We start from the raw sequence: 110,055 nt of genomic DNA, 5'->3' as shown, positions 1-110,055 counted from the left end.
CCGCCCTCCCCGCGCCGGCTCGGGCGGCCGGGTACCCCAGTGCAGGGCCTGGTTCACCAGCTGCGCCCGGTCGTAGCCGCAGGCCCGCAGATAGGCGAAGATGTCGAAGGACGACGCCTCCATCGAGACGAAATCCGGCCGCCGCCCATCCTCCAGCAGCTGCCGGGCGCAGTCCTCGTCCATGCCCTCGATGTCGCATTTCAGGTAGCGCGGCACGCCGAAGCGGTCGAACAGCTGCCCGAGCGTCACGGTCGGCACGCGGATCTCGGTCACCGCATGGCCTTCCTTGGCGGCGAAGTCGCGCGAGACGCTGTTCCAGTCGTCCTTCACCGGGTTGACCCAGAAGGAGACGGTCTCGCCGCCGCGCGGATAGAGCGCGCAGGGCACCACGGTCAGCCGCCCCGCCTCGACCTCGGCGGCGAAGCGGGCGGAGACCTCGGCGCAGAAATCCGGGCGCGCCTCCAGCGCCACCACGCGGAAGCCCTTCCGCAGGTAGAATTCCGTGTCCTCGCCACGGTGCAGGCCGAAGTCGAAGACCAGGTCGGGGATGCTGGCGCTCATCCGCGCAGGGATATCGCCTCGGCGGCCGCCGGCAAAGCGCCGTCAGGGCACCGCCTCAACCGCCGGGCACCCAGAGCACGTCCCCCGCGCCGTTGCCGTTCAGCCGGCGCGACAGGACGAAGAGATGATCGGATAGCCGGTTGAGGTAGCGCACCGCGTCCGGGTTCACCGCCTCGGCCGCCGCCAGCGCCACCACCGCGCGCTCCGCCCGCCGCGCCAGGGTGCGCGCCAGATGCGCCGCCGCCGCGGCCGGGGTGCCGCCGGGCAGGACGAAGCTGCGCAGCGGCGGCAATCCGGCATTCATGGCGGCGAGTTCCCGTTCCAGCCGCAGGCACTGCGCCGGGGTCACCCGCAGCCGCCCTTCGCCCTCCCCGGGGACGCAGAGATCGGCGCCCAGGTCGAACAGGTCGTTCTGCATGCGCGCCAGCATCGCGTTGGCCTCGGGCTCCGCCGCCGTCTGCAGCCGCAGCAGGCCGAGCGCGGCATTCGCCTCGTCCACCGCGCCCATCGCCTCGATCCGCAGGGTGTCCTTGCGGACCCGGGTCCCGTCGCCGAGCGAGGTCTCCCCTGGTCGCCGCCGCGGGTGGTGATCACATCCAGCCTGACCATGGTGCTCGATCTTCCTCCTGGACCACAGGCAGCCCGACAGCCTCAGGCCGCCTGTGCTTCCGTCCCGGTTGAACCGGCAATTCGCGCCCCGCACCGTCCCGGCGGGGCGATCGCCGACTATCGCAGGGAGAAATGGATCGTCGTGCGGATACTGCCAGCGATCGGCACGCCATCCCGCATCGCCGGCTTCAGCTTCCACTGCATCACCGCCCGGCGGGCCGATTCGTCGAGCGCCGGGTAGCCCGAGCTCTGCACCAGTTCGACCGCCAGGACCGAGCCATCCACGGCCACGCGGATGATCACGCTGACATTGCCTTGCTCGCCGCGCTGGCGGCTGGCGAAGGGGTAGTCCGGCTCGGCGTTGCGGACCCCGGCCAGCAGGCCGGGCGGCGTCACCCTGCCGATCGCCTGGCTGCCGCCGGGCGGCACCGGCGCCTGGGGCGCCGCGGCCGGGCCCTGCTGGGCGGCGGCCGGGGGCGGCGCCGGCTGCGCCGGGGCGGGGCGGGCCGGTGCCGGCCGGGCCGGCGCCGGAGGCGGCAGGGGCGGCGGCAGCGGCATTTCCTCCGCCGGCTCGGGCTCAGGCTCCGCGGCGGGCGGCGGCAGGGTCACCGCCGCCGCTACCGGCGGCGGTGGCGGCAGCGGCACGGCCGCGGCCGGCTCCGCCGGTGGCAGGGGCAGCGGCGGCGCCGGGTCGGGCGGCGCGCGCAGCGCCTCGGCCGGCGGGGGCGGCGCGGCGGGCGGCGGCGCCAGCGCGGGGACCGGTGGTGGCGGCTGCGGCTCGGCCTCGGGCGGCGGCGGCGCCTCCACCATCGGCGGCTGGGCCGGGCTCGGCGCGCCGGTCACCAGCTCCGGACTCGGCGCTCTGGTCCCAGATCACCTCGACGCCCTGCTCGGCCGGCGGATCGGGTGCGCGGCTGCGCTCCAGCAGCACCAGCACGCCGACCAGCGCCGCCGCGTGCAGCGCGAGCGAGGCCAGCGGCGCCCAGGGGGCAGCGGCCGAAGCGGGCGCAGGACCGCGGCGCGCTCTCCCGGGACCGGCGGCATCCGGGCCAGGCGCGCCAGCGCGGTCACAGCACCAGCACGCCGTGGTGCTTGGCCTTGCCCTCGGGCTCCACATGGATGGTGATGGTGGCGCCCTCGATCTCCGCCTTCAGCGCCGCCTCGATCCGGTCGCAGATCACATGCGCATCGTCGACGCTGAGGCTGCCGGGCACCACCAGGTGGAACTCGATGAAGGTCAGCCGCCCGGCATGCCGGGTGCGGAGGTCGTGCGCCTCGATCGCGCCCTCGGCGCTGGCCGAGACGGCGGTGCGGATCCGCGCCAGCAGGCCGGGCTCCACCGCCTCGTCCATCAGCCCGCCGACCGATTCGCGCATCAGGTACCAGCCGGACCAGAGGATGTTCACCGCGGTCAGCGCCGCGATCAGCGGGTCGAGCCAGAGCCGCCCGGTCAGTGCCACCGCGCCGACCCCGGCCAGCACGCCGAGCGAGGTGACCACGTCGGCCATCAGGTGCCGCGCATCGGCCAGCAAAGCCGGCGACCGGAGCCGCCGTCCCTCCCGCCGCAGCAGCGTGGCCCAGCCGCCGTTGATGGCGGTGGCGGCGGCCGAGATCAGCAGGCCGACCACCGCCTCCTCCGGCGGGCGCGGATCGAGATAGGCGCCCCAGGCAGCGTGCAGGGATCGCCAGGGCGGCGACGATGATCAGCGCGCCTTCGAGGACCGCGGAGAAATACTCCGCCTTGGTGTGGCCATAGGGATGGTTGGCATCGGCCGGCAGGGCGGAATACTGCACCGCGAGCAGCGCCGCGGCGGCGGCGGCGACGTTCACCACGCTTTCCAGCGCATCGGCCAGCAGCGCGACGCTGCCGGTCACCCACCAGGCGCCGAGCTTCAGCGCGAGCACGGCGCCGGCGACCACCAGGCTGCCGGCGGCAAGGCGGACCACGCGCGTCATGCGGACAGGGTGGCGGAAGGTGCCAAGGGGCGGGGCTCCGGCAATGGAGGCGGTTCATGCCCCGGAGGGTGCGGCGGGGGCAACCCCCGATGTTCGGGGCATGGCGCCGGGGCGTCCGACGTGGAACGCCGCGCGACGGCCGCCGTTCGGGCGCCGAGGCGAAGGAGCCGGCGCATGACAGGATCGGGTGGCGGAAAGGCTGGCCAGGACGACACGGCGGCGCGGCCACGTGCCCCAGGGGACCAGGCGGCGCCGGGCAACGGGCGAGACCGGGATGGTCCCCTGTCCGGAGTGCCATGGCAGTGGCCGGCGGGCCGGGCAGCCCTGCCCGACCTGCGAGGGCAGCGGCCAGGTGGTGCAGATCGTCGGCGACGCCTGACCCGCGGGCCTTTCAGCCGTCCGACGCACCTCACGCGCAAGTTATACAAAAAATGAGACGGCCCTAAGTCCGCGTTCCGCTCCTGGAGATTGATTCGACCAGCCCTAAACCCGGAACATCTCGGAACACATCAACCATAGATTTAATATTTACCCCGGAGCGCAAAATCAACTTTGCTTTTATTCCCTTATTCATCCCAGAAATCAACTCATGGGTTGAATTAATACAACGTATGTATCAATCTTCAAGTTGGAACAGCCCTTCTGTTTCAGGCTATTTTTTGGTACACGCCCGAGCGTAAAGTCACTGCAGCCGTTGTTATTTCGGATTTGGCAATTCCGGCCGGACACTTCGCTTCCGGGGCTCTTAACCCATGCCGGCCACCTTGCCGGCGGGATGTGAACCCCCTGCCTCAGCCCCGCGGCGCTTCACAACAAGCCACGGGGTCCAGCCACCCGGCATGGAAGGGAAAGTCTTGGCCATCCTCAATGCATTCGGCGTCGCGCTGAACACCTCGATGGCGCCCAGGAACTGGTTCACCGCCAGCCAGGGCGCGACGGTCACCGGAACCAGCGGGGCCGACTACCTGTCCTGCAACGGCACCCAGGCGACCCTCATCGGCGGCGGCGGGGACGACACCTACGCCATCTGGAATGCCGGCTACCGCGTCACCGAACTGGCCGATGGCGGCATCGACACGGTGCAGTCCTATGTCGCAGCCTATCTCCTGGCCGATTTCGTCGAGAACCTGCAGCTCTATGCGCGCCGGCATCTCCGGCCGCGGCAATGCGCTCGACAATATCGTCACCGGCGGCGACGGCGCCCAGACCCTGGACGGCGGCGCCGGGAACGACGTGCTGACCGGCGGCGCCGGGGCCGACAGCTTCGTCCTCCGCCGCGGCAACGGCAGCGACGTGATCACCGATTTCCAGCCGGGCACCGACAAGATCGTGCTGCAGGACTATGCGCTGTACGGCTTCGCCACGGTGAAGGCAGCGCTGAGCCAGGTCGGCGCCGACACCGTGCTCAGCCTCGGCGGCGGCGAGCGCCTCGTGCTGCGCAACGCGTCCAGGCCGGCGCGCTTACCGCGCAGGACTTCCAGCTGCCCGCCGACCCCGCGCATCCCGGCATGCGCCTCGCCTTCGCCGAGGAGTTCAACAGCCTCAGCGCCTCGGCCACCGGCATCGGCACCACCTGGAAGACGACCTTCAAGGTCAACGACCAGCTGCGCACGCTGTCGACCAACAAGGAGGCCGAGTACTATTCGGATGCCTCGGTCGGGAGTGAATCCCTTCAGCATCAGCCAGGGCGTCCTCGACATCACCGCCGCGCCCGGCAGCAATCCGCTGGGCCTGGCCTACAATTCGGGGCTGCTGACCACCGCCAAGTCCTTCGCCCAGCAATACGGCTATTTCGAGCTGCGGGCGCAGCTGCCGGTGGGCCAGGGCTTCTGGCCGGCCTTCTGGCTGCTGCCGGCCGATGGCGGCTGGCCACCGGAGATCGACATCCTCGAGATGCTCGGCAAGGACCCGACCACCGCCTATTTCAGCCTGCGCACCGCCACCGCGAGCACCACCCAGGCGATGAGCCTGTTGCCGGACCTGTCGCAGGGCTTCCATACCTTCGGCCTCGACTGGCAGGCGGACAAGATCCGTTGGTATGTCGACGGCAACCAGGTCGCCGAAGCCGCGACCCCGGCCAGCTGCAGAAGCCGATGTACATGCTGCTGAACCTGGCCGTCGGCGATACCGGCAGCTGGCCGGGCAAGTATGATCCCGGCATGCCCACCGCGCATATGCTGGTGGACTATGTCCGCGTCTGGCAGACCGGCACCGCCGCCGCGGCGCCCAGCTTCAGCACCGTCACCAGCCCGGCCGACGTCACCGCGGCCGGCGGCACCTACACCCTGCGGCCGGACGGGATCAGCGACCTCTACGACTTCACCAAGGCCCGCATCCCCGTCCATCTCGACGCCGCCACCATGCCGACCACGCTCGCCCATACCGTCTGGGGCAGCGCCCTCGCCGACGAGGTCCGCGCTGGCGCCGGCACGCTGAACTTCGCGGCCGGGGCCGGCGACGACGTGTTCTTCTTCGGCCGCGGCACCTCCCGCGTCCAGGGGGCGCCGGCAACGACACCTTCGTGCTCACCAAGGGCGCGATCGCCACCAGCGACCAGATCATCGACTTCCAGCGCAGCCTGCCCAGCGGCGGGGAGCACGACCTGCTCCGGCTCGATGGCTTCTCCAGCGCCGCGCATCTTGACTACAAGGGCGGCACCACGGTGCAGTCCTATGTCATCGTGGATGGCACCTACGTCTCGCCGGCCATCTCCATCCAGGTCGCCAACACCAGCGGCCCGCTCGCCGCGGCCGACTACCTCTTCAGCCGCGGCTGAGCAGGTCAGATGGCCGGCGCGTCCAGCACCTCGAAGACCGAGCCGCCATAGCCGGCCTCGGCCGGGATGGTCAGGCGCCAGCCCTGCTCGGTCTGCACCATCTCCGGCGTGACGGTGACCACCCGGGCCTGGCGCGCCGCCGCCAGCGCCTCGGCCACCGTCGCGTGCCGGCCGAGCTTCTCGAGGTTCTTCCGGGTCGGGGAAGACCAGCCGGCGCTGGCCGGCATTCGCCTCCTCGATCGCCCGGGCCGGGGTGATCCAGACGCTGTCCTCGCTCTCGTGCCCGTCATGCACCGCCAGCTGGTCGGGCGGCGCCGCCGCGAGGAAGAACTGCGTGTCGAACCGCTTGCTGCGCGACAGCGGCGTGACCCAGTGGGCGAACTGCACCATGCCGTCGATCGCCGGCTCCAGCCGCTCCTCCGCCAGCATCGCGCTCAGCGGCTGCTCGCCGCGGGCGACGCGGGCGCGGTGCAGGGCCTCGATCCCCAGCAGCCGCACCGCATCGACCAGCGCCGCCTCGCCGCGCGGCCGGGCCAGCAGCACGCCGCATTCCTCGAAGGTCTCGCGGATGCCGGCGATGCGGAAGCCGTCCAGCGGCTCCGCCCCGCCCAGCGCCTCGTCGTCCTTCTCCACCCGGCCGCCCGGGAAGACCAGCGCGCCGCCGGCGAATTCAATCTGCCGGTTGCGCACCACCATGAAGACCTCGATCCCCTGCTCGCCATCCCGCACCAGCAGGACCGTCGATGCCGGCCGCGCCGGGACCGGGGTCCCGATTTGGGGCTTCGCCTCGCTCATTCCACTCACTCCAGCCGCAGGCCGAGGCCGCGGATCAGCGGCGTCCAGCGCGCGATCTCGGCCTGGATGAAGGCACCGAGTTGCTCCGGCGTGCCGCCGACCACATCGGCTGCCTGGCGCTCCCGCACGGACTCCCGCACCGCCGGCTCCGCCATGATCGCGTTGAAGATGCGGTTGGCCGCGCCGACCACCGCCGGCTCCATCCCGGCCGGGCCAAGGATGCCGTTCCAGACCAGCGCCTCGAGATCCCGGCAGGGTATCGGCCATCGGCGGCACACCGGGCAGCAGCGCCACCGGCCCCTTCGAGGAGACCGCCAGGGCCTTCACCTTGCCCTCCCGGATGAAGGGCAGCGCGGTGGAGACGGTCATGAAGGTCGAGAGCGTCTCCGCCGAGAGCATGCTGCGCGCCACCTCCGCCCCGCTGCGGTAGGGCACCGGCGTCATCTTCAGGCCGAGGTCGCGGATCATCAGCTTCCTGCGCCAGGTGGCCGGAATAGCCGATGCCGGGATGCGCATAGGCCATGTCGGGATGGGCGCGGGCATAGGCGACGAACCCGGCCATGTCCTGCACCGGCGCGGAGGCCGGGACGACCAGGACCAGCGGCAGGTTCACCAGGTGGCAGACGGGGGTGAAGGCGGTTGCGGGGTCGTAGGGGACGCTCGGCTGCAGTTCCCGCGCGATGGCATTGGCGCCGAGATCCGCCAGCATCAGCGTGTAGCCGTCCGGCTTCGCCTGGGCGACGAAGGCGCCGGCGATGGTCCCGCCGGCGCCGCCACGGTTCTCCACCACCATGGCCTGGCCGTTGGCATGCGGGGTGAAGGCATTGGCGACGGTACGGGCCAGCGTGTCCGACGCCCCCCGGCACCGAAGGGGACCACCAGGCGCACGGTGCGGTCGGGCCAGGGGTCTGCGCGCGCAGGATTCCGGGGCGCGCCCCGGCCAGGGCCAGGGCCGCCAGCGCCAACCGCCCGGCACCTCGCCGTCCCATCATGCCGGCTGTCGCCATGCGGCAGTCCCTCCCCCGTTTGCCTGGGCGCAAGGTGCCGCCGGGCGGGCGGGCGCGCAACGGGGAGCCGGCAATGCGGGTTTCGGACAAAGGCCGAAGCCGGGCCGGCAGGGCAGTGCCGGGCGGGGACCGGCGGCGTGAACCGCATCTTCGGACAAAGCCGGGGGCGGCACGCATGGACGTCGGGCACCGCGGGACCGGGATCACCTGCCCGGGCAAGCGGGCGCGGCCGGCGGCGGGCAATGGGCGAGGATACTGGCGCATGCGGCTGCCTCCGGACCAGGTGGGCCAGGGTAACAGGAAAATAATCCTTCATGCCAGGTAAAACCGCCGTACCCCGGCCGGAAGCTGCGGCACGCCCGGTCCTGGCCCGGCGGTGCGGGCGGTACCGGGAGGCTGGCCGCGCAGCCGGGCTGAGGCTGCCGCCACCCGGCATACCGGCAAAGGCTTCGGCTAACGCGTGCGCGTGTCCTCCCGGACATTGCCGCCGAGCGCGCCGCCGATATAGGGCCCGCCTGCCCCGCCACCGGCGCAGGCGCCGAGGGTCAGCAGCAGCAGGAGCAGGGCCGCGCGGCTCATGCCGCGTCGTTCAGGTGGCAGGCGCTGCGGTGCCCGGGCGCGACCTGCTTCAGCGCCGGCCGCTCGACCCGGCAGCGGTCGAAGGCGAAGGGGCAGCGCGGGTGGAAGTGGCAGCCGGAGGGCGGGCTCAGGGGCGAGGGATCTCCCCCTGCACCCCGGCGAAGGCGCGCTTGCGCGCCTCGATCCGCGGCACCTCGGCCAGCAGGGCGCGGGTATAGGGGTGGTTCGGCCGGGCGAAGACCTCCTCGGCGGGTGCCTCCTCGACCACCCGGCCGAGATACATGATCACCACCCGGTCGCTGAGGTGCTCGACCACGCCGAGATCGTGGCTGATGAATAGGTAGGTGAGGTCGAGCTCCCGCCGCAGCTTCATGAAGAGGTTGAGGATCTGCGCCTGGATCGAGACGTCGAGTGCCGCGACGGCCTCGTCGCAGACCAGGAAGTCGGGCTGCACCGCGAGCGCCCGGGCGATGCCGATGCGCTGGCGCTGGCCGCCGCTGAACTGGTGCGGGTAGCGGCGCTTCAGCGAGGGATCGAGCCCGGCGCGGCGCAGCTGCTCGTCCACATAGCCGTCCAGCCCGCCGCGCGGCACCAGGCCGTGGTATTGCGGCGCCTCGCCGACGATCTCGGCCACCTTCAGCCGCGGGTTGAGCGAGGCATAGGGATCCTGGAAGATCATCTGCGTGCGCAGCTTGGCGCGCTTCGCATCGGCGCCCGACAGCGTCGTCAGGTCCTGGCCGCGCCAGACCACCTTGCCGTCCGAGGGCGGCATGATGCCGGCGACCATGCGGCCGAGCGTCGACTTGCCGCAGCCGCTCTCGCCGACCAGCCCGACCACCTCGCCCTTGCGGATGCTGAGGTCGACGCCGTCGACGGCATGCACCACATCCTCCCGCACCTTGACGCCGAGCCGCTTGACCAGGCGGCCGGCGAAGTCGAGCGGGTTGGAGAAGCGCTTCGAGACGCCACGCAGTTCGATGATCGGGACGCTGTCCTGCGCCGCGGCACGGGGCGCTTCGAGAACCGCACTCATGCCGCGACCGCCTCCTCATGCGGGTGGATGCAGCGGGCGAAGCGGCCTGGCCGGTACTCCGCCATCGGCGGCGGCTCGGCGCAGCGCGCCTCGGCGCGCGGGCAGCGGGCGCGGAAGGCGCAGCCGGCCGGCAGGTTGAGCATCGACGGGGTCATGCCGGGGATCTGCCGCAATGGCTCGCCGCGCCGGTTACGGCTGGGCACGCTGCCGATCAGCCCGAGCGTGTAGGGATGCAGCGGCGCGTCGAGCACCTGCTCGACCGGGCCGTTCTCCACCACCTTGCCGGCATACATGACGGCGATGTCGTCGGCGAGGCCGGCGACGACCGAGAGGTCATGGGTGATCCAGACCAGCGCGGTGCCGGTCTGGGAGCAGAGCTTCTGCGCCTCGGCCAGGATCTGCCCCTGGATCGTCACGTCGAGCGCTGTGGTCGGCTCGTCCGCCACGATGACGTCCGGCTTGTGCAGCAGGGCGATGGCGATGGCGACGCGCTGCCGCATGCCGCCGGAGAACTGGTGCGGGTAGGCGCGCAGGCGCTCGTCCGGGCTGGCGATGCCGACCTGGCCGAGCGCGTCGCGCGCACGCTGCCGCGCCTCCTCCCGGCTCACCTTGGCATGGGCGAGGACGGTCTCGATCATCTGGGTGTCGATGCGCAGGACCGGGTTCAGCGTCATCATCGGGTCCTGGAAGATCATCGCGATGCGGTTGCCGCGGAGCCTCCGCATCGCCTCCTCGGACAGCGTCGCCAGATCCTGCCCCTTGAACAGGATCTGTCCGCCGGTGATGCGGCCGGGCGGGTCGACCAGGCCGAGGATGGAGAAGCCGGTCACCGACTTGCCCGAGCCGCTCTCCCCCACCAGCCCCAGCACCTTGCCGCTGCGGACGGTGAAGGAGACGTCGTCCACTGCCTTCACCACGCCGGCGCGGGTGAAGAAATGCGTGCGGAGGTTCCGTACCTCCAGCGTCGGTGCGCTCACTTCTTCAGCCTCGGGTTCAGCACGTCGCGCAACTGATCCCCGACGAGGTTGATCGAGACGATGGTCACCAGCAGCGCGATCCCCGGATAGAAGCTGATCCAGTATTTCCCCGACAGCATGTATTCGTAGCCATTGGCGATCAGCAGGCCGAGCGAGGGCTCGGTGATCGGCACGCCGAGGCCGAGGAAGGAGAGCGTCGCCTCGAGCGCGATGGCGCGCGCCACCTGCATGGTGCCGACGACAATCAGCGGCGGCAGGCAATTCGGCAGCAGGTGGCGGAAGATGATGCGGCGGGTCGGTAAGGCGAGGCATTGCGCCGCCTCGATATACTCGCGCCGCCGCTCGACCAGGGCCGAGCCGCGCACGGTGCGGGCGTAGTAGGCCCATTCGACCACCACCAGGGCGATGACGACGTTCAGGATGCCCTTGCCGAGGAAGGCCAGGATCATCAGCGCCGCGAGGATCGCCGGGAAGGAGAGCTGCAGGTCGACCAGCCGCATGATCAGACTGTCGGTCCGCCCGCCGGCATAGGCCGCGAGCATCCCGAGCGAGGCGCCGACCAGGCAGGCGATGATCGCCGAGCCCGCGCCGACGATCAGCGAGATGCGGAGCCCGTACATGATGCCGGACAGCATGTCGCGGCCCTGGTCGTCGGTGCCGAGCCAATAGGTGATGCCGCTGCCGCCGACGCTGCCGGGCTCCAGCCGCCCGTCCATGATGTCGAAGCTGCGCCAGGTCGTAGGGGTCCTGCGGCGCGATCAGGGGCGCCAGCACGGCCAGCAGCACGATGGCGACGAACATCGCCAGGCCGAACAGCGCGAGCCGCGAGGCGGCGATTCCGAGACGAAGCGGCGGAAGGGCGTCTCCACCCGCGCCGCCGGCGGCAGGGCGGCCGGAGGCGCGCCGGCGGTGGTGCTGCTCATGACTTGCCCTCCAGCCGGACCCGGGGATCGAGCAGCGAATAGGTGATGTCCACCACCAGGTTGATGGTGATGAACATCAGCACGATGATCATGAGGTAGGCGACCATCACCGGCCGATCCAGCACGTTGATGCTGTCGATGATCAGCTTGCCCATCCCTGGCCAGGCGAAGACGCTTTCCGTCACGACCGAGAAGGCGATGGTGCCGCCGAATTCCAGCCCGACCACGGTGACCACCGGGATCAGGATGTTCTTGAAGACATGGACGAAGGTGATCCGCGCCGGGGACAGCCCCTTGGCGCGGGCGAACTTCACGTAGTCCATCAGCATGGTCTCGCGCACCCCGGCGCGGGTCAGGCGGATGACGAGGCTGATCTTGAACAGGCTGAGGTTCAGCGCGGGCATCAGCATGTGCGCCAGCCCGTCGCGTGTCAGGAAGGACCAGCGCATGCCGAGGACGGTCACCGTCTCGCCCCGCCCGGTGCTGGGCAGCCAGCCGAGCTGGACGGCGAAGACCATGATGAGCATCAGCCCGACCCAGAAGGTCGGCAGCGAGAAGCCGAGGATGCTGCCCGCCAGGATTCCCTTCGAGACCGGCGAGTTCGGCCTGAGCCCGGCATAGAGGCCGAGCGGCAGGCCGATGATCAGCGCCGCGACCGTGGCACCGATGGCGAGCTCGAGCGTCGCCGGCATGCGGTCGAGGATCAGCCGCAGCGCCGGCTCGTTGAAGACGAAGCTGCGGCCGAGATCGCCGCGCAAGGCATTGCCGAGGAAGACGAGGTATTGCTGCCAGAGCGGCAGGTCGAGCCCGAGCGCCTTGACCGCCCGCTCGCGCTCCATCTGGTCGGCCTCGGGGCTGATCAGGATCTCGACCGGGTCGCCGATGGCATAGACGCCGAGGAAGACCAGCAGCGACATCACCAGCACGACGCCGGCCGCCTGCAGCAGCCGGCGGAGCAGGAAGACGGTCACTTCGCCGCACCCGCCGGGCGGACATCCTGCGCCCGGGTCAGCTCGTCCGCCCGGGGGTCATGCGCCAGGCCCTTCCGCATCGCCCAGGTGTTCTTCTGGATGTGCAGCGGCAGGATGCCGACATCCTCGAAGACGATCCGCGTCGCCTGCTGCAGCAGCGCCTCCCGTTTCGCGTCGTCCAGCTCGCGCATCGCCTGGTCCAGCACGCGGTCCATCTCCGGGTTGGAATAGCGGCCGCGGTTGGACGCGCCGTAGCCCTTCTCGCGGTCGAAGGTGGCGGTCAGGTTGCGCAGCGGGTTCGACCCCTCGCCCGAGGAGGTGCCCCAGCCGATCAGGAAGCTCGACAGGTCCTGCCGCCCGGCGCGGGCGACGAAGGTGGTCCAGGGCTGCGCCTCGACCGCCGTGCGCACGCCGGCGCGGGTCCACATCTGGCCGATCGCCTGGATGATCCGGCTGTCGTTCGGGTAGCGGTCGTTCGGCCCGTGCAGGGTGATGCGGAAGCCCTGCGGAAAGCCAGCCTCGGCCAGCAGCCGCTTCGCGCCCTCGGCGTCGAACTTGGTCGGCGTCAGGTCGGGCACGTAGGAGAAGGACCCCTCCGGCAGGAACTGCCCGGCCGGGATCGCCGCCCCCTCCATCACCCGCTCGACGATGGCGCTGCGGTCGACGGCCATCGACAGGGCGCGGCGCACCCGCGGATCCTTCAGCGGATTGGCCGGCAGCAGCTTGCCGTCGTTGTCGGTGACGAAGGGCGTGGGTCCGGTGCGCGAATGGTCGAAGCTGAGATAGATCAGCCTGAGGCCGGTGATCTCCGACAGCGCCAGGCGCTGGTCGTTGCGCAGCTTCGCCAGGTCGCTGGTCGGCACCTGGTCGATGATTTCAACGTCGCCCGCCAGCAGCGCCGCGGTGCGCGCGGCGTCGTTGGTGATCATGCGGTAGTTCACCCGGCCCCAGGCCGGCTTGGCGCCGAAGTAGCCGTCGTTGCGCTCGAACTCGATGCGGTCGCCGTTGCGGTGGCTTACCATGCGGAACGGACCGGTGCCGATCGCCATCGGCCCGGCATTGAAGCCCTCGGTCGTCGCCTGCGCATGCGTCTCGCGGTCGAGCATCATGACGCTCGCCAGATCGGTCGGCATCAGCGGGTAGGGCACCGCCGTCTTCAACCGCAGCGTATGGCTGTCGACGATCTGCACCTCGCGGATCGGCCGCGTGTAGATGGCGTAGGAGGAAGGCGAGTTCGGCACGTTCGGCACGCGGGCGAAGGTGAAGGCGACGTCCTCGGCAGTGAACTCGCTGCCGTTGTGGAAGCGCACGCCAGGCCGCAGCCTGAACTCCCAGGTGGTCTCGTCGATCGCCTTCCAGCTCTCGGCCAGGTCGGGGATGACGCGGGCGTGGCCGTCAGTCGTCGTCAGCCCGCTGAAGATCATGTGCGCGACGGCGGTGTTGGGCGAGAGCTGGTGATAGTGCGGATCGATCGAGGTGACCGGGGCGCCGACGCCCATGGTCAGAGTCTGCGCCCAGCCGGCCGGTGCGGCAGCCAAGGAAAACGCGACGACCGCGGCGCCTTGCACCGCGCGAAAGCACCAGCCCATCTTCGTTCCCCAGAAGCCCCAGCCCGCCGAGGCTAGCATCCCGACCCTGCCCCTGCCAGCCGCCGCACAGGGTCCGCGGCGCGGACGTGAACCGCCGCGCGCCCGGTTTGCCCAAGCCGGTGCCAGTGCCTGCCGCGATGGGCGCCACGTTGCCGCACCCGGCTCAGCGCGCGGCGAACCATGCCGTCATCGCCTTCGATCCGCGCGCGACCAGCGCCCGCAGCCGCGCCGGCGTGCGCGGCCCCTGCAACGGTGCGCCGCGCGCCGCGGCCAGCCGCTCGACCAGCAGCTCCGGCGGGCAGGGCAGACCGGTCCGCGGGTCGATGCAGCGCAGGTGCAGGATCAGCGCGCCCGCCACCAGCGCGTCGAGCGACAGCGCCCGGCCGCGGCGCGGCGGCGGGTCGCGGTCCTCGGTCAGGCCCCAGCCGGCGTAGAAGGGCCGGCCCCAGGTCACCACCCGCAGGCCGCGCAGCAGCGCCTCGAAGCCGGTCAGGCTCGATAGGCAATGGACCTCGTTCGTCACGGCATAAAGCGGGCCGATCGGCAGGTCCCGCAGCACATGGTCGGCGAGCGTCGCGGCCTCGGGCACCGCGCCGCGCCGCATGCCGGCCTCGACGTCCGGATGCGGCTTGAACAGGATGACCGCATCGGGATTGGCTGCCCGCACGGCGCGCAGCAGGTCGAGATTGCCGCGCAGCCGGCTGCCGCCCTGGCGGACCGCGGCGTCGTCCTCCACCTGCCCGGGCACCAGGATCACCCGCCGGCCCGGCGGCAGCGCCGGCAGCCGCGCGCTCGCCCGGCAGGTTGTACTTGGTCACCCCGGCGGCAACGATCGCCGCGCGCAGCTGGGCCGCGCGCGCCAGCAGCGCCGGAGCGAAATCCGTCTCGGCCAGCAGCCGCTCCAGCTCGCTCTCGGTCGAGGGATCGTAATGGATGCCGCTGCCGTCCAGCACCAGCGACGCCGCCCGCGCGCCCTGCACGCCGAGCCCGACGGAACGGAGGAAGCCGTCCTCGATCCGCACCAGCCCGACCCCTGCCGCGGCCGCGCGCCCCGGCAGGTCGGGCGGCATCACCGCCGCCCATACCGCGGCATCGCCGCCCGCCCGCCGCGCCAGCCGCAGGGCGGTCGAGCCGCGCAGGACGATGCGCGGCGGCCCGGCCTGGCTGGCCAGCGCCGCCCGCATGACGCGATGCTTGAACCATTCCATGCCGGTGCAGGCGACGATCCGGCGGTTCGCCGCCTCGGCCAGCCGCCAGCACTCGAGCTGGGCGATGCCCTCCGCCGCGGTCCAGGGCCGGTCGCGGAAGGGATCGGCCCAACAGGTCGCGGCCAGCAGCGCGGCGAAGGCGGCCTCCGGCGCCGCGCCGCCCCAGGGGGCGGCGCCGCCGAGCCGCGCCGGGATGCCGGCCGCGCCGGCCAGCAGCGCCATGCCCGGCGAGAGCGTGTGCAGCTCGGCCGCCAGGTCGAGCAGCGTCCAGGGCGCGAGGCGCCCCGGCAGCACGGGCGCGCTCGCCGCCGCCAGCACCGGCGCGGCGCCGGGCGGCGCATCCGGGTCGAGCGCCACCAGCACGGGCCGGCCCGCCAGCGCCGCCAGCATGGCGCGCGCGGCGGCGGCCTGGCTTAGGTCGCCGGGATCGAGCAGCAGCACCGCCCGGCCCGCCGGCAGGCCGAGCCCGGCGGGGCCCGGGTCGGCCAGCCCCGGCGCCCCGCCGACCCGCGCCGCGCGCAGCTGCGCCGATTACCGCCCGCGCGGCATCGCGGGCCTCGGCATCCGGCCCGGCGCCGGCCAGCCCGGCGCGGATCGCCTCGGCCGGCGCGGCGGCGAGCAGCGCGACGGGCGCCCAGGCGGCGCCGAAGCGCGGTGCGCGGAATGGCCCCTCATCCAGGAAGCCGGGCCATCCACCTTCCGGGAAGAAAGCGTCAAGCTTCGGCCGCGTAAGCTCCGCGGCAGCGGGAGGCGGTCGTGCACCATGGAACAGGCGCGCGGACGCGCCCGCAGTCTGCGTCATCGGCGACACGCTATTCAGAAAGGTTCCCTAACGTTTACAGGAATTGGGTTGCTCCTCACTCACTATTTGGTAGAGGAAGTGGCGGAGGCTGCGAACACATGATTTTCGTCTCGGGCGCCTCCGGGCGTCCCGCCCTGAAAACTTCCACCCCGCTTGCCCTGCTTGGCGCCTTGCTCCTCCTCGCCGGCTGCGGTGTGGACCGGCCGGCGGCGACGCCGGCCGCCGCGCCCGTCCCGGTCTCGGCGCAGCAGGACCCGCTCGGCCAGTTCGTCGGCTCGATGCCGCCCGGCCATGCCGGCACGGTGGTGCTGGCCGATGGCCGGACAACCCAGGCCCGGGTGGTGCGCGCCTATGCCGCCGCCAGCGGCCGCGACTGCCGGGAGGTCATCCTCGGCGCCGGCACCACCGGCCAGGCCAGCCTGCTCTGCCAGTCCGAGGGCCAATGGGTCGCCACGCGGCCGCTGCTGCTGGGAAGCGGCGCGGCACGGCCGTGAGCGATGTCGTCGGCCCGCAGGCCAGCCTCTGGTCCTGCTTCCGGATCCAGATGCGGGTGGTCGGCGCGCTGACGCTGCGCGAGATGGGCACGCGGTTCGGCCGCGACAATCTCGGCTATGTCTGGCTGTTCCTGGAACCCATGATGCTCGGCGGGGCGATCGGCGCCCTGCACCTCGCCTCCGGCCATGGCATGCCGGGCGGGCTCAACCCCTTCGTCTTCTGGGTGGTCGGCTACATCCCCTTCTACCTGTTCCGCGGCATCGTGAACCGCGCCCCGGTCGGCATCGCCGGCAACCAGTCGCTGCTCTACCACCGGCAGGTCACCGTGCTCGACATCATGCTGTCGCGCCACCTGCTGGAATTCGCCGCGGTCGGCATGGCCTTCATGGCTTATGTCGTGCTGTTCGGGGCCATGCTCGGCGACTGGCCGCGGGAGCCGGGGCTGATCGTGCTCGGCATGCTGCTGATGCTCGGCCTCGCCCAGGGGATCGCCTTCCTGATCGCCGCCGGCAGCGTCTACACCGAGCTGTTCGACCGCCTCACCCATCTGGTGACCTACCTGTTCATGGGGCTGACCGGCGCCTTCTTCATGGTCTTCTGGCTGCCGAGCGACCTGCAGGCGGCGGCGCTACCATCCCGACCGTGCATTGCTTCGAGATGGTGCGGCACGGGCTCTACGGCACGCAGGTGCCGACCACCTACGACATCCCTTATGTCCTGGCCTGGGTCGCGGCGCTGCACCTGCTGGGCATGGCGGCGCTGCGGAAGGCGCGCCGGCACCTGGTCGTCTGACCCGCGATGATCCGCCTGCTGGATGTCCACAAAAGCTACCGCACGCATTTCGGGGCGAAGGAGGTGCTGCGCGGCGTCGACATCACCTTCGCCCGCGGCGAGAAGGTCGGCATCCTCGGCCGCAACGGCGCCGGCAAGACCACGCTGCTGCGGCTGATCGCCGGGGTCGAGCACCCCAACAGCGGCAGGATCGAGCGGCGGATGAGCGTCTCCTGGCCGCTCGGCTTCGCCGGCGCCATGCACTACAGCATCTCCGGCGCCGACAACGCCCGCTTCATCGCCCGCATCTACGCCAGGCCGATCAAGGAGACGGTCGAGTTCGTCGAGGATGCGCCGATCTCGGCAGCTATTTCCGCATGCCGGTGCGGACCTACTCCTCCGGCATGATCGTGCGCCTTGGCTTCGCGCTGTCGCTCGCGGTGCATTTCGACTGCTACCTGGTGGATGAGGCGATCGCGGTCGGCGACAGCCGCTTCGCCGAACGGGCGCGCGCCGCGCTCGCCGACCTCAACGCCCGCAGCGCCCTGCTGCTGGTGTCCCACCAGGCTGAAACCGTGCGGGCCTTCTGCAAGACCGCAGCAATCCTCCAGGATGGTAGGCTGACCCGCTATGACGATCTGGACGAAGCAATCGCCGTCTACCAGGCTGGCTGACGCCGCACTCGACCCGGCCGGCTGGTCGGGCCCGGTGGCGATGCCGGGCCTTGCAGCGCGGCTGCGCCGCTTCTTGAAGCGCAACAGCTTCTCGGTGACGGTGCTGCTGCCGACCCTGCTGGCCGCGGTCTACCTGTTCGGCATCGCCGCGCCGCAGTCCGAGTCGGAGGCCCGCTTCCTCATCCGCGGCCGCTCGGGCGGCGGTGGCGGCGGCATGGGCGCGATGGCGGAGATGGCGCAGAGCGCCGGCTTCAAGCCGGCCTCCGAGGACGCCATGGGCGTGCGGGACTACCTGCAGTCGCACGACGCGGTCGCCGCGCTGCGCCAGCGCCTGCCGCTGGTCGAGATGTTCCGCCGGCCGGAGGCCGATCCCATCGCCCGGCTGTGGTGGGAGGCGCCCCGGGCCGAGCGGCTGCTCGACTACTTCCGCCGCATGGCCTCGGCGGAATACGACACCACCAGCGGCATCACCGCACTGCGGGTCCGCAGCTTCCGGGCGGAGGACAGCCAGGCCATCGCCCAGAACCTCCTCTCCCTGTCGGGAGAAGCTGGTCAACATCCTGAACCGCCGGCTGCAGGAGGACGGGCTGCGCGTCGCGCGGGACGAGAGTGGCGCGGGCCGAGGCGCGGCTGGCCGCCGCCCAGCTCGCGGTCGCCGGCTTCCGCGAGCGGGCCCGCGCGGTCGACCCAACCCGCTCGGCCGGCTATTCGCTGGAGACCATCGGCAAGCTGGAAGGCGCGCTGGCCCAGGCGCGGGCCGAGCTGGCCGAGGCGCAGCGCTTCGCCCGCGCCGACAACCCCGGCTGCTGCAGCTGCGCAGGCCGCGCCGAGGGCCTGGTCGGCCAGATCGCCGAGGAGCGCCGCCGGCTGGGCGACAGCAGCGACGGCGTCTCGCAGCAGGTCGGCGAGTTCGAGCGCCTCGGCGTCGAGCAGGAGCTCGCCCGGGCGCAGCTCGCCTCCGCCACCGCCTCGCTCGAGCGGGCGCGCGGCGACGCGCTGCGGCAGCAGATCTTCCTGCTGCGGGTGGTCGAGCCTAATCTCGCCGAATACGCCCGCTACCCGAAGGCCACCTTGTCCATCCTCTACATCTTCGCCTGCCTGTCCGTGGCCTATGGGCTGGCCTGGCTGCTCATCGCGGGAATGCGCGAACATGCGTCGTAAGCTCGCCTCGCTCGCACTCGCCGGCCTTCTCTCGGCCGGCGACGCGCTGGCGCAAAGTCCGATCCAGGCCGTGCAGCAGCAGCAGGCGCAGCAACTGCTCAACCTGCGCCAGGCGACGCCCGTTGGCGCCAGCCAGGGGCCGGTGCAGACGCTGCCCAACCTGGTCGAGGCCGGACCGCGTGCTGAACCGCACCGGGACCGAGACGCAGTCGGAAGGCGGCCCGGTCGCGGTCGGCCCGCTCGGCGACGGCAGCCGTGTCGCCGGCGCCACGGCGGTCTTCGGCGCCTCGCTCTTCACCCGCGAGGCCACCGCGGTCAGCGATGCGCCCAACCCGAACTACGTCATCGTCCCCGGCGACCGCGTCTCGGTCCGGGTCTGGGGCGCGGTCGAGGCCGAGGTGGTCGGCCAGGTCGATCCCTCCGGCATGCTCTTCCTGCCGAATATCGGCCCCATCCGCGTCGCCGGCACCCGCGCCGGCGACCTGCAGCAGGACGGTCGAGGCCGAGGTGCAGAAGGTCTACACCAACCAGGTGCAGGTCTACGCCGTGCTGCTCTCCACCCAGCGCATCGGCGTCTTCGTCACCGGCTTCGTCCGCACGCCCGGCCGCTTCGCCGGCTCGGCGGCCGACAGCGTGGTGGACTTCCTGGTCCGCGCCGGCGGCGTCGATCCCGGCCGCGGCTCCTACCGTGAGATCACCGTGCAGCGTGGCGGCCGCACCGTCGCCAATGTCGATCTCTACCGCTTCCTGATCGAGGGAAGGCTGCCGCAGATCCGCCTGCAGGAGGGCGACACCCTGGTGGTCGCCCGCCAGCGCGCCGTGGTCGGCGCCGACGGCGCGGTGCGCAACAACTACATGTTCGAGGTGCCCGGCCGGGCCATGACCGGACGGGAGCTGCTGGACTACGCCCGGCCCCTGCCCTCGGCGACCAATGCGGTGGTCAAGGGCACCCGCGGCGGCCAGCCCTTCTCGCGCTACGCGACGCTGGCGGAGCTGCCCGGCCTGACGCTGCAGGACCAGGACACCGTCACCTTCATCACCGACAGCCCGGCCCGCACGGTGCGGGTGACGGTCGAGGGCAGCCGGATCGGTCCCTCGGTGCTGGTCGCCGACCGCGACGCGCAGCTCTGCCAGCTGCTCGACTATGTCGCCGTGGACCCGGTGCTGGCCGATACGCGGTCAGGTCTTCCTGCTGCGGCCTTCCGTCGCGCAGCAGCAGCGCCGGGCCATCGACGAGGCGCTGGACCGGCTGGAGCGGCAGCTCTTCCTCGCGGTCTCGCCGACCACCGGCGTGGCGGCGATCCGCGCCTCGGAGGCCAACCTCGTCTCCTCCTACATCCAGCGCGCCCGCCGCACCCAGCCGGAGGGCCGGCTGGTCGTGGTCGACAATGCCGGCCACTGCGCCCCGGTGCGGCTCGAGGATGGCGACGTCATCGTCATCCCCGAGAAGTCGCAGACCGTGCTGGTGGCCGGCGAGGTGACGGCGCCGCGCGCCGTGGTCTGGCGGCCGGAGATGAAGCTGGCCGACTACGTCAGGGCCGCCGGCGGCTATTCGCCGCGCGGCAACGATGGCTCGCTGATGATCCGGCGGCCGAGCGGCGAGCTGGTGCTCGACCCGGCCGAGCTGCCGCGGCCGGGCGACGAGCTGATCGTGCTGCCGAAGCTCGACCCCAAGGTCTTCCAGATCGGCAGCGACCTGCTCGGGCTGATCTACCAGATCGCGGTGGCGACCCGGATCTTCCTGTAGCGCGGGGCCGCCCCGTTCAGGGCAGCCGGGCCAGCGCCCGGCTTTCCAGGTAGTCCAGCCGCGCCGCATGGTCGTCGGCGCGGCAGACCATCAGGCTGCAGAGGCCGACCTGTGCCGCGCCGATCGCCGCCGCATAGGCGCTGTCGATCGCGACCACCAGATCCCCCGCCCCGCCGGCCGGTACGGTCAGCATGGCAAAGAGCCGCTCCGCCGCGCCCGTCTCCTGCCGCAGCGCCACCGGCGCCGGGCCGCCTTCGCGCCCGGCGCGCAGCAGGAAGACCGCAGGCTCGGCCGGCGCCTGGATCTCCAGGTACACGCGCAGCGCCGTGCCGGCCGCCTCGGCCGGCAGGGGCAGCCGCAGCCGGCTATCGCCCGGCCTGGCCCAGGCGCCCCAGGGCTCGGCCGCCGACCAGCCGGAGCCCTCGCGCAGCGCATCGGCGACCGCCATGGCGGGCTCCGGCTCCGGCCCCGGCAGCAGGCCGAGCGGATGCGCCCGCCCGAGCGGTAGAGGCAGCCGGGCGAGCGGCGCCGGCAGGCCGGGCGCCTCGGCCGCGGCGGCCTCACGCACCACCTGCGCGGCGATCTCCGCCCAGCTCCGCAGCCGCAGCCGCTCGGCGATCCCCGCCTCGAGCGCCGCCCGGTGGCCGGCATCGCTGCTCAGCCGCCAAAGCTTGCGCCACGAGGTCGGGCTCGCTGTTCGGAGCGAAGAAGACGCCCCCACCGCGCCCGATTCGCGCAGGCCCGAATGCTCCGGTAGCAGCGGCACCTTGCCATGCGCCAGGCTCTCGGTGACCGGCAGGCCCCAGCCCTCGTAGAAGCTGTTGTAGAGGGTGAAGAGGCAGCCGCGGTAGAGCGCGGCCAGGACCGTGTCCGGCACGTCGTGCAGCAGGGTGGACCTTGGCGCGCAGGATCGGGGCGCGGGCATGCAGCCGCAGAGCCTCCTCCGCCAGCCAGCCCAGCTTGCCGACGCAGACCAGGTCCGGCACCGCCTCGGCCCCGTGCCGGCGCACCAGGGTGAGCCAGGCCTGGAACACCAGCAGGTGGTTCTTGCGCGATTCGATGGTGCCGACCGAGAGCACGAAGCGGCGCCCGTCGCGCAGCGCCGCCGGCAGCGGACCGGGCGCGACCTCGTCCGGCCGGCCGTCCAGCGGCACGGTGCGGCAGGGGATCGCGGTGCCGGGCAGTACGGCCTGCCGCAGCCGCTCGAAATCGGCCCGGGTGCAGTCGGGATCGGCCAGCACCGCATCCGCATGCAGGCAGAGCCCGGCGAACCAGCGGGCGAATTCGCCGACCAGCCCCTCGGCGCAATGCTCCGGCACCAGCAGCGGGATGCAGTCGTGCAGGAAGGGGATGTAGCGGATGCCGTGCCGCGCCTTGGCCTCCCGCACCCGGCGCAGGTAGTCGGGGATCCACCAGGAGGTGCCGAGATTGACCAGCGCGCCGCCGGCGGCGAAGTCGAGCGCCGGGCCGGCCCCGAGGGCCTGCCCCATCGCGGCGACTGCGGCGGCCCAGTCGGGCTCCGCCGTCTCGGTCGCGGTGGCGGAGAGCCGGGCGAGGTCGAGGAAGAGCGCCGCCGGCACCGCCTTCCAGGCGCCGCTGGCCGGGTCGAAGGCGGCGACCGAGACGAGCTGGCCGGCGGCGCCCTGCAGCGCCTCGCGGATGATGTTCAGCTGGACCCGCTGGATGCCGGTCGGCGCCCGGTTGTGGCGGAAGTAGTCGAGCAGGTCGGAGGCGTCGAAGACCAGCGGCGCGCCGGTCACGGCGGCCACTTGCGTCCCGGGCGGGGCGGCCACGACCGGCGCCGCCGCGGCCGGGGGGCAGGCGGCGGCGCGGCCAAGGCCGCGTCGCCCAGCAGCTCTCGCCGGGCATCGACATTGCCGGGGTCGAGGTTGAGCGCCATGGCATAGGCGCCGAGCGCCTCCTCGGCCCGGCCGAGCAGCTTCAGCGCATGGCCGATCTGCAGCTGCAGGTCGCTGTCGCGAGGCTGCAGCTTCTCCGCCTCCCGGTAGCAGAGCAGCGCGCCCTCGGGGTCGCCGGATTCCTTCAGGGAGTGGCCGTACTGGACCCAGATCGCGCCATCCTCGGGCCGCAGCCGGAGGTATTGCCCATAGGCCTCGGCGGCATCGGCCCAGTCGCGGCGGTCGCGCAGCCGGTCGCCGTCCCGGAGCAGCCGGTCGGCCTCGGTCGGGCCGCCATCCGGGCCGGTCTCCTGGGAGTGCATGTCCATCCGCAGATCCTGGGGGTTCGTCATCTCGGATGGCAATCTGCCGCAAAACGCCCGGCCTGTGGACCGGGTGGCGCGGCCGCGGTGGAGAGCCCTTAACCCTCCATGAAGATCAGCCGAGCAGGATGGCGATGCCCAGAAGGGGCGACAGGAGCACCAGGATGGCGGCGGCCCGCAGCATGAGCATGGACATGTCGACCAGCCGCAGCGCCACCTGGCCGCGCGACAGCCGGCCCAGGGTCGCGCCCTCGGCAGCCAGGACGGTGAGTGGTTCGGTGGTATGGGCCACTTTGGGATCCTGCATCACGAACGCGATAAGGATAACCCGTTTATCGCGCGAAAGGCGATATCCGCATGCCACATCTTGCCAAGTCGTGAACGACCGCCCTAGGGGGCGTCACGTCCCGGCGACCGGCCATCCCGGCGGCGCCCCCGGGGCCACGGAGGTCCAGGCATGACCCAGCCGTCACGCGTCTTCCTGGATGGCTACAATCTTGCGCTGAACCAGGGCACCGGCGTCGCGACCTATGCCCGCAACCTGAGCTTCGCGCTGGAGCGCCTGGGGCATCAGGTCGGGGTGCTCTACGGCACCCGCGCCTCCCCCTCCCCGTGTCGCTGATCCGGGAGATCGCCTTCTTCGACGAACGGGTCGGCGATCCGCCGAAATGGCTGGTGGCGCTGCGCCGCGCCAAGCGGATGCTGCGCGCCCCATTCGGCAAGCTGGCGGTGCCGGTGCCGATCACGGGCAAGGTGGTCACCGCGACCTTCCGCGACCGGTTGCCCCATTTCGACGAGATATGGAACACCCAGGACCTGTTCCAGCAGGCCGCCGCCCACCAGCGCTTCTTCAGCGGCCGGCTGGCGGTGAAGGTCCCGGCCCAGCCGAAGCTGATGCACTGGACCTATCCGCTGGCGCTGCGCGTCCGCGGCGCCCGCAACATCTACACCATGCACGACCTGGTGCCGCTGCGGCTGCCCTACACCACGCTCGACAACAAGCGGCGGTACTTCCGGCTGAACCGCATGCTCGGCCGGCGGGCGGACCATATCGTCACCGTCTCCGAGGCCTCGAAGCGGGACATCGTCTCGCTGCTCGGCGTGCCGGAGGAGCGGGTCACCAACACCTACCAGGCGGTCGACATCCCGCGCCGGCTGCGCGAGCTGCCGATGGAGCAGGTGCGGGCCGAGATCGACGGCAGCTTCGGGCTGCAGGCCGGGAATTACTGGCTGTTCTTCGGCGCGATCGAGCCGAAGAAGAATGTCGGCCGGATGATCCAGGCCTACCTGGCCAGCGGCGCCGAGGGACCGCTGGTCATCGTCGGCAAGCGGGCCTGGAAGTCCGAGGACGAGCTCCGCCTGCTCTACGACGACCATGTGCGCTACCTGGTGCAGGAAGGCTCGATCCTGCGGACCCGGCACCGGATCATGATGCTGGACTATGTCCCCTTCCGGCTGCTGGTGAACCTGATCCGCGGCGCCCGCGCGGTGCTGTTCCCGTCGCTCTACGAAGGCTTCGGCCTGCCGGCGCTGGAAGCCATGCTGCTCGGGACGCCGGTCATCACCTCCAACACCGCCTCGATGCCCGAAGTGGTGGGGGATGCCGCGCTGCAGGTCGATCCCTACGACATCTCGGCCCTGGTGCAGGCGATCCAGGCGGTGGACCGCGACCCGGCGCTGCGCGCCCGGCTGGCCGAGGCCGGGCCGCGCCGGGCCGCGCGATTCAGCCCGGAGCGCTACGCGGCGCGGCTGGAGGCGCTCTATGCGCGCCTCGGCGTCCCGCCGTCCGAAGCCGCGGCCGCCGCCCCGGCGCCGCGCCTCGCGGCCGAATAGGCCGGCCCTGGCAGGCAAGGGACAGACCCATGGACACCCAGGGCCCGGCCGGCCGCACCTTCGACGCGGCCGACCTGATCGGCGGCGAGGACCACGACTTCGTCGTCAACCTCTACCTCGCGCTGCTCGGCCGCTGGCCCGATGCGGCCGGCTACCGGCGCTACCTGGATGCCGTCGCCGGCCGGCCGGAGCGGCGGCTGGAGGCGTTGCGGGAAGTCTCCGTCTCCGCGGAAGCGGCCCGCCACGGGACCCGCATCGAGTTCGGCAGCGGCCCCGCCATCCCGCCCGGCCCGACCCGCGCCCTGGCCGTCACCCTCGCGCTGCGGACCGACTGGCTGCGGGCGGAGCTGGCGCGGCTGCAGGAGGCGGTCGGGCTGCTGGGCAGTGCCGGCTTGGCCGCCGAGCTGATCGAGGCGCGCGATGCGGGCCTGCATTTCGAGATGAACGCGCTGCGGCGCGAGGTGACCGAGCGGCTGGACGCGTTGCCGGGCCTGCCGGGCGCGGAGGCTGCGGCGGCGCGGGACGCCGCGGTGCAGTCCATCTCGCGCCTCGTCGTGGACTATGCCGGCGACCTGGTAGCGGCGGCCGAGGCCAGGATGGAGCAGCGGCTGCGGGCGATGGAAGCCCGCCTCCTCGCGCTCGAGGCCCGGCGGGGCGGGTGACCTCCGGCCGCCTCCCCTTGAGCCGTCTTCCCCCGGGCCTCGTCGTCTTCACCCCGCTGCCGCCCACGCGGTCGGGCATCGCCGGCTATGCCGCCGAGCTCCCTGCCGGTGCTGGCGGCTGCCCTGCCCGTGGTCGCGGTGGTCGCCCGGCACCAGGACATCGTGCCGCTGGCGGGCGTCGAGGTCGTCTCCGTGCTCGACTACCGGCGCCGCCCGGCGCTGCGGGGCTGGGCGCATCTGTACCAGGTCGGCAACGGCCTCGACCAGGCACATGGCTTCGTGGCGGCGCTGCACCGCCCGAGAATCGTTACCCTGCACGACCCGGTGCTGCACCACCTGGTGGAGGCGCTGACCCTTGGCCGCGGCAATCCGGCGGGCTACGAGGCGGCGCTCTTCGCCGAGCATGGCGCGGCCGGGCGACAAGTGGCGCGGCTGCGGGCCAAGGGGCCGTTCGACCCGGCCCTGCGCTTCCTGCTGCCGCTGCACTGCCAGGTCCTCGACCGGGCGCAGGGCGTCATCCTGCATAGCCGCTTCGCCGCCGCCCGGGTGCAGCGCCGGGGCGGGCCGCCGCTGCGCGTCGTGCCGCACCACCTCTCGCCGGCGGTTGCGGCGCTCGACGGGCTGGACCGGGCCGCGGCGCGCCGCGGCCTCGGCCTGCCGGCACGGGGACCGATCCTGCTCTCGCTCGGACATGCGACGCCGGCCAAGCGGATCGACCTGGTGCTGGCGACGGTGGCGCGGCTCGCGGGCGAGTTCCCGGACCTGCTGCACGTGATCGCCGGGGCGCCGGATCCCGGGCTGGACCTTGCCGGGCTCATCGGCAGGCTCGGGCTGCAGGACCGGGTGCGGGTCACCGGCTGGCTGCCGGAGGACGCCTTCCTGCCCTATGCCCGCGCCGCCGACCTGCTGGTCAACCTGCGCCATCCGCAGGCCGGCGAGACCTCGGGCGCGCTGGTGCGGGCACTGGGGATGGGCCTGCCCGCGGTGGTGGACGCGACCGGGCCGGCCGCGGAATACCCGGATGCGGTGGTGGCGAAGCTGGCGCCCGGCCCGGAGCCAGCGGCGCGGCTGGCGACTCTGGTCGCCGGCCTGCTGCGCGACACCGCCAGCCTCGTAGCACGGGGCGCCGCGGCGCGGGCCCATTGCGGCAGGGGCATGGCCTGGAGGCATCCGCCGCTGCCTACCTGTCGGCGATCGCCGCCTGGGACCGGGCGCCGCCGGCGCCGACCTGCCCTGACGTGGCGCCGCAGCCCCGGTCGCTGGAGCAGGGCAGGCTTCCGCGCTTTATCGCCATCGGCAATCATCCGGCGTGACATTCAACCTTCGCAGAAGCGTGACAGGGGTTCGACCGGCGAACCGTTCCGATTCCACCCTGCTTGGTCCATACCTGTCCGGGTGAGTGGCAGGGGGCGGCCCTGGGGAGGATCGCATGGCGCATCGCGGCGAGGGCCTGCGGATCCTGCTGGCCGAGGACGAGGCGCTTGCGGCGCTGGTGGTCGGCGACGCGCTGGCGGAAATGGGGCACAGCGTGGTGCATGCGGCGGATGGCGAGGCGGCACTCGGCCTGGCGGCGGCCCTGCCCTGCGACGTCCTGGTCACCGACCTGGCCATGCCCCGGCTTTCGGGACTGCAACTGATTGCGCTGCTGCGGGCGGAGCGGCCCGACCTACCGGTCGTCATGATGACCGGCTGGCTGCCGCCAGACGGGGCGCGGCTGCTTGCCGCCTCCGGCGCCGGAGCGACCGCGCTGCTGCTGAAGCCCTTTGCCATGACCGAACTGGCCGAGGCGCTGGCACGCGTCGCGCCAGGCACGGCACCGGGCCGGGCCTGCCGCGACGGCCAGCAGGCTGGTCAGGCCACGCCGCTGGCGTGACCGGCCGCTGCCGGCCTATTCGGCGAGGAAGCCGCGGATGCGGTCGCCGAGCGGGGCCATCCCGACGACGCCGTTGAGATGGCCGAGCGGCCCGGTCACCTCGGCCGTCGCCACGGACTTGCCGGCCTTGCGCAGCACCTCGATGAACTCCTGCGCGCCGTCATGGACGAAGACGCGGTCGGTCGGCGACGGGATCACCAGCCAGCGCTTCGTCGCGCCTTCCATCGCCGCGGCGAGGTTCGGGTAGTCGTTCAGGAAAAGCTGGTTGGCCCGCACCATGTAGAGGAAGGAATTGGCGTCCGAGGTCTTCGCCCGCGCGGCCGCCGCGTCATCCAGCCATTTCTCGATGGCGAAGCGGTCGCCGATGCGCCGCGCCGGATCCTGGCCTTCCGGCAGCTTGCGGTCGTACTGCTTGGCCCAGAGCCGGTCGCGGGCCTGCAGCGTGACGACCTTCCAGGCCTCGGCCAGGCCGCGCAGCGGCGGCTCGCGGCCGAGCGCGTAGTAGTCGCCCTCCCGCCAATTCGGGTCGAGGCGGATGGGCGCCTCCCAGATGTTAAGCCAGCCCTGCATCCAGGCATCGATCTCGGCGGCGATCACCGGCATGGCGCGCTGGACGAAGTCCGGATAGGCGGCGGCCCATTCGATGGTCTGCAGCCCGCCATTGGACGGGCCGGCGACCAGCGCCAGGCGCTTCACCCCGAGGCTGTCGAGCAGCCGCTTCTGCACCTCGACGAAGTCGCGCCATGGCGATGACGGGAAAGGCCATGCCCCAGGGCCGGCCGGTATCCGGGTTGATGCTGGCCGGGCCTGTCGTCACGGTATTGGCGTCCGGCACGTTGACGTTGACCAGCGTGTCGGCCGAGACGACGAAGTACCGGTCGGTGTCGATCGCCTTGCCCGGGCCGATGATGGAGTCCCAGTAGCCAGCCGGACCGGTGGCCGAGAGGCGGCCGAATGCATGGCTGTTGCCGCTGAAGAAGTGGCAGATCAGGACGGCGTTGTCCCCCGCGGCATTCAGCCTGCCCATGGTCTGGTAGCCGATGCGGGTGTTGGGGATGGTCGCGCCGCCGCGGGTCTGGAAGGCTCCGGCCTCGAAGACCCGCTTTTCCAGCAGCTCGGGCGCCGCAGCCTGCTGCGCGCTGGCGCCGCGCATGATGCCCGGCGATGCGGTGCCGGCGGCCAGCAGGGCGGTCGCGACCAGGAGGCCTCGCCGTCTCGTCATACCGCGTCCTCTCCTTCGTGGAAGCCGCCATGGTGGTCGGCGATCATGGCGGCAGCAAGATGCCGGGCGGGTGTCGCGATTGCGTCCCGGCGTCACCGTTGCGCCCGTGCCAAAGGCCAGCATAGCCTTGGCCGCCCGCGCAGGCGCGGCGCGTCCGAGGCTGGCCTCGGGCGCGCCTCCGGGCGCGGAAAAACAAGGGGGGTTGCGACTTTGATGACGATTTCACTGTTGCTGGTGATCGTGCTGGGGGCGCTCTCTATCGCCTACGGCGTGGTCACGGCGAAGCAGGTCATGGCGCTCGACGCGGGCAGCGCCCGCATGCAGGAGATCGCCGCGGCCATCCAGGAAGGCGCCTCGGCCTATCTCAGGCGGCAATACACGACGATCGGCATCGTCGGCGTGGTGCTGCTGGTGCTGGTGGTGGTCACGCTCGGCATCCCGGTCGCGATCGGCTTCCTGATCGGCGCCGTCCTGTCCGGCGCGGCCGGGTTTATCGGGATGAACGTCTCGGTGCGCGCCAATGTCCGCACGGCGCAGGCCTCCACCCAGTCGCTGGCCGCGGGGCTCGACGTCGCCTTCAAGTCGGGCGCCATCACCGGCCTGCTGGTCGCCGGCCTCGCGCTGCTCGGCGTCGCGGTCTACTTCTTCGTCCTGACCCAGATCGCCGGCCTGGCGGCGAATGACCGCGTGGTCATCGACAGCCTCGTCGCGCTCGGCTTCGGCGCCTCGCTCATCTCGATCTTCGCCCGGCTCGGGGGTGGCATCTTCACCAAGGGCGCCGATGTCGGCGGCGACATGGTCGGCAAGGTCGAAGCCGGCATCCCCGAGGACGACCCCCGCAACCCCGCCACCATCGCCGACAATGTGGGCGACAATGTCGGCGACTGCGCCGGCATGGCGGCCGATCTCTTCGAGACCTATGCGGTGACCATGGTCGCCACCATGGTGCTGGCCGCCATCGCCTTCCCGGCCGGCTCGCTCGCGCTCGGCATGCTCTACCCGCTGGCGATCGGCGCGGTCTGCGTCGTCACCTCGATCGTCGGCACCTATTTCGTCAAGCTGCCCGCCAACAACTCGATCATGGGCGCTATGTACCGCGGCTTCATCGTCACCGGGGTGCTGTCGCTGGTCGCGCTCCTGCCGCTGACCTACCTGGTCTTCGGCAGCGGCAGCATCACCGCCGCCGGCGCCACCTTCAACGCCTTCTCGCTCTTCCTCTGCGGCGTGGTCGGGCTGGCGGTGACCGGGCTGATCATCGTGGTGACCGAGTACTACACGGGCACCAATTTCCGCCCGGTGCAGGCGATCGCCGAAAGCTCGGTGACCGGCCACGGCACCAACGTGATCCGCGGCATCGCCGTCAGCATGGAGAGCACCGCCATTCCGGCGCTGATCATCATCGGCGGCGTGCTGTTCAGCTACAGTCTGGCCGGTCTCTACGGCATCGCCATCGCGGTCACCACCATGCTGGCGCTGGCCGGCGTGGTCGTGGCGCTCGACGCCTTCGGCCCGGTCACCGACAATGCCGGCGGCATCGCCGAGATGGCCGGCCTGCCGAAGGAGATCCGGGTCACCACGGATGCGCTGGACGCGGTGGGCAACACCACGAAGGCGGTCACCAAGGGCTACGCGATCGGCTCGGCCGGCCTCGGCGCGCTGGTGCTCTTCGCCGCCTATACCCAGGACCTGACCTTCTTCGCCGCGAACAGCGACGCCTATCCCTACTTCAAGGGCATCGGCGCGCTGAGCTTCAGCCTGTCCTCCCCCTACGTCGTCGTCGGCCTGCTGTTCGGCGGCGCCCTGCCCTACCTGTTCGGCGGCATGGCGATGACGGCGGTCGGCCGCGCGGCGATGAGCGTGGTGGAGGAGGTGCGGCGGCAGTTCCGCGAGAAGCCCGGCATCATGGAAGGCCGCGACCGGCCGGATTACGGCCGGGCCGTGGACATCCTGACCAAGGCGGCGATCAAGGAGATGATGATCCCCTCGCTGCTGCCGGTGCTCTCGCCGCTGGTGATCTATTTCGGCATCAGCAGCATCGCCGGCCGCGCCGCGGGCTTCGAGGCGCTGGGCGCCATGCTGCTCGGCGTCATCGTCAACGGCTTCTTCGTCGCGGTGTCGATGACCACCGGCGGTGGCGCGTGGGACAATGCCAAGAAATACATCGAGGAAGGCCACCACGGCGGCAAGGGGTCCGAGGCCCACAAGGCCGCGGTGACCGGCGACACGGTGGGCGACCCCTACAAGGACACCGCCGGGCCGGCGGTGAACCCGATGATCAAGATCACCAACATCGTGGCCCTGCTGCTGCTGGCGATCCTGGCGCATAGCGGCTGATCGGCGGCAGCCGCAGAGGACAAGGCCGGCGGGGCAACCCGCCGGCCTTTTCATGGCTGCAGCCAGTCAGGCCGGCACGGCCCGGCGCAGCGTGGCGATGAGCCGCCGCGGCTTGCCGGAGGCATCGGCGATGCGCTGGTCCTGCGCCTCGATCTCGGTGCGGGCCGGGTCGTCGCCATCGAGTCCGCCGAGGATGTCGGTGGGCACCCTGCGGTTCGAGGTCCGGCTGCCATCGGCATAGTGGACGTCGAAGAACGCCCACTTGCCGTCGTCGCGTCGCTTGGCCATGCGGTGCCCCCATCATTGAAAAAACCCGGCGCCGCGAGCGGCACCGGGTCCCAAACTTTCGATGGTCGTCGCCGGTGCGCGGCGTGGATGGCCGGCCCCGGCGAGATCCGCCGATCAGGCCAGCTTCAGGTTGCCGGCCGAAACCTTGCCCTTGCGGGGGTCGTTCTCGAGGTCGAAGCTGACCTTCTGGCCCTCGTTCAGCGCACGGATCGGCGGGTTGGCCCGCTCGAGCGCGCTGATGTGGACGAACACGTCCGCGCCGCCCGTATCGGGCTGGATGAAGCCGAAGCCCTTGGTTGCGTTGAACCACTTCACGGTGCCGGTAGCCATTGTCGCTATTCCATTATCTCATATTCCGTCCCACGCCCTTCGTGGAACGGGACCCTGTCCTACGCTGGTCTTCACCGCATCCGGCCTGCGGGCCGGACCGGACGGGAGGGCTGCGGCAAAGTCGGCCGGGCCAGCCATTCCCGGGACGCCAGTCACGCCGCGAGGCGTGGTGGCGGTGTCAGGCCTCGGCCTTCCCCTCGTCGGTGGACGGCGCGGGCACTGCTCCGCCCTCACGCTCCTGCTTCCGACGGGCGACCGCTTCCTCACGCTCGCGTTGCTTCTCGGCCTGCTTCGTCTGCTTGCCGCGATTGATCTCGGCCCGCTGCTGGCCGTAATTCGGTCGTCTCGCCACGCTGGCCGCCCTATCAGGAAAAAACGCCGGTCGAGCCGCTGCGGAGCTGGCTTTCCAGCACCACGCGTTCATGCCCATCCTGCTGATGCTTCACCCGGTATTCGCGGTCGTTGTCCGGTCCCGAAGCTGCCGCACCGCACCGTGTAGAGTCCGCGGGGGACATTGCCATCGAAGCGATGGGGAACGAATTCCACCTTCTGCCCGACATTGAAGCGATGGGGTGACATCGTGGTCCTCCTGCCTTGCGGCTGCGGGATGGGCAGGTGGAGAGCGCCCGGAGCCGCAGCCGGCCCCGGACGGCAGCGCGACCTCAGTCGAGTTGGAGATTACCGGCGGAGAGCTTGCCTTCCTTGCCGCGCTGCACGTCGAAGGTGACCTTCTGGCCATCGTTCAGGCCCTGGAGGCCGGCGCGCTGGACGTCGGAGATGTGCACGAAAACGTCAGCGGTCCCGTCCGAAGGCTGGATGAAGCCGTAGCCCTTGGTGGCATTGAACCACTTAACAGTGCCGGTAGTCATATTGTATATCCATCAAGCATACGTTCCGGCCCGCGCACGTCGCGGGACAGGCCAATCTGCCATTGCGGGACGTAACCAGGCTCGGGGCTCAAGCATGAGCTGACGAAACAGGCCGAACCAGACGGGTTGACGATCGCACCATGCGCCCGAACGCGTCGGGACACAACGTCATTCGCCCGGGATCGCGTGGTTGCGATCCGGCGACCGTCCTCGCCCTGGATCAGGAATCCTGTTGGCAACAGGGCCGCAGCCCGCCTCAGGCCTTCCTGCGGCGCGCGGTCCAGCCGACGGTGCCGCCCGCCTGGAGCCTTAGCGATGGCGCAGCCGTTCGGGAATCGGCAGGCCGAGTCGGGCCGGCACCTGCCAGACCTCCCGCACCGTGCGGAGCCGGGCGAAGCCGGTCGCCAAGTAATTGGGCAGGGCGCGCGGGTGGTCGGCGGTGCAGGTGTTCACCGTCAGGCCGCGCGGGTGCTCGGCCCAGGCGGTGTCGACCGCATGGCGCAGGAAGGCCGGCCCCAGCCCATGCCCGATGGCATGCGGCATCAAGCCGAAATAACCGAGATTGGTGAAGGGCCTGTTGCGCCGGTCGAGTTCGTAGAAGCCGGCCGGCTCGCCATCCTGGTAGAGGACATGGATGGACACGCCGGAATCGTTCAGGATGCCGGCAAGCTCGGCATCGGGCAGCGTCCGCCGTAGCCACCAGCAATAATCCTGGCCGACCGTATGGTACAGGTAGCGATAGAAACCGACGCTGCAGCGCCGCGCCTGCACCACGCCGGCCGCGACGGGCAGCCGCGGCCCGCCCAGCCCCGGCGGCTGGTCCATGCGCAGGAAGGTCACGTCGACCGCGACCGGGATGACGGTCTCGCCCTTCAGGCTCATCGCCGGTCGCCGCCTGCCGCCACGGCGCTCAGTTGTCCAGGAAGCTGCGCAGCTTGCGGCTGCGGCTCGGGTGCTTCAGCTTGCGCAGCGCCTTCGCCTCGATCTGCCGGATGCGCTCGCGGGTGACGTTGAACTGCTGGCCGACCTCCTCCAGCGTGTGGTCGGTGTTCATGCCGATGCCGAAGCGCATGCGGAGAACCCGCTCCTCGCGCGGGGTCAGGCTGGACAGAACCCGCGTCGTCGCCTCGCGCAGGTTGGACTGGATGGCGGCATCGAGCGGGATGATCGCCGCCTTGTCCTCGATGAAATCGCCGAGATGGCTGTCCTCCTCGTCGCCGATCGGCGTCTCGAGGCTGATCGGCTCCTTGGCGATCTTCAGGACCTTGCGCACCTTCTCGAGCGGCATGCCGAGCTTCTCCGCCAGTTCCTCCGGCGTCGGCTCGCGGCCGATCTCGTGCAGCATCTGCCGGCTGGTGCGGACCAGCTTGTTGATCGTCTCGATCATGTGGACCGGGATGCGGATGGTCCGCGCCTGGTCGGCGATGGAACGGGTGATCGCCTGGCGGATCCACCAGGTGGCATAGGTGCTGAACTTGTAGCCGCGGCGATACTCGAACTTATCGACCGCCTTCATCAGGCCGATGTTGCCTTCCTGGATCAGGTCGAGGAACTGCAGGCCGCGATTGGTGTATTTCTTGGCAATCGAGATCACCAGGCGCAGGTTCGCCTCGATCATCTCCTTCTTCGCCTGCGTCATGTCGCGCTCGCCGCGCGAGGACGGTGGCGTAGACACGGCGGAACTCGGCGATCGGCAGGTTGGTGTCGTTGGCGATGCTCGCCATCTGCGCGCGGACCGATTCCACGTCGTCGCGCGACCGGGCGACGAAGGTCTTCCAGGACTTGTGGGTCTGCTTGCCCAGCCGCTCGAACCAGGCCGGGTCCAGTTCGCTGCCGCGCCAGGTCTGCAGGAACTCCTCCCGCTTCACCTTGCTGGCCTCGGCCATGCGGAGCACCTGCCCCTCCAGCGCGGTCAGCTTCCGGTTGAGGTGCTTGAGCTGCTCGACCAGTTCCTCAATCCGGTTGTTGTGCAGGTGCACCTTCTGCACCAGCGCCACCAGCTCGGCCCGGGTCTTCTCGTAGGTCTTCTCGGAGCGGCCCTGCAGGTCTTCGCCCGCGGTATAAGCCTCCATCCGCTTGTTCTGCAGCTTCTGCAGCCGGGAATAGGCGCCCTCGATCGCCTCGAAGGCGGCGAGTGCCTCGGGCTTCAGCTTCTCCTCGAGCGCCGAGAGCGACAGGCCGAGCCCCTCGCCCTCCTCGCCTTCCTCGAACTCCTCGTTGGCGTCGGGCGGCGGGACGTCCGGGCTGTCGGCGCTATGCGTCGCCTCCAGGTCGATCACGTCGCGCAGCAGCATGCGGCCTTCCTTCACCGCCTCATGCCAGGCGATGATCGCCTTGAAGGTCTGCGGGCTCTCGCAGAGACCGCCGATCATCATGTCCCGCCCCGCCTCGATCCGCTTGGCGATGGCGATCTCGCCCTCGCGCGACAGCAGCTCGACGCTGCCCATTTCGCGCAGGTACATCCGGACCGGGTCGTCGGTGCGGCCGAGGCTTTCCTCGTCGACGTTGCCGCCCGCCTCCTCCTCGTCCTTCTCTTCCTTGTCTTCGGCGGCCGGCTTGGCGCCGGCCGACGCCTCCCCTCGTCGCTCTCCTCGCCCTCGACGACATTGATGCCGGTCTCGCTGAGGCTGGCCAGGGTGTCCTCGATCAGCTCGGAGGAAACCTGGTCCTGCGGCAGGGCGGCGTTGATCTCGTCGTAGGTGACATAGCCCCGCTCCTTGCCGCGGGAGATCAGCTTCTTGACCGCGGCGGTCATGGTGTCGAGCAGCACGCCCTCCACCACGTCGTCGCGGGTCTCGACCGTATCCGTGCCGCCGGTGACCTTGCTCGCCATCCCGTCCGCTCCATCGACGCGCCCTGCGCCCCGCGCGGCGGGGTGCAGGTGCGATGCCCTCTACCCTATGGTGTCCGCACGCGGTGCCCCGGAAGGACCGGCGGGGCCCCGCAGGGCCCCGTCCTCCGGGATGGACTCGGAATCGCCGCCCCTGAGCGCGGCGAGCGCCTCCGACAGGCGGATCAGGCGTTGCTGCGCCGCCGGGTCGTTGGTCTCCACCAGCAGCCTTTGCGCCTCGGCCCGATCCTCGACCAGTTCCGCCTCGCCTCGCAGCAGCCCGAAGAAATGCCACCAGCCGTCCAGCGCCTCTTTCGGCTGGGCCGCGGGATGCGCCGCGGCGCAGAGCCCAGGGGCCCGGGTGGCCCAGATGGCGGCATCCTCCATCCCGTCCTGGGCGAGGTGGCGCGCCAGCGCTGCGGAGTCAAGGAGTTCGGCCCCGGCGAGCCAGCCGAGCAGCGCGGATCGTAACGCCTGGCAATCCCCTCCGGCAGGTCGAGCGCCATCAGCGACTCCTCGACCTCCGGCAGCAGCAGCGGGTGGCGGAGCAGGATGGCGAGCAGGTTGCGGGCCCGTTCCAGCCGGATGCCGGGCTGGTCGATCGCCGGCCGGGGCAGGCCGGGGATGCCCATCGGCGGCTCGCGCCGCCATTTGCCGCCCGCCTCCGACCGGGGCGGGCGGCGGGCGCGGCGGGCGGCATCGGCCGCCGCCCGGCCTCGAAGAAGCGGTCCAGCAGGGCGCGGCGGTACTCGCCGGCCAGCATCTTGTCGGGGATGAGCCGCGCCAGCTCCTCCAGTCGGGCCCGCAGCGCGGCGCGCTGTTCCGGCGTCTCGCGCGGCTTGTCCTTGGTGACGAGGTCATAGAGCGCGACCGAGAGCGGCCGGGCCGCGTCCAGCACCGGCTGGAAGGCTGCGGCGCCGCCCTTGCGGACCAGCGTGTCGGGATCCTCGCCGCCGGTCAGGGTCGCCAGCTTCAGGCTTCGCTCCGGGCTCAGCAGCGGCAGCGCCAGCTCGGCCGACCGCGCCGCGGCCCGGGCGCCGGCGCCATCGCCGTCGAAGCAGAGCACCGGCTCGGGCGAGATCTGCCAGAGCAGCTCCAGCTGCTCTGCAGTCAGTGCGGTGCCGAGCGGGGCGACTGCCCCCCGAAGCCGGCCTGGTGCAGGGCGATGACGTCCATATAGCCCTCGACCACCAGCACCGGGGCGCCGCGGAAGGCCGCCTCCCGCGCCAGGTCGAGCCCGTAAAGGCCGCGCCGCTTGGAGAAGAGCTCGGTCTCCGGCCCGTTGACGTATTTCGGCTGGCCGTCGCCCAGGATCCGGCCGCCGAAGGAGATGGTGCGGCCGCGCCGGTCGCGGATCGGGAACATGACCCGGCCGAAGAACATGTCGGACAGGCCGGCGGCCGCATCGTCCGGGTCACGCGGCTTCATCAGCCCGGCGGCGACCAGCTGGGCCGGCTCGATCCCTTCCGGCTTCAGCTCGGCCGCCAGCGCCCCCCTGCCCTCCCCCGACCAGCCGAGGCCGAAGCGGGCGATGGTCTCGTCGGTCAGGCCGCGGCGGCGGAGGTAGTCGAGCGCCGCGCGCCCTCCGGCAGGAAGAGCCGGCGGCGATAGGCCGCCTCGGCCAGCGCCAGCACGCCATGGAGGTCGCGCGCCCGCTTCTCCCGCGCCGCCGCCTGAGGGGTCGGCTTCGGAACCTCCAGCCCAGCCTCGGAGGCCAGGCGCTCCACCGCCTCGGGGAAGGAGGCGCCCTCCGCCCGCATGAGAAGGTGATGGCGTCGCCATGCGCGCCGCAGCCGAAGCAGTGGAAGTGGTCGTCATAGACGTAGAAGCTGGGCGACTTCTCGTTGTGGAAGGGGCAGCAACCCTTCCATTGCCGGCCGTTGCGGGTCAGCCGCGTCTTGCGGCCGATCAGCCCGTGCAGCGGGGTCCGGGCGCGCAGCTCATCGAGGAATTGCGGGGGTAGGGCCATGGCGGTCAGGCCAGTCTAGCGGCCCGGCCCCGCCCGCGCATCAACCGCCGAGGGCCGCCTTCACCAGGGGCCGGCCTTGCCGAGATCCATGGTCGCGGCGTGCTTCGCCCGCAACACGGCCATGACCTTGCCCATCTCCTTGATGGATGCCGCACCCGATTCGGCGATCGCCTCGCGGATGGCGGCCTCGGTCGCGGCGGCGTCCATCTGCTGCGGCAGGAAGCTTTCGATCACCGCGATCTCCGCCTCCTCCTTCGCCGCCAGCTCCTCGCGGCCGCCCTGGCGGTAGAGCTCGACGCTCTCGCGGCGGGACTTGGCCATGCCGCGCAGCATGGCGACGATCTGCTCCTCCGGCACCGCGGTGACGCCCGAGGGCCGGGCAGCGATGTCGGTGTCCTTCAGCTTCGCGGTGATCATTCGCAGGGTGGAGGTGGTGGCGGCGTCGCGCGCCAGCATGGCGGTCTTGAGCGCCGCGGTGAACCGGCTGCGGAGATCCTCGGCCATGGTGGCACTCCTTATCAGGTGATCGAATGGGCCCGGCGCTGTAGCATGGCGGGCCGGCATCGCCATGGGGCGGCGGATTGGGAAACCACTTCCCATCCACCGAATTCCGATTGAACTGGGAAGTTCTTTCCCACATATCCACCCCATGCGGACGGTCGAAGACATCATCGCCCTGCTCGGTGGCCCGGAGGCCGCGGCGCAGCGTTGCAGCATCGGGACCGAGGCGGTGCGCAAGTGGCGCCAGGCCCGCGCCATTCCGCCCCGCCACTGGCCTGCCATCCTGGCGGCCACCGGCCTGTCCCTCGCCGAGCTTCCCGGCGCCCCCGAGACCCGTGCGGAGACCACGATGCCCCAGCCCGAGACCGCCCCCGACGCCATCCCCGAGGGCAAGCAGCAGGACCGCGCGCCCGAGGGCGCGACCGCCTGCCTGGTCCTCGGCGACGGCAGCGTCTTCTGGGGCACCGGCTTCGGCGCCCATACCCCGGCCGGGGCCGCGCCGGTGGCGGAGGTCTGCTTCAACACCGGCATGACCGGCTACCAGGAGACGCTGACCGACCCCTCCTATGCCGGGCAGATCATCACCTTCACCTTCCCGCATATCGGCAATGTCGGCACCAACCCCGAGGATTTGGAAGCGACGACCCCGGTCGCCCGCGGCCTCGTGGTGAAGCAGGACCTGACCGAGCCAGCAGATTACCGCTCGACCCGGCATCTCGACGCCTGGCTGAAGAGCCACGACGTGCCGGGCATCGCCGGAATCGACACCCGCGCCCTGACCATCCGCATCCGCGACGGCGGCGCGCCGAACGGGGTGCTCTGCTTCCCGGCCGACCGGCAGTTCGACCTGGCGGCGCTGCGCGCCCAGGCTGCGGGCTGGCCGGGGCTCGAGGGCATGGACTTGGCCAAGGCGGTCTCCTGCCGCCAGTCCTATGCCTGGAACGAGACCGAATGGGCCTGGCCAGCCGGCTTCGGCACCCAGACCGCGCCGAAGCACAAGGTGGTCGCGGTGGATTACGGCGCGAAGCGCAACATCCTGCGCTGCCTCGCCGCCGCCGGCCTCGACGTCACGGTGGTGCCGGCGACGGCGACCGCCGAGGAGATCCTGCGGCACAAGCCGGACGGCGTCTTCCTCTCGAACGGCCCCGGCGACCCGGCGGCGACCGGCGCATACGCCGTGCCGGTGATCCGCGAGGTCATGGACAAGAAGGTGCCGGTCTTCGGCATCTGCCTCGGCCACCAGCTGCTCGGCCTCGCGCTCGGCGGCTCCACCTACAAGCTCGACCGCGGCCATCGCGGCGCCAACCAGCCGGTCAAGGACCTGACCACCGGCCGGGTCGAGATCACCAGCCAGAACCATGGCTTCGCGGTGGATGAGCGCAGCCTACCCTCCAATGTCCGCGTGACGCATGTCTCGCTCTTCGACGGCTCGAACGAGGGCCTCGCGGCGACCGACCGGCCGGCCTTCTCGGTGCAGTACCACCCGGAAGCCAATCCGGGCCCGACCGACAGCCACTACCTGTTCCACCGCTTCGTGGACCTGATCGAGAAGCACAAGGGGGCTGAGGGGAATGTTCGACCTGAAGGGGCGCGTCGGGCTCGTCACCGGCGGCAATGGCGGCATCGGGCTCGGCCTGGCGCGCGGCCTGGCCAAGGCGGGCGCGGCGGTGATGGTCGCCGGGCGCAATGCCGACAAGAACGCCGCCGCCGTGGCCGAGCTGCGGGCGCTCGGCGCCGAGGCGGATGCGGTGATCGTCGACGTGACCGACGAAGCCAGCGTCAACGCCATGGTCGCCGCGACCGCGCAGCGCTTCGGCGGGCTGGATATCCTGGTCAACAACGCGGGCATCAACATCCGCAACAAGCCCGAGGTCTACAAGCTGGCCGACTGGCACAAGGTGATCACCACCAACCTGACCAGCGCCATGCTGGCCAGCAAGGCGGCGCACCCGCACCTGAAGGCGGGCGGGCATGGGCGCGTCATCAACAACGGCTCCATGCTGTCGATCTTCGGCCTGCCCTTCCATGCGGCCTATGGCGCCAGCAAGGGCGGCGTGGTGCAGATGACGAAATCCATGGCGGTGGCCTGGGGCCCGGACGGCATCACGGTGAACTGCCTGCTGCCGGGCTGGATCGACACCGACCTGACGCGAAAGGCGCGCAGCGACATGCCGGCACTGAACGACAACGTCATGGCCCGCACGCCGAAGGGCCGCTGGGGCGACCCGAAGGACTTCGAGGGCATCGCCGCCTTCCTCGGCTCGGATGCCAGCGCCTTCATCACCGGCGTCGCCATTCCGGTGGATGGCGGGTTTTCCGTCAACGGCTGACCCGTGCCCTCCGCCGAGACGCTGCTGGTCTTCGCCGCCCTGTCGCTCGGCCTTGCGCTGACGCCGGGGCCGAACATGCTCTACCTCGTCTCCCGCTCCCTCGCGCAGGGGACCGGGGCGGGCATGGTCTCGCTGGTTGGCTGCCAGGCGGGATCGCTGGCGATCATGCTCGCCGCCGCCGCCGGCATCACCGCGGCGCTGGTCGCGGTGCCCTATGCCTGGGACGTGCTGCGGCTTGGCGGCGCGGCCTATCTGCTCTTCCTCGCCTGGCAATGCGTCCGCCCCGGCGGCCAGCCGCTCTTCGCCCCACGGCCGATGCCGCGGGAGCCGGGCGTCCGCCTATTTGCGGTCGGCTTCGCCACGGCAGCGCTGAACCCCAAGGTGGCCCTGTTCTACATGGCGGTGCTGCCGCCCTTCATCGATCCGGCGCGCGGCGACGTGTTCCTGCAGGGCGCGCTGCTCGGCGCCGTCCAGATCGCCGTCTGCACCGGCTTCGATGCCGTGCTGGTTTGGGGCGCCGCGGCGACCGCCCGCTTTCTCGGCGAGAGGCCGGCCTGGCTCGCGGCGCAGCGCTGGGTGCTCGGCGCCGCGCTCGGCCTGCTCGCGGTGAAGCTGGCGACCCAGGGACGCGCAGCATGACGCTGGTCCTCATCGCCCTGCTGGCGCTGTCCTGGACCGGGCTCTCGCTCGCCGTGCTGGCCATGCTGATGAAGCGCCTGGCGCCGCCGCGCCAGGCGGCCTGGCGGGCCTTCGGCCTCAGCCTCGTCTTCAACACCATCAGCGCCGGCTATGCCTCGCCCGGCGAGCCGCTCTCGGCCGTGCTGCTGATCCTCGCCTGCCATGTCCTGCTGCTGCCGCCCCTGCTGCTGGCGGCGCGGCGCGAGGAGCAGCGCCGATGACCCGGCGGCTCCTGCTCGCGGCGCTGGCCAGCCTCTCAGCCTGCGCCACCACCGCGACGCCCGAACAGCGCCGCGCGCAATGCGAGGCAGAGCGCACCCGCCGCGGCATTTCCCGTCTGCTGCCGCCCGAATCCCGCCAGTCGCCCGACTGCGCCCCTGCTTCACGCTGACGACCGGAACGCCCCCATGCCGAAGCGCACCGACATCAAGTCCATCCTCATCATCGGCGCCGGCCCGATCGTCATCGGCCAGGCCTGCGAGTTCGATTATTCCGGCGCCCAGGCCTGCAAGGCGCTGCGGGCGGAGGGCTACCGCGTCATCCTGGTGAACTCCAACCCGGCGACGATCATGACCGATCCGGGCCTGGCGGACGCCACCTATATCGAGCCGATCACCGTCGAGATGGTCGAGAAGATCATCGCCAAGGAACGCCCGGACGCGCTGTTGCCGACGATGGGCGGGCAGACGGCGCTCAACACCTCGCTGAAGCTGGCCGAGGCCGGCGTGCTGGCGAAGTACGGCTGCGAGTTGATCGGCGCCAAGGCCGAGGTCATCGACAAGGCCGAGGACCGGCTGAAATTCCGCGATGCCATGACCAAGATCGGCATCGAGAGCCCGCGCAGCGCCATCGCCCATACGATGGAGGAGGCCCGCGCCGCGCTCGACCTGGTCAAGCTGCCCTGCGTCATCCGTCCCTCCTTCACCCTCGGCGGCACAGGGGGAGGCATCGCCTACAACCGGGAGGAGTTCGAGCAGATCGTCGCCGCCGGCCTCGACGCCTCGATGACCAACGAGGTGTTGGTCGAGGAGAGCGTGCTGGGCTGGAAGGAGTACGAGATGGAGGTGGTCCGCGACTCTGCGGACAACTGCATCATCATCTGCTCGATCGAGAACCTGGACGCCATGGGCGTCCATACCGGCGACAGTGTCACCATCGCCCCGGCCTTGACCTTGACGGACAAGGAATACCAACGGATGCGCGATGCCAGCATCGCCTGCCTGCGGGAGATCGGCGTCGATACCGGCGGGTCGAATGTCCAGTTCGGCATCAACCCCGCCGACGGCCGCATGGTGGTGATCGAGATGAACCCGCGGGTCTCGCGCTCCTCGGCGCTGGCCTCGAAGGCAACGGGTTTCCCCATCGCCAAGATCGCGGCGAAGCTGGCGGTCGGCTATACGCTCGACAAGCTGAAGAACGACATCACCATGGTGACGCCGGCCAGCTTCGAGCCGACGATCGACTATGTCGTCGTGAAGATCCCCCGCTTCACCTTCGAGAAATTCCCCGGCACCCCGGCGACGCTGACCACCAGCATGAAGTCGGTGGGCGAGGCGATGGCGATCGGCCGCAGCTTCGCCGAGGCGCTGCAGAAAGGGCTCCGCAGCCTCGAGACCGGCTTCTCCGGCCTCGACGAGGTCGCCGCCCCCGGCGATGGCAGCGCCCAGGCCTTCCACGCCGCGCTGGCCACGCCGACGCCCGACCGCATCCTGATGGCGGCCCAGGCGATGCGCGCCGGCGTCTCGGTCGAGGAGATCCACGAGGCCAGCAAGTTCGATCCCTGGTTCCTGCGCGAGGTCGAGAAGATCGTCGCCGCCGAGAAGGTGGTGCGGGCCGAGGGGCTGCCGACGACCGCGACCGGGCTGCGCCGGCTGAAGGCGCTCGGCTTCTCCGACAAGCGGCTCGGCCAGCTTGCCGGCCAGCCGGAAGCGGCGGTCGAGGCGGCGCGCCAGCGCCTCGGCGTGCTGCCGGTCTTCAAGCGCATCGACACCTGCGCCGCCGAGTTCGCCTCCGACACCCCCTACATGTACTCGACCTATGAGGGCGGCTTCGGCACGCCGGATTGCGAGTCGCGGCCGACGGAGCGGCAGAAGATCGTCATCCTCGGCGGCGGCCCGAACCGCATCGGCCAGGGCATCGAGTTCGATTATTGCTGCGTCCATGCCTGCTACGCGCTGAAGGATGCCGGCTTCGAGACCATCATGGTCAACTGCAACCCGGAGACGGTGAGCACCGACTACGACACCTCGGATCGGCTGTATTTCGAGCCGCTGACGGGCGAGGACGTCATCTCCCTGATCCGCAAGGAGCAGGAGCGCGGCACGCTGCTCGGCTGCATCGTGCAGTATGGCGGGCAGACGCCGCTGAAGCTGTCCCAGGCGCTGCACAAGGCGGGCATCCCCATCCTCGGCACCAGCGCCGAGGCGATCGACATCGCCGAGGACCGCGAGCGCTTCCAGCACCTGCTGAAGGGCCTTGGCCTGAAGCAGCCGCAGAACGGCACGGCGCGGACGCTCGACGAGGCCGCGGTCGAGGCCGAGCGCATCGGCTACCCGGTGGTCGTGCGCCCGTCCTACGTGCTGGGCGGCCGCGCCATGGAGATCGCCTGGAATGCCGAGCAGCTGCGCCGCTTCGGCCAGGAGGCGGTGAAGGTCTCGGGCGAGAACCCGATCCTGATCGACCAGTACCTGGCCGATGCGATCGAGGTCGATGTCGACTGCATCGCCGACAGCACCGGCGTGGTCTATGTCGCCGGCGTCATGGAGCATATCGAGGAAGCCGGCATCCATTCCGGCGACTCGGCCTGCTCGCTGCCGCCCTATTCGCTGCCGCCCGCCATCGTGACCGAGCTGAAGGCGGAGACCGAAGCGATGGCACGGGCGCTGAAGGTCGTCGGCCTGATGAACGTGCAGTATGCGGTGAAGGACGGCGAGATCTACGTGCTCGAGGTCAATCCGCGCGCGTCGCGGACCGCACCCTTCGTCGCCAAGGCGACCGGCGTGCCGGTGGCCAAGATCGGCGCCCAGGTGATGGCCGGTGCCAGGCTGGCTGATTTCGGCCTCGACGGCGACGCGGTCTACCGCCATGTCGCGGTGAAAGAGGCGGTCTTCCCCTTCAACCGCTTCCCCAATGTCGACGTCATCCTTGGGCCCGAGATGAAGTCCACCGGCGAGGTCATGGGCCTCGACACCAGCTTCGAGCGCGCCTTCGCCAAGGCGCAGCTCGGCGCCGGGGTGAAGCTGCCGCTGGCCGGCACCGCCTTCATCTCGGTCAAGGAGACCGACAAGCCGGCAGCGGTTGTGCTGGCGAGGCGGCTGATCGACATGGGCTTCACCGTGGTCGCCACCCGCGGCACGGCGGCGCGCATCCGCGATGCCGGCCTCGCCTGCGAGATCATCAACAAGGTGCTGGAAGGCCGGCCGCATTGCGTCGATGCCATCAAGTCGGGCGAGATCCAGCTGGTGATCAACACCACCGGCGGCGGGCAGTCGGTGTCGGACAGCTTCGATATCCGCCGCTCCGCTCTCACCCAGGGTATTCCGCACTACACCACGGCGGCGGGCGCCCGGGCGGCGGTGCATGCGATCGCGGCGCTGCGGGCGGGCACCCTTGATGTGGCGCCGCTGCAGTCCTACTTTACCCGTTCGTTCTGAGCGGATGGCGGCGGCTTCCGAGGTGATCCGCCGGGCTGCAATTCCGTGGCAGCGCCCGGCGGCATGGAACCAAGGCCCTGCCCGCCCGGTTTCCCACCGCTACCCGGACCCAGCATCCGGATCTGGACCGGTGCCGGTTGGAGCCGCCGCCGGACGGGTGGAAAAAGTTTTGGTCGCATTCCGGTAGGCGAGACGCGCAGACTTCGCCTGACGTTCTAAGGAAGGGCTTGCCGTGCAGAAGTTCCCCATGACCGCGGAAGGTCTGGCGAAGCTTGAGGAGGAACTGAAGCTCCTGAAGGGCGAGGAACGTCCGGCGGTGATCCGGGCGATCGCCGAGGCGCGCGCCCATGGCGACCTCTCCGAGAATGCCGAGTACCACGCGGCGCGGGAGAAGCAGTCCTTCATCGAGGGCCGGATCGCCGAGCTCGAGACCATCGTCCCGGCGGCCGAGGTGATCGACATTTCGAAGCTGTCCGGCGACCAGGTGAAGTTCGGCGCCCGGGTCACCGTCGTGGACGAGGAAACCGAGGAGGAGAAGACCTACCGCATCGTCGGCGCCTACGAGGCCGACATGAAGGTCAATCTCGATCTCGATCTCCTCCCCGCTTGCCAAGGCGCTGATTGGCAAGAAGGTCGGCGACAGCGTCGAGGTCCCGGCCCCTGGCGGTGCCCGGGCCTATGAGATCACGGCGGTTGCCTATCGCTGAGCCGGCCTTGCTGCACCGCAGCAAGAAGCTTCGCGCACGTCGCCGATTGGGTCTATAGGCGGCGTTCCGAGACGAACCGCCGCGAAGGACCCATCCCTTGCCCCTGCGCGCCCTGGCGACCGAAGGCATCGCCACGCCCATGCCTGTCACCCTCGCCGACGTGCAGGCTGCCGCGTCACGGATCGAGGGTGCCATCCTGCGCACCCCCACCCTGCCCTCGCATGCCGTCTCTCAGGCGACCGGGGCCAGGGTCTTCCTCAAGCTCGACAACCTGCAGGCGACGGGCGCCTTCAAGGAACGCGGTGCGGCCAACCGCATCGCCCTGCTGACGGCGCGGGAACGGGCAGCGGGCGTCATTGCCATGTCGGCCGGCAACCATGCCCAGGCGGTGGCGCGGCATGCCGCGCTGGCGGGCATCACCGCGACGATCGTCATGCCGAGATTCACCCCAGCCACCAAGGTGGTCCGCACCGAGGGCTGGGGCGCCCATGTCGTCCTGCATGGCGAGACCCTTGCCGAATCGGCCGCCCATGCGCACGAACTCGCCTTGCGCGACGGGCTGACCTTCATCCATCCCTATGACGACCCGGGCGTCATCGCCGGCCAGGGCACCATGGTGCTGGAGATGCTGGAGGATGCGCCGGCGCTCGACGCCCTGGTCTTCCCGGTCGGTGGCGGCGGGCTGCTGACCGGCTGTGCCGCGGCCGCCCGCGAATTGCGCCCCGGCCTGCCGGTCTACGGCGTCGAGGTCGAGGGCTACCCGGCCATGGCGCAGCGCCTGGCTGGACGCCCGGTCACGGTGGGCGGCTCGACCATCGCCGAAGGCATCGCGGTGCGCGATGTCGGCGAGTTGCCGCTGGCGCTGCTGCGGCAGATGGGCGTCGAGGTGCTGGTAGTGCCGGAACGCGCGGTGGAGCAGGCGATCGCGCTGCTGGCGGAGGGCGCCAAAGTGGTCGCGGAAGGCGCCGGCGCCGCCGGCTTGGCCGCCATCCTGACCTTCCCCGAGCGATTCGCCGGCAGGTCCGTGGGCACCGTCGTCTGCGGCGGTAACATCGACGCGCGGATCCTCGCCAATGTGCTGCTCCGCAACCTGCTGCGGGACGGCCGCATCCTGCGGCTCCACCTCGACATCCCGGACCGGCCCGGCGTGCTGGCGGATATCGCCATGCGGGTGGCGGCGGCCGGCGGCAATGTCATCGAGGTCAGCCACCAGCGGCTCTTCGCCGCGCCCTCGGTGCAGAGCGCCGAGCTCGAGCTGATGGTCGAGGTGCGCGACACCGCGCAGGGCGATGCGATCGTCGCGGCGCTGGAGGCCGGGCAATACGTGGTGCGGCGGGGCTAGCCTGCCGGGCAGTCAGCGGCCCGGGTTGCTGCCGCCATGGCGGTCCATGTTCGGGTCGTCCGGAAAGCCGGGGCCGGCGGTGCCGCCACCGGCGCCCCAACCGGGCAGGCTGCCGGGCCCGGTCGTGCCGCCGCCATGCACCATGCCGGATCCGACCCCGCCCTGGTCTCCCGTCGGTGAGGGGCAGCGCCTGCCTCGGCCTCGCCGGGCGTCTCGTCATCCGGCGCGCCCTCCCGCACATCGGCCAGGCGCAGCCCGCCGACCGCCATGGCGCGCGCCTCCCGCGTGGTCACGGTCAGGCGGACCTGCCCGGCCTCGGCCCGATCGACCAGATGCAGCGGGAGGGCATGATGGTGGCTGCCGCTGCCGTCGGGGTCGTCGGCGCGGGTCAGCCGGATATGCCCTGATCTGAGCCGGTCCACGGTCCCGACATGGCCGCCATCGGCGCCGATGATCTCCATATGGGGGCGGATCTCGCCGGTGCTGGTCATGCCGCGTCTCTCCTGGCTGGGCCAGGGAGAACGGCGCGATGGCCCGATGGATGCCTCGGTGCCTGCGCCTCAGTCGCGCCGCAGCAGGCTGAGGCAGTCGAGCGCGGGCACCCCGCCCCAATCCATCACGACCTGCTGCAGCACGGTGAGCCCCTCCTTTCGGGCGTAGTGCGCAAACAGCGCCTGCGACATGAAATTCCGGCAGTGCGGCGCGTGCAGCCAGTCCTCCCCGCCGGTGTGGTTCGAGTGGTGCAGGAAGGCCCGGGCGCCCGGCGCCATGACCCGACGCGCCTCGGCCAGGTAGGCGCGGACCACGTCGCTGTCGAAATGCACCATGGCGTCGAAGCTGTAGAACAGCGTCACGCTGGCATCCGGCACGTCGCGCAGATCGTAGCCGGTGTTGGCGACGAAGGTGATGCGCGGGTCGTCGCGGAAGCGGCGACGGCAGAAGGCGATGTTCTCCGGCCGGATGTCGACCAGGATCAGCCGTTCCGCCAGGGCCAGCAGCTTCGCCGCGTTGCGTCCCCGCCCCGTCGCGAGGTCCAGCACGCAGCGGAAGTCGGCGCCTTCAAGAAAGCGCTCGATCATCGGCCAGATCGGCGCGAAGCCGGCCTCCGCCGCGTCGAAATAGGGATGCTCGGGCAGCCAGATGTCGCCGGCATGGCGGGCCGCGGCATCCAGCCGCGATCTCGGTCAGCAGGGTCGCGGGCAGGTCGGACATGGGCGCTCCGGCGTTAGCGGCGCCGGCGGGACAACCCCACGGCAGCCGGCGAGGCTGTGCCGGAGATGTCACTGGATTCCTGCCGGCGCGCCGTCAGACGCTGATCGGCACCCCGGCATCGTCCTTAGAGGTGCGGATGGTCTGCAAGGTCTGTACCCGCGCTACCTCGTCCGCCGCGGTCAGCCTCGAGGTCAGCGCATTTTCATGCGCCGTGTCGCGGGCCACGAGGCGCAGCAGGAAGTCGCCGCCGCCACGGATCATGTGGCACTCCCGCACCTCCGGCCAGGCGCGCACGCGCTGCTCGAAGGCGCTCAGCATCGCCTCCTTCTGGCTCTCGAGGCCGACCAGCGCGAAGAAGGTGATCTCGTAGCCCAGCGCCACGGGGTCGAGGTCCGCGTGGTAGCCGCGGATGATCCGCTCCTCCTCCAGCCGTCGCACGCGGCGTAGGCAGGGCGGCGCCGAGAGGCCGACCCGGCGGGCCAGTTCCACATTGGTCATCCGGCCATCGGCCTGCAGTTCCGCCAGGATCTGGCGATCCACCTCATCGAGGGATGCGTCGGGTTCCGCACTCATGCTTTCATGATCTGTTGCCGTGAACTGGCTCTCGGCGCAATATCCTTGCTGACCGTCCGCGCCGCAAGGCTTGTGCTTGTGGCCGGCCACTCAGTGACAAATATGGGTCGTTCCGCCCAGATTGCCGGGAATCGAGCCTTGCCCAAGACCCACCGCACGCGTCTCCTCATCCTCGGCGCCGGACCGGCCGGATACACCGCCGCCATCTATGCCGCGCGCGCCGGGCTGAAGCCCCTGCTGGTCGCCGGCATGCAGCCAGGCGGGCAGCTGACCATCACCACCGATGTCGAGATCATCCCGGCTTCGCCGAGACGATCCAGGGTCCCTGGCTGATGGATCAATCCAAGGCGCAGGCCGAGCATTGCGGCACGGAGATCATCCAGGACGTCGTGACGCGAATCGACCTCGCCGCCCGGCCGATCTGGGCGGAGGGCGATCTCGGGCGACACCTATCTGGCCGAGAGCCTGGTGATCGCCACCGGTGCCCAGGCCCGCTGGCTCGGCATCCCTGGGGAGAAGGAGCTCTCCGGCTTCGGCGTCTCCGCCTGCGCCACCTGCGACGGCTTCTTCTTCCGCGGCAAGGAGGTCGCGGTCATCGGCGGCGGCAATACCGCGGTGGAGGAGGCGCTCTACCTCTCGAACCTGGCGAAGCACGTCACCGTCCTCCACCGCCGGGACGGCTTCCGCGCCGAGCGCATCCTGCAGGAGCGGCTCTTCGCCAAGCCGAACGTCACCGTCGTTTGGGACACGGTCGTCGAGGAGATGCTGGCGACCGAGGGACGGTTCCGCGCGCTGCGTGCCGTCCGCACCCGCAACACCAAGACCGCCGAGTTGGCGGAGCGGCCCTTCGACGGCGTCTTCGTCGCCATCGGCCACGACCCTGCCACGGCGCTGTTCCGCGGCCAGCTCGGGATGGATGCGGAGGGTTACATCGTCACCGAGCCGGGCAGCCCCCGCACCAGCATCCCCGGCATCTTCGCCGCCGGCGACGTGCAGGACCGCATCTACCGCCAAGCGGTCACCGCAGCGGGCAGCGGCTGCATGGCGGCGCTGGAGGCGGAGAAGTGGCTGGCCCACATGCCCGCCGGTGCCGCCGCCATCGAAGCCTGGACCTGAGCCGGGGATGCCGCTCGACTGGGACAAGCTGCGGGTCTTCCACGCGGTCGCCGAGGCAGGGTCCTTCACCCATGCGGGGGAGACGCTGAACCTCAGCCAATCCGCCGTGTCGCGCCAGATCCAGGCCCTGGAGGAGGCGCTGCAGGTGCCGCTCTTCCACCGGCATGCCCGCGGGTTGATCCTGACCGAGCCGGGGGAGACGCTCAATCGCACCGTCCGGGAGGTCTTCGCCAAGCTGGCGATGACCGAGGCGCTGCTGACCGAGAGCCGGGAACGGCCGGCCGGTCGGCTGAAGGTCACCAGCACCACCGGCTTCGGCAGCACCTGGCTGGCGCCGCGCCTCTCGCGCTTCTTGCAGATCTACCCCGATGTCAGCGTCACGCTGCTGCTGGACGACAGCGACCTCGACCTGGCGATGCGGGAGGCGGACGTCGCCATCCGCATGCATCCGCCGCGGCAGCCCGACCTGATCCAGCGGCACCTCGCCAGCTTCGGCTGGCGGGTCTGCGGCGCGCCGGCCTACCTGAAGACCGCCGGCATGCCGCAACGGGCGGAGGACCTCGACGCCCACCGGCTGATCGTCTGGGGCGAGCACCGGCCGCCGATCGACGAGGTGAACTGGCTGAGTGAGGCCGGCCGCCGGCCCGGCGCGCCGCGCCGCGCGGCGGTCGAGGTGAACAGCCTGACGGGCATGCTGCGGGCGGTGCAGAGCGGCCTCGGCCTTGCCGCCCTGCCCGACTACATGGGTGCCGAGCTGGACGGTCTGCTGCAGGTACTGCCGGAGCTGAAGGCGCCGCGGCTGGACGCCTATTTCGTCTATCCGGAGGAGATGCGGCACTCGAAGCGGGTCTCGGTCTTCCGCGACTTCCTGATCGCGGAACTGACCGGGAACAACTGATATGCAAGTTCCGCATGGGTGATGGCCGGTTTGACCAAACCAGCATGGCAATTGCGGGTCTAGGCTGTCGTTTGTCCGGCCCATTCGGCTGGTCAGGGTAACTCGGGGCGATGCCTCGAACCCCTTCGTCTCCCAGACGTGAAGCCTCCCTGTTGACTTCAGCCCGCTAGGTCAATGACTTAGCGGGCATCTTTTTGTTCAGACGGCAAGCCGTACCGCGGCTCCGGGTGCGTGCACCGCACGAGACCCGCCCTGCAAACGCTCGCAGTTCCGCGATCTCGAGTGTGGAATGGCGGGAACCCATGCCAATGCAGCGACTTTGCCTCGCATGAGGAACCGTGCCGGCAATGCCGACGCGGCGGTGAATTGTTGCGAGGGGAATGGGTTGACGGCGATCACCACAGATACGGCGCGGCAAGCGGGATGGCCCCGCTGGCTGCTGCACCTCGCCCTGCTGGCAACGGTCGTGACGCTGATCGGCTTGGCCATGCTCTGGTTGCAGCGCAATCCGCTGCTCACCTCCTGGGACGAGGTGATGCACGAGAACAATCCCATGAGCGACGCCCTGCTGCTGCGCCAAGGCAATCTGGCCGCACTGCGCGACGCTATTTTCCTGCAGAATCGCTGGCTGCCGCCCGGCCTGCGGCTCATCGGCCTGCCGATTGCCGCCACCTTCTGGGACCAGGCCCCGACCGCGCTGCGCATTGCCGCGACCGTGCTGACCCTGCTGCCCCTGCCGATCATCTGGTTCGGCCTGCGCCCCGTGGCGGGCGCCGTGGGCGCCACGGCCGGCGCGCTGCTCTTCGCGCTGACGCCGCAGAACCTGGTGGGCGCGCAGAGCTTCATGACGGAGACGGTGCTGCACCTGGCCGCTGCGCTCGCCATGACGCTGCTGCTGCGGGAAGCTTTGGCCCCGCGCGCGGGCCGCTCCGCCTCGCGCTGCTCGGCCCGGTGCTCGGCCTTGGCGCTCTGTCGAAGCTCACCTTCCTGCCCACCATCGGCATCGTTTGGGCCGGCGTGGCGGCCTGGCGGTTGTGGCGGGATCGCGACACGGCCGACTTCGCGCTGCGGCTCGCCCTGCCGTCGATCGGCCTCGCCCTGGTCGCCTGGCCGCATTACCTGCTGAACATCCCGCGCTACATCGCCTATGCCAAGGCAACGGCCGGCGGCTATGCCTACAACCCGGTGGAGGCGACCGGCCTTGACTTCGCCCGCTACGCAATCGGCGACCTGGTCTGGGAGGTCTTCGGCCTTGGCGGCACCGCCCTGGTGCTGGCGGCGCTGGTGGCGGCCTTCCTGGTCTGGCGGCGGCTGGCGGCGACGGAGCGGGCCTTCGCACTGCTCGCCGCCCTCGCCGCGGCGCCGCCTTTCCTGGCCTTCCTGCTCTCGCACAACCAGACCGAGCGCTACATGGCGATCAGCCTGGTGATCCTGGCCTATCCCGCGGGGATCCTGCTCGGCGCAATGTTGCGTCAGATGCCGGGCTTCGCTCCGCGGGCCCTGGCCGGCGGCGCCGGCAGCGCCGCCCTGGCTCAGTTGGGCATGGCTTGGTGGGTGGCGCTGGCCGGCCCGGTCGAGGCGCGGCCGCTCCGGCCGATGGTGGAAGCCGCCTGGCGACCGATTTCGCCTGCGACTTCCATAGCCTGACGGCGCTGGTGCCGCCGGGTGACGCGACACCCCGGATCGGCCTCTTCGGCCTGACGCTCGCCGTGAACCCGCCCAACCTGCAACAGGCTTTCCTGCGCCAGGGATCCTGGCCAAGACGATCGAGATCCTGAACGACTCGGCGGTCGAAGTGGATTGGGACCAGGTGCTGCGGGAGACGCGAAAGGTCGACCTGGTGGTGGTGCCGGAGGTCTTCTGGCAGGGCGGCCGCGACCCGCTGAAGCCGGCGAGCATGCGGAATATCGGTGACCGCTCGCTTGGCGATTATCGGGAGCGGCTGGCGGCCGAGCACCTGGTCGAGGACCGTGGGGCCATCGCCACCGGGCCCGACGGATATTGCACGGTGCATGTCCTGGCGGTGCATCCGCCGCCGGTGGCGCCCGAGGATGCGGAACGGCTGCGCCCGCTGCGTCCGGAGGTGCATGCGGTGGCCGGCGGGACATAACGCCTCGCCGCGACGTGAACCGGCCTTTGCGGCGCCGCAAGGCTGGGAGCGGTGGGCGCTGTGACGATCCCGCGCATGGTGGCGGGACACGTATCATGAGCTTCGACAGGATCCGCGGGTTCATCCGGCGCAACATCGTCGACACCGTGCCGGATGCGATGGACCTGTGCCTGGATCATGGCAAGCCGACCTGCTCGGCGGCGGAATTCGCCACCTGCGGGCCGCGGCTGGCCCGCGAAGCCGAGTTGCGGGCAACGGCGGACTATGCCGCCAGGACTGCCTCCGCCTCCCGCACCACGGCCTCCAGCGCCCCGGGCGCGAAGGGCGAGGCGAGCCCGGCCGAGGCGACCAGCCCGGTGAAGGGCGCCGAGCCGCCGCGGCCGCAGAGCGCAACATAATCGGCCAGCGCCGCCGCCGGATCCCGGCGCGACCGCACCCAGAACTGCAAGGCGCAGCAGAGCGCGAGCGTGTAGTCGATATAGTAGAAAGGCGAGCGGTAGATATGCGGCTTGGCCTGCCATCGCCCGCCCATGGCGGGGTAGGACAAGTCGCCGTAATCAGTCCAGGGCATGTAGCGCCGCTCCAGCCGCTGCCAGATCGCGTGGCGCTCGGCCGGCGTTACCTCGGGGTTGGCGTAGACCTCGTGCTGGAAATGGTCGACGCAGACGCCGTAGGGCAGGAAGGCGAGCGACGTTTCGAGGTGCATGCGGCGGAAGCGGTCGGCCGCGTCGTCGCCCACCAGCAGACCCATATGCGGGTGGGTGAGGAATTCCAGCGACATGGAATGGATCTCGGCCGCTTCCATGGTCGGCCAGAGATAATCGATGCCGGGCTGGAAGCGGCTCTCCCAGTTCTGGAAGGCATGCCCCATCTCATGCGTGAAGACACCGATATCGTGGTGCGTGCCGTTGAAATTGGCGAAGATGAATGGGGCGCCGAGGCTCGGGAAGCTGGTGCAGAAGCCGCCCCCGCCTTGCCCGGCCGGTTCTTCAGGTCGGTGAAGCCGCCCTCCTCCATGAACCGCCAGAAGGCGCCAAGCCGCGGGTCCATCCGGTCGAACATGATGCGCGCCTGGGCGCAGAGCGTGTCATGGCCGCCGATGGGCTTCGGGTTGCCCTGCGGGTCCACCAGCGCCTCGTCCCAGAAGCGCAGCACGTCCCAGCCCTGTTGCCGCCGGCGTCGTTCCAGCAGCTTCGCCACCAGCGGCACGACATGCGTCGCCACCTCGTCGCGGTACCGCGCCACGTCGGCGGCGTCGTAGTCGGTCCGGCGCATGCGGCGGTAGCCGAGCGGGACATAGGTCTCGAAGCCCAGCTTGCGCGCCATGCCGTGCCGCAGCCGGACCAAGTCATCGTAGATCCGATCGAGTTCGGCGCCATGCCGGGCGAAGAAGCCCCAGCGCAACGCCTCCGCCCTGTGGCGCAGGGTCCGGTCGGGATCCTCGGCATAGGGCGCAAGGCCCGAGAGGTTCACCACCTGCCCGCCGATCTCGAGCTTCGCCGAGGCCAGGATCTCGGTGTAGCGGGCGCCGAGGCGGGATTCCTCCTCGAGGTCGGCGGCGATCGCCGGCTCGAAGGTGGTGATGTCCATCTCCCAGAGCCGCAGCGCGAAGCCGCCGGCTGCGGCATGCAGCGCGGCACGGTCCGGCAGGGCGAGCAGGCGGCGCTTCAGCGCGGTCTCGTGCTCGGTGGCCACCGGCGAGAGCGCATCGGCATATTCCCGCGCCGCCTTGACGGCTGCGCCGGTGGTGTCCTGCGAGAAGCGCAGATGCACCAGCGCGGACCAGCTGTCGTAGTCGCGCCGCTGCCTATCCCACGCGCCAAGCGCCGCGGCGAGGTCGCCGGCCTCCAGCAACCGGCCGATGGCGGCGTAATCCTCCGCGAGGCTTTCGCGCGTCGGCTGCGGGAAGGCCATGTCGGAGAAGTTCGGAATCGCGTTCATGCCGCTGCCGTGCCTGCTTCCGGTGAGGCTATCGGGGTAGCATGCCCTCATGGCGGCAAAATAGGGGTGGACAAAGCGGCGACGGGCGCTAAAAGCCGCATCCCGGACGAAGACCACGGTCGACGCCCCGGCGGGCGCCTAGCTCAGTTGGTAGAGCAGCTGACTCTTAATCAGCGGGTCGTAGGTTCGAATCCTACGGCGCCCACCAAAAAAATCAGGCTCTTAGTAGCCTTCGATTTCTGATACCTCAGCGGTTTGATTTTTGCGGACCCTCAGCGGACCCACCGAGTGGCCGGCTGCATTCATGAGTGCGCGTGGCCTCGTGGGATGATTTGCGCCTTAGAGGGCCGCGCCGCGGCGGGATAACAACAGGTCCGGCGCGGCGCGGCAATGGTGGCGGCGCGTGCTTCGAGCAGGGACAGCCACTTCCGCCTCAGAAGTCGCGCGTCGGCATCCAGTTGGGGCACATTGACGTGCTGCTCAATCACCGTCCTCGCCAACATCCGGTGCCGCTTGGTTTTGGGCACCGAACGCAGGGTGGGCAGGATGGCGGGATCCGGGTCACAGTTTTCAAGGCTATCTCCGGCGTTCCCAGCGCCGACGGTGGCTGGTTATCACCCGGCTTCGCGTCGCTCATCTTTTTGCCGTCTGGTCATACCCCTGCCAACCACAATGGCCGGCTTAGCCGGCCAAGGCACTTGGCGGTGTGTTCATGGTCGACCAAGGCGACCGCCCACGGGGCCGCCCACTTTTAATCCGCCTCCGTTGGGCTCAGCGGTTGGCGAGAGGAGGTGTGATACAGAGGCCTTCACGTTGTTACGAAATTAGATCTAAATAGAATATTTTCGCACACTTCTCACAAAAACCCTGGTTGGCGGCGAAGCGGCCACATTTAATAAGAAATTTTTCCTTAAACATTAAATGTTTGTTCACCGGTCTTTCTTGCTTGTCAACGATATTAGGTTTTATTAGCGTTGCGCAATGCTTGTGTGATCGCTTACGCCTAAGCAAATCGATTGCCAGGTGCTCGCGCGGCCGTGCGTGCCTTACCTAAAATAAAAAAGTCTGAAGGGCTCTGTTCGTGCCTCGAAATCTTGACACTCAAGAGAAAAGAATCCCTAGTGACCAGTTAGCATTCGCCTTAGCTCGCAGCTCTGGCGGACACCGTCCAGCAGGATTTCGCAAGGGCTCAACTATCCGCCGCCGCGTCCTTTGTTTCTGTTTGGCCGTCTCGCTGCCTCTACTCACGCTCTCGGTCGGGAGCGTTTGGCTCTACCATCAAGTCAACCGTGCGGCTGCTGAGGAGCGCCTGATTGCGCAGGCGCGTGCCATGGCGCTGCTCCTCGACAACAAGTTCACGGACGCCCGGCAGCTCCTGCAGGCCCTCAGCGGCTCTCGCGCCCTGGCGCGCGGCGACCTGGAAGGCTTCCTCCTTGAGCTGCATGCCGTGGCCGAGGCAGGCGACGCCGAGGCGGTGAGTCTCGCAGCGCCGGATGGCCAGGTGCTGCTCAGCACGCTCTGGCCCTCTCCCACCCCGCCCAAGAAGGTCATCGGCACCCGGCACGCCCTTGATGCCCTGGCCAGTGGCCGCTGGTCTATCAGCAATCTCTTCCTCAGCCCAACCACCAAGCGTCACGCCATTTCGGTGGTATTTCCCTTCGACCTTGACGCCCCGGGACTGACCGGGCGGCACCTCGTCGCCTTCATCCTCAAGCGCGACCACCTGCTCACCGCCCTAGTCGACCAGCGGCTGCCACCCGGCAGCGTTGCCTCCATTCTTGACCGCGACAAGGTCATGGTCGCCCGCACCCTGCGCGACCAAGAGACGGTCGGCATGGCGGCCGGAAGCAGGCTCGGCCAGCAGACTGCGGAGGAAGGCGTGATTTCCCTCACTACCTGGGAAGGCATTCCAGTCGTCTCGGCCTATGCCCGCGCCCCACTCAGCGGCTACTGGGTGCGCGTCCACGTCCCCGAGAGCGTTTTCAGTGCACCGCTACGCGCGGCACTGCTCCGTGCCGCCGCGATCGGCACTGGCATGCTGGCGACCAGCCTTGCACTCGCCCTGCTGCTGGCGCGGTGGTTCGCCGCCTCCTTGCGCTATCTCGCACCAGGCGACGGCGCCCGGGTCTTGCGCGAGATGGAGTCTGGCTGGCGCCCAGGCAGCGGCCTGCGCGAAGTGGACGAACTCGCCGCGGCCCTGGACCGGGCCTCGGCGCAGCGCGACAGTGCCCTGGCCGAACTGCGGCTGCTCCACGCCAGCAGCCCTGTCGGCATGGCCCGCACCGACACCGGCGGCCGGATTCAGGCGGCGAACGACGCCTTCCTGCGGCTCGTCGGCCTGTCCGCGACGGATCTCGGCGCCGGGGCGGTGCGGTGGGACAACCTGACCCCGCCGGAATGGCACGCCCGCGACGAGGCCGCCATCGCCGAGGCGATAGACTGGGGCTACTGCAGTCCGTACGAGAAGGAGTTCCTCCGGCCCGACGGCGAGCGCGTGCCTGTGCTGGTCGCCTTTGGCTTGCTGGACCGCTCGACTGGCAAGTGCGCGACCTTTGCCGTCGACCTGTCTGACCGCAAGCGGGCCGAGGCCGCCCTGGCCGAGAGCCAGGACCGGCTCGCCCTGGCCCAAGAGGCGGGCGGCATCGGGTTGTGGGACCTCGACACCGCGTCCGGCGAACTGGCCACGACGCCGACCTGGCGGGCGCTGCACGGCCTTTCTGCGGAAGGCTTAGTGGAGCGCTTCACACTGGACAGTTGGCTCGCCTCGATCGTCGAGGCGGACCGCGCCCGGGTGGCCGGGGAGTTCCGGGCGGTCGCAGCGGGGGCACCCTGCGCAGCGAGTTCCGTATCGTGCGCGCCGGCGACGGGATGGTCCGCTGGGTCAAGACGCAGGCGCGCCACTTGGCGAACGGCAGTTCCGGACACTTAGTCGGTGCAGCTTGGGACGTGACGGAGCGACACGAGGCCGAGACCACCCTCCAGCGGCAATCCAAGATGCTGCACGCTCTGGTCACCTCCGATGTCGTCGGCATCAGCATCACGACCGGAACCCTGGTCAAGGAGGCGAACGACCACCTGTTGCATCTACTCGGCCGCACCCGCGCCGAGCTGGACGCCGGGCTGATCGACTGGACGGCCATGACGCCGCCGGAGCACTGGGCCGCCGATGAGGACATGACGCGGCAGATGGCCGAGACCGGGATGAGCCATGCCTACGAGAAGGAATACCTGCGCCCCGACGGCACGCGGGTGCCAGTCCTGGTCGGCGGCACGCTGATAGACGACGCGACGCTACATCGCGTCGTGTTCGTGGTTGACCTGACCGAGCGCAACCGAGCACAAGCGACAGCGACTGCCAATGCCGCGATGCTTCGCTCTATCATGGACACCACCATTGATTGCGTGAAGGTGCTCGACAAAGAGGGGCAGTTCCTCTTCGCCAATGCCGCTGCCTGCGAGAACCTCGGCGTCCGACATCCGGACGACCTCATGGGGCGGTCTTGGATTAACCTTTGGGACAACAAGCAGGAAGCGATTGCCCGCGCGGTCGTGGAAGAGGCCCTGGCGGGCCTGGAATCGCGGTTTCGGGGTGTGATGCGCAACGCGCAAGGAAAGGCGCTATGGTGGGACGCCATTGCCCTGCCCATCCCCGAAGCAGATGGTCGGCAAGATCGGATCCTGGTGATTTCCCGCGACAGCACCGCCGAGCAAGCAGTGGCGGAAGCTCAGGCCAGCGCGAAGGCTGAGTTGGAGCGACTGGTAGCTGAGCGGACCCGCGTGCTCAGCGACACCGCCGCAGAACTCGCCGCCGAGATGCGACGCCGTGAGGAGATCCAGGCCGCGCTGGAGCAATCGCAGAAGCTGGAGGCGCTCGGGCAACTCACGAGTAGCGTGGCGCACGACTTCAACAACATCCTCGCCGCGGTCCAGGGCAGCTACCGGCTCATCGAGCGCCGGAGCTCTGATCCCACGGTGCTCGAACTGATCCGGCACGGCACCCATGCCGCCGGGCGCGCAGCCAAGCTCATTGGCCAGCTCTCGGCCTTTGCCCGGCGGGAGGAACTACAGCCCACTCTGACCGAGCTTCGGAAGACGCTGGGCGCAGCCGAGGACATGATCTGCCACGTTGCCGGCAGCAAGGTTTCCTGCACGTTCGACGTCCACCCCGACACCTGGCCGGTGCTGGTCGACCCGATCCGCCTTGAGACGGTGCTGCTCAACCTCGCCGCCAACGCGCGCGACGCCATGCCGGGTGGGGGCGCCATCACCCTGACCGCCCGCAACGCCAGGACCGACGAGTTGCCGCGGGGCGCCTCGACTTGGCGCAACTATGTGGTGATCGCCTTGGCCGACACAGGGGTCGGCATGGATGCCGATACCATCCAGCGTGCCACTGAGCCCTTCTTCACCACCAAGCCGCCCGGCCAGGGCACGGGGCTAGGCCTCGCCTCAACATACGCGTTTGCCCAGCAATCAGGCGGCAGCCTCGCCCTGGCCAGCACCCCAGGGCAGGGCACTACCATCAGCCTGTTCCTGCCCCGCGCGGATGTCCTTCCGACGACAGGCGATCCCAACGATGCGGCTGGGCTTACCAATGTTCGCGACCCGGCCCGGCATGGTGGCGCGACGCTCATGGTCGTAGACGACGACAGTGCCGTTCGAGCGGTGACGGCAGGCATGCTGCGCGACCTCGGCTACCGGGTCATAGAAGCACCAAGCGCGGAAGCGGCAGAAGCCCTCTTACTCGTGTCAGGCAACGTGGACATGGTTGTCACCGATGTCGTCATGGGCGGCGCGCGAGGTCCCATGCTGGTCGGGCGATTGCGAGCGGAGCGGCCGGGCCTTCCGGCTCTCTACATCACAGGCCAGACCAGTAATCTGGAGGCGGACGGTGTGCCCATCCTGCACAAGCCCTTCACCGAGGCTGCCCTGGCGCAGGCAGTGCTAAAGGGTCTCGGACGGCTCGCAGACGAGGCCGGGAACATCGAAGTCGTCGCACCCAGTGCGGACCGGATGATGCAGCGACTGCAGCGGGCGGAACTGCGCGAAGCTTACCTGGGATGGCTGGCGCTGCGGGATGGCACATCCGGCTGTCTTCCAGCGACTGGCGCATTTGACTTGGAGGACCTCTCCGAGGCGGCGTCGGCCCACGCCTACCTCGTCGAGGTGCTGGAGGATGGTTCCGACAGGTTTCGGTTCATCAGCGCAGGCCATGCCCTCGAACTGAGGCTAGGCCGCCCCCTCGTCGGGAGGATGGTCGGCGGTGTGGGCGGCGAAGTAGATGGCGCGCTCGGCGGCTCCATTAGTGCGGTCTACCGGCGCTGCGTTGCGAACCGCGCGCCGTCCTACGACTACGCGCGGTTCACCCTGGGTAACGGCCGATCGGTGCTGCTGGAGCGCTTAATCCTGCCGCTGTCGGCAGATGGTGTTCTGGTCACGCATTTGGCGGGGGTCGCCGTGTACTCGGATCTTGAGGTACCGGACGAGGATGTCATTGACTGAGCATGCCTGACGAGCCGGACGAGGCGAGGGTTCGGGGATGGCTGGCCAGTGATGAACCAGGGAGAAGGATGAGGTCACCGATGTCGCAGGACGATTTGCCGAGCTTCGATACGCCGCAGCTGGCGCGGGCCGTGGAGCAGGTGCCGTCGACCGCCATCGACCTCCTGCCCTTTGGCGTCATCAAACTCGATGCCGAGGGACGAGTCACCCTCTACAGTGCCACGGAACGCCGCCTGTCCGGCTACCGTGGTGCGGGGCTCGGCCAGTTCTTCTTCGACGAAGTTGCGCCCTGCATGGATAATGACGAGTTCCGCGGCTGGATCGACGTTGCCCGCGCGGCAGGTCACCTCGACATCGCTTTTGGCTATGTCAGCAACATGCCGAACGGGCAGCGTGACGTTGAACTGGACGTCCGGGTCCAGTCGGCAGGCGACGGTGGATGCTGGGTCTTCCTCAAACGGAGAGTTTGAGCCAGGGCGGCAAACGCGGCGCCCTTGTGGAAACATAAGCGGCTGCCGTTACAACGGATCTCGGACCCGTCTCGTTGCAGGAAGGAGTGGCGGGCCGTCGCCACCCGGTTTGAGAAGACCGCGCGCTACTTTCTCGGCGTCCTCTGCCTCGCCGCTACCCTCGACTGGCTTAAGAGGTAACGAGCCTTTCTGTAATCGGGTCGGTCAATGACCGGCGTAGTGGTCGCGTTGCGGGCGCCCGCCCGAGGCGGACCAGCGGCACGACCGCCAAGCGGAACGGCGTGCCATACGGCCGGGCGTCGCGCGCCGCCCGCATCCCCCGCGACCGGCGGTGCCTCCCAGACGCTGGACCTCGCCTTCTTGCCCATGAGCTTTGCATCCGGGTGGCCGGACCGCTGGCCCAAGGTGCATGCTCGATGACAGGACGCACTCCGGGATACCCGGTGGGGAGGAAAGCATGGCGCTGCAGCACATCAAGGCCGGCCCGCCCAAGACGGCGGACGCGCCGTTCTCCTGGGCCGTCGTCGCGGGGGGACGCACGCTGCACTCGGTGCACATCCCCGTCCGCGCCGACGGCTCGATCGAAACCGGCGACGCCGAAGCCCAGGCCGAGGCGGCGCTCTCCGACCTCGGCGCGACCTTGCGCGCGGCGGGCGCGGCGCCGGCCGACGTGGCGGCGGCGCAGGTGTTCCTGACGTCGCTCGAGCACCGCCCCGCAGTGGACCGGGCTTGGCGGCGTTTCTTCGCGGAGCCCTGGCCGGTGCGCGCCTGCGTCGCCGTCGCCGCGCTGCCGACGCCGGGGACGGTGATCGAGATCGTCGTCCAGACCGCTCTCCCGGGATGACCGCGAGCGGCGCAGCCGGCGGCCTCATCCGCCTGCTTGCTGCCTCGGCGCACTCCGGGAAGGTGCTGCTGGCCCTCGGCATCCTCGGCGGCATCCTCCTGCCACCAGCGGCCCGGGCGCTGCACGGCCTGGTCCCGGTCGCGGTGGTGGGGCTGAGCACGCTGGTGCTGCTGCGCGTGGACATTCCCGCGACCCTCGCCCAGCTGCGCCGGCCGGGGCGGCTCGTCGCGGTCCTGGCGTTTCAGATGCTGGCCTGCCCCGTTCTCGCCTGGGTCGTGGTCCGCGCTCTGCCGCTCGACCCCGGCATCGCCGACGCCGTCGTGCTCTTCGCCACCGGCGCGGCGATCGTCTCCGCCCCCGCCTACGCCCGCCTGCTTGAGCTCGATGCCGAGCTGTCGCTGCTGGGCGCACTCGCCGGTACCCTGCTCGTGCCCTTCACGGCGCCGCCGATTGCCTGGGCGCTGACCGGGGTCGACCTAGCGATCGGCATGGAGGCCTTCGCGGCGCGGCTCGCGGCGGTGGTGGGGCTACCGCTCCTGCTCTCGGTCCTACTCCGCTGGCTGGCCGGGGCGGCGCGGCTGGAGGCGTTGGGTCCTGCCCTTGACGGGCTCACGGTCTGGCTGCTGGTCGCCTTCGGCGTTGGGGTGATGGACGGGGTTGGGGCGCGGCTCCTGGCCGAGCCCGCCTGGGTACTGGAGGCGACGCTTGCGGCCTGCGCGGCCAGCAGTGGGCTTAACCTAGCGACCACGGCCGCCCTCCTGCCCCTCGGCGCGCGCGCGGCCGCCACAGCGGGTATGCTGAGCGGGTTCCGCAGCATGGCGCTCTACCTCGCCGTCCTGCCGGCTGCGGCCGACCCGCGCGTGGCGCTGTTCTTCGGCCTCTACCAGATCCCCCTCTACCTCGGGCCGCTCGCGCTGGCGCCCGCCTACCGTGTGTTCCTGCGGCTTAATGATGGCCGTCGCGCTTGAGCCGATGGTCCCGCGCGTGCGAGCCTCGTGGACGAGCAGCGGGAGGCGCCATGATGGCACTCGATGCACGGGCGTTCACGACGTTCGAGAGTGCGGCGCACGATCGTATCGCCGGCAGCTACGCGGAGCACTTCGCCCCCTGACCAGCCTCGCGCTCGGGCCGCTCCTTGATGCGGCACAAGTTGCGGCGGGGCGGCGGGTGCTGGACGTCGCCACCGGCCCCGGCCTGGCCGCCGCGGCGGCGCTCGGCCGCGGGGCGGCCGTCACGGGGGTAGACGTCTCCCCGGGCATGGTCGTCCTGGCGCAGCGGGCCCATCCCAGCGCCGCGTTCCAAGTGGCCGACGTGGTCGCGCTGCCCTTCCCGAACGGCGGCTTTGACGCGGTGCTCTGCAACTTCGCGCTCGGCCACTTCCCCGAGCCGGAGGCGGCGCTGGCCGAGTGCGTGCGCGTCCTTGCGCCGGGCGGAGTCCTGGCCTTCAGCTGGTGGGACCAGCCGGCACGGCAACGCGTGCAGGGGCTGTTCCGTGAGACAATCGCTGAATTGGGGCTGCCGCCGCACCCGGATGTGCCGCAGGGCCATGACACCCTGCGCTTTTGCGACCCGGAGGCCTTCGCCGCCCTGCTGCGCGGGGCGGGGCTCGGCAGGGTGGGCGTCACGGCGTATCGGACCAGCCACGCCCTGCCGGACGTCGATGCGCTGTGGCGGGCAGGCATGGGCGGTATGGCGGTGACCGCCAGCGCGATCGCCGCCCAGGACGAGGCCACCCAGGCGCGGGCGTGTAGCATCCTGGCGCGGCGGGCCGAGGTCTACCGCGGTCCGCAGGGGCTCAAGATCCCGATCGCCTGCTTCATTGGCTCGGGCAAAAAGGTAACACTCGGAGACTAACAGACCCTAGATCACGCCAAGGCCCAAAAGTCGCCCGTGCTGGGAATGCTGGCGCCGAACGCCTGGATATTAGGCCCGTCCATCAGCCATTCGACGTGCCAGCCGGACGTGTGCTTCCACATCAGATCTGTGCGGCCGTCGTTGTTGTAGTCGGCCGTGGCACTGAGCGACCAACCCTGGCCGGGCTCGTACAGCAGGCCGCCGCCGACGCGATCGGCGCCGTCCATCAGCCACATCACCCTCCCGTCGACTTGGCCGGCCGCATTCGTGTGCTGCCACAGGAAGTCGTCCCGCCCGTCACCGTTGAAATCGCCGGTGAAATCGATCGACCAAGCGCGGTCGGGTGCATCGAAAGCGATCGGCGTCTGCTCCGGCCGCGGCGCGACGATGATCGTCTGTTCTATCCGGTAGGCGCCGGTGGCGTCACTGCGGAACAGCAGATCGTCCCGACCATCGCCGTTAAAGTCGCCGACCAGAGAAAGGTGGTCGCCGGCCCCGACCGGTGCCGTGAACTGCAGCTGGCCGGTGCCGAGCGGCGGGATCTTCCGTGCCTCGCCGAAGCCTGGTGAACCATGACCCGTCGCTGAGATGCAGGAGAAGGTCGTCGTGAGTGCCATCTCCGTTGAAATCGCCAACCCCTTCGATCCGGGCGCCGGTTCCGTATCCGCCGAGCGGGACGACAGTGGCTTGGGTATCGTGCAGGTACCATGCCTGGATGTTGTCTGCCGTGTCCTGAAAGATCAGATCGGTGAAGCCATTGCCGTTAAAATCACCGATGCCACGGAGCTGCAGACCATTGCCTGGCGCATAGAACCCTGCCTGACCGGAAATCCCGGACTGACCCATATTCCAAATCGAAATGCTGCCATCCGCGCCGTGCCATAGGAGGTCAGTTAAACCGTCACCGTTGAAATCGTGCCTGATCGTCATTGGTCCGTCTCGTTTTTCCGCGGAGCAACTGTGGAGCGTTGCGCTAGGCGCGATAGGGCACAGGCCTGTGATAGGCGCCGGCCTGTGCGGCTGCGGGCGATGTGAGCGGCTCGCTCGCGCTGGACGACCCTTCGTCGGTAGCTCGCGGCGCAGCAGATCAGGGCAGCGAGATCCCCTGTCTCGTTTCGATCAGTGACGCGCGCGTTTCGGGTGGGGGGCTGGCCTGCTTTCTGCCGCCGACACGGCTGCGCCGGGAGACCCGGCAGCCTCGCTCCCGTACCTTTTGACCTTCAGCGGCTTCGGCGCTGTCTGCGAGTGCCACCGCAACAAGGCAAACGGGTAGTTACCCCGCGGGTTGGGGCGCCACCGGACAAACTGAGGGTCGCGGCCATTCCCGCCCCAGGCTCGGCTGGCAAACGCGGCGACTGTGCCGCGCAGCACCGGCTTCCCGTGCCGCGAGAAGACTAGCTGCTCGCCCGGGTCAACGCCGGCGCCGATAAGCGCCCGGGCCAAGTCACCCTCGGCGTTTGGCCCGGTGTAAGATAGCCCATCGAGCTCGAGATCGCTCGGGGCCCATGTAGGTCGCCTGGATCATGCCACCAATTCCTGCTGCGCTCGTTCGGACGGATGAGGTTTTGGGGCCAGTACGCGCGCGCGGACTGCATCACCGCCACTCCCCCACCATGCGGACCCGGGCCCGCCATGCCTGCCACTCGGCGGCGGAGAGCCCTGCTACTGCCCGCGCCGCGGCCCTCGCAGGCTCGCCAGTCAAGAGCGCGCACGCCCCATTCCGTGCGGGGCCTAGCGAATGCGAGCCGATCGCTCAGCGCTGCAAACCGGGCGCGCTGGGCCGGCAGCGAAGGCAGCAGGACAGCCACAGCTACCGGACTTGGGGCGTCGATCTCGTAAGCAGTCACCGGGCCGACGATCGCCTCCAGCGCCGCGCGGCCGCCCGCTGCCGGCACCAAGGCAGCCGACCAGCGCCCGCGCAGGACCTTCCGGTAGCGGGCCAGGACCAGGGGTTTGAAACCCCCGAGGTCTAGATGGCCGGCGCGCGCCGCCAGGAACCGCTCGGCTGCCTTTACCGTCGCCCATCGGTCCGGCCGGGCGAGCGCCATATCGGCTGGGGCTAGCGGCAGTGCTCGGCCGGCACGCGCTGCGTCGGCCGCGGCGATGGTCAGGAGATCGGCCGGGGCTCCGGCTTCGGCCGCCAGACACAACGGCGTCACCGGCTTGCCTCCGTCACCGCTCCACGGCAGGCCGCGCAGCACCATCCATGCGCCGCGGACCAAGCTCGCCCATGCCGTTGGATCGACCTGCCGCACGCGAAACACGCCAGAATGGCAGGGACGGCGCGCGACACCGGCACGGCGTGGTGCCTGACCAGCGCCGCGCGCTCGGCGTCGTCGTGGTCAATCTGCCTGGCCCGCAGCACCGGCCCAAGCTCAGGTCCGGCCAAGGCGTCGAGGGCATCTTCGGAGGCGCGCAGCAGGAATACGGCTTGGCCTTCGATTTTGCGCTGCGGACCCTGCCCCCCACCTAAAGCACCTAGTTCACCTAATCCGCAGCCCTCGGAGCGGGCAGGATTAGGTGCTTTAGGTGGATTAGGTGGGGGTGTCCCTTGACCACGTAGTTTGCCATCGAGCGTCCAAGGACCGAGGGCCCGCGCTGATGGCGCCCATGACCGAGGCCGACGCCCGCGCCCTATTGCGTGACTGCGACGGCTTCTGCGGCCTGGAAGTCTGGATCGCCGGGCGGCAATGCCAGGCCGTTTCCGGCGGCTGGATCGTCACCGGCGAGCTGCAGGGCTGGCGCCTCCGCATCGAGGTCACCGTCGCCGGGCTTTGGATCACTATCAGCGCGTCGGGCGGAGCGCCGGCGGTGTGGCTCGTGACCGAATAAGCCGCCACCAATGTCGGTACCCTCGGTGGCTGCCGCTTGTTATGCAAGGGGATGCTCTTCCTTTCGGATTTCGCGGACCTCGGCTTGCTGCTGCCTTTGGTCGGAGTGGTGGCGCTGACCTTGGCGGCCCTTGGAAGGCGGCGCGAAGCCTTCGCTTGGTGCCTCGCCATTTTTGGTACCCTCGGTGCGATGGCAGTGCTGAAGGTGTTGGTCTTCGTCGTGGTCGGCCAGCGCACTGGAGCCGGCCTCGGCAATCCGAGCGGCCATACCGCCTCCGGCACGGTTGTCTATGCCGGGCTGCTGGCCTTGGTGGGAGGGCGGTTCGCGCCACGAATATCGGTCGCCCTGCTGGCTAGTCTGATCTTCGGGCTGCTGTTCGGCTTCAGCCGTGTCGAGATTGCAGGTGCACACCCTGGCGGACGTATTGGTCGGCGGCGCGGTGGGTCTCGGCGGCGCGCTGGTCCTAGTCTGCCTGGCCGGACCGCGGCGTACCGATGCACGGGCTGCCGGCATGCCAGTCGTCGCTGCGGTCGCGCTAGCTGCAATACTAGCCTTCCATGGCCAACGGCTGGGGGCCGAGAGCGAACTTCGGGCGGTCGCCGCACACATTCAATCCGTTGGCAATCGCGCCTTCAACTAGATGCCTGGTGCAGACTATGGCGCAGGGTCCATAGGGTGGCCCAGGCTTCTCCTACCGCGGTACCCGCATCGAATGTGCCCCCGGCGGCCATGTCTGCGGCCTGTTCATGCCAAGGCACCCGCTGCACGGTCGCAACTTCGGCGTGGTCGGGACCGTTACGCCGCTGGTCGAGCTTTGGGCCGATACTGGGCGGCTGCCGAGCTACATGCGAGAGCGTCGGCCACCAAGCTAGTGCAGTAGCCGCCAAAGGCCGCCGATCAGCAACCACGGGACAAATGCCAATGTCCCAATGATCAGGATGCGGACGCCAAGAGGAAACTTGTCGTCAGCCTCAACTTGAGCTGAGGCCAGAGACGCAGGCCGGGCTGCCTGAGTAGGCGGCTGGGCGGGGCTGGCAGTCTGCTCTGCCGTTAGCTGGAAGTGAGAGTGAGGCAAAGGTCGATCACTACGATAAGGCGGAAGGGCACTGCAGCAAGAGGCGCCCTGTACGCCTCCGGCTGGGCAGCCACAGACAACATCGACAGCGGCTTCCAATCGATGGGTTCAAGGCGCTGGGCGGCTGCCATCGCTAATCCCTCTGTCGCACAACCACAGGATGCATTCTTTCGTATGCACAACCAAATGCACAATCGAGGGAAGTTGGTTCTAAGTGTCAACGACAAGACCTCCGCTCGTCGCTCAGCCGCGATCACAACGCCATCGCGTGTGAAGCACCAAGTCAGCTGGCTGGTGGGTGGGTTGACTAGGTGGACTAAGTGGAGGTTGCCCCCTCGCCACGTAGAATGGCGACCAGGATCGAGGGGTCGAGTTCTCGCGCTGCTATCTAGCCCTTTATCGGTGCCCTCGGCATGTACGGCATCGTGCTGGAGATCCGGCTGCCGAGTGGGTGCACCGTCGCACCACGCCGCGCCCGACTGGCTGACCACGATACGTCTGTGTATGGCGATCGGCCACGAGCTGGACAGCTGCGGTGTAGCCGCCGGAGTGAAACTGACCCGGTCGCCGGTTGAAAGCTGACCCAGGTTCTAGGGTGCCCTGTCACCGCGATGGGGGCCCGGATGCTTGGGGGAGAACTGGCATTGAAGATCCGGGTGTTGGCCAAGCACGGCAAGGGCGTGCGGGAGATCGCGCGCGAGGTAGGCGTGTCGCGGAACACGGTGCGACGCTACCTGCGGGATCCCGAGGCGGCGCGGTACCGGCCGCGACCGCCGAGACCTGGCAAGCTGGCGGGGTTCGACGGCTACATCGCCGAACTACGATCCATCTGCATATGTCACTCGCCGAGGGGAAGGAAGGTCACGGCATCATCGTGCCCGCCCATACTCCGCCACCCTTTCCTCAAGCGTCGCGTCGATCGACGCCGCTATCATCGGCCCGGTCCAGCCGGTGCGGAGCCGATGGTCTGCGATGGCCGCCTCAACCGCTTGCTGGATCCGCTTGCTGCTCGGCCGCGACTAAGGCGACAGAGCCCGATGCAGGCCCGCGGCGTGTTTCGACAGCCACCAAGCGCCGCTGGATCGGCTATCACCGCCCCATTACATTTTAATCGATTGGCGGGCCTAGCAACTCGATGCCGTTCTCAGCGCAGATTTGCGCAAGTCGGGCCTGCATCTCAGGCGTCGGCTCGCGTGGCTCGGGCAAGCTATCTGACGACGCCACGACTGAGGCTGCACGCAACATGGCTTCAAATCCACCGGTGCTGACAATGAGGACGCGCGCACCGCCTGGCGATACCACCTTGAACCCGTGCGGGATGCCCCGGCCGAGGTGAACCACATCTCCCGCCTTGGCATGCAGGATACGCTCGGCCTGTTTGCAACGGATCTCGCCGTCCAGCAGGTAGAACGTCTCATCCTCGTTATGATGCACGTGATAGGGCGGTCCAAACCCGGCAGGCAACTTATGCTCAGTGATTGAGAAACCACCTGCATGCTCTGCCATGGCGAGATGCACAGTGACATGGCCATTCATGAACCAGAGGCTTTTGGCTTCCGCAGTTTGGGACAAGACTTTCTCCTTCAGTGTGGCGCTTCATCCGCCATCAGCAGCAAAAGCCTATCCCATCTTCTATCGTCCACAAGACGTTGCCTTCTTGCGGCGCTAGAGCCCTATCCTGCGCAGATCCCGCCCCAGCACGTGCTCGCGTGCAACCTGGTCCGCCATAACGCCGGCGATCGCTGCCTGCTGGACCAACGGCCAGGTCTCGGCACCCACCTCGAGCGCGGGCTCGCCACCGTCGCCCATCGGCAGCCGCACGATCAGGCCCGACCTCTTCAGCCGAGACACGCCGAGCGACAGGAAGAACGGCCCGAGCTCCATGCGGACCATCGCTAGGGGTTGCGTCGTTCACCGGGCGGCACTCGCACCGAGACGACGCGCGGTGTGAAGGCGATCATGGCTTGGTTCCTTCCTGGGTCAGGTCATCGAGCTCGCGCAGCGCGCGTTGACGGTCGCCATCTCGCGCCGGGCGGCGCCCGTTCCCGCGCGGCCTGGCGGGCCTCGGCGCTACGCCGGCCGTGCTTCATCGGCGCCTGCCGGAGCCGCTCCAGGCCTTCAGGCGTGCGCCGCCCGGTGCTGGCACCGCCGTGCATCCTGCACCGCCCATTGCGCATCGCCGGGCTGGCGCATGGGGTGCAACGCCGGGTCTTGGCACCACAGCGAGGAGCCAGTCGGGCTTGCGTCAACCTCGACGGCACGAGGCACGCTGCATGGGCATCCTCGCTCATTTCGCGGCGCCCCCCTGGTTCACGGCACCGGCCACGACGGCTTGGCCCCGTCCGCGACGGCGACGTGCTGCACGACCACCGTCTGCTTCCCGCCATTCCTGAGCCGCTCCAGGGTCAGCAGCCCGCGCTGGAAGCTGTCCATCATCCGCGCCGAGGCACCGGCCATGCGGGCGGCCTCGATGCTCTGCAGCTGCTGCCGGGCCGTGCTGTCCCAAGACTTGATCCCGCCGGCGAAGTCGCCCGCCCTGGCGGCCAGTGTCATCGCCAGGTGATGGGCAGTGGCCATTTGATGGGCCAGCATGCGCTCGAGGCTGTTCGCGGCCTGAATGGTCTCGGCCGCGTCGACTGACATGGTCAGGGTGTTCGCCACCGCGGCCAGGTCTAGCCGTGCCACGCTGGCATCAGCCGCCAGCATGTCCGAGCGGTCCTTCACCGTGTCGATGATCCAGGGTCGATCCCGGCGGTTAGCTTGGCTTTCGACCACCATCTCACCGCCGCGACCCTGCTCGGGCGCGACGCTGGTATGGTTTAGCGGATCCAGTGCCGCATCAGCCCGCGCGTCCATCTCTGCCGCCTCGAGCAGCTCGAACCGTGCACCGGTGTGGTCACCCCATTCCTCCCGCATGACTGTCGCCGTAGCCCGCTTCCGGCGGGCACGAGCTTTCTGCCGGACGGCATCCGCGGCCGTCGGTCGTGGCTGTGCCGGCGGTGAGCTGCCGGTCGCGTCGGGCATTACGAACCCCACGCAGGCAGAGGGATCTGTATCAGCAATCAAGGTGAGCTCCTTCGGTCAGAGGTGGCGGCTTCTGGCTTTGGGACGACGAGGGATCGCTGCCGGTGTACCGTGGCTCGAAGACCTTGGGCCGGGTGGCGCTTTCGCCCGGCGATAAGCGCGCAGCTTCACCTCGCGGCTGGGCTAGGTTTTCCGGTTCAGGCTCGGCGTAATGCGCGGCCATCGCGGCGCGCTCGGCGGCGTCGTGGTCGACCTCTCCGACCTGAAGCACTGGGCCAAGCTCCGGCCCGGCCAAGGCGTCGAGGGCATCCCCGGCGGCGTGCAATAGGAACGTGGACCGGGCCTGCATTTCGGGCCGCGGACCCACCCCCACCTAAAGCACCTAATCCGGGGGCATTGGGATGAACTGGATTAGGTGTTTTAGGTGGATTAGGTGGGGGTGCCCCTGCTGCGCCGATTTCAGCGCCGCCCAGGGATCGAAGCCCAGCGCCGTCATGGCGCCAGCACCCAGGCATCGCGGCGGGGTGCGCCGTCGACTTCCGTGCAGGCCGGCAGCCGCTGGAGCCACCCATGCTCCTCCAAGATGCCGGCAATCCGCCTGGCCGTGGCAGCGTCGCCGAGGGCGTTCAACCCGCGCTGATAGATGCCGGCCAGGTGGCACCGGGGATCCGGCCGGGCCTGCCACCAGGCCAGCAGCCGGGCTGCCAGCCGCAGGTCGATCGAGACGGTGCAGGCACCCTGCAGCCTCAGCATCTCGGCGGCGTAGTACCTCGCCAGGTCGATGCCGTTCGCCATCATCGCGGCCGGCACCTCCATGGCGTCGGGGTCGGCGTAGACCGTCAGCACCGCGGCCAGCCGGCCGGCATGCTCGGCCAGCTTGGCCCCGAACGCCTTGATGCTGGCGAACTCCCCGCCGGGCAGCAGTTGGGCCTCAACCGCATCGTAGAAGGCGATCCACAAGCGCTCGGCGTCCGGGTGCAGCCGCAACACCGGCGGATCCAGCACGCTTGGGTCGTCCGGCTTGGTCGCCGGTGGGCGTCGCAGGCGGCTGTCCAGCTGGGCCGCATACCTCTCGAGCGTAGGGCGGCACTCGGCCGGCGTCGCCCGGTACAGCCGTGTCCCGGCCGTGCTCTCGGGCGCGACCAGCAGCGTGCGGGCCAACATGCCGATGCCGTCCAACATCGGGTCGCCGAACAGCCTGTCGGCAACCACCTGCTGCAGCATCACATGCGCCGTGCAGCGCCGGCCCGGCAGGTATGCGGCGCCGGTCAGCACCCGGCTGCGGCGGATCGCCTCGCCATCCCAGAGCACGTTGAACAACGCGCCGGTCCGCATCCGGCTTTCGTCATTGAAGGCGGCGCCGCCAGCGAGGATGCCGCCCTCGGCGGTGAACACGCCGGCCCATGGGCGACCGTCGCGCAGGTGCATCACCAGCGCCTCCGGTGTCGGGTCCGCAAGCAGCAGCATCGGATGCGGCGGCTGTTGCGGCTCTGCCCCGACAGTATCGAGCGCGTCGCGGATCGCGGCGCGATCGCCCTTGGCCTTTTTCTTTGCCGCCTCCCGCGCTTCTTTCCACGCCTCCTTGTCGTTCAGGTATCGCCGATGTGCATCAGCGTGCTCTGCCCGCCACTCCTCCTCGATCCGGTACACCGGCGCCAAGGCCAGCTTGTCGACCGCGCTCTTGCGCTCTCCGCTGTCAGCGACCGAGACGAACATCGCGGTCAACGGCTTCCGGCCACCGCCAGGCAGTTCGACATCACGCTGTGCCTGGACGGCCAACGTCGCGGCGGCCAGGACCGAGTTGCCGCACATGGCGACAGGGGCCTGGGTCCGCATCTGGATCGCCTCGACCGGATCGCGGAGCGGACCCAAGGCGGCGACCGGAAACTCGGGCGCCGCTGGCATCGGCCGGAACAGCGGGCGTTTCTCGGCGGCGGGAGCATCCCGCATGGTGAATCCATCAGCCATGGGAGGCCTCCCGCGCCGCAAGCCTGGCGCGCAGCAGATCGTTGAAGTCGGAGCCAGCGGCGTCGGGAGTGGCGATGCGGACCGTCCGCCCCTCGCCCCGCCAGCGGTGCGCGGCATCATGGGCAGCCCGTTCCCCCGCGGGGTCGGGATCGGCCGCGATCACCACCATCGGGCAGGCCGGTGGCGGCGGCAGGGGCAGTGATGCGAGGTTGCCGGCGGAGATCGCGGACCAGGCGCCGCCGCCGATCATGGCCGCGGCCGACAAGGCGGTCTCGATGCCCTCGCCGACCACCAGCGGCACACCGTCGCGCAGCGGATCCAGCATGACCGCCGCGCCGGCCACTGGCCCGAGGCTGGCCCGTGCTGGCTCCAATATCGGCCTTCCCGCTGCCGTCGCGCCGCAGGCAGGTCCGGTGCACCGCGCGCAGCTCGCCGGTCCGCGTGTCACGGATCGCGGCCAGCATCGCCGGCAGCCGCGTCTGCCCGCCCGGGTGAGATGCAGCGGCCAGGAAGCGGAGCGCGTCCGATCCGATGCCCGGCAGCCCGCGGGAGGCGAGGTAGCGTTCGGCGATGGTGCCAGGCAGCGGCAGGGCACGATCCCAGAGATCACGCGCCAGGGCCGATTTCGCGGCCGTGCCGGGTGCCGGGACAGGCGATCGGTCCAGGCGGGCCGGCGCGACCCCAGCCCCGCCCAGCGCACGCCGAACCGCGGCCGTGACGCCGGCGCCGTCCTGGCAGCAGCCGCACCGCTCAGAGGGCGCGGCCGTCCTTCTCCTTGACCGCCAGGCCGCCGGCATAGCCGCAGCTGGGGCAGTTGCCGCGCCACTCTCGGCGCTGCGGGACCGCACGCAGCCCAAGGGCTGCGGCGACTTCGGAGGCTGCGGCCATCACAGCGCCTCCATCCGATGTAGGGCCGCCAGCGCAGCCGCCATGTCTGCGTAGACGATCGGCACCGCCCGCGGGCCGGCCGGCAGGACAGCGACGCGCATCTCGCCGTCGAGGTCGCAGGCGGTGGGCAGCAGCACCAGGCGCGCCGACGCACCAGCACCAGGCGGCGGCGCCATCGGGCCGCCCCGGCCCGGGTGAACCGCGGCCGTCATGGCGCCACCTTCAGCCGAGGCCGCAGCGGGCAATCAGCGCCGACCGCGATAACCTCCTGCCGGGTGATGCGGGTGAACTGCGCGAGCCGGTACAGGGTCGCCTCCGGGTTGCCGGAAGCGGCGGCCTCGCCAATCAGCGCCTCGCTGACAGCGCGCGGGCCCAAGCCATGGATATGTTCAGCGAGCCGGTGGATGCGGGCTTCATTGTGCCAGCCGACCACCGAACCAGCCGCGCTATGCGAACTTGTGCCACTTTCACCTCACAGACGAGGTGCGCCGCTGTAAATTGGACCCGAATCGGCTTAGATTGCGATTGCCCACCGCGCCTACCCGCAGCCCGTTCAGCGTCGCCACCTACGACGTTGGATGGGTTGCGTTCTTTCAGGCGTCCTGCTGGCGGGCAGCCATCTCGGCGGCCCGATGGCGATAGGTCCGGGCAGCAGCCCAGGCCTGACAATCGCTCTCACGGTAGGCGATCCGCCGCGGGCCAAGCCTTACGAACGGAGGGCCATCGCCAGTGGTGCGCCAGCGCTGGGCGGTCCGGCGCGCTCCATTGAGATAGCGGGTAGCAAACTCAGCTTCGGTAAGAAAGGAATCCATGGGTGCTTCGTAGGCTCGGGGCGACCGCGACACGCTCACGATCAGCGACGCAGCTAGCTCATCACCAACTGCCGCCCGTCATGGCCGGCGGCACCACTGCCCCGATGCGCATGGGGCAACCCACGAGCGCCCGATTATGGCTCGGCGGCGGCCTGGCCCTACTGACGCGAGGGCCCTACGAAGCGCCCGTCAAGGTCGGCGGCACCCTGCGCGGGATGAACCGCGCCCGGTGATCATGACGTGTGGACGGGTGGCGTTCAAGCAGTTTCCATGGCGATCCGCGGTGTCATCACGCCCGCCTCTCGCGCGCGCTCTGCCGACAGCACGGCCACATTGTCGGCCGGAACCTCGGCGTCGCACTCTCCGCATCGCACCGCATGCGCCCCCATACTTCCAGCGCCGCTTTCCTCTCCGCCAGGAACTCGCTGCGCTGGTAGATGGCTGCGACCCCCTGAATGCTGCCAGTGACGTGGTTCAGCAGCTTGTCTGAGACGTGCGGAGCAAAGCCGGCCCCGGCCAGCCAGGTGACGGCCGTGCGGCGGAAATCATGGAAGCGCCAGTCAGGGATCGAGCCTCCATCCCTCGCCATGGCGGTATCGAGCGCGAGCTTGGCCTTGCTGAAGCCGCTGGGCGCGGTGGTGCCGGTGGTGCTGAACACCAGATCCTGGCCCGCGATGCGCGGCAGGCTGGCGAGGATCGCGCGCGCCGGCTCGGCGAGGTGCACCACATGCGCCTTGCCGTTCTTCGCCCGAGCACCCGGCAGGGTCCATGTCGAGAGATCGGGCGCCAGCTCTGACCAGCGGAGCCCGGCCACCTCCTCCCGGCGCTGCGCGGTCAGCAGCAGCAGCTTTACCAGGGGGCCGAACGGAAGGGCGAGGGTCGCGGCGGCGCGCCACACGGCGCCGACCTCCGCATCGGTCAGCACGCGATCGCGCGCCGGGTTGCCGCCCTCGATCACCGGCAGCCCAGCGAAGGGATTGACCGGCAGCCGACGGCGCTTCACCGCCCAGCCGTAGCAGGCCCGGCCATAGGCCATGGTCCGGCTCGCCATCGCCGCCCGGCCGTCACCCGCCAGGCTGTCCAGCACCCCGACGACAGTTGCATGGGTCAGGGCCGCGGCCGGCCGGTCGAGATGCGCCCGGAAGGCCACCCGCAGGGCCCGCTCGGCCTCGGCGCTGTAGCGAGCACGTTTCCCGGCCAGGTGCAGTCGCGCCCAGTCGGCGATCAGTGCATCCAGCGTGAAGCGGGCCTCCTCCTTCGCCGAAGCCAGCGCAGCCCGGCGCGCCTCATCGGCGGCCTTCGCCGCGGCACGCTCGGCCGCTGGGTTGATCCCCTGGGCGACGCGGCCCAGGCGGGCGCGTGCTGCAGCGCGGGCCTGGTCGACGGTGATGCTGCCCCAGGCGCCCAGCGGCTCTCGCACCTTCCGGCCGGTCGCGCCATCGGTCCACTGGACGATGAACACCTTGCTGCCGGCGGCCGTGGCGCGGACCCCCAGGCCTCTGCACTCGGTATCGAAGGCCAGCCGATCCTTTGCTGCGCCCTCCGGCTTGAAGGCGGCGATGAACCTGTCGGTCAGCTTGGGCATGGCCCCGGCCCCTCTCTGCGGACCCCGTGCGGACCCGGGAGGAAGGTCCGCAGTGGGTCCGCATGGCGTCTTGTGGCGGAACCTTATTCTGCGGACCCTGGAGTAAGCAAGGATTCTGGCGAGTTATGGCGATCTAGCGTGGCGTCGTGGCGGCCTGATGGCACTTACTCTTAATCAGCGGGTCGTAGGTTCGAGATCCTACGGCGCCCACCACCCCTTCCCTATGCCTTCCGCTCCTTCATGGCGAAGACGCCGCTGACGCGCGCCACGCGCTTGCCGTCGGCGAACATCGTGCCCTCGGTAAAGGCCAGACTGCGGCCCATGCGCGTCACCTGCGCCTGCACCTCGAGCCAGCAGCCCTCCTTCGGCGGCCCCGATGAAGTCGATCGAGAGGTTCACCGTGGCGAGCCGCGCGCGCGGCAGCCCGGCCTTCTCCCGCGCCACCGCCACCGCATGCACCAGCGCGAGGTCGGCCAGGGTGGCGACGAAGCCGCCATGCGCCCCGCCCATCGAGATTGCTGTGCCGATGCGCGACGCGGATGCCGAGCGCGGTGTGGTCGGCTGCCCGGTGCGACCAGAAGGGCCCAAGTTCCTGTGCGTAGGGGCCACCATGGGTCGCCGGCACGAAGCCCTCGGGCACCTCGGGCGTGGCGGTGATGGCCTGGTCCATGCTGCTGTCCGTCGCGCTGTTCGGCGGCAAACTCCCCCAGCGGCGCGGCGCGGTCCAGGGGGCGCGTCAGGCTGCCCGGTCGATCCGCCGCACGATGTCCCAGGCCCGCTCGGCCATGTCGCGGTAGCGGTGGCGGTAGCCGATGGCCCTGGGGTCGGAGGCATTGCCGTCCAGCGCCCGCCGCCAGACCCCGGCAACGATGGATGCCAACCGGAACATCGAGAAGACAACGAAAACATCCAGCGCCTGCGGCACCGTGCGGCCCATCAGCGCGCTGTAGCGGCCGACGAAAGCCTGCTCGTCAGGGATCCCGGTGCCCGCCAGGTCCATGCCCGCGACGCCGGTCACGCCATCCGCCCCCGGGTCGAAATGATAAGTCAGGCAGCAATAACCGAGATCGGCCAGCGGATGGCCGATCGTCGCCAATTCCCAGTCGAGCACCGCGACGATGCGCGGCTCGGTCGGGTGGATAATCAGGTTGCCGAGGCGGTAGTCGCCATGCGCGATGGTCGCCGGCTCATCCGGCGGGAGATGGCTGGCCAGCCAGGCGCCGAGCCGGTCCATCTCCGGCATCTCCTCGACCTTCGCCGCCTGCCACTGGCGGACCCAGAGATCGACCTGGCGCGGCATGTAGCCCTCGGGGCGGCCGAAGCCTTCCAGCCCCGCGGCGCGCCAATCCACCTTGTGCAGCGCTGCCAGGACGCGGGCCATGTCCTCGAAGATCGCCGCGCGGTCGGCCGGCGGCGCGGCCAGCGGCACGCGGTCGAAGAAGACCCGGCCGGGCACATGGTCCATGACGAAGAAGGGCGTGCCGATGATGCGCTCATCCTCGACCAGGATGCGGGCGCGCGGCACCGGCACCTCGCTGCCCTCCAGCGCGCGGAGAATGCGGTACTCGCGCTCGATCGCATGCGCCCGCGGCAGCAGCTTGCCCGGCGGCTTCTTGCGCAGCACGTAGTCGCCGGCGCTGGTGGCGATGTGGAAGGTCGGGTTGGACTGGCCGCCCTGGAACTGCCGGACCTCGATCGGATCGTCGAAGCCCGGCAGGTGCAGCGCGAGGTGCCGCGCCAGCGCCGCCTCGTCGAAGCGGTGCCGGTCGAGAACCGGCACCAGTTCGGGCATGCCCGACATGGGCTACTCCGCGGCCCGCGCCGCCTCGGTGCGCGCCGGCTTGTACTTCGCCAGTTCCATTCGACCGAGCTGGAAGCGGTGCACCTCGTCCGGCCCGTCGACGATGCGCAGGGTGCGGGCGATCTTGTAGAAATAGGCGAGCTGGAAATCCTCCGTCACGCCGCCGGCGCCATGCGCCTGGATCGCCCAGTCCACCACCTGGCAGGCCATCTCGGGCGCCGCTACCTTGATCTCGGCGATCTCCTTGCGGGCTTCCTTGTTGCCCACCGTGTCCATCCGCCAGGCGGCATGCAGGGTCAACAACCGGGCCTGGTCGATCAGGATGCGCGACTTGGCGATGCGCTCGATCGTCACCCCTGTTCGGCCAGCGGCTTGCCGAAGGGCTTCCGCTCCAGCGACCGCTTGCACATGAACTCCAGCGCACGCTCGGCCAGGCCGATCGCGCGCATGCAGTGGTGGATGCGTCCCGGGCCGAGCCGGCCCTGCGCGATCTCGAAGCCGCGGCCTTCGCCGAGCAGGATGTTGTCGACCGGCACGCGCACATTGTCGAAGACGATCTCGGCATGGCCATGCGGCGCGTCGTCGAAGCCGAAGACCGGCAGCATGCGCTTGATGTTCAGGCCTGGCGTCTCGCGCGGCACCAGGATCATCGACTGCTGGCGATACTTGTCCGGGCTGTCGGGCGCGGTCTTGCCCATGACGATGAAGATGGCGCAACGCGGATCGCCGGCGCCTCGAGGACCACCACTTGCGGCCGTTGATGACGTAGTGGTCGCCGTCGCGGGTGATACGGGTCTGGATATTCGTGGCGTCCGAAGACGCCACCTCGGGTTCCGTCATGCTGAAGCAGGAGCGGATCTCGCCTTCCAGCAGCGGCGCAAGCCAGCGCTGCTTGTGCGCCTCGGTGCCGTAGCGGTGGATGGTCTCCATGTTGCCCGTGTCGGGGGCGGAGCAGTTGAACACCTCGGAGGACCAGGGCACGCGGCCCATGATCTCGGCCAGCGGGGCGTATTCCAGGTTGGTCAGCCCGGCGCCGAGGTCGCTTTCAGGCAGGAACAGGTTCCACAGCCCGGCGGCGCGCGCCTTGGGCTTCAGCTCCTCGATGATCGGCACCGGCTGCCAACGGTCCGGCGCTGCGGCGATCTGGTGGTGGTAGGTGTGCTCGTTCGGATAAATGTGGTCGTCGAAGAAGGCCAGCAGGCGGGCGCGCAGCTGCTCGACCTTCTCGGTATAGGCGAAGTCCATGGCGTTCTTCCCTTGGGCCGGTCGTTTTCGTCGGCCAGCCTGACTCAGGGCGCGCGGCGCGGCAAGCCGAGCTTGCCAGCCGCGGCGGCTCCGGCCAGCCTGCGCGCCACGGGGAGGATACGCGCATGAAGGCGGTGCTGTGCCGGGAGTTCGGGCCACCCACGGCGCTGGCGCTGGGCGATATCCCGACACCGAAGCCGGGCAAGGGCGAGGTCCTGATCCGCGTGGAAGCGGCAGCGGTTAACTTCCCCGACACGCTGATCATCCAGGGCCGCTACCAGGCCAGACCCGCCTTTCCCTTCGCCCCGGGCGGCGAGGTGGCCGGCACGATCGAAGCGTTGGGCGAGGGCGTGGCGGGCCCTGCCCCCGGTGCCCGCGTGCTGGCCATGTGCGGCCATGGCGGCTTCGCCGAGCTGGCCTGCGCCCCCACCGAGAACGTCGTCCTGCTGCCCGACGGCATCGATGCGGTAACGGCCGCGTCGCTGTCCTATGCCTATGGCACCGTGCTGCACGCGCTGCGCGACCGCGCCGCCCTGCAGCCGCGTGAGACCGTGCTTGTGCTGGGTGCCGCGGGCGGCGCCGGCATGGCGGCGCTGCAGATCGCACGCCTCATGGGCGCACGGGTCATCGCTGCGCGCCTCGCCGGCGAAGCACGCGGCCTGCCCGGCGGCCGGCGCGGCGGCGGTGGTGGACTACGCAGCGGAGAGTTGGCGGGACCAGATCAAGGCGCTGGCACCTGCCGGCGTCGAGGTCGTTTTCGACGCGGTCGGCGGCCCCTATGCCGAACCCGCGCTGCGCTCCATCGCCTGGGGCGGGCGCTACCTGGTGGTCGGCTTCGCCGCCGGCGACATCCCGCGCATTCCGCTGAACCTCGCCTTGCTGAAGGGCTGCGACATCCTCGGCGTGCTCTACGGCACGCATGTGAAGCGGCAGCCGGAGGCCAACCGTGCCTTGATGGCGCAGTTGTTTGATTGGATCGCCGCAGGCACACTGAAGCCCGCGATCGCGCACGTCTGGCCGCTGGACCGGGCAGCGGAAGCACTGAATCTGCTGCTGGCGCGACAGGTGACGGGCAAGATCGTGCTGACGACCTAGCCCCGTACGATCAGCCCATCCACCGCGAGGATTCGGTCGCCGGCGCAGATCAGCGGGTTGACGTCGATCTCGGCGATGCGGTCGCGCTGGTCGGCGGCCAACTCGGAGACGCGGCGGATGACCCCGACCAGCGCCTGCTGATCCACCGCGGGCATGCCGCGGAAGCCTTCCAGCAACCGATGGCCTTTCAGCCGGCGCAGCATGGCCTGCGCCTCGGCCTCGCCCACCGGCGCCAGCGCCGTCGCGCTGTCCCGCAGCAATTCGACGAAGATGCCGCCGAGCCCGACCACCACCATCGGCCCGAAGAGCGGGTCGCGCCGCGCCCCAACCACGATCTCCAGCCCCGGCGGCACCATCGGCTGCACCAGCACGCCCCTGATCGATGCGGCCGGCGCGTGGCGGGCCGCATTCGCCATCACCGCCGCGAAGCCCTCCCGCACCGCGGCGGCGTCGCTGAGGCCCAGCCGGATGACGCCGGCTTCCGTCTTGTGCGGGATGTCGGGCGATCTGACCTTCAGCACCACCGGGAAGCCCCAGCGCCGCCGCGGCCGTCACCGCCGCATCGGCGTCGCCGACCAGCGTCTCGCCGACCACCGGCACGCCATAGGTGGCGAGCACCGCCTTGGCCTCCCGCTCGGTCAGCGTCGTGCCGCCGGCCACATCCAGCAGGACCGCCGCCTTCGCCGCCGCGTCTGGCGCCGAGAGCCGCGCCGTCTCGCCCGGTCCGGCGGCTCGCCGCGCCGCCCTTCCCTGCCAGGCGGCAAGCGCTGCAAAGCACCGGTCCATCGAGCGGAAGACGCCGACCTGCGGATTGGCCTCGGCCGCCTTCGCGCCCGGGCCCTCCAGCCATTCGGTCAGCCAGACCACCGCCGCGGCCTTGCCATGCTGCGCCGCGAGTTGACCCAGCAGGGCGAAGCGTGGCGTGGCGAAATCGTAGGCATAGCCGTTCGGCAGCACCACCGCGCCATAGGCCGGATCAGCGCAGAGCGCGTCGGCGCAGGCGCGCAGCGATTCCGGGTCGTTCAGCACCTGCGCGGTGATGTCGACCGGATTGCGGGCAGAGCCGAAGTCCGGGATGCGCGCATCCAGCACCGCCTTCGCCGGCGGGCCCGGCTGCGGCAGTGCCACGCCATTCAGCTTCCGCCTTGTCGGCCGCCATGATCGCCGCACCGCCGGAGGTCGAGACCACCGCGACGCCCGGCGCGCGGCAGGGCGGCGCCTTGGCGAGAAAAGCCGCCGTCTCCAGCAGAGCGTCGAAGTTCTCCACCAGCACCACGCCGACCCGGCTGAAGGCGGCGCGGTAGGCAGCATCCGATCCGGCCAGCGACCCGGTATGCGACAGCGCCGCGGCCGCGCCCTGTTCCCCGGTGGCGAGCTTGTAAACCACCAGTGGCTTGTCGGCGGCCCAGGCGATCTCGGCCGCCGCGACCAACCGCGTCGGGTCCGCCATGCCCTCAAAGACGCAGGCGATGGCGGCGCAGGCCGGATCCTCGGCGAGCGCCGCGACGCCATCGGCCACATCCACATCCGCCGGATTGCCGCAGGCCAGCACGCGGCTGATGGCGACGCCGCGCTCGACGCCCTGGGCCAGGGCAAAGCCCAGATTGCCGGACTGGCTGACGATCCCGACCGCGGCGCGCCCCGGCGCCACCGCCGGCCGCGGCACGGCGGCGAAGCTGATGGTGGCGCCGCTGGCATAGTCCAGCATGCCGATGCGATTCGGCCCGACCAGCCGCACCCCGCCTTCCCGCGCGATGGCGGCGATGCGGGATTGCAGCGCGATGCGATCCGCCTTGCCGGTCTCGGCGAAGCCGGCGGCATAGAGGATGGCGGCACCGACACCGGCCGCGACGCATTCCTGCACCACGCCCTTCACGGCCTCCATCGGCGCGGCGACGACGGCGATGTCCGGCACCTCCGGCAGCGCGGCGATGGAGGCATGGCAGGGCAGCCCGCCGAGCGTTTGGTAGCGGGCATTCACCAGGTGCACGCGCCCATGGAACGGCGCCAGGTTGCGCTGCGTGCGTTCGCCGAAGGACCCGGCGCGCTCCGAGGCGCCGATAATGGCGATGCTGCGGGGATTGAGCAGGCGGGCGAGGTCGGCGGCGCGATAGAGCGGGCGCAATGTGGCCACGGTGCGGGTCCTATGCGGGAAGGATGCGGCGGCGCTGCAGCTCGGCCAGCCACCAGTCGAGCATCTCGGCGCTGTCTATGCAGTCGGCGAAGCCGGCCTGGCGGATCGCTATGGTGGAGAGGATCGAGGCCGCCTGGCCCGGCCGGGAGAAGGCGAAGTCGGCGAATTGCCAGGACCCGCCGATGAGCTGGTCCAGCGACCAGGGCGAGAGCTGGTGCTTCTCCGCGATGCGGTGCCAGACCGGGCCCTTGTCGGCCATCAGCACGGCCAGCGACATCGGATGCGGCGCCCCGAGTTCCATCCCGAAGCGCTTCGCCACCAGCGGGAACATGTCCTGCCAGAGAAAGACATCGCCATTGGTGACGTTGAAGGTGCGGTTCGCCGCGGCCTCCGTCCCCGCCGCCCAGCGCATCGCGCGGGCCAGGATGCGGACATCGGTCGCTTCCGTATAGCGCGCCCCGGCGCCGGGCCAGACCAGCGGCACGCCGAGCTCGCGGCTGATCGCGGCATAGGCGCCGATGGCGGATAGCATGTTCATCGCGCTGCCGAGCGCGAAGCCGACCAGCGCCTGCGGCCGGAAGATGGTGAAGGCCCAGCCGGCGCGCGCCTGGCGCTCGCGGATCAGGTCCTCCTGCGCCCAGTAGAAGTTCGGGTGGATATGGCGTGGCGCGCTTTCCTTGCCGGGGATCGGCATCTGGCCGAGATGCACGCCATAGGCCTTGGTTCCCTGCAGCAGCGAGACGTGCGCGAGGCCTGGATTGCCCGGCTCCACCGCATCCATCAGGTTGCGGAGCATGGCAGCGTTGGTGGCGATCTGGTCCGCCTCGAGCCAGCCCTTCCCGAGATCCGGCTTCTCGAACAGCGCGCCATAGACGACCCGAGTGATGCAGCGCAGCGGCGAGAGCGCCGCGCGGCAGGCTTCCGCATCCGTCAGGTCGACGGAGAGGAAGCGCGCCGTGCCTCCGGATCCGGGCTGCCGCCGCGCGAGCGCGACGATGTCCCAACCGGCCGCCTGGTACTCCGCCAGCGCTGCCCGGCCTACCAAGCCGAGCGCGCCGGCGATGAGCACCGTTCCCGTCACGGACGCCCGCCGGCGACGACCAGGGTCTGCCCAGTGACGTAGTTCGATTCCGGGATGCAGAACAGGTAAACCGAACCCGCCGCTTCCTCCGGCCTTCCGCCACGGCCGAGCGGGATCAGCTTCTCCGCCGTCTGCAACACCTCGGGTCGCACGCCGACCGCGATCTCCCGGCCGGAGATGTCGATAGTGGCGCCGCCATGCGCCGGGGCCTCGGTCAGCCTGGTCATGATCAGGCCGAAGGCGACCGCGTTCACGTTGACCTTGTAGCGGCCCCATTCCTTCGCCATGGCCCGCGTCAGGCCCTGGATGCCCGCCTTGGCGGTGGAGTAGTTGGCCTGGCCGGCATTGCCGAAGACGCCCGAGGTGGAGGAGATGTTCACCACCTTGCGGAAGACCTCGCGGCCCTCGCTGGCTTCCTGCCGCGCCGCCTCACGGATGAAGCGCTGCGCCGCGCGCATGATGCGGAAGGGCGCGGTCAGGTGCACGTCTAGGATGGCGTACCACTGCTCGTCGGTCATCTTCTGGATGACGTTGTCCCAGGTATAGCCTGCATTGTTGACGATGATGTCGAGCCCGCCCCAGGTGTCGATCCCGGCGGCGACGAAGCGCTCGGCGAAGCCTTCCTTGGTGACGTCGCCGTTGCAGGCGATCGCCTCCCCGCCCAGCGCCTTGATCTCGGCGACCGTCTCGCCGCCCGGCCCGTCATCGAGGTCGTTGACCACGACACGGGCGCCCTCGCTCGCCAGCTTCAGCGCGATCTGCCGGCCGATTCCGCGCCCCGATCCGGAGACCAGCGCGACCTTCCCATCCAACTTGCCTGGCATTGTCCTGCTCCTACCTGCCGACCCATTTCGGGGCGCGCTTCTCGACGAAGGCGCGGGGGCCTTCCTGGAAATCCTCGGTGGCGCGCACGCGCAGCCCGGCCTCGCGCGACAGCGCCCAGAGCTCGGCCTCAGGAAGATCGGCGGCGCAGCGGGCGATCGACAGGCTCTCCTTCACCGCGACCGGCGCATTGGCGCAGACCCGGCGGGCAAGGTCGAGCGCGGTCGCCACCACCTCGCCGGCCGGCACTGCCGCGTTGATCAGGCCGAATTGCGCGGCGCGCGTGGCCGGGATCGGCTCGCCGGTGGCGATCATCTGCAGCGCGATCGCCTTCGGCAGCGCGCGCGGCAGGCGGAAGACGCCGCCCGCGCCGGCGACCAGGCTGCGCTTGACCTCAGGCAGGCCGAGATTGGCGCTCTCCGCCGCCACCGCCAGGTCGCAAGCCAGCAGCAGCTCGAGCCCGCCTGCCAGCGCATGGCCCTGCGCGGCGGCGATCCACAGCTTGGTGCGGGTGGCGCGAACGAAGCCGCCGAAGCCTCCCTTCTCGGTCGAGAGGCCGGCGGCGGTGCCGCGCGATACCTCCTTCAGGTCGGCGCCGGCGCAGAAGGCATGCGGGCCCGCGCCGGTCAGCACCACGGCCCAGAGGTCGGGATCCTGCTCGGCGCGCTCCACCGCTGCCTCGATGCCGGCGGCGACGGCGGCGTTGACGGCGTTGCGCGCTTCCGGCCGGTTGATGGTGACGAGGGCGATATGCGGCTCGACCACCTCGAAAAGGACGGCGTCGGTCATGCGGCGGGGCTCCAATCCTGCAATCCATCCGCGGCGCGGCGCAGCACGCCCCGGGTTCCGATCGGCGTGCGGTCGGGGCGCTTCAGCATGGCTATGGTCGCCGTGTCGCTGCCCGGCACGCGGCCGAAGGTCCGGCCGCCATCCCCGGTGCGCAGGATGACCACGCCATGATGCGGCGCGCCGTCGCGGTCGTGCAGCACGGTGAAGGTCTCGACCACCGCCGCGCCTTCCGCTTCCACCGCGAAGGCCGGCACGGGGCCGCGGCGACGATCGGCTTCGGCCTGCACGGAATAATCCTGCGGCAGGCGGAAAGCCTGCGGCGGGCGGCTGGCCAGCACCACCGCATGGTGCTTGGTCACGAACTCGCCCTGGCCATAGAGCAGCGCGGCGCTGCCCGGCTTATCCCGCAGCGCCCGCACCATCCCGGCCGCCGCATGCGTCATGTAATTGTTCAGCGGCGCGCCGAAGAAGGTCAGGCCGCCCGTCGTGGTCGGCGCCATGCCACGCGGCAGGCCGAGCCGCCGCGCCGCCATCTTCGGCACGCAGGGGAAGCAGCTATAGAGCTCGCAGCTTTCGAAGGCCGCGCCTTCCGCCTCGGCGATCGCCCGGCAGGCATCCAGGACGGCGTTCTGCGCGTGGCTCTCGTGGTAGTGGTCGCGCGCGAGGTAGTCGCGCGGCTCCACCGCCGCGGCGCCGGCCCAGAGATGGATCATCCGGTCCTCCGGCACGCCCGCCGCACGCGCCCTGGCGAGGCTGCACAGCAGGATGGCGCCGCCCTGGTTCACCATCGGGTTGGCGACCTGCAGCTTGGTATAGGGGTAGGCGATCGGGCGATTGTTCGGGCCCGGCGTGCCGATCTCCTCCGGCGTGTATTCCCGCTTCAGCCAGGCCGCCGGGTTGCGCGCCGCCACACCGGAGAAGGCGGACCAGAGCGCCGCCGACTCCGCCTGCCCCTCGGCCGGAGTCTGGCCAAGGAAGGCCTCCACCGCATTCTCGTAGAAGGGATAGACCGAGACGGGATCGGCGACGCCGAGCTGCACCGCCATCGGGTGCAGGAAGTCGCGCCCGCGCGTCCGGGTCCAGTTCGGGTCGGGCGTGGTCCAGGGTAGCGTCACGCCCTGCTTCTGCGCCTGGCCGACCGCATGCGTCGCCTCGCCGCCGACCACCGCGGCGACCTCGCTCTCGCCGTGGGCGATGCGGTTCGCCGCCTCGTGCATGTGGCGCACTGGGCTCTCGCCGCCGACCGGACCATAGACCAGCCGGCGCGGCTGAACGCCGAGGAAACGCACCAGCGCCGCCGGCAGGTCGCCATAGGGCCAGGAAACGGAATTGACGATGTCGAGGCTGTCGAGCGCCGCCAGCAGGTCCGGCGCGCCGGCATCGGCGGCGGCGCGGCGCAACGCCTCGGCCATCAGCGCGGCCGGCTCGCGCGCCTGCAGGGGATCGGCGGGGCGCTCGGTGACCTCGCCGGCGCCGATGATGACGGGGATGCGGTCGGCGTCCATCTCAGCAATCCTCGTTCCAGATAGCGAGCGCATCGAGCGCCTCGGCGCCCGTTGCCGTGGCGCGCAGCGGGTTGACCTCAAGCGAGGCGAGCGCCGGGCCGAGCGCCAGCGCCGCATCGCCGATGCGCGCCACCGCCGCCGCCGCGGCCGCGCGGTCGATGCCCGGCGTGCCGCGATAGCCGTCCAGCAGCTTCGTGCCGCGTAATTCGGCGAACATCTCCAGCACCTCCGCCGGCGACACCGGCAGTAGGCGGATGGCGGTGTCGCGCAGCGCCTCCACCCAGATGCCGCCCAGGCCGACCGCGATCGCTGGACCCCAGAGCGGGTCACGCAGAACGCCGACGAAGAGTTCGACGCCGCCACCTGTCCGCATCGGCCCGACCAGCACGCCGTCGATCGCGGCATCGGGCTTCGCCGCGCGGACGCTGGCCATGATCCGGTCGAAGCCGGCCGCCACGGCCTCCGGCCCTTTCAGGTTCAGCAGCACGCCGCCGATATCGGATTTATGCGCGATGTCGGGGGAGGCGACCTTCAGCACCGCCGGCCCGCCGAGCGACGCGGCAGCCGCCACCGCTTCCGCCGCGTTGCGCGCCAGGGTCAACGGCACCACCGGCACGCCGCGGGAGCCGAGGAGGGCCAGCGTCGCATGCTCGCTCGCTGGCCGTTCCGTCGCCGGGACGGGCGGCGCGGCCAGCGCCGGCACGCCCCGCTCCTGCCGTTCGGCCCAGGCGAAGGCGCGGCCGATGGCGCCGAGCCCGTGCTGCACGCCGCTGCCGAGATAGGTAATCCCGGTCTCCTCCAGCAGCACCCTCCCCGCTTCCGTCACCGGCCGCGACAGCACGCTGAGCATGACCGAAGCGCAGGCCGAGGCCCGGAACCCCTCGCCGATCTGCCGCACGATGCCGCCGCGGTAGCCGGCGATCTCCTCCGGCGTATCCGGCACGTCCATGAAGCAGGCGACGAGGCCGATCGAGGGGTCGGCACCGAAGACCGGCAGGCTGCGGGCGAAGAGCGATGCGTCCAGCATGGCGCCGCCGGTGACATCCAGAGGGTTGTTCGGCGTGCCGAAGGCCGGAAGGATCTGGCGCAGCGCATCCCGCGTCTCCGGCGCCAATCGGGGCACCGCGACCCCGGCATGCTCCGCCTGGTCGGCGGCCATCTCGCAGACCCCGCCCGAGATCGAGACGAGGCCGAGCCGCCGGTCGCGCACATGGCCGAGCCGCGCCAGCAGCGCCGCAGTGAAGACCAGATCCTCAATCGAGGCGACGCGTATGATGCCGAGCTGGCGGCAGACCGCATCGAAGACCCGGTCGTCGCCGACGAGGGAGCCGGTATGCGCCTCCGCCGCCCGGGCGGCGGTCTCACTGGCGCCGATCTTGATGGCGACGATGGGCTTGTCGGCGGCCAGCGCGCGCCGTGCCGCGGCGGCCAGCAGCGCGGCATCGTGCACCGTCTCGAGGAACAGACCGATGACCTTCGTCGCCGGGTCGTCCACCAGGAAGTCGACTACCCGGGCGACGTTCACGTCGGCCTCGTTGCCGGTGGAGACCTGGTAGGAGAGGCCGACCCCTGGCGCTGTGCGAAGGCGGCGATGAAGCCGGCGGTCGCCCCGCTCTGGGAGACGATGCCGATCGCGCCGCCCTGGATCACCGGCATGGGGGGCTGAGTCGTCCAGATCGGCACGCGGTCGGCGTAGTTGATGAAGCCGAGGCAGTTCGGTCCCAGGAGGGTGACGCCCTCGGCCCGTGCCGCGGCGAGCAGCGCATCCTGCTTCGCCGTACCCTCGGCACCGATCTCGGCGAAGCCCGAGGTCAGCACCACGGCGTTGCGGATGCCGGCGGCATTCATGTCGGCGAAGGCCTCCGCGATGGCACCTTCCGGCACCATCAGCAGCGCGGCGTCGACAGGCTCGCCGATCGCGGCACAGGAGGTCGCAGCGGCCAGGCCATGCACGATCCCGCCCTTGCGGCTGACCGGATGCACCGTCCCGGCGAAGCCGATGCGCTCGAAATTGGCGAAGGCGGCGGTAGACCAGATGGATCGGTCGGTAGCGCCCACCAGCGCGACGGAGCGCGCCCGGAACAGGCTGCTCAGTGCGGCGGCGCTCATGCCATGAGCCCTGAGCGCCGGGCACGGGAACCCTGCCCTGCCTTGGCGGCATTGAGACGCATCGACTTCCTCCGCTCGGGGGCTGCGGCCGGGCGCCCACCTTCTGCTTCCTAGCGAAGCGCGATCCCGCCGGATTGTCTATGCGTGCCGATGCCGGGGCGCGTCAGCCGGAGCCGCGCAGCCGCTGAACCAGGCTCCGCAGCGGCGCGGTCATGCGCCAGGAGGTGGACTGCTCGAGAGCCAGCACCTGAGCCTCCGCGGCCGCGGCACGCCGCAACGCGGCCGCCAGCGCGTCGTCACCCGGCGTTGGGGAGGCACGCCGCTTCACAGGCGGCGGCGGCACCGGCGGCGCCCCAGGCGGGCGCGGATATTGGCTTGCGAGCAGCCCGGCGGCCTCCTGTTCCACCGGCCAGCGGACGGCATCGGGCACGATGTCGCGCACCTTCCGGGCCAGGATGAAGACATGCGTGTAGCAGGGGGCGAATGTCACACCCGCGAAGGCGTCCCGGCGCTCCTCCGGGTGGATGTAGGCGCGGTCATGCAGGCCGGCCGCCAGCACCTCGAACCCCGTATCGGGCCCGAACAGGATCCGCAGGCCGTTATCGGAGAAGCGCCAGAAGTCGTTCGGCTCCTCGTGGATCGGCCAGGCCTGGTGGGTCATGTGGAAAGTCAAGCCGCCCGGACGCAGCGCGCGGTTCACCGCCGCAGCGAAAAGCCAGGGAAAGGAGAGATGCTCCATGACGGCGATGGAGAAGACCAGGTCGACCGATGCCTCGCCCACCAATCTCCTGCAGGAAATGGGCATCTCCAGCGATATCGACGTTGTCGGCGGCATGGACGTCGACGCCGATATACCGCGAAGCCTGGGGGAAGAGCGTCCGCTTGGTGGTCGCACCAGGGCTGACGTTGCGGGAGCCGACCTCGCAGACCGTGAACTTCTTGGCATTCGCCTCCTGCACCATGGCCTGGAAGGCGGCATCCAGTTCCGCTGCGCCGAAGATGCCCGGCTGCGGCGTTGCGGGAGTGGCATTCGACCAAGGGGCGGACGGTATGGGACCCGCAGGCAGCACGACCGGCAATTGCACCGCTTGCCCGGCGAGCCGAACCTCCATCGTCAAAGGATCCGACGGCCGCCAGGGAAGATAGGCGCGGAAGCCCGCGGCACCTGCCGGCGCGTCGCAAGGAAGGAACGCGTTGATATCGCAGGTCTGCTCGCCTGCCGTAATGCGCACTACCTCGACGGCCGCAGTGCCGCCATGCACCCAACCTTCAAGGTAGATGCCGCTGCTGTCGCACCAGTATCGGTCGATACCGGTTCGCACCAAGCCGATTTGGTCCGCCATTTGGTCCATGGTTATGCACGCTCTCCTGAGGACGCGTCAGCCGGCGCGGGCGCGCAAGCGGGTGACGAGGTGGCGGACCGGGGCCGTCATGCGCCAGCTGGTCGTGGCCTCGATCGCCGAAAGTCTTGCGGTGACGGACTCCAGACGCGCCTCGGCTGCCTCCGCGCGGGAGAGCGCGGCGGACAATGCCTCCGCCGCGGCGCGGCGCGCCTCCTCCAATGCCGCATGAGCCTCGGCGCGGCGCGCCGCTTCCAATGCCGCATGAGCCTCAGCTTCGGCGCGGCGCACCCCTTCCGATCCCGCATGAGCTTCGGCGCGGCGCGCCTCCTCCAATGCCGCCTGCGCCTCGGCGCGCCCGGCGGCGATCAGCCGTGCCGCCACGGCGCCCTCGCACCATTCGGCTGGCGTACGCTCAATGATCGTCTCGGGCAGGGCGACAGGTCGTGGGCCTCGGCAGACGAAGACCGCGGTGATCGCGTCACCATTGCGCTCCATGGCCTCGGTCGTGGTCTCCGGGAATCTGAAATCGGTTTCACGGATCGTCACGCGATCCGGCGGCAGCGCCATCTCTTCCCGCTCGCGGTCCTTCGCCGCGTAGAGGCCGCGCCCGCGATGGCCATGCACCCGCACCTCCGAGAAGAAGCGGCGCAGCTTCGCCTCCCAGGCCGAGGGCGGGATATGATGGACATGGAAGTGGTTGCGCATGTCCGCTTCCATCGCCGTCGCCCAGGTGATCGGCGGTACGGCTATGACGGCGACCCCATCCCCGGCCAGGACCCGCGCGACTTCCGCCGCAAGCGCATCGACCCGGGCGATGTGTTCGAAGACGTTCGAGCTGAAGACGAGGTCGAAGCTGCGGTCCGGCGCGGGCAGAGGCCGGTTGAGATCGGCTTCCTCATACCGAACCGGCAGGTCGGCATAGCGACGCCGGGCATGGCGCACCGCGCCGGCGCTGAACTCCAGGGCCCGCACTGCTTTTGCCCCGGAGCGGGCCAGGTAGGCGGCGCCATACCCCTCGCCAGCTCCCGCATCGAGCACGCGTCGGCCAACTGCGAAAGGCATGGCGAAATGATAGATCGAGAGATGCGCCCAGTAAGGCCAGATATTGGCGACGATCATTCGTTCGCCGTCGTTGCCGATATCGGCGTCGGCGGGCATGATCATGGCGTCCATCATCCGGGCTCCCTCCCACCCTCGCCGATCGTCCTGCGGTCGCCGCTTCAGCGCGGCGTTTGCTCGCCGAAGACCGCGGCCGTGATCGCCTTGGCCTGGCGCATCGGCCCATAGCGTTCCTCGGCCGCGGCCAGCGCCGCCTCCGCCATCCGCGGATAATCGCCCAGGCGATCGATCGCCCGCAGCAGGACCTCCTCCCACCGATAGGCAGGGGCGAGATAGCCGGTCTCGCCCTCCTCGATGGCGCGCTTCAGGGTGAAGGCGGGCGAGGCGACGCTGATGGTGCCAGTGATCGCCGCCTCGAAGACCTTCAGCTCGGATTTGCAGTTGGTGAAGGTGTTGTCCTGCAACGGCACCAGGTTCAGCTCGACCTCCCCGATCAGCCGCTGCAGGTTCAGGAAATCCTGCAACGGGAAACGCTCGATGCGCTCCGCCATGGCGGCAAGCCGGCCCTTGGGCTCGAGGAAGCCGACAATCCGCAGTACCAGGCGCCGGTCGCGCTGCAGCAGCTCGGCCATAGTATCGGCGATGATTGCGAAATCGCGGTTGTGCGAGGGCGTACCCGAGAAATAGCCGAGATGGATGCGCTGGTCACGGCGCCAGCCGGAGGCCCGCTTGCGCTCGACGATCCGGGCCGAGAGGTCGAGCTGCGCGCCGTTCAGGAAGTTCGGCACCACCCAGCTCGGCAGGCCACAGAAATCTGTGGCGCGGCGCGCCAGGTATTCGTTGGTCAGGATGACGCCGTCGCACAGCCGCATGGTCTCGCCGATGCGGGCCATGACACCGAACCAGAAATCGAGATCGGTCTCAGTCGTGTTCTGGTCGAGTGTATCCATCACCATATGGGTGAAGCGCGTATCGAAGATAAGGTCGTCGACATCGAACAGCACGCGGCGTCCGCGTGACCTGGCCGTGGTAATCAGCCGGCCGAAGGCGGGAGTATAGCGCGCCCGGCAGATCACGATCGTATCCGCCCGGTCTATGATCCGGTCGGCCCATTCGAGTTCCTCGCCGCTGAACCAGGCGGCGCCGATGCCCGGCTCGGCCAGGCCGAGCGCCTCGATCATGTTGAAGCAGCGATAGCGGAAAGTGCTGGTATCCGGCCGCTCGTAGAAATAGGCGACGCGCGGAGCGCCGCGGAGACAGGGCGGCGAGGCGTGAGGCGAAGCTCTGCGCCCAGGGATCGCTGTAGCGAACCGGGCCAGGACCGTTGAGGAACATGGCTCAGCCGGCGATGTGGTCGAGGACCGGAGCGAAGGCCGCCTCCCAGTCCCGGCCGATCCGCGCCTCGCGGTAGTTCGCCTCGCGCCGCGGCTCGTCCTGCGCCAGCGTCGCAGCCTCGCCGAGTGCGGCCACCAGCGCCTCCACCGACGGTTCGGCGCAGAGGATGTTGCGGCAATAGTGGTCGAGCGAAACCTTCGGCCCGAAGCGATTGGTCACCACCACCGCCCCGCTGGCCGCAAGGTCGAGTGGCGGATAGCTCGGATGCGGAGTGAACATCAGCGACAGGCCGACATCGATGCTGCGGATCAGCGCGGCATAGCTGGCCCAGGGAAGATTCTGCGCGATCTCCGGCTGGATGCCGCCAGGCAGCAGAATGCGAGGGATATCCTTGCCAACGAAATGATAAGTCCAGTCCTGCGACGGCAGCACGCCCTGCTCGATCGCCGCCGCGACCGCTTCGACCCCACGGAGGAAGAGGTTCCGGTCGTTGTTCGGGCGCGCATAGAAGAAGAAGCGACGCTTGTCCCGCGCCGGCTGCGATTCGCGATGATAGATCCCTTCGGGGAAAGCCGGTTCGAAGGCTATGCTGTCGGCGGCGACGCCGCGCACGCCGTCGCCGATGAGGTGGTCGCGCAGCGCGGCGGTGTTGATGATGAACCGCACCCGGGTGTCGTCCATCACCTCGCGGCAGCGCGAGCTGCTCATCGCCGGCCGGGTAGAACATTCGCTCATCCTCCTGCAGGAGGTAGAGGATGCGGTCCGGCCGCACCGCACGCAGCGCCGCCCAGGTGCTCCACCAGGAGGTGGTGAGCAGCAGGTCCTCCGGCCCCATCGGCACGTTGCGGCCATGGCCGGAATGCAGGAATCCGACATTGCCGTCGTAGCGGATGCCATGCGCGTTCAGCACCGTGCCGAAATTGCGCGGCTCCGGCGCCTCGATCCGTGTCACCACCCGCAGCGGCACGTCCAGCCGTCTGGCCAGCAGGGCCGCCAGCACGACAGCGGTTCCAACGCCGCCGAACAGGTGCCCCGCACTGATGCTGTCGGTCACCAGCGTCAGCCGGCGCGGCGCATCAGTCTCCGGGAAGGTGACGAGCGGCGCCGGCAGGCGGGCGGAGACATAGGCATGTGCATCGGTTGCAGCCGGGGTGCTGGAGGGCAGCAGCGCCTCCAGCAGCGGCACTGCGGGGATTGCAGGGCCCCGGGCGCGGGCACCCCACGGCCGAACATCCGCTTCATCTGGGCGACGTAGCTCGGCTCCCGCCGCGCCAAGCCCATTGCGACCCGCATCGGCCGCGTGATGCGCCAGGAGGTCGAGCGGACCATGGCCTCCCGCAATGCGCGGGCATGCTGCGCATCGGCCAGGGTAGCGTCGCGTTCGGCCCGCGCTGCAGCACATTCGGCAGCCAGGCGGTCGCGCTCGGCGGCGGCCTGCTGCGCCCTGGCCCGCGCTTCGTCGCGTTCGGTCGTGGCAGCGTCGCGTTCGGCGAATGCGGTCTCCTCGGCGTCGGCCAGCCGGGCTTCCAGCGTCCGCACCAGAAAGCGGTCGCGCAATGCTTCGCCGCGCGCGGCGAAGAAGCGGCGGATGGCAAAGGCATCCTCCGGCTCAGTGCCGGCGGCGAAGAGGGCGGCCACCGGCGCCGGCAGATTGCGCCCCGTCCCCAGCACGCCAAGCCCATGGCCATGCAGGGATCTGAAATGCGGATGCGCCGCCTGCAGGTCGCGCCACACCCGCCAGACGCCGTGCCGGCGGTCGCGCAGGTTGGTATCGTGCAGCATGACAACACTGCGATCGGACAGCGCATCCTGCCAGAGCCGAAAGGCCCCGGCCACGGCATCGGGGTCCTGCGTTCCGTCGATTTGCAGCAGGTCGATCTCGCCGGTGTCGAAATGCGTCCGTGCCTCCTCCGGCCGCATGCGCAGGAGGGTGGAGAAGGCGCGGCCACGGCCATCCTGCCGGGTTACGCCGATGCGGGTCACTGTCTCTTGCGATCGGCCGCCGAGTTCCGCGGCACGCTCGACGGCGAAGCACCGGCTGGCGAGGCCGAGCCGTTCGACCGCAAGGCAGAAGGCGGCATGCGCTACACCGCCCGCAGCGCCGAGCCCGACGATGCTGCGCGGCCGCAGGGCTTTCACCAGCCAGAAGGTGAAAGGCACATGCTCGTGCCAGGCGCTCGGGACTTGCGGTTCCGGCCTCCAGTCAACCTCTGGGCCAATATCGAGTCCGCCCAAGGCGAATTCCGGACGGGTCAGGGCCGGGAGGTTCATGTCCATCAAGCTGTCTCCACCTGCCGGTCCGTCGTGCATGTCAAACCATCAGGGGCAGGTTCGGTGCCGGCGCTTGGCGCAACGCGCATCCCGCCGCCACCGAAGCCGTCCCCGGAGGGCTCCCCGCAGAACCCTCAACGCGCGTCACCCATCGGACGGTCCGTGCAGTCTTGCCGCACGGCGATAACCACCGCCCCAGATTCTCGCTTCCGGCCAACGCCAGGTTGATCTCCCCGTGCCCCGACCAAGACAATCCTGCCGATCAACACACCTCACAACACGGTGAGTATTTTGCTGCGCCTGCGAAGCTGCCCTGATATTTCCTGTACGCAAGGCGGCTTGCCCCTGTCCAGGCAGCTTTGGGCAGCCTGATCTACACTCACGGCAGTATTATATTTCCGGTACGAATGAATACCGGCTGAGGCGCCGAGCAGCCGGGAACCAGCCTGTTCCGGCGGAACGTCGCCGCGCGACTTATGGGCTGGCTGGATTGCGCCGTCTTCGGGAGTAGCAGGGCGCCACACCGGCCAGCGTGCGTCCCATGGGCAATATGATGGCGTGATCAGGCGCTAACTGAGCCGACAAGGAAACGTCCAAGCGTATCCGCGGCCGGACAGCCGCATCACGGTGACCCGAAGGCCGGTTGGGTGCGGCGGGAAACTTTCCTGCGGTCGCTCCCCTGCCCCCGTCCCCGCATTCCCCGGCCCGTGGGATGGCCGTTGAAGCTGCCAGGGCGTTAGACTGCGCTCCACCGCCTCCACAACCCCGAGCCCTGGGTCCACGATGCGCTTCGAGTCCCTCTACCGTCACGGCTTCGCCCGCATCGCCGCCTGCACTATCCGCACCGCGCTGGCCGACCCGTCGGCGAATGCCGCGGCGATCCTGGAGGTGGCGCGGGATTGCGATGCCCGCGGCACGGCGGTGGCGGCCTTCCCGGAACTCGCCCTCTCCGGCTATTCGATCGAGGACCTGCTGCTGCAGGACGTGCTGCTCGATGCGGTGGAGGCGGCGGCGGTAACGCTGCTCGAAGCCTCCCGCACGCTGCGGCCGTTGCTGGTGGTAGGCGCGCCGCTGCGCCATGCCGGGCGGGTCTACAACACCGCGTTGGTCATGCATCGCGGCCAGCTGCTGGGGGTGGTGCCGAAGAGCTACCTGCCGAATTACCGGGAGTTCTACGAGAAGCGGCAGATCGCCCCGGGCGACGGCGCGCCGCCCGGCGACATCCGCTTCGCCGGTGCGGTCGCCCTCTCGCCGCCGCCCTGCTGTTCGAGGCGGAGGATGTGCCGGGCCTGATCCTGCATACCGAGATCTGCGAGGATTTCTGGGTGCCGATCCCGCCGAGCGGCCCGGCGGCGCTGGCCGGTGCGACCGTGCTGCTGAACATCAGCGGCAGCCCGATCACCATCGGCAAGGCGGAGACGCGGCGGATGCTCTGCCAGTCGCAGAGCGCCCGCTGCCTCGCGGCCTATGCCTATACCGCCGCCGGTGCCGGCGAATCGACCACAGAGGTCGCCTGGGACGGCCAAGCCGAGATCTGGGAGAACGGCGCCCTACTGGCCGAGACCGCCCGCTTCCCGCGCGGCGCCCAGATGGCGGTGGCCGATGTCGACCTGGACCTGTTGCGGCAGGAGCGCATGCGGCAGGGCACCTTCGACGACAACCGCCGCAACACCCCGGCCGTCGCCGGCTTCCGCACCATCCATTTCCGGCTGGACCCGCCGGATGCCGATCTCGGCCTCGAGCGGCCGATCGAGCGCTTCCCCTTCGTCCCCGCCAATCCCGAGCGCCTCGCCCAGGACTGCTACGAGGCCTACAACATCCAGGTCGCCGGCCTGACCCAGCGGCTGGAGGCGGCGCATATCAAGCGGCTGGTGATCGGCGTCTCCGGCGGCCTCGATCTCGACCCATGCGCTGATCGTCGCCGCGAAGGCGATGGACCTGCTGGGCAAGCCGCGTACCGACATCGTCGCCTATACCCTACCGGGCTTCGCCACCTCGGACGACACCAAGGGAATGCGCACCGGCTGATGACCGCGCTCGGCGTCACGGCGCATGAGCTCGACATCAAGCCGGCCGCCCGGCAGATGCTGGCCGATCTCGGCCATCCCTTCAGCCGCGGCGAGGCGGTTTACGACATCACCTTCGAGAATGTGCAGGCCGGCCTGCGCACCGACTACCTGTTCCGCGCCGCCAACTACGTCGACGGCATCGTGCTCGGCACCGGCGACCTATCCGAACTCGCGCTGGGGTGGTGCACCTACGGCGTCGGCGACCAGATGTCGCACTACAACGTCAATGCCGGTGTGCCGAAGACGCTGATCCAGCACCTGATTCGCTGGGTCGCTGCCTCGGGTCGATTCTCCGACGAGGTGGGTCAGACGCTGGAGGCGATCCTCGAGACCGAGATCTCGCCCGAGCTGGTCCCGGCGACGGAGGGCCAGGCGATCCAGAGCACCGAGGCCAAGGTCGGGCCCTATGCGCTGCAGGACTTCCACCTGTACTACACGCTGCGCTACGGATTCCGCCCCTCCAAGATCGCCTTCCTGGCAATGCGCGCCTGGAGCGACGCGGCCCGGGGCAACTGGCCGCCGCACTTCCCGGAGACGAAGCGTATCGCCTATCCGCTGAAAGATATCCGCCACTGGCTGGAGGTCTTCCTGCAGCGCTTCTTCGGCTTCAGCCAGTTCAAGCGCAGCGCCATGCCGAACGGCCCGAAGGTCGCCGCCGGAGGCTCGCTCTCGCCGCGCGGCGACTGGCGCGCCCCCTCCGACGGCAATGCCAAGGTCTGGCTTGAGGAACTCCGCAGGAACGTCCCGGAGGCGTAAGCCGCGGCATCTCCCGGCAGGCTGACCCGTTCCGATGGGCGGTACAGCCGGGAGGACGCGATGCCGAAGGACGGGTTACAGAATGGACCGCTGAGCGCCAGTTGCGCGCATCTCTGCATCGACATGCAGATGCTGTTCGCCGCGCAGACCGACTGGCACACGCCATGGATGACCCGTGTCCTGCCGATGGTGGAGCGACTGGTCGCCGCCCGCCCCGACCGTACGGTCTTCACCCGCTTCATTCCCGCACGCCGCCCTGGCGAGGGCCGCGGCACCTGGCGGCGCTACTGGGAACGCTGGGCCTCGATGACGCTGGAGGCGCTGCCGCCCGACGCCGTCGAGCTGATCCCGCCGCTGGCCCGCTTCGCGCCGCCCGCCGAGGTGGTGGACAAGCGGGTCTACAGCCCCTGGGTGGACAGCGACCTGCACGAACGCCTGCAGGCGCGCGGCATCGACACGCTGGTGGTCAGCGGGGCCGAGACCGATGTCTGCGTCCTGGCCGGCGTGCTGGGGGCCGTGGACCGCGGCTACCGCGTGGTGGTGGCGACCGACGCGATCTGCAGCTCCTCCGACCACACCCATGACGCGCTTCTGGCCCTCTACCACGAGCGCTACGGCCAGCAGGTGGAAGCGGCGACGGTCGAGGAGATCCTGCGGGACTGGCGCTAACGCCGGCGCCTTCGCCGCGTTCAAGCGCCGAGGAGGCCCGCATGGCCAAGGACCGCAGCCACCACACGACCATCGGCAATCACCGGTTGAGCCCGGAAACCCTGATGCTGGGCTACGGCTACGACCCCGCCCTGTCGGAGGGCTCGGTCAAGCCGCCGGTCTTCCTGACCTCCACCTTCGCCTTCCGCTCGGCCGAGGAAGGACAAGCCTATTTCGACGTGGTGGCGGGACGGAAGGAGGCGCCGGAAGGTGGCGCCGGCCTGGTCTATTCCCGATTCAACCATCCAAACAGCGAAATCGTCGAGGACCGGCTCTCGGTCTGGGACGGGGCGGAGACGGCGCTGGTCTTCGCCTCCGGCATGGCGGCGATCGCCACCACCATCCTGGCCCATGCCCGTCCGGGCGATGCCATCCTGCACAGCCAGCCGCTCTATGGCGGGACGGAGACGCTGCTGGCGCGCAGCATGGCGGAATCCGGCATCGCCTCGGAGGGCTTCTCGGACGGCACCTCCGCCGAGGCAATCGAGGCCGCGGCGACCCGCGCCATGGACCGGGGCCGGGTCAGCCTGGTGCTGGTCGAGACGCCCTCCAACCCGCTGAACACCTTGGTGGACCTGACGGCGATACGTGCCGCGGCCGACCGCATCGGCGAGGCGCAGGGGCACCGGCCGGTCATCGCCTGCGACAACACCATGCTCGGCCCGGTCTTCCAGCAGCCGCTGACACATGGCGTCGATGTCGTGCTCTACTCGCTGACCAAGTATGTCGGTGGCCACAGCGACCTGGTCGCCGGCGCTGCGGTCGGCAGCAAGGCCCAGCTGCGTCCCATCCGGCTGCTGCGTGGCGCCATCGGCACCCAGCTCGACCCGCATTCCTGCTGGATGCTGGGCCGGTCGCTGGAGACGCTGTCGCTGCGGATGCGGGCCGCGGCGCGGAATGCGGAGGCGGTGGCGGAATTCCTGGAAGGCCACCCGCGCATCGCAGCGGTCCACGCCCTGAACCACCTGGCCGAGGGAAGCCCCGCACGCCAAGTCTATGACACCCAGTGCAGCGGGCCGGGCTCGACCTTCAGCATCGAGATCGTCGGCGGCCAGGCGGAAGCCTTCCGGGTGCTCAACGCGCTGCGGGTCTTCAAGCTGGCAGTCAGCCTGGGCGGCACCGAGATCGCTCGCCAGCCACCCGGCCAGCACCACTCATTCCGGCGTGCCGGAGGCGGTCCGGGCGCGGATCAGAGTCACCGCCGGGCTGGTCCGCCTCAGCATCGGGATCGAGCACCCGGACGACCTGATCGCCGACCTTGCCCAGGCGCTCGGCAGCCTTGACCCCTAGCCGAACAGCCCCGCCAGCCAATAGGCCCCGGCGGCGATCAGCGCCGCCGCGGGCAGGGTGACGACCCAGGCGACGACGATGTTGCCGGCGATCCCCCAGCGCACCGCCGAGACCCGCCGCGCCGCGCCGACGCCGATGATCGCGCCGGTGATGGTATGGGTGGTCGAGACCGGCACGCCAAGTTCGGTCGCCAGGAACAGGGTGATGGCGCCGCCCGTCTCGGCGCAAAAGCCCTGCACCGGGGTCAGCCGGGTGATCTTCGAGCCCATGGTGTGAACAATCCGCCAGCCGCCGAACAGCGTGCCGAGCGCCATCGCCGCCTGGCAGGACATCACCACCCAGAGCGGCACGTGGAAGGCGCCATCGAGCAGACCCTGCGAGTATAGCAGCACCGCGATGATACCCATGGTCTTCTGCGCATCGTTGCCGCCATGGCCGAGCGAGTAGAGCGAGGCAGAGCCGAACTGCATCAGACGGAATGTGTTGTCGACCGCGAAAGGCGTGCTGCGGGCGAATGCCCAGGACACGATCAGCACCAGCAGCAGCGCCAGCAGCAGCCCGACCGTCGGCGACAGCACGATGGCGAACAGCGTCTTGCCCAGCCCCGACCAGACGATGGCTCCGAATCCCGCCTTGGCCGTGCCGGCGCCGAGGATGCCGCCGACCAGGGCGTGAGAGGAGGAGGAGGGAATGCCGAGACCCCAGGTGATGACGTTCCAGGCGATCGCCCCGACCAGGGCGCCGAAGATGACCCGCGGGTCAATCACGGAGACGTCGACAATGCCGGTGCCGATGGTCTGGGCCACGTGCAGGCCGAAGAACAGGAAGGCGATGAAGTTGAAGAAGGCGGCCCAGACCACGGCATATTGCGGCCGCAGCACCCGGGTCGAGACGATGGTGGCGATGGAATTGGCCGCATCGTGCAGGCCGTTGAGGAAATCGAAGAGCAGCGCGACGGCGATGAGGCCGTAGAGCAGCGGCAGGGCGATATGCGCGTCCATCGGAATCAGACGTGCTCGACCACGATGCCCTCGATCTCGTTCGCCGCGTCGTCGAAGCGGTCGACGATTTTCTCGAGCTGGTCGAAGACCTCACGCGCCGCGATGAAGCGCAGCGCCTGGTCGGGCGGGCAGCGGCGGAACAGCTCGGTCACACCGACATCGTGGATGTCGTCCGCCTCGCCCTCGATCTGGCGGATCTGCTCGCACAGCTCGTTGATCCGGCCAGCATTTGGGCTGATGGCCGAGAGCAGCGGCACGGCTTCCCGCAGCAGGCCGGCGCAGCGCTCGATCGCGTCGCCCATGCGGCGCAGCTCCGGGTCGAAGTCGGTCATCTCGAACAGTACGATGGCCTTCGCCGCCTTCTTCATCTGGTCGATAGTGTCGTCCATGCGACCGATCAGGGTCTGGATATCGCCGCGGTCGAAGGGGGTGACGAAAGTCCGGCGGACCGCCTGCACCACCTCCCGCGTCACCGCATCGGCATCGTCCTCGGCGGCCAGCACGGCGGGGTAGTGGCGCTGCACCGCGGCGCCGCCCTCAAGCATTCCGCGCAGCTCCACGGCGCCGCGCGCGACGGCATCGGCATGCCGGGCGAACATCTCGAAGAAGCGCTCCTCGCGCGGCATCAGGCGGCGGAACCAGGTCATCATCAGTCGTAGTCCCCAGGAATTCGCGTATCGCACGGCCAGGTCGTCAGGGGCGACAAGGCACGCCGTCATCCGTTTGTCACATTCCGGGCCATACGGCACGGTCCGCCGATGAGTTTCCTCTCCCAGGCGGCTGCATCACCCCAGCCCGCAACGAAACCTGACCATGCCGATATCGCCTCGCGCGACGCCTCCATCGCCCTCGGCCTGACCTTGCCTACCGATACCGTCCTGTACCTTCTATTACCGCTGCATGCGGCCGCTTTCGGGGTGTCGCTGGCCGAGGCCGGCCTGTTGCTGGCCGCCAACCGGCTGGTCCGGATCCTGGGCTACGGCTTCGTCGCCCGCAGCTACGAGCGCCAGGGGCCACGGGTCGCCTGCACCGTCGCGGTTCTGGGGGCGGCGGCCCTCCTCGCTGGGCTATGCGCTGCTGCCAGGGGTCTGGTGGCTGCTGGCGGCGCGCCTGGTCTGGGGCCTCTCCTTTGCAGCCATGAACATCGCAACCCAGGCCCTGGCGACCGCCGAGCCGCAGGGCGCTGCCCGCCGCAGCGGCAAATCACGCGCCATCATCTCGGCCGGGCCGATGGTCGGGCTGCTGGGCGGCGCTGGGCTGGCCGACTGGGCCGGCCCGCAGGCGGTTTTCCTGGCGCTGGCGGCAGTGGCGCTGCTCGCCCTGCCCTTTGCCTGGCGGCTGCCGGCCGGCGGCGGCGGCCCGGTGAAGACACCGGGCCCGCGCTTCGCGCTCCCGGCCCGGCTGGATGTCTGGTCCTTCGTCCAGGGCTTCGCGCTCGACGGCATCTTCATCCTCGGCCTCTCGGTCCTGGCCGCCCGCGCCATGCCGGAAGGCGCGGTGCTGGCGGCGGGCGCCGCCCTGGCGCTGCGCTACCTGGCGGAAGTCGTGCTTGGCCCGCCCGGCGGCGCCCTGGCTGAGCGGGTCGGCGCGGCCCGGCTGCTGGTCCTGCTCTCCCTCGCCTCCGCTGCCGGGCTCCTGCTGATCGGCTTCGGCGCGCTCTGGACCGGGGCGGTGCTGGTGGTGTTGCTGCGCGGGCTGCTGCAGCCGCTGCCGGCGCCGGTCGCCGCCGCGGCCTTTCCCGGGCCGGGCCGGGTGCCGGCCCTGGCGCGGCTGGCGACCTGGCGGGACCTCGGCGCCGGGCTCGGGCCGCTGGCGGCCGGGCTGCTGCTGCCGGTGCTGGAACCCTGGCTGCTCTATGGCGGGACCGCCCTCGTGCTGGCCGTGGCGGCCCTTGCCGTCGCCCTGCCCCGCCGCCCAGTGTAGCTCCGCCGCGGCCCGAAGACGGTGCCCGGACAACCGGGACCGCCTTATGTCGAACATCACCTGCCTCCGCACCATCCGCATCGCCGAACGGCCCAACCTGATCTGGGTCGAGATCGAGACCAATGAAGGGTGGGTCGGTCTGGGCGAGAGCTTCCGCGGCGCCCAGGCGGTAGAGGCGGTGTTGCACGAGACCGTCGCTCCCTGGCTGGTCGGCCGCGACAGCCGACGGATCGAGGCGATCTCCCGCCATCTCATGACACCCTATCTCGGCTTCGCCAGCGCCAGCGCCGAGGTGCGGGCGGCGAGCGCCGTCGACCTCGCGCTCTGGGACCTGATGGGCAAGCGCCACGGCATCCCGGTGCATGAGGCTCTGGGCGGCGCCAGCCGCAGCGAGATCCGCACCTACAACACCTGCGCCGGCTATTCCTATAACAGCGGCACGGCGAAGGGCGTCGCCGCCGGGCGGCGCGACATCGGCTCCGCCGACGTCGCAGCCGGTCCCTACGACGACCAGATCGCCTTCATGCGCGATGCCGGCGACCTGGCGGAAAGCCTACTCGCGGAAGGCTATACCGCCATGAAGATCTGGCCACTCGACATCCATGCGGCAGCCAGCGGCGGCCAGATGATCACCCTGTCGGAGCTGAAGGCGGGGCTCGAGCCCTTCCGGAAGATCCGCGCCGCGGTTGGCGACCGAATCGAAGTGATGGCCGAGTTGCATAGCCTCTGGTCCGCCCAGGCGGCGATCCGCATCTGCCGGGGGCTGGAGGATCTCGGCATCTTCTGGGCCGAGGACCCGATCGCCAAAATGGGCGACTTCAAGGCCCTGGCCGATCTCCGCCGGCAGACCCGGGTGCCGATCTGCGGCAGCGAGACACTGGGCGGCGCCGTCTCCTACCGCCAGATGCTGGAGGCAGGGGCGGTGGATTTCATCATGCTCGACCTCGCCTGGTGCGGCGGGCTGACCGAGGGAAGGAAGATCGCCGCCCTTGCCGAAGCCTTCGCCAAGCCGCTCGCGCCGCACGACTGCACCGGGCCGGTGACGCTGATGGCCGGGTTGCAGTTGGCGATCCACGCCCCTACCGCGATCTTCCAGGAGGTGGTGCGGGCGACGCTCGCGACCTGGTACCGCGACCTCGTCACCGACCTTCCCGCGATCAAGGGCGGCATGGCCCAGGCGCCGACCGCTCCCGGCCTCGGGACCAATTTGCTGCCGGAGGTCCGGCGGCGCGAGGATGCGGCCATCCGCGAATACGGCACGCCGCTTCGGCCGGGCGGCTGAACGAAAGAACCGGGAGAGACACCATGCAGAGACGCCACCTTCTCGCCGCCGCGCTGGCGGTGCCTTCGGTCGCGCGGGCCCAGACCTTCGACCGGCCGCTGCGGATCATCGTCCCGAATGCCCCGGGCGGCACCAGCGACATCCTGGCGCGCCTGATCGCCACGCCGCTCGGGAAGCTGGTTGGCCAGAACGTGATCATCGAGAACCGTACCGGCGCCGGCGGCAATATCGGCGCCGACTACGTGGCCAAGAGCGCGCCAGACGGCACCACCATGCTGCTGCTGGATGTCAGCGTGCTGGCGACCAATCCCTTCCTGTTCGCCAAGCTGCCCTTCGACGTGGAGAAGGATTTGGCGACGGTCAGCATGCTGATCTACGCGCCCTATATCCTCGCTGCCCGCAACGCGCTGCCGGTGCAGGACGCGGCCGGGCTGGCGGCCTATGTGAAGGCGAGATCCGGGCAAGCTGGATTCGCCAATGCCGGGGCCGGCACGCTGACGCATCTGGTCTCCGTCGCCCTGGCCGCCGCCTGGGGCGGGGAGATGACGCAGGTGCCCCTATCGCGGCGGGGCGCCGGGACTCCTGGCGGTAGCGAGCGGCGAGGCGGACCTGACCATGGCCGGCGCGACCCAGTCGATGCCCTATGTCACCCAGGGCCAGATGCGCGGGATCGCCGTCTCCGGCGCGCACCGGCTGGCGAGCCTGCCTGCCCTGCCCACCTTCGCCGAGCTGGGCTGGCCGCATCCGAATGCCGGCACCTGGCAGGGCGTGCTGGTCCAGGGCGGCACCCCGCCGGCGGTGGTGGCGAAGCTGGAGGATGCGCTGCGCCAGGTAATGCAGGACTCCGCGGTCCGCGACCGGGTGGCCCAGCTAGGCGGCGAGCCGCGCACCGAGGGGGCCCAGGCCTTCCGCGACCAGCTCCGGGCGGATACCGCGAGCCTCGGCCAAGTGATCCGCGAGCACAGGATCACCCTCGACCAATAGGGATCAGGCGCCACGCTCCGCACCGGCCTCGCGGATCTTGGCCGCTAGCTGCTCCGGTGCGAAGGGCTTCTGCAGGAAGCGCTCGTGCCGGCCAGTGGCGCGGCGCGCGAGGTCGGGCGTGGTGCCGCTGATCAGGATGACCTCGACATCCGGGTGCCGCGCCCGGGCCAGCTCCGCCAGGTCGAAGCCATCCAGCCCTGGGCCGAGATTGACGTCGGTCACCAGCACGTCCGGCACCTGCCCGGCACCCAGCAGGATCAGCGCGTCTTCGGCATTGGCCAGACCGTCGACCTCGAAGCCATTGCCGTCAAGCGTCTCGGACAGGGCACTCCGGACGAGTTCGTCATCCTCGATCAGCAGGACCCGCATGATGATTTCCATCCCCTCGCCCGTGCGGCCCGTACCGGAAACAAGCGGCACGACGACGACACAAAGCGGCAAGATGGGATGTCGGCGGCCTTGAGTCGCCTGCCGCTTGGTTCAACTTCCGGGTGGCGTTGCCAAACCGGTCAAAGCCGGCAGGCGGCTTCCAGGAAGACCGCGACGAGCGTACCCGGCTGCACGCCGCGCTCCTCGTTCAACCGTGGGCGTTCCTCGAACTCAAGCCCCTGCGCGTCGGGCGCACGGTACCAGTTGCCCTCGACCGGGCGCCAGGATTGTTCGGTGCAGCGGTAATCCGCCAGGAAGGCGACACTCCGGGCGCGGCCGCCGGTCTCCGGCAGGCGGATCGCCTCGGCAAGGTTCAGCACGATCCAGACCCGGCGCATTCCCTCGGCCCAATGCGACGCCTCGGACGCCGCATAGGCCGCGGCGATCCCGCCCCGCTTGTCGATCGGGATCGAACGCCATGCGGCGCGCGGGGCCAGGGTGAGCGCCGGTGGCTCGGGCGCCGCCTCGACCGGCGGCGGCGCGGGCGGCTGCGCGCAGCCGAGCAGCAGAAGAAGCGGCACGAGGCCGCGCAGGCTGCGGATCATGGTCGGGTGGTCCTTCGCTACCAGCGCCGCGCCGGGCCGCAATCAAGATGCACGAAACCGTCCCGCCGGTAGAGGCCGACACCGCCGATCTGCATCTCCGCCGCCAGCCGGGCCAAGCCGAAGCTGTCGCGCCCCGGCAGCCGCACATCCGCCGCCATGCCCGACATGTGCAGGGAGGCGCGGGACACCCGGCGGGACTCCCGCGCCCGCGCGGCGTTGGTCTCGGGCGAGCGGTAGCCGCTGATGACCTGGAATGCCTCGCTGGCCTCCAGCTGCAGGGCGACGGTGTGCATGACGTCGAAGAGCCGCGGGTCCATCGGCGTGGCCTCCTCCCGCGACGGATCGCGGAACAGCCAGTCGAGCTGCTTCAGCGCCTCCCGGTCGTAGCGGCCGTCGCGCCAATAGACGCCGTCGAAGTCTTCCTCGGTCTGCATGCGGTGGATGCGCAAGGATCGCGGAACGCCGGCCGTCACCTGGGCCAGGGCGCCGCCGCCGCCAATCGCCGCGCAGAGCAGCCCGGCCGCGCCGCGCAGCAGCAGCCTCCGGCCGGGGGCGTCGCAGCAGGCGCAACCGAGAGACGACGGATGCATATCAGCGCACCCGCAGCTCGGCCAGGCGCGGCAGCCGCGGCGCGTCGAGGGCTCGGGCATAGGCCTCGTCGAGGCCATAGATGTCCTGGCGGATGCGCACCTCCGTGCCTTCGACCGTGACGGTCGTATAGTGCAGCCGCACCGGAATGGGCCGCGGGACCGCAACGGCCGATGTCTGCCGGCTCTCGAGCACCCGGTCCACTCGCACGCGGTCCCAGCCCGCGGCGCCCTGCAGCGCGAGGTCCAGCAGCTCCATCGGTTTCTCCAGGCGGATGCAGCCAGAGGAGAAGGCACGCTCGGCACGGCGGAACAGGCCGCGATCCGGCGTGTCATGCATGAAGATGTCCTCGGTGTTGGGGATGACGAACTTGATCCGGCCGAGCGCATTGGCCTCGCCCGCATCCTGGCGGATCACATAGGGAAAGCGCTCGGGGTTCACCGAGCGCCAGTCGATTGTGGTGGGATCGATCTCAACCCGCTGGCCCTCGGCGAAACCATAGACCCGGAAGCCCTTCTCCATCATGGCGCGCGGGTTGCTCCGAAACTTCGGCAGCAGGTCCTCCCGCGCATTGCGCTCCGGCACCCCCAGGGAGGGTTGAACATCACCGAGGTCAGCCGGACCCGCAGCATCGGCGTGGCGCGGGCCGGCTTGCCGACGATGACGGCCATGTCGAGCTGGATCCGCCCGGCCTCGATCACCTGCAGGCGCTGGTGCGGCACATTGACCTCGACCCGTCGTTCCGGCCCGGCATTGGCCGCGGCGCGGCGCATGTCGAGCGCGACGCGGAGCTGGCGGATCGTCGCCTCGGCCGGGCGGTTCAGCGCGGCGAAGGTCAGGCGGCCGGCGCGGCCATCGGCCTCCAGCGCCTCGGCCGCCTGGAAGCGGCGGATCGCGGCGACGAGATCCTCGTCATAGATCGCCGGATCGGCCGGGCGCAGCGCGGCGACGAGAGGGTCGGTCGCGGCAAGTCGGGCCCGGAGCGCCGGCACCCGCACCGGGTCGAGCGCGCCGGGCTCCAGCGCATCGTTCCCCGGCATCGGCGGCACCGGCGGGAAGCCGCCGGCCGCGGCGCGGGCCCGGGCCTCGGCGAGGGCCCGCTTCAGCACGGCGGTCCCGGGGGCAGCAGGGCCGCCCGGTCGATGACGGCGGCCGGCTCGGCGGCGGTGCCGAGCTCGGCCATCCAGGGACCGAGCGGCAGGGCCGCGGTGTCGCGGCGGAGGTCGGCCCTGCCCGGCAGGTCGCGGACCCGGCCATGCAGCAGGTCGGACAGCGCCGCGGCAGCCGAGGCGCGGAGCGCCGCGGCATAGGCACCTGGGTCCGACTGTGCCAGGGCATCGGCGGGGATGGCATAGTCGCGCGGGTCGAGCCCGTCCTCCGCCAGGCGGCGCAGACGGCCGGCGAGGCGATGCAGCGCCTCCGTCCCCTGCACCAAGTGCGCGGCGCCCTGCGCCGTCGGCGGGGCGGCATGGGCGAAGGGCGCGGCCAGGACGGCAGCGCCGAGCAGGGTCAGGACCAGGAGAGTGCGCACGTTGCAGTGATACATGGCCGCAGCGCGGCCCGCCAAGCCCCGACACCGGTGCGGCTCAGCCGCCGGCCGGTTCGGCAACGGTGAGGTGGCTTGTAGGGCGCGCGCGGCCGGAGGGTGCCGACCGCCTCCGGCGTGGTGCCGCGCGTCTCGGCGATCAGCGTGGCGAGGGTCGCGCCGCAGAGCCGCCCTGGCAGGGCCCCATCCCGGCGCGGAGATAGGCCTTGAGCTGGTTCGGACCGGTGGCGCCCAGCCGGGCGGCGGCGCGGACCTGGCCGGCGGTCACCTCCTCGCAGCGGCAGACCAGGGTGGCCTCCTCCGGTGGGGCCAGCACCCAGTCGGGCGGGGGATAGAGCGCATCGAGGAAAGGCCGCAGCGCCAGGCTGGCGCGCCGGGCGGCAAGCAGCGGCCCGGCGCGGCGGGCAAATCCCGCTTCGGTCAGCCGGCCGACCCGCCGCGCCGCATCCACCGCGGCCAGCCGCCCCGCGGCGATCGCCGCCTGCCAGCCGCCGATCCCGGCCGCATCCCCGGCGACGGCGATCCGCGCTGCGGAGCTGGCGCCGTATTCGTCGACCCGCGGACGCCAGCAGCGCTGCACCGCGTCCCAGTCATGCGCGAGGCCAAGGGCCAGCGGGATGTGGGTGGCGGGCACCACGCCCTCATGCAGCAGCAGCGTGTCGCATGCTTCGCTGCCGCCGTCCCAGAGAACCCGCTCGACCCGGTCCCCGCCCTCGGCCCGCAGCCCGGTCACGGCGCGCCGCCGCGGCAGGCGCCGGGTCGCCGCGAGCAGGCCAAGCCCTTGGCCAGCAGCGGCGCGCCGGCCAGCAGACCGCCGGCCTTCAAGGCCTTGGTCAAGCTGCCCCTCGGCGTCGTCTCCAGGATCAGCGCCGGCGGCGCCCGGCCCAGGCCAACTGCAACGCGAGCAGCAGCAGCAAGGGTCCCTGCCCAGCCAGCACCGTGCGGCCCGCGGGCACCACGCCCGCAGTCTTCAGCAGGATCTGCGCCGCGCCGGCGGTCATCACGCCCGGCAAGGTCCAGCCGGGGATCGGCACCGGCCGCTCCTGTGCCCCGGTGGCCAGCAGCACGCGATTCGCAGCGATCTCCGTCGTGGCGCCGGCCGCCAGCACCGAGAGCAGGCCCGTCTCAGGTTCGAGATGCCAGAGGGTAGTCGCCGGGCGGTAGTCGATCCGTGCGGCGCGGAAGGCGCGGACCAGCGGCAAGCCGGCCGCGTAGTCGCCGCGCAGCGCCGGGTCGCCGGCCGCGCGGTCCAGGCCGCGGAAGATCTGGCCGCCCGGGGCCGGGCTTTCGTCGACGACCGCGACGGAGAGGCCGAGATCGGCCGCCCTCGACCGCCGCCGCCATGCCGGCCGGCCCGGCGCCGATAATGACAAGGTCGAGGCTCATGCCGGGAAAGCCGGCCGGGCGCCGCGTTGCGGTGCGATCCGCATGCCGGGCGCGACCGGAACCATGCAGCGCCTGCCGGCTGGCCACGCCGTTGATCTCGGCCAGGCAATCGAAGCAGACGCCCATCATGCAGTAGGGCAATCGCGGCGCGCCGGAGACAGGGGTCTCCCCGGATCAGGCCGCGCCCCGGCCAGCAGCACCGCCGCGGCCGCGGTTGCACCTTCCGGCACCAGCACCGCGACGCCGTCGACGAAGACTTCCACCGTGGCGGGGCGTTCAGGACGCGGCGCGAACATCGAACCGCGCTGCGGTGAAGGGATCGAGCATCGGGTCCAGCGCGCCCGCGGCGATCATCGGCGCTAGCAGCAGCGCATGCGCGCCGGCCAGGGTCACGCCGGAATGGCAGTTGGCGGTGAAGGCGCCAGTGAAGCGGGCGGACTGGTCGTAGATCGGCAGCCCGTCCGGTGCCATGACCCGCAGCGCCGACCAGGCGCGGACGATGTTCAGCCGCCCGATCCAGGGGAAGCTGAGCACGGCGCGGTCGGCGATCTGGCGCATGACCGCGGGATCCTGGCGGAGGTCGAAGCCCACCTCCTCCATGCTGTCGCCCATCATCAGGGAGCCTTCCTGGGTCTGCCGCACAGTGGTGGTCGGCATCGGCAGCACCTCCGCCGCGCGTTCGGTCACCAGCACCTGGCCGCGCTGCGGACGGACCGGCGCGGCCAGGCCGAAGCGCGGCGCGAGCCCTGCATTGCCGAGGCCAGCGGCGAGGACGATCCGCGGCGCCGCGAAGCGCCGGCCCGCGGCGGTGACGGCGAAGTCGTGCGGCGCAGCATGTCCATCTTCCGCCTTGATATTCGGCACATAAGCGCCGCCCGCCTGAACGAAAGCGGCATGCAGCGCGTGCAGCAGGCGCAGCGGGCTGGCGTGGCCGTCATAGGGGGTCCAAGAGGCACCGACGACGTCCGGACCCAGGCCCGGTAGCATCTCGCGAAGTTCCGGCGCCTCGATCATCCGGTACTCGTAGCCGGCATTGCCGGCCTCCACCTGCATCCGCGCCATGCGGGCGGCACGGTCGGCCATCTCATTGTCCGAGAGGCAGAGATGCACCCCGCCCGGCTGCCGCAGCCCGACATCGGTGCCGGTCGCCGTGCGCAGCGCTGCCGCCAGTTCCGGCCAGGCACCCGCCGAGGCGCGGGTCCAGCGCTGGTACCATGGGGCGCCGAGCCCCTTCGACTGCACCCAGACCAGGCCGAAAGTGCCGCGGCTGGCGCGGAAGGCAACGTCGCCTTCATCCAGCAGCACGGTGGGCAGGCCCTGCCGCTGCAGCCCCCAGGCGATGGCGGCCCCGACCAGGCCACCGCCCACCACGATCGCGTCGAAGGAGTCGGACTGCATGGGCACGAGGGGACGATGGCGGGCGGGCGGCGTCAACCGTTGACGGCCAGCGCGGTCGCGGGCCAGCCTGCTTTTCCCCCGGGGAGACCGCGCCATGAGCCCGCTCGACGAGCCCGCCCCGCTTGCAACAGGCGGGGGGCGGAACAGCGACCTCGAGGCCGCGCTGGCCGAGGCGCGCGAGGCCTATGCCGCGCGGCGCCCGCGCAGCGCCGCCATCCATGACCGGGCACGGGAGGTGATGCCGGGCGGCAATACCCGCAGCGTGCTGTTCTACACCCCCTTCCCCACCGCCATGGTGCGCGGCGAGGGCTGCCGCCTCTCGGATGCCGACGGCAACGAGTACCTCGACCTGCTCGGCGAATACACCGCCGGCCTCTTCGGCCATTCCGAGCCGCGGATCATTGAGGCAGTGAAGGCGGCGCTCGACGGCGGGATCAACCTCGCCTCGGTGGGGGAGAAGGAGGCCGAGCTGGCCGGGCTTATCGTCGGCCGCTTCCCGTCGATCGAGCAGGTCCGCTTCACCAATAGCGGGACCGAGGCCAACCTGCTGGCCCTGGCCGCGGCGCGCGGCTTCACCGGGC

General features: G+C 70.3%; 109 protein-coding genes, 1 tRNA gene and 21 pseudogenes (2 of these 131 only partly in view). 51 read left to right on the top strand and 80 right to left on the bottom strand.

Features of this window, described 5'->3' with window-relative positions:
* The 6 genes and pseudogenes from ACQ86J_RS32435 to ACQ86J_RS32410 form a co-directional block, all read right to left on the bottom strand.
* Window positions 1-561, bottom strand: partial view of an FkbM family methyltransferase gene (locus ACQ86J_RS32435; protein WP_431268739.1) — the 5' portion only. Its footprint begins 519 nt before the window's first position; 561 of the gene's 1,080 nt are visible here — the first part of the coding sequence; it begins with the start codon at window positions 559-561; the stop codon falls past the left edge of the window.
* Between the two features lie 55 nt (window positions 562-616).
* Window positions 617-1,170, bottom strand: a pseudogene (locus tag ACQ86J_RS32430) (cob(I)yrinic acid a,c-diamide adenosyltransferase).
* Between the two features lie 117 nt (window positions 1,171-1,287).
* On the bottom strand, window positions 1,288-2,013 hold the full coding sequence (locus ACQ86J_RS32425; protein WP_431268738.1) for an energy transducer TonB: 726 nt from the start codon (window positions 2,011-2,013) through the stop codon (window positions 1,288-1,290).
* Window positions 2,014-2,237: 224 nt separating this feature from the next.
* Window positions 2,238-2,798, bottom strand: a complete 561-nt coding sequence (locus ACQ86J_RS32420) for a cation diffusion facilitator family transporter (protein WP_431268737.1) — start codon at window positions 2,796-2,798, stop codon at window positions 2,238-2,240.
* A gap of 115 nt (window positions 2,799-2,913) precedes the next feature.
* A pseudogene (locus ACQ86J_RS32415) lies at window positions 2,914-3,126 on the bottom strand (cation transporter); the annotation flags it as partial.
* A 745-nt stretch (window positions 3,127-3,871) separates the two neighbouring features.
* On the bottom strand, window positions 3,872-4,069 hold the full coding sequence (locus ACQ86J_RS32410) for a hypothetical protein (protein ID WP_431268736.1): 198 nt from the start codon (window positions 4,067-4,069) through the stop codon (window positions 3,872-3,874).
* Window positions 4,070-4,263: 194 nt separating this feature from the next.
* On the opposite strand from ACQ86J_RS32410, the gene ACQ86J_RS32405 reads away from it, so the two are divergent.
* Window positions 4,264-5,235 (top strand): family 16 glycosylhydrolase, encoded by a 972-nt coding sequence (locus ACQ86J_RS32405; protein WP_431268735.1) that lies wholly within the window; start codon window positions 4,264-4,266, stop codon window positions 5,233-5,235.
* Between the two features lie 202 nt (window positions 5,236-5,437).
* Here ACQ86J_RS32405 and ACQ86J_RS32400 read toward each other — a convergent pair whose 3' ends face one another.
* The 11 genes and pseudogenes from ACQ86J_RS32400 to ACQ86J_RS32350 all read right to left on the bottom strand — a co-directional run bounded on the left by ACQ86J_RS32400 (window position 5,438) and on the right by ACQ86J_RS32350 (window position 14,512).
* Entirely contained in the window at window positions 5,438-6,697 is a 1,260-nt protein-coding gene (locus tag ACQ86J_RS32400) for an NUDIX hydrolase (RefSeq protein ID WP_431272766.1), read from the bottom strand.
* A gap of 5 nt (window positions 6,698-6,702) precedes the next feature.
* Window positions 6,703-6,975, bottom strand: coding sequence for a tripartite tricarboxylate transporter substrate-binding protein (locus tag ACQ86J_RS32395; protein ID WP_431272616.1), 273 nt, complete (start codon window positions 6,973-6,975; stop codon window positions 6,703-6,705).
* 37 nt (window positions 6,976-7,012) lie between these two features.
* Window positions 7,013-7,141 (bottom strand): annotated as a pseudogene (locus ACQ86J_RS32390) (tripartite tricarboxylate transporter substrate binding protein); the annotation flags it as partial.
* Between the two features lie 85 nt (window positions 7,142-7,226).
* Window positions 7,227-7,490, bottom strand: a pseudogene (locus tag ACQ86J_RS32385) (tripartite tricarboxylate transporter substrate-binding protein); the annotation flags it as partial.
* 667 nt (window positions 7,491-8,157) lie between these two features.
* Entirely contained in the window at window positions 8,158-8,283 is a 126-nt protein-coding gene (locus ACQ86J_RS32380) for a hypothetical protein (protein ID WP_431268734.1), read from the bottom strand.
* Window positions 8,280-9,316 (bottom strand): annotated as a pseudogene (locus ACQ86J_RS32375) (ABC transporter ATP-binding protein). The gene ACQ86J_RS32380 and the pseudogene ACQ86J_RS32375 overlap by 4 nt, the downstream one beginning before the upstream one ends.
* Entirely contained in the window at window positions 9,313-10,293 is a 981-nt protein-coding gene (locus ACQ86J_RS32370) for an ABC transporter ATP-binding protein (protein ID WP_431272615.1), read from the bottom strand. The pseudogene ACQ86J_RS32375 and the gene ACQ86J_RS32370 overlap by 4 nt, the downstream one beginning before the upstream one ends.
* Window positions 10,290-11,009: an ABC transporter permease gene (locus ACQ86J_RS32365; protein WP_431268733.1), complete on the bottom strand. Its 720-nt coding sequence runs from the start codon at window positions 11,007-11,009 to the stop codon at window positions 10,290-10,292. The genes ACQ86J_RS32370 and ACQ86J_RS32365 overlap by 4 nt, the downstream gene beginning before the upstream one ends.
* Before the next feature lie 203 nt (window positions 11,010-11,212).
* Complete coding sequence (locus tag ACQ86J_RS32360) at window positions 11,213-12,187, bottom strand: ABC transporter permease (protein ID WP_431268732.1); 975 nt, start codon at window positions 12,185-12,187, stop codon at window positions 11,213-11,215.
* Window positions 12,184-13,776: an ABC transporter substrate-binding protein gene (locus ACQ86J_RS32355; protein WP_431272614.1), complete on the bottom strand. Its 1,593-nt coding sequence runs from the start codon at window positions 13,774-13,776 to the stop codon at window positions 12,184-12,186. The genes ACQ86J_RS32360 and ACQ86J_RS32355 overlap by 4 nt, the downstream gene beginning before the upstream one ends.
* Before the next feature lie 163 nt (window positions 13,777-13,939).
* Entirely contained in the window at window positions 13,940-14,512 is a 573-nt protein-coding gene (locus tag ACQ86J_RS32350; RefSeq protein ID WP_431272613.1) for a hypothetical protein, read from the bottom strand.
* A 193-nt stretch (window positions 14,513-14,705) separates the two neighbouring features.
* Here ACQ86J_RS32350 and ACQ86J_RS32345 point away from each other — a divergent pair, with 193 nt between their 5' ends.
* The 7 genes from ACQ86J_RS32345 (at window position 14,706) to ACQ86J_RS32315 (ending at window position 19,579) form a co-directional block, all read left to right on the top strand.
* Window positions 14,706-15,401, top strand: coding sequence for a hypothetical protein (locus ACQ86J_RS32345; RefSeq protein ID WP_431268731.1), 696 nt, complete (start codon window positions 14,706-14,708; stop codon window positions 15,399-15,401).
* Between the two features lie 483 nt (window positions 15,402-15,884).
* Complete coding sequence (locus tag ACQ86J_RS32340) at window positions 15,885-16,280, top strand: DVU3141 family protein (protein ID WP_431268730.1); 396 nt, start codon at window positions 15,885-15,887, stop codon at window positions 16,278-16,280.
* Window positions 16,277-17,083 (top strand): ABC transporter permease, encoded by an 807-nt coding sequence (locus ACQ86J_RS32335; protein ID WP_431268729.1) that lies wholly within the window; start codon window positions 16,277-16,279, stop codon window positions 17,081-17,083. Before ACQ86J_RS32340 ends, ACQ86J_RS32335 begins: the two co-directional genes overlap by 4 nt.
* Window positions 17,080-17,460: an ATP-binding cassette domain-containing protein gene (locus ACQ86J_RS32330; RefSeq protein ID WP_431268728.1), complete on the top strand. Its 381-nt coding sequence runs from the start codon at window positions 17,080-17,082 to the stop codon at window positions 17,458-17,460. The genes ACQ86J_RS32335 and ACQ86J_RS32330 overlap by 4 nt, the downstream gene beginning before the upstream one ends.
* Window positions 17,430-17,726, top strand: a complete 297-nt coding sequence (locus ACQ86J_RS32325) for a hypothetical protein (RefSeq protein ID WP_431268727.1) — start codon at window positions 17,430-17,432, stop codon at window positions 17,724-17,726. Before ACQ86J_RS32330 ends, ACQ86J_RS32325 begins: the two co-directional genes overlap by 31 nt.
* A gap of 609 nt (window positions 17,727-18,335) precedes the next feature.
* On the top strand, window positions 18,336-18,887 hold the full coding sequence (locus ACQ86J_RS32320) for a hypothetical protein (RefSeq protein ID WP_431268726.1): 552 nt from the start codon (window positions 18,336-18,338) through the stop codon (window positions 18,885-18,887).
* 179 nt (window positions 18,888-19,066) lie between these two features.
* Window positions 19,067-19,579, top strand: coding sequence for a polysaccharide biosynthesis/export family protein (locus ACQ86J_RS32315; RefSeq protein WP_431268725.1), 513 nt, complete (start codon window positions 19,067-19,069; stop codon window positions 19,577-19,579).
* A 1,071-nt stretch (window positions 19,580-20,650) separates the two neighbouring features.
* On the opposite strand, the gene ACQ86J_RS32310 is transcribed toward ACQ86J_RS32315, so the two are convergent.
* The 4 genes from ACQ86J_RS32310 to ACQ86J_RS32295 all read right to left on the bottom strand — a co-directional run bounded on the left by ACQ86J_RS32310 (window position 20,651) and on the right by ACQ86J_RS32295 (window position 23,147).
* Window positions 20,651-21,202, bottom strand: a complete 552-nt coding sequence (locus tag ACQ86J_RS32310) for a hypothetical protein (protein ID WP_431268724.1) — start codon at window positions 21,200-21,202, stop codon at window positions 20,651-20,653.
* Window positions 21,195-22,403 carry a hypothetical protein gene (locus ACQ86J_RS32305; protein ID WP_431268723.1) on the bottom strand — a complete coding sequence of 403 codons (1,209 nt, stop codon included), beginning with the start codon at window positions 22,401-22,403 and terminating at the stop codon, window positions 21,195-21,197. Before ACQ86J_RS32305 ends, ACQ86J_RS32310 begins: the two co-directional genes overlap by 8 nt.
* On the bottom strand, window positions 22,391-22,861 hold the full coding sequence (locus tag ACQ86J_RS32300; protein ID WP_431268722.1) for a tetratricopeptide repeat protein: 471 nt from the start codon (window positions 22,859-22,861) through the stop codon (window positions 22,391-22,393). The genes ACQ86J_RS32305 and ACQ86J_RS32300 overlap by 13 nt, the downstream gene beginning before the upstream one ends.
* A 109-nt stretch (window positions 22,862-22,970) precedes the next feature.
* Window positions 22,971-23,147, bottom strand: coding sequence for a hypothetical protein (locus ACQ86J_RS32295; protein WP_431268721.1), 177 nt, complete (start codon window positions 23,145-23,147; stop codon window positions 22,971-22,973).
* A gap of 165 nt (window positions 23,148-23,312) precedes the next feature.
* Here ACQ86J_RS32295 and ACQ86J_RS32290 point away from each other — a divergent pair, with 165 nt between their 5' ends.
* The 5 genes and pseudogenes from ACQ86J_RS32290 (at window position 23,313) to ACQ86J_RS32270 (ending at window position 27,223) form a co-directional block, all read left to right on the top strand.
* Window positions 23,313-23,477 carry a hypothetical protein gene (locus ACQ86J_RS32290; protein WP_431268720.1) on the top strand — a complete coding sequence of 55 codons (165 nt, stop codon included), beginning with the start codon at window positions 23,313-23,315 and terminating at the stop codon, window positions 23,475-23,477.
* Window positions 23,468-24,688 carry a glycosyltransferase family 4 protein gene (locus tag ACQ86J_RS32285; protein WP_431268719.1) on the top strand — a complete coding sequence of 407 codons (1,221 nt, stop codon included), beginning with the start codon at window positions 23,468-23,470 and terminating at the stop codon, window positions 24,686-24,688. The genes ACQ86J_RS32290 and ACQ86J_RS32285 overlap by 10 nt, the downstream gene beginning before the upstream one ends.
* Before the next feature lie 29 nt (window positions 24,689-24,717).
* A complete protein-coding gene (locus tag ACQ86J_RS32280) occupies window positions 24,718-25,350 on the top strand; it encodes a DUF4214 domain-containing protein (RefSeq protein WP_431268718.1) in 633 nt (210 codons plus the stop codon).
* Window positions 25,351-25,437: 87 nt separating this feature from the next.
* Window positions 25,438-26,424 (top strand): annotated as a pseudogene (locus ACQ86J_RS32275) (glycosyltransferase); the annotation flags it as partial.
* Between the two features lie 355 nt (window positions 26,425-26,779).
* On the top strand, window positions 26,780-27,223 hold the full coding sequence (locus tag ACQ86J_RS32270) for a response regulator (RefSeq protein ID WP_431272612.1): 444 nt from the start codon (window positions 26,780-26,782) through the stop codon (window positions 27,221-27,223).
* Window positions 27,224-27,238: 15 nt separating this feature from the next.
* Here the strand turns inward: ACQ86J_RS32270 and ACQ86J_RS32265 are convergent, their stop codons facing one another.
* On the bottom strand, window positions 27,239-27,949 hold the full coding sequence (locus tag ACQ86J_RS32265; protein ID WP_431268717.1) for an alpha/beta fold hydrolase: 711 nt from the start codon (window positions 27,947-27,949) through the stop codon (window positions 27,239-27,241).
* 709 nt (window positions 27,950-28,658) lie between these two features.
* On the opposite strand from ACQ86J_RS32265, the gene ACQ86J_RS32260 reads away from it, so the two are divergent.
* The gene (locus ACQ86J_RS32260; protein WP_431268716.1) at window positions 28,659-30,779 is read left to right on the top strand and encodes a sodium-translocating pyrophosphatase; all 2,121 of its coding nucleotides are present in this window, start codon (window positions 28,659-28,661) and stop codon (window positions 30,777-30,779) included.
* Window positions 30,780-30,845: 66 nt separating this feature from the next.
* Here the strand turns inward: ACQ86J_RS32260 and ACQ86J_RS32255 are convergent, their stop codons facing one another.
* The 12 genes and pseudogenes from ACQ86J_RS32255 to ACQ86J_RS32200 form a co-directional block, all read right to left on the bottom strand.
* A complete protein-coding gene (locus ACQ86J_RS32255; protein ID WP_431268715.1) occupies window positions 30,846-31,067 on the bottom strand; it encodes a hypothetical protein in 222 nt (73 codons plus the stop codon).
* A 114-nt stretch (window positions 31,068-31,181) separates the two neighbouring features.
* Window positions 31,182-31,397: a cold-shock protein gene (locus ACQ86J_RS32250; protein WP_133286835.1), complete on the bottom strand. Its 216-nt coding sequence runs from the start codon at window positions 31,395-31,397 to the stop codon at window positions 31,182-31,184.
* A 178-nt stretch (window positions 31,398-31,575) separates the two neighbouring features.
* Complete coding sequence (locus tag ACQ86J_RS32245; protein WP_431268714.1) at window positions 31,576-31,749, bottom strand: hypothetical protein; 174 nt, start codon at window positions 31,747-31,749, stop codon at window positions 31,576-31,578.
* 310 nt (window positions 31,750-32,059) lie between these two features.
* Window positions 32,060-32,266 (bottom strand): cold-shock protein, encoded by a 207-nt coding sequence (locus ACQ86J_RS32240; RefSeq protein WP_431268713.1) that lies wholly within the window; start codon window positions 32,264-32,266, stop codon window positions 32,060-32,062.
* 309 nt (window positions 32,267-32,575) lie between these two features.
* A complete protein-coding gene (locus ACQ86J_RS32235) occupies window positions 32,576-33,148 on the bottom strand; it encodes a GNAT family N-acetyltransferase (RefSeq protein ID WP_431268712.1) in 573 nt (190 codons plus the stop codon).
* Between the two features lie 28 nt (window positions 33,149-33,176).
* Window positions 33,177-35,099: pseudogene (gene rpoD, locus ACQ86J_RS32230) on the bottom strand (RNA polymerase sigma factor RpoD).
* Between the two features lie 60 nt (window positions 35,100-35,159).
* On the bottom strand, window positions 35,160-35,483 hold the full coding sequence (locus tag ACQ86J_RS32225; RefSeq protein WP_431268711.1) for a hypothetical protein: 324 nt from the start codon (window positions 35,481-35,483) through the stop codon (window positions 35,160-35,162).
* 118 nt (window positions 35,484-35,601) lie between these two features.
* The gene (locus ACQ86J_RS32220) at window positions 35,602-36,189 is read right to left on the bottom strand and encodes a hypothetical protein (RefSeq protein ID WP_431272611.1); all 588 of its coding nucleotides are present in this window, start codon (window positions 36,187-36,189) and stop codon (window positions 35,602-35,604) included.
* Between the two features lie 17 nt (window positions 36,190-36,206).
* Window positions 36,207-36,629 (bottom strand): hypothetical protein, encoded by a 423-nt coding sequence (locus tag ACQ86J_RS32215; RefSeq protein ID WP_431272610.1) that lies wholly within the window; start codon window positions 36,627-36,629, stop codon window positions 36,207-36,209.
* An 11-nt stretch (window positions 36,630-36,640) separates the two neighbouring features.
* Entirely contained in the window at window positions 36,641-36,856 is a 216-nt protein-coding gene (locus ACQ86J_RS32210) for a hypothetical protein (RefSeq protein WP_431272765.1), read from the bottom strand.
* 62 nt (window positions 36,857-36,918) lie between these two features.
* Window positions 36,919-37,065, bottom strand: a pseudogene (locus ACQ86J_RS32205) (CHC2 zinc finger domain-containing protein); the annotation flags it as partial.
* 60 nt (window positions 37,066-37,125) lie between these two features.
* Window positions 37,126-37,569 (bottom strand): GatB/YqeY domain-containing protein, encoded by a 444-nt coding sequence (locus tag ACQ86J_RS32200; protein ID WP_431268710.1) that lies wholly within the window; start codon window positions 37,567-37,569, stop codon window positions 37,126-37,128.
* Window positions 37,570-37,714: 145 nt separating this feature from the next.
* Between ACQ86J_RS32200 and carA the strand changes: the two are divergent.
* The 8 genes and pseudogenes from carA to ACQ86J_RS32160 all read left to right on the top strand — a co-directional run.
* Window positions 37,715-39,118, top strand: a pseudogene (carA, locus tag ACQ86J_RS32195) (glutamine-hydrolyzing carbamoyl-phosphate synthase small subunit); the annotation flags it as partial.
* A 19-nt stretch (window positions 39,119-39,137) separates the two neighbouring features.
* Window positions 39,138-39,896 (top strand): SDR family NAD(P)-dependent oxidoreductase, encoded by a 759-nt coding sequence (locus ACQ86J_RS32190; RefSeq protein WP_431268709.1) that lies wholly within the window; start codon window positions 39,138-39,140, stop codon window positions 39,894-39,896.
* Window positions 39,897-39,899: 3 nt separating this feature from the next.
* Window positions 39,900-40,535 carry a LysE family translocator gene (locus tag ACQ86J_RS32185; RefSeq protein ID WP_431268708.1) on the top strand — a complete coding sequence of 212 codons (636 nt, stop codon included), beginning with the start codon at window positions 39,900-39,902 and terminating at the stop codon, window positions 40,533-40,535.
* Window positions 40,532-40,795, top strand: a complete 264-nt coding sequence (locus ACQ86J_RS32180) for a hypothetical protein (protein WP_431272764.1) — start codon at window positions 40,532-40,534, stop codon at window positions 40,793-40,795. The genes ACQ86J_RS32185 and ACQ86J_RS32180 overlap by 4 nt, the downstream gene beginning before the upstream one ends.
* Window positions 40,792-40,965: a hypothetical protein gene (locus tag ACQ86J_RS32175; protein ID WP_431268707.1), complete on the top strand. Its 174-nt coding sequence runs from the start codon at window positions 40,792-40,794 to the stop codon at window positions 40,963-40,965. Before ACQ86J_RS32180 ends, ACQ86J_RS32175 begins: the two co-directional genes overlap by 4 nt.
* A gap of 16 nt (window positions 40,966-40,981) precedes the next feature.
* On the top strand, window positions 40,982-44,227 hold the full coding sequence (carB, locus tag ACQ86J_RS32170) for a carbamoyl-phosphate synthase large subunit (RefSeq protein ID WP_431268706.1): 3,246 nt from the start codon (window positions 40,982-40,984) through the stop codon (window positions 44,225-44,227).
* 232 nt (window positions 44,228-44,459) lie between these two features.
* Window positions 44,460-44,934: pseudogene (greA, locus tag ACQ86J_RS32165) on the top strand (transcription elongation factor GreA).
* A 139-nt stretch (window positions 44,935-45,073) separates the two neighbouring features.
* Window positions 45,074-46,276 (top strand): threonine ammonia-lyase, encoded by a 1,203-nt coding sequence (locus ACQ86J_RS32160; protein ID WP_431272609.1) that lies wholly within the window; start codon window positions 45,074-45,076, stop codon window positions 46,274-46,276.
* Here ACQ86J_RS32160 and ACQ86J_RS32155 read toward each other — a convergent pair.
* The 3 genes from ACQ86J_RS32155 to ACQ86J_RS32145 form a co-directional block, all read right to left on the bottom strand.
* A complete protein-coding gene (locus ACQ86J_RS32155; RefSeq protein WP_431268705.1) occupies window positions 46,273-46,767 on the bottom strand; it encodes a DUF2171 domain-containing protein in 495 nt (164 codons plus the stop codon). The genes ACQ86J_RS32160 and ACQ86J_RS32155 overlap by 4 nt on opposite strands.
* A gap of 69 nt (window positions 46,768-46,836) precedes the next feature.
* Window positions 46,837-47,355 carry a class I SAM-dependent methyltransferase gene (locus tag ACQ86J_RS32150; RefSeq protein ID WP_431268704.1) on the bottom strand — a complete coding sequence of 173 codons (519 nt, stop codon included), beginning with the start codon at window positions 47,353-47,355 and terminating at the stop codon, window positions 46,837-46,839.
* Window positions 47,356-47,581: 226 nt separating this feature from the next.
* On the bottom strand, window positions 47,582-48,061 hold the full coding sequence (locus tag ACQ86J_RS32145; protein ID WP_431268703.1) for an Lrp/AsnC family transcriptional regulator: 480 nt from the start codon (window positions 48,059-48,061) through the stop codon (window positions 47,582-47,584).
* 138 nt (window positions 48,062-48,199) lie between these two features.
* Between ACQ86J_RS32145 and ACQ86J_RS32140 the strand changes: the two genes are divergently transcribed.
* From ACQ86J_RS32140 to ACQ86J_RS32115, 6 genes are all read left to right on the top strand, one after another.
* On the top strand, window positions 48,200-48,394 hold the full coding sequence (locus tag ACQ86J_RS32140; RefSeq protein WP_431268702.1) for an FAD-dependent oxidoreductase: 195 nt from the start codon (window positions 48,200-48,202) through the stop codon (window positions 48,392-48,394).
* Window positions 48,395-48,529: 135 nt separating this feature from the next.
* The gene (locus ACQ86J_RS32135) at window positions 48,530-49,177 is read left to right on the top strand and encodes an FAD-dependent oxidoreductase (RefSeq protein ID WP_431268701.1); all 648 of its coding nucleotides are present in this window, start codon (window positions 48,530-48,532) and stop codon (window positions 49,175-49,177) included.
* A gap of 7 nt (window positions 49,178-49,184) precedes the next feature.
* Window positions 49,185-50,075, top strand: coding sequence for a LysR family transcriptional regulator (locus ACQ86J_RS32130; RefSeq protein WP_431268700.1), 891 nt, complete (start codon window positions 49,185-49,187; stop codon window positions 50,073-50,075).
* 328 nt (window positions 50,076-50,403) lie between these two features.
* Window positions 50,404-51,201: a hypothetical protein gene (locus ACQ86J_RS32125; RefSeq protein ID WP_431268699.1), complete on the top strand. Its 798-nt coding sequence runs from the start codon at window positions 50,404-50,406 to the stop codon at window positions 51,199-51,201.
* Window positions 51,108-51,722: a hypothetical protein gene (locus tag ACQ86J_RS32120; RefSeq protein WP_431268698.1), complete on the top strand. Its 615-nt coding sequence runs from the start codon at window positions 51,108-51,110 to the stop codon at window positions 51,720-51,722. The genes ACQ86J_RS32125 and ACQ86J_RS32120 overlap by 94 nt, the downstream gene beginning before the upstream one ends.
* A 148-nt stretch (window positions 51,723-51,870) precedes the next feature.
* Entirely contained in the window at window positions 51,871-52,185 is a 315-nt protein-coding gene (locus ACQ86J_RS32115; RefSeq protein ID WP_431268697.1) for a hypothetical protein, read from the top strand.
* A gap of 262 nt (window positions 52,186-52,447) precedes the next feature.
* Here the strand turns inward: ACQ86J_RS32115 and ACQ86J_RS32110 are convergent.
* Window positions 52,448-54,126 (bottom strand): annotated as a pseudogene (locus ACQ86J_RS32110) (M3 family oligoendopeptidase).
* Window positions 54,127-54,258: 132 nt separating this feature from the next.
* Between ACQ86J_RS32110 and ACQ86J_RS32105 the strand changes: the two are divergent.
* The 8 genes and pseudogenes from ACQ86J_RS32105 to ACQ86J_RS32070 all read left to right on the top strand — a co-directional run bounded on the left by ACQ86J_RS32105 (window position 54,259) and on the right by ACQ86J_RS32070 (window position 62,796).
* Window positions 54,259-54,334 (top strand) — tRNA-Lys (locus tag ACQ86J_RS32105).
* A gap of 1,122 nt (window positions 54,335-55,456) precedes the next feature.
* Complete coding sequence (locus ACQ86J_RS32100) at window positions 55,457-57,055, top strand: PAS domain S-box protein (protein ID WP_431268696.1); 1,599 nt, start codon at window positions 55,457-55,459, stop codon at window positions 57,053-57,055.
* Complete coding sequence (locus ACQ86J_RS32095) at window positions 56,977-59,628, top strand: PAS domain S-box protein (RefSeq protein WP_431268695.1); 2,652 nt, start codon at window positions 56,977-56,979, stop codon at window positions 59,626-59,628. The genes ACQ86J_RS32100 and ACQ86J_RS32095 overlap by 79 nt, the downstream gene beginning before the upstream one ends.
* An 80-nt stretch (window positions 59,629-59,708) precedes the next feature.
* A complete protein-coding gene (locus ACQ86J_RS32090; protein WP_431268694.1) occupies window positions 59,709-60,098 on the top strand; it encodes a hypothetical protein in 390 nt (129 codons plus the stop codon).
* 81 nt (window positions 60,099-60,179) lie between these two features.
* Window positions 60,180-60,278 (top strand): annotated as a pseudogene (locus tag ACQ86J_RS32085) (IS5-like element ISMex42 family transposase); the annotation flags it as partial.
* 277 nt (window positions 60,279-60,555) lie between these two features.
* Window positions 60,556-60,942: a RidA family protein gene (locus ACQ86J_RS32080; protein WP_431268693.1), complete on the top strand. Its 387-nt coding sequence runs from the start codon at window positions 60,556-60,558 to the stop codon at window positions 60,940-60,942.
* Window positions 60,939-61,910 (top strand): hypothetical protein, encoded by a 972-nt coding sequence (locus ACQ86J_RS32075; RefSeq protein ID WP_431268692.1) that lies wholly within the window; start codon window positions 60,939-60,941, stop codon window positions 61,908-61,910. Before ACQ86J_RS32080 ends, ACQ86J_RS32075 begins: the two co-directional genes overlap by 4 nt.
* Window positions 61,891-62,796, top strand: a complete 906-nt coding sequence (locus ACQ86J_RS32070) for a class I SAM-dependent methyltransferase (protein ID WP_431268691.1) — start codon at window positions 61,891-61,893, stop codon at window positions 62,794-62,796. The genes ACQ86J_RS32075 and ACQ86J_RS32070 overlap by 20 nt, the downstream gene beginning before the upstream one ends.
* Before the next feature lie 11 nt (window positions 62,797-62,807).
* Here the strand turns inward: ACQ86J_RS32070 and ACQ86J_RS32065 are convergent, their stop codons facing one another.
* Together ACQ86J_RS32065 and ACQ86J_RS32060 are read right to left on the bottom strand one after the other, a co-directional pair.
* Window positions 62,808-63,413, bottom strand: coding sequence for an FG-GAP repeat domain-containing protein (locus tag ACQ86J_RS32065; RefSeq protein ID WP_431268690.1), 606 nt, complete (start codon window positions 63,411-63,413; stop codon window positions 62,808-62,810).
* 181 nt (window positions 63,414-63,594) lie between these two features.
* Window positions 63,595-63,726, bottom strand: a pseudogene (locus tag ACQ86J_RS32060) (hypothetical protein); the annotation flags it as partial.
* 1,375 nt (window positions 63,727-65,101) lie between these two features.
* Here ACQ86J_RS32060 and ACQ86J_RS32055 point away from each other — a divergent pair.
* Both ACQ86J_RS32055 and ACQ86J_RS32050 read left to right on the top strand, forming a co-directional pair.
* Window positions 65,102-65,269, top strand: a complete 168-nt coding sequence (locus tag ACQ86J_RS32055) for a hypothetical protein (protein ID WP_431268689.1) — start codon at window positions 65,102-65,104, stop codon at window positions 65,267-65,269.
* Between the two features lie 137 nt (window positions 65,270-65,406).
* Window positions 65,407-65,628, top strand: a complete 222-nt coding sequence (locus tag ACQ86J_RS32050) for a hypothetical protein (RefSeq protein WP_431268688.1) — start codon at window positions 65,407-65,409, stop codon at window positions 65,626-65,628.
* Between the two features lie 39 nt (window positions 65,629-65,667).
* Here the strand turns inward: ACQ86J_RS32050 and ACQ86J_RS32045 are convergent, their stop codons facing one another.
* On the bottom strand, window positions 65,668-66,039 hold the full coding sequence (locus ACQ86J_RS32045) for a hypothetical protein (protein WP_431268687.1): 372 nt from the start codon (window positions 66,037-66,039) through the stop codon (window positions 65,668-65,670).
* 1,287 nt (window positions 66,040-67,326) lie between these two features.
* On the opposite strand from ACQ86J_RS32045, the pseudogene ACQ86J_RS32040 reads away from it, so the two are divergent.
* Window positions 67,327-67,521: pseudogene (locus tag ACQ86J_RS32040) on the top strand (helix-turn-helix domain-containing protein); the annotation flags it as partial.
* Between the two features lie 289 nt (window positions 67,522-67,810).
* Here ACQ86J_RS32040 and ACQ86J_RS32035 read toward each other — a convergent pair.
* From ACQ86J_RS32035 to ACQ86J_RS31965, 15 genes and pseudogenes are all read right to left on the bottom strand, one after another.
* Window positions 67,811-68,275 (bottom strand): cupin domain-containing protein, encoded by a 465-nt coding sequence (locus ACQ86J_RS32035; protein ID WP_431268686.1) that lies wholly within the window; start codon window positions 68,273-68,275, stop codon window positions 67,811-67,813.
* Window positions 68,276-68,368: 93 nt separating this feature from the next.
* Entirely contained in the window at window positions 68,369-68,587 is a 219-nt protein-coding gene (locus ACQ86J_RS32030; protein ID WP_431268685.1) for a hypothetical protein, read from the bottom strand.
* 101 nt (window positions 68,588-68,688) lie between these two features.
* Entirely contained in the window at window positions 68,689-68,880 is a 192-nt protein-coding gene (locus ACQ86J_RS32025; RefSeq protein WP_431268684.1) for an HGGxSTG domain-containing protein, read from the bottom strand.
* A gap of 133 nt (window positions 68,881-69,013) precedes the next feature.
* The gene (locus tag ACQ86J_RS32020; RefSeq protein WP_431268683.1) at window positions 69,014-69,619 is read right to left on the bottom strand and encodes a hypothetical protein; all 606 of its coding nucleotides are present in this window, start codon (window positions 69,617-69,619) and stop codon (window positions 69,014-69,016) included.
* 600 nt (window positions 69,620-70,219) lie between these two features.
* The gene (locus ACQ86J_RS32015; RefSeq protein ID WP_431268682.1) at window positions 70,220-71,677 is read right to left on the bottom strand and encodes a YfjI family protein; all 1,458 of its coding nucleotides are present in this window, start codon (window positions 71,675-71,677) and stop codon (window positions 70,220-70,222) included.
* 10 nt (window positions 71,678-71,687) lie between these two features.
* A complete protein-coding gene (locus ACQ86J_RS32010; protein ID WP_431268681.1) occupies window positions 71,688-72,020 on the bottom strand; it encodes a toprim domain-containing protein in 333 nt (110 codons plus the stop codon).
* A gap of 100 nt (window positions 72,021-72,120) precedes the next feature.
* Window positions 72,121-72,492: pseudogene (locus tag ACQ86J_RS32005) on the bottom strand (DUF7146 domain-containing protein); the annotation flags it as partial.
* Window positions 72,446-72,583, bottom strand: coding sequence for a hypothetical protein (locus ACQ86J_RS32000; RefSeq protein ID WP_431268680.1), 138 nt, complete (start codon window positions 72,581-72,583; stop codon window positions 72,446-72,448). The pseudogene ACQ86J_RS32005 and the gene ACQ86J_RS32000, both read right to left, overlap by 47 nt.
* Window positions 72,583-72,795, bottom strand: coding sequence for a hypothetical protein (locus ACQ86J_RS31995; RefSeq protein WP_431268679.1), 213 nt, complete (start codon window positions 72,793-72,795; stop codon window positions 72,583-72,585). The genes ACQ86J_RS32000 and ACQ86J_RS31995 overlap by 1 nt, the downstream gene beginning before the upstream one ends.
* Window positions 72,792-72,959 (bottom strand): hypothetical protein, encoded by a 168-nt coding sequence (locus ACQ86J_RS31990; RefSeq protein ID WP_431268678.1) that lies wholly within the window; start codon window positions 72,957-72,959, stop codon window positions 72,792-72,794. The genes ACQ86J_RS31995 and ACQ86J_RS31990 overlap by 4 nt, the downstream gene beginning before the upstream one ends.
* Window positions 72,960-73,684: 725 nt before the next feature.
* Complete coding sequence (locus tag ACQ86J_RS31985) at window positions 73,685-74,980, bottom strand: tyrosine-type recombinase/integrase (protein WP_431268677.1); 1,296 nt, start codon at window positions 74,978-74,980, stop codon at window positions 73,685-73,687.
* Between the two features lie 198 nt (window positions 74,981-75,178).
* Window positions 75,179-75,490: a hotdog domain-containing protein gene (locus ACQ86J_RS31980; protein WP_431268676.1), complete on the bottom strand. Its 312-nt coding sequence runs from the start codon at window positions 75,488-75,490 to the stop codon at window positions 75,179-75,181.
* Window positions 75,491-75,716: 226 nt separating this feature from the next.
* Window positions 75,717-76,781 carry a phosphotransferase family protein gene (locus tag ACQ86J_RS31975; RefSeq protein WP_431268675.1) on the bottom strand — a complete coding sequence of 355 codons (1,065 nt, stop codon included), beginning with the start codon at window positions 76,779-76,781 and terminating at the stop codon, window positions 75,717-75,719.
* A 3-nt stretch (window positions 76,782-76,784) separates the two neighbouring features.
* Window positions 76,785-77,230, bottom strand: a pseudogene (locus ACQ86J_RS31970) (acyl-CoA dehydrogenase family protein).
* A gap of 328 nt (window positions 77,231-77,558) precedes the next feature.
* Window positions 77,559-78,026: pseudogene (locus tag ACQ86J_RS31965) on the bottom strand (acyl-CoA dehydrogenase family protein); the annotation flags it as partial.
* A gap of 125 nt (window positions 78,027-78,151) precedes the next feature.
* Here ACQ86J_RS31965 and ACQ86J_RS31960 point away from each other — a divergent pair.
* Window positions 78,152-78,421, top strand: a pseudogene (locus ACQ86J_RS31960) (alcohol dehydrogenase catalytic domain-containing protein); the annotation flags it as partial.
* Window positions 78,422-78,515: 94 nt separating this feature from the next.
* Window positions 78,516-79,121: a zinc-binding dehydrogenase gene (locus ACQ86J_RS31955; RefSeq protein WP_431272608.1), complete on the top strand. Its 606-nt coding sequence runs from the start codon at window positions 78,516-78,518 to the stop codon at window positions 79,119-79,121.
* On the opposite strand, the gene ACQ86J_RS31950 is transcribed toward ACQ86J_RS31955, so the two are convergent.
* From ACQ86J_RS31950 to ACQ86J_RS31890, 13 genes are all read right to left on the bottom strand, one after another.
* The gene (locus tag ACQ86J_RS31950; protein WP_431268674.1) at window positions 79,118-79,645 is read right to left on the bottom strand and encodes an acetate--CoA ligase family protein; all 528 of its coding nucleotides are present in this window, start codon (window positions 79,643-79,645) and stop codon (window positions 79,118-79,120) included. The two genes, ACQ86J_RS31955 and ACQ86J_RS31950, sit on opposite strands and share 4 nt — an antisense overlap.
* Before the next feature lie 452 nt (window positions 79,646-80,097).
* The gene (locus ACQ86J_RS31945; RefSeq protein WP_431268673.1) at window positions 80,098-81,255 is read right to left on the bottom strand and encodes a CoA-binding protein; all 1,158 of its coding nucleotides are present in this window, start codon (window positions 81,253-81,255) and stop codon (window positions 80,098-80,100) included.
* Between the two features lie 10 nt (window positions 81,256-81,265).
* Complete coding sequence (locus ACQ86J_RS31940; RefSeq protein WP_431268672.1) at window positions 81,266-82,336, bottom strand: SDR family oxidoreductase; 1,071 nt, start codon at window positions 82,334-82,336, stop codon at window positions 81,266-81,268.
* Window positions 82,333-83,160, bottom strand: a complete 828-nt coding sequence (locus ACQ86J_RS31935; protein ID WP_431268671.1) for an SDR family NAD(P)-dependent oxidoreductase — start codon at window positions 83,158-83,160, stop codon at window positions 82,333-82,335. Before ACQ86J_RS31935 ends, ACQ86J_RS31940 begins: the two co-directional genes overlap by 4 nt.
* Before the next feature lie 10 nt (window positions 83,161-83,170).
* Entirely contained in the window at window positions 83,171-83,947 is a 777-nt protein-coding gene (locus ACQ86J_RS31930) for an enoyl-CoA hydratase-related protein (RefSeq protein ID WP_431268670.1), read from the bottom strand.
* Window positions 83,944-85,452 (bottom strand): acetyl-CoA acetyltransferase, encoded by a 1,509-nt coding sequence (locus ACQ86J_RS31925; RefSeq protein WP_431268669.1) that lies wholly within the window; start codon window positions 85,450-85,452, stop codon window positions 83,944-83,946. Before ACQ86J_RS31925 ends, ACQ86J_RS31930 begins: the two co-directional genes overlap by 4 nt.
* Before the next feature lies 1 nt (window position 85,453).
* On the bottom strand, window positions 85,454-86,977 hold the full coding sequence (locus tag ACQ86J_RS31920) for an acetate--CoA ligase family protein (protein WP_431268668.1): 1,524 nt from the start codon (window positions 86,975-86,977) through the stop codon (window positions 85,454-85,456).
* A complete protein-coding gene (locus ACQ86J_RS31915) occupies window positions 86,974-87,561 on the bottom strand; it encodes a CoA-binding protein (RefSeq protein ID WP_431268667.1) in 588 nt (195 codons plus the stop codon). Before ACQ86J_RS31915 ends, ACQ86J_RS31920 begins: the two co-directional genes overlap by 4 nt.
* A gap of 163 nt (window positions 87,562-87,724) precedes the next feature.
* Entirely contained in the window at window positions 87,725-88,222 is a 498-nt protein-coding gene (locus ACQ86J_RS31910; RefSeq protein WP_431272763.1) for a hypothetical protein, read from the bottom strand.
* Between the two features lie 718 nt (window positions 88,223-88,940).
* The gene (locus tag ACQ86J_RS31905) at window positions 88,941-90,080 is read right to left on the bottom strand and encodes a class I SAM-dependent methyltransferase (RefSeq protein WP_431268666.1); all 1,140 of its coding nucleotides are present in this window, start codon (window positions 90,078-90,080) and stop codon (window positions 88,941-88,943) included.
* Between the two features lie 44 nt (window positions 90,081-90,124).
* Window positions 90,125-91,144: a glycosyltransferase gene (locus tag ACQ86J_RS31900; RefSeq protein ID WP_431268665.1), complete on the bottom strand. Its 1,020-nt coding sequence runs from the start codon at window positions 91,142-91,144 to the stop codon at window positions 90,125-90,127.
* Window positions 91,145-91,301: 157 nt separating this feature from the next.
* Window positions 91,302-91,979, bottom strand: a complete 678-nt coding sequence (locus tag ACQ86J_RS31895) for a hypothetical protein (RefSeq protein ID WP_431272607.1) — start codon at window positions 91,977-91,979, stop codon at window positions 91,302-91,304.
* A 378-nt stretch (window positions 91,980-92,357) separates the two neighbouring features.
* Complete coding sequence (locus tag ACQ86J_RS31890) at window positions 92,358-93,458, bottom strand: class I SAM-dependent methyltransferase (protein WP_431268664.1); 1,101 nt, start codon at window positions 93,456-93,458, stop codon at window positions 92,358-92,360.
* A gap of 894 nt (window positions 93,459-94,352) precedes the next feature.
* Between ACQ86J_RS31890 and ACQ86J_RS31885 the strand changes: the two genes are divergently transcribed.
* The 5 genes and pseudogenes from ACQ86J_RS31885 (at window position 94,353) to ACQ86J_RS31865 (ending at window position 98,392) form a co-directional block, all read left to right on the top strand.
* A complete protein-coding gene (locus ACQ86J_RS31885) occupies window positions 94,353-94,862 on the top strand; it encodes a nitrilase-related carbon-nitrogen hydrolase (RefSeq protein WP_431268663.1) in 510 nt (169 codons plus the stop codon).
* Window positions 94,850-96,394 (top strand): NAD(+) synthase, encoded by a 1,545-nt coding sequence (locus tag ACQ86J_RS31880; RefSeq protein ID WP_431268662.1) that lies wholly within the window; start codon window positions 94,850-94,852, stop codon window positions 96,392-96,394. Before ACQ86J_RS31885 ends, ACQ86J_RS31880 begins: the two co-directional genes overlap by 13 nt.
* Window positions 96,395-96,454: 60 nt before the next feature.
* A complete protein-coding gene (locus ACQ86J_RS31875; protein WP_431268661.1) occupies window positions 96,455-97,063 on the top strand; it encodes a cysteine hydrolase family protein in 609 nt (202 codons plus the stop codon).
* Between the two features lie 41 nt (window positions 97,064-97,104).
* Window positions 97,105-98,196: pseudogene (locus tag ACQ86J_RS31870) on the top strand (cystathionine gamma-synthase family protein); the annotation flags it as partial.
* The gene (locus ACQ86J_RS31865) at window positions 98,099-98,392 is read left to right on the top strand and encodes a PLP-dependent transferase (RefSeq protein WP_431272606.1); all 294 of its coding nucleotides are present in this window, start codon (window positions 98,099-98,101) and stop codon (window positions 98,390-98,392) included. The pseudogene ACQ86J_RS31870 and the gene ACQ86J_RS31865, both read left to right, overlap by 98 nt.
* On the opposite strand, the gene ACQ86J_RS31860 is transcribed toward ACQ86J_RS31865, so the two are convergent.
* Both ACQ86J_RS31860 and ACQ86J_RS31855 read right to left on the bottom strand, forming a co-directional pair.
* Window positions 98,389-99,393: an inorganic phosphate transporter gene (locus ACQ86J_RS31860; RefSeq protein WP_431268660.1), complete on the bottom strand. Its 1,005-nt coding sequence runs from the start codon at window positions 99,391-99,393 to the stop codon at window positions 98,389-98,391. The two genes, ACQ86J_RS31865 and ACQ86J_RS31860, sit on opposite strands and share 4 nt — an antisense overlap.
* Before the next feature lie 5 nt (window positions 99,394-99,398).
* Window positions 99,399-100,043, bottom strand: coding sequence for a DUF47 domain-containing protein (locus ACQ86J_RS31855; RefSeq protein WP_431268659.1), 645 nt, complete (start codon window positions 100,041-100,043; stop codon window positions 99,399-99,401).
* A gap of 487 nt (window positions 100,044-100,530) precedes the next feature.
* Between ACQ86J_RS31855 and ACQ86J_RS31850 the strand changes: the two genes are divergently transcribed.
* From ACQ86J_RS31850 to ACQ86J_RS31835, 4 genes and pseudogenes are all read left to right on the top strand, one after another.
* Window positions 100,531-101,316, top strand: coding sequence for an MFS transporter (locus ACQ86J_RS31850; RefSeq protein WP_431268658.1), 786 nt, complete (start codon window positions 100,531-100,533; stop codon window positions 101,314-101,316).
* A 46-nt stretch (window positions 101,317-101,362) separates the two neighbouring features.
* Window positions 101,363-102,598 carry a mandelate racemase/muconate lactonizing enzyme family protein gene (locus ACQ86J_RS31845; RefSeq protein WP_431268657.1) on the top strand — a complete coding sequence of 412 codons (1,236 nt, stop codon included), beginning with the start codon at window positions 101,363-101,365 and terminating at the stop codon, window positions 102,596-102,598.
* Between the two features lie 23 nt (window positions 102,599-102,621).
* A pseudogene (locus ACQ86J_RS31840) lies at window positions 102,622-103,098 on the top strand (Bug family tripartite tricarboxylate transporter substrate binding protein); the annotation flags it as partial.
* 115 nt (window positions 103,099-103,213) lie between these two features.
* On the top strand, window positions 103,214-103,582 hold the full coding sequence (locus ACQ86J_RS31835) for a tripartite tricarboxylate transporter substrate-binding protein (protein ID WP_431268656.1): 369 nt from the start codon (window positions 103,214-103,216) through the stop codon (window positions 103,580-103,582).
* 3 nt (window positions 103,583-103,585) lie between these two features.
* Here ACQ86J_RS31835 and ACQ86J_RS31830 read toward each other — a convergent pair whose 3' ends face one another.
* The 9 genes and pseudogenes from ACQ86J_RS31830 to ACQ86J_RS31790 form a co-directional block, all read right to left on the bottom strand.
* Window positions 103,586-103,951: a response regulator gene (locus tag ACQ86J_RS31830; RefSeq protein ID WP_431268655.1), complete on the bottom strand. Its 366-nt coding sequence runs from the start codon at window positions 103,949-103,951 to the stop codon at window positions 103,586-103,588.
* A 140-nt stretch (window positions 103,952-104,091) separates the two neighbouring features.
* The gene (locus tag ACQ86J_RS31825; protein ID WP_431268654.1) at window positions 104,092-104,556 is read right to left on the bottom strand and encodes a surface-adhesin E family protein; all 465 of its coding nucleotides are present in this window, start codon (window positions 104,554-104,556) and stop codon (window positions 104,092-104,094) included.
* A gap of 17 nt (window positions 104,557-104,573) precedes the next feature.
* Entirely contained in the window at window positions 104,574-105,146 is a 573-nt protein-coding gene (locus ACQ86J_RS31820) for a DUF882 domain-containing protein (RefSeq protein ID WP_431268653.1), read from the bottom strand.
* 1 nt (window position 105,147) lies between these two features.
* Window positions 105,148-106,184, bottom strand: a pseudogene (locus tag ACQ86J_RS31815) (L,D-transpeptidase family protein).
* A 62-nt stretch (window positions 106,185-106,246) separates the two neighbouring features.
* Entirely contained in the window at window positions 106,247-106,675 is a 429-nt protein-coding gene (locus ACQ86J_RS31810; protein WP_431268652.1) for a hypothetical protein, read from the bottom strand.
* 154 nt (window positions 106,676-106,829) lie between these two features.
* The gene (locus ACQ86J_RS31805; protein WP_431268651.1) at window positions 106,830-107,423 is read right to left on the bottom strand and encodes a (2Fe-2S)-binding protein; all 594 of its coding nucleotides are present in this window, start codon (window positions 107,421-107,423) and stop codon (window positions 106,830-106,832) included.
* A gap of 130 nt (window positions 107,424-107,553) precedes the next feature.
* The gene (locus ACQ86J_RS31800; RefSeq protein WP_431272762.1) at window positions 107,554-108,063 is read right to left on the bottom strand and encodes a hypothetical protein; all 510 of its coding nucleotides are present in this window, start codon (window positions 108,061-108,063) and stop codon (window positions 107,554-107,556) included.
* Between the two features lie 138 nt (window positions 108,064-108,201).
* Window positions 108,202-108,339, bottom strand: a complete 138-nt coding sequence (locus ACQ86J_RS31795; protein ID WP_431268650.1) for a hypothetical protein — start codon at window positions 108,337-108,339, stop codon at window positions 108,202-108,204.
* Window positions 108,340-108,352: 13 nt separating this feature from the next.
* The gene (locus tag ACQ86J_RS31790; protein WP_431268649.1) at window positions 108,353-109,474 is read right to left on the bottom strand and encodes an NAD(P)/FAD-dependent oxidoreductase; all 1,122 of its coding nucleotides are present in this window, start codon (window positions 109,472-109,474) and stop codon (window positions 108,353-108,355) included.
* 94 nt (window positions 109,475-109,568) lie between these two features.
* On the opposite strand from ACQ86J_RS31790, the gene ACQ86J_RS31785 reads away from it, so the two are divergent.
* On the top strand, window positions 109,569-110,055 hold the beginning of the coding sequence (locus ACQ86J_RS31785; protein ID WP_431268648.1) for an aspartate aminotransferase family protein. The gene runs 872 nt beyond the window's last position; only the first 487 of its 1,359 coding nucleotides appear in the window; the start codon lies at window positions 109,569-109,571; its stop codon lies beyond the right edge, outside the window.

Source organism: Dankookia sp. P2 (assembly GCF_050632255.1).
Taxonomy (GTDB): domain Bacteria; phylum Pseudomonadota; class Alphaproteobacteria; order Acetobacterales; family Acetobacteraceae; genus Paracraurococcus.
This window is presented reverse-complemented; position numbering and strand designations above follow the sequence as displayed.

Excerpts from the sequence above, each read along its gene's own strand:
- ACQ86J_RS32405 (WP_431268735.1), top strand. The coding sequence starts at position 4,264 with ATGCGCGCCGGCATCTCCGGCCGCGGCAATGCGCTCGACAATATCGTC.
- ACQ86J_RS32400 (WP_431272766.1), bottom strand. The coding sequence starts at position 6,697 with ATGAGCGAGGCGAAGCCCCAAATCGGGACCCCGGTCCCGGCGCGGCCG.
- ACQ86J_RS32380 (WP_431268734.1), bottom strand. The coding sequence starts at position 8,283 with ATGAGCCGCGCGGCCCTGCTCCTGCTGCTGCTGACCCTCGGCGCCTGC.
- ACQ86J_RS32365 (WP_431268733.1), bottom strand. The coding sequence starts at position 11,009 with ATGGACGGGCGGCTGGAGCCCGGCAGCGTCGGCGGCAGCGGCATCACC.
- ACQ86J_RS32355 (WP_431272614.1), bottom strand. The coding sequence starts at position 13,776 with ATGGGCTGGTGCTTTCGCGCGGTGCAAGGCGCCGCGGTCGTCGCGTTT.
- ACQ86J_RS32345 (WP_431268731.1), top strand. The coding sequence starts at position 14,706 with ATGGATGCCGCTGCCGTCCAGCACCAGCGACGCCGCCCGCGCGCCCTG.
- ACQ86J_RS32340 (WP_431268730.1), top strand. The coding sequence starts at position 15,885 with ATGATTTTCGTCTCGGGCGCCTCCGGGCGTCCCGCCCTGAAAACTTCC.
- ACQ86J_RS32330 (WP_431268728.1), top strand. The coding sequence starts at position 17,080 with ATGATCCGCCTGCTGGATGTCCACAAAAGCTACCGCACGCATTTCGGG.
- ACQ86J_RS32325 (WP_431268727.1), top strand. The coding sequence starts at position 17,430 with ATGCCGGTGCGGACCTACTCCTCCGGCATGATCGTGCGCCTTGGCTTC.
- ACQ86J_RS32300 (WP_431268722.1), bottom strand. The coding sequence starts at position 22,861 with ATGGACATGCACTCCCAGGAGACCGGCCCGGATGGCGGCCCGACCGAG.
- ACQ86J_RS32290 (WP_431268720.1), top strand. The coding sequence starts at position 23,313 with ATGACCCAGCCGTCACGCGTCTTCCTGGATGGCTACAATCTTGCGCTG.
- ACQ86J_RS32280 (WP_431268718.1), top strand. The coding sequence starts at position 24,718 with ATGGACACCCAGGGCCCGGCCGGCCGCACCTTCGACGCGGCCGACCTG.
- ACQ86J_RS32270 (WP_431272612.1), top strand. The coding sequence starts at position 26,780 with ATGGCGCATCGCGGCGAGGGCCTGCGGATCCTGCTGGCCGAGGACGAG.
- ACQ86J_RS32260 (WP_431268716.1), top strand. The coding sequence starts at position 28,659 with ATGACGATTTCACTGTTGCTGGTGATCGTGCTGGGGGCGCTCTCTATC.
- ACQ86J_RS32255 (WP_431268715.1), bottom strand. The coding sequence starts at position 31,067 with ATGGCCAAGCGACGCGACGACGGCAAGTGGGCGTTCTTCGACGTCCAC.
- ACQ86J_RS32250 (WP_133286835.1), bottom strand. The coding sequence starts at position 31,397 with ATGGCTACCGGCACCGTGAAGTGGTTCAACGCAACCAAGGGCTTCGGC.
- ACQ86J_RS32240 (WP_431268713.1), bottom strand. The coding sequence starts at position 32,266 with ATGACTACCGGCACTGTTAAGTGGTTCAATGCCACCAAGGGCTACGGC.
- ACQ86J_RS32235 (WP_431268712.1), bottom strand. The coding sequence starts at position 33,148 with ATGAGCCTGAAGGGCGAGACCGTCATCCCGGTCGCGGTCGACGTGACC.
- ACQ86J_RS32225 (WP_431268711.1), bottom strand. The coding sequence starts at position 35,483 with ATGGAGGATGCCGCCATCTGGGCCACCCGGGCCCCTGGGCTCTGCGCC.
- ACQ86J_RS32210 (WP_431272765.1), bottom strand. The coding sequence starts at position 36,856 with ATGCGGGCGGAGGGCGCCTCCTTCCCCGAGGCGGTGGAGCGCCTGGCC.
- ACQ86J_RS32200 (WP_431268710.1), bottom strand. The coding sequence starts at position 37,569 with ATGGCCGAGGATCTCCGCAGCCGGTTCACCGCGGCGCTCAAGACCGCC.
- ACQ86J_RS32190 (WP_431268709.1), top strand. The coding sequence starts at position 39,138 with ATGTTCGACCTGAAGGGGCGCGTCGGGCTCGTCACCGGCGGCAATGGC.
- ACQ86J_RS32180 (WP_431272764.1), top strand. The coding sequence starts at position 40,532 with ATGACGCTGGTCCTCATCGCCCTGCTGGCGCTGTCCTGGACCGGGCTC.
- ACQ86J_RS32175 (WP_431268707.1), top strand. The coding sequence starts at position 40,792 with ATGACCCGGCGGCTCCTGCTCGCGGCGCTGGCCAGCCTCTCAGCCTGC.
- carB (WP_431268706.1), top strand. The coding sequence starts at position 40,982 with ATGCCGAAGCGCACCGACATCAAGTCCATCCTCATCATCGGCGCCGGC.
- ACQ86J_RS32160 (WP_431272609.1), top strand. The coding sequence starts at position 45,074 with ATGCCTGTCACCCTCGCCGACGTGCAGGCTGCCGCGTCACGGATCGAG.
- ACQ86J_RS32155 (WP_431268705.1), bottom strand. The coding sequence starts at position 46,767 with ATGACCAGCACCGGCGAGATCCGCCCCCATATGGAGATCATCGGCGCC.
- ACQ86J_RS32150 (WP_431268704.1), bottom strand. The coding sequence starts at position 47,355 with ATGATCGAGCGCTTTCTTGAAGGCGCCGACTTCCGCTGCGTGCTGGAC.
- ACQ86J_RS32145 (WP_431268703.1), bottom strand. The coding sequence starts at position 48,061 with ATGAGTGCGGAACCCGACGCATCCCTCGATGAGGTGGATCGCCAGATC.
- ACQ86J_RS32130 (WP_431268700.1), top strand. The coding sequence starts at position 49,185 with ATGCCGCTCGACTGGGACAAGCTGCGGGTCTTCCACGCGGTCGCCGAG.
- ACQ86J_RS32125 (WP_431268699.1), top strand. The coding sequence starts at position 50,404 with ATGAGGAACCGTGCCGGCAATGCCGACGCGGCGGTGAATTGTTGCGAG.
- ACQ86J_RS32100 (WP_431268696.1), top strand. The coding sequence starts at position 55,457 with ATGGCGCTGCTCCTCGACAACAAGTTCACGGACGCCCGGCAGCTCCTG.
- ACQ86J_RS32090 (WP_431268694.1), top strand. The coding sequence starts at position 59,709 with ATGTCGCAGGACGATTTGCCGAGCTTCGATACGCCGCAGCTGGCGCGG.
- ACQ86J_RS32080 (WP_431268693.1), top strand. The coding sequence starts at position 60,556 with ATGGCGCTGCAGCACATCAAGGCCGGCCCGCCCAAGACGGCGGACGCG.
- ACQ86J_RS32075 (WP_431268692.1), top strand. The coding sequence starts at position 60,939 with ATGACCGCGAGCGGCGCAGCCGGCGGCCTCATCCGCCTGCTTGCTGCC.
- ACQ86J_RS32070 (WP_431268691.1), top strand. The coding sequence starts at position 61,891 with ATGATGGCCGTCGCGCTTGAGCCGATGGTCCCGCGCGTGCGAGCCTCG.
- ACQ86J_RS32065 (WP_431268690.1), bottom strand. The coding sequence starts at position 63,413 with ATGGCACTCACGACGACCTTCTCCTGCATCTCAGCGACGGGTCATGGT.
- ACQ86J_RS32050 (WP_431268688.1), top strand. The coding sequence starts at position 65,407 with ATGACCGAGGCCGACGCCCGCGCCCTATTGCGTGACTGCGACGGCTTC.
- ACQ86J_RS32030 (WP_431268685.1), bottom strand. The coding sequence starts at position 68,587 with ATGGAGCTCGGGCCGTTCTTCCTGTCGCTCGGCGTGTCTCGGCTGAAG.
- ACQ86J_RS32025 (WP_431268684.1), bottom strand. The coding sequence starts at position 68,880 with ATGCGCAATGGGCGGTGCAGGATGCACGGCGGTGCCAGCACCGGGCGG.
- ACQ86J_RS32020 (WP_431268683.1), bottom strand. The coding sequence starts at position 69,619 with ATGCGGGAGGAATGGGGTGACCACACCGGTGCACGGTTCGAGCTGCTC.
- ACQ86J_RS32015 (WP_431268682.1), bottom strand. The coding sequence starts at position 71,677 with ATGCGGGATGCTCCCGCCGCCGAGAAACGCCCGCTGTTCCGGCCGATG.
- ACQ86J_RS32010 (WP_431268681.1), bottom strand. The coding sequence starts at position 72,020 with ATGCTGGATCCGCTGCGCGACGGTGTGCCGCTGGTGGTCGGCGAGGGC.
- ACQ86J_RS32000 (WP_431268680.1), bottom strand. The coding sequence starts at position 72,583 with ATGGCCGCAGCCTCCGAAGTCGCCGCAGCCCTTGGGCTGCGTGCGGTC.
- ACQ86J_RS31995 (WP_431268679.1), bottom strand. The coding sequence starts at position 72,795 with ATGACGGCCGCGGTTCACCCGGGCCGGGGCGGCCCGATGGCGCCGCCG.
- ACQ86J_RS31985 (WP_431268677.1), bottom strand. The coding sequence starts at position 74,980 with ATGCCCAAGCTGACCGACAGGTTCATCGCCGCCTTCAAGCCGGAGGGC.
- ACQ86J_RS31980 (WP_431268676.1), bottom strand. The coding sequence starts at position 75,490 with ATGGGCGGGGCGCATGGCGGCTTCGTCGCCACCCTGGCCGACCTCGCG.
- ACQ86J_RS31975 (WP_431268675.1), bottom strand. The coding sequence starts at position 76,781 with ATGTCGGGCATGCCCGAACTGGTGCCGGTTCTCGACCGGCACCGCTTC.
- ACQ86J_RS31955 (WP_431272608.1), top strand. The coding sequence starts at position 78,516 with ATGCCTATGGCACCGTGCTGCACGCGCTGCGCGACCGCGCCGCCCTGC.
- ACQ86J_RS31935 (WP_431268671.1), bottom strand. The coding sequence starts at position 83,160 with ATGCCAGGCAAGTTGGATGGGAAGGTCGCGCTGGTCTCCGGATCGGGG.
- ACQ86J_RS31930 (WP_431268670.1), bottom strand. The coding sequence starts at position 83,947 with ATGACCGACGCCGTCCTTTTCGAGGTGGTCGAGCCGCATATCGCCCTC.
- ACQ86J_RS31925 (WP_431268669.1), bottom strand. The coding sequence starts at position 85,452 with ATGGACGCCGACCGCATCCCCGTCATCATCGGCGCCGGCGAGGTCACC.
- ACQ86J_RS31915 (WP_431268667.1), bottom strand. The coding sequence starts at position 87,561 with ATGAGCGCCGCCGCACTGAGCAGCCTGTTCCGGGCGCGCTCCGTCGCG.
- ACQ86J_RS31910 (WP_431272763.1), bottom strand. The coding sequence starts at position 88,222 with ATGACCCACCAGGCCTGGCCGATCCACGAGGAGCCGAACGACTTCTGG.
- ACQ86J_RS31905 (WP_431268666.1), bottom strand. The coding sequence starts at position 90,080 with ATGATGGACGCCATGATCATGCCCGCCGACGCCGATATCGGCAACGAC.
- ACQ86J_RS31900 (WP_431268665.1), bottom strand. The coding sequence starts at position 91,144 with ATGATCGAGGCGCTCGGCCTGGCCGAGCCGGGCATCGGCGCCGCCTGG.
- ACQ86J_RS31895 (WP_431272607.1), bottom strand. The coding sequence starts at position 91,979 with ATGGACGACACCCGGGTGCGGTTCATCATCAACACCGCCGCGCTGCGC.
- ACQ86J_RS31885 (WP_431268663.1), top strand. The coding sequence starts at position 94,353 with ATGCGCTTCGAGTCCCTCTACCGTCACGGCTTCGCCCGCATCGCCGCC.
- ACQ86J_RS31875 (WP_431268661.1), top strand. The coding sequence starts at position 96,455 with ATGCCGAAGGACGGGTTACAGAATGGACCGCTGAGCGCCAGTTGCGCG.
- ACQ86J_RS31865 (WP_431272606.1), top strand. The coding sequence starts at position 98,099 with ATGACACCCAGTGCAGCGGGCCGGGCTCGACCTTCAGCATCGAGATCG.
- ACQ86J_RS31860 (WP_431268660.1), bottom strand. The coding sequence starts at position 99,393 with ATGGACGCGCATATCGCCCTGCCGCTGCTCTACGGCCTCATCGCCGTC.
- ACQ86J_RS31855 (WP_431268659.1), bottom strand. The coding sequence starts at position 100,043 with ATGATGACCTGGTTCCGCCGCCTGATGCCGCGCGAGGAGCGCTTCTTC.
- ACQ86J_RS31850 (WP_431268658.1), top strand. The coding sequence starts at position 100,531 with ATGAACATCGCAACCCAGGCCCTGGCGACCGCCGAGCCGCAGGGCGCT.
- ACQ86J_RS31845 (WP_431268657.1), top strand. The coding sequence starts at position 101,363 with ATGTCGAACATCACCTGCCTCCGCACCATCCGCATCGCCGAACGGCCC.
- ACQ86J_RS31835 (WP_431268656.1), top strand. The coding sequence starts at position 103,214 with ATGGCCGGCGCGACCCAGTCGATGCCCTATGTCACCCAGGGCCAGATG.
- ACQ86J_RS31830 (WP_431268655.1), bottom strand. The coding sequence starts at position 103,951 with ATGCGGGTCCTGCTGATCGAGGATGACGAACTCGTCCGGAGTGCCCTG.
- ACQ86J_RS31825 (WP_431268654.1), bottom strand. The coding sequence starts at position 104,556 with ATGATCCGCAGCCTGCGCGGCCTCGTGCCGCTTCTTCTGCTGCTCGGC.
- ACQ86J_RS31820 (WP_431268653.1), bottom strand. The coding sequence starts at position 105,146 with ATGCATCCGTCGTCTCTCGGTTGCGCCTGCTGCGACGCCCCCGGCCGG.
- ACQ86J_RS31790 (WP_431268649.1), bottom strand. The coding sequence starts at position 109,474 with ATGCAGTCCGACTCCTTCGACGCGATCGTGGTGGGCGGTGGCCTGGTC.